The organism is Kitasatospora sp. NPDC023120, from assembly GCF_055560835.1.
Genome location: NZ_JBVHHY010000015.1, coordinates 112,035 through 227,377, shown reverse-complemented (window position 1 = coordinate 227,377; position 115,343 = coordinate 112,035). Strand labels below are relative to the sequence as shown.

At 72.4% G+C, this 115,343-nt stretch carries 81 protein-coding genes and 1 pseudogene (2 of these 82 cut by a window edge); 37 read left to right on the top strand and 45 right to left on the bottom strand.

Translation table 11 applies throughout. From position 1 onward, the window contains the following. The 7 genes from ACZ3TI_RS23265 to ACZ3TI_RS23235 form a co-directional block, all read right to left on the bottom strand. Window positions 1-140 carry the 5' end (the start) of an ornithine carbamoyltransferase gene (locus ACZ3TI_RS23265; RefSeq protein ID WP_465729106.1) on the bottom strand. It extends 823 nt beyond the left edge of the window, so 140 of the gene's 963 nt are visible here — the first part of the coding sequence; the start codon lies at window positions 138-140; its stop codon lies off the left edge, out of view. A 69-nt stretch (window positions 141-209) separates the two neighbouring features. Next, window positions 210-1,193 (bottom strand): 2,3-diaminopropionate biosynthesis protein SbnA, encoded by a 984-nt coding sequence (gene sbnA, locus ACZ3TI_RS23260; protein ID WP_465729104.1) that lies wholly within the window; start codon window positions 1,191-1,193, stop codon window positions 210-212. Then, window positions 1,190-2,548, bottom strand: a complete 1,359-nt coding sequence (locus ACZ3TI_RS23255; RefSeq protein WP_465729102.1) for an MDR family MFS transporter — start codon at window positions 2,546-2,548, stop codon at window positions 1,190-1,192. Before ACZ3TI_RS23255 ends, sbnA begins: the two co-directional genes overlap by 4 nt. 33 nt (window positions 2,549-2,581) lie before the next feature. Then, a complete protein-coding gene (locus tag ACZ3TI_RS23250; RefSeq protein WP_465729100.1) occupies window positions 2,582-3,820 on the bottom strand; it encodes an ATP-grasp domain-containing protein in 1,239 nt (412 codons plus the stop codon). An 85-nt stretch (window positions 3,821-3,905) separates the two neighbouring features. Beyond that, a complete protein-coding gene (locus ACZ3TI_RS23245; RefSeq protein ID WP_465729098.1) occupies window positions 3,906-4,862 on the bottom strand; it encodes a diiron oxygenase in 957 nt (318 codons plus the stop codon). Between the two features lie 80 nt (window positions 4,863-4,942). Next, window positions 4,943-6,700: a carbamoyltransferase family protein gene (locus tag ACZ3TI_RS23240; protein WP_465729096.1), complete on the bottom strand. Its 1,758-nt coding sequence runs from the start codon at window positions 6,698-6,700 to the stop codon at window positions 4,943-4,945. A 120-nt stretch (window positions 6,701-6,820) separates the two neighbouring features. After that, window positions 6,821-8,212 (bottom strand): ATP-grasp domain-containing protein, encoded by a 1,392-nt coding sequence (locus tag ACZ3TI_RS23235; RefSeq protein ID WP_465729094.1) that lies wholly within the window; start codon window positions 8,210-8,212, stop codon window positions 6,821-6,823. A gap of 210 nt (window positions 8,213-8,422) precedes the next feature. Here ACZ3TI_RS23235 and sbnB point away from each other — a divergent pair, with 210 nt between their 5' ends. Beyond that, window positions 8,423-9,448 (top strand): 2,3-diaminopropionate biosynthesis protein SbnB, encoded by a 1,026-nt coding sequence (sbnB, locus tag ACZ3TI_RS23230; RefSeq protein WP_465729092.1) that lies wholly within the window; start codon window positions 8,423-8,425, stop codon window positions 9,446-9,448. 104 nt (window positions 9,449-9,552) lie between these two features. Here sbnB and ACZ3TI_RS23225 read toward each other — a convergent pair whose 3' ends face one another. The 8 genes from ACZ3TI_RS23225 to ACZ3TI_RS23190 all read right to left on the bottom strand — a co-directional run bounded on the left by ACZ3TI_RS23225 (window position 9,553) and on the right by ACZ3TI_RS23190 (window position 16,836). Further along, window positions 9,553-10,290, bottom strand: a complete 738-nt coding sequence (locus tag ACZ3TI_RS23225; RefSeq protein WP_465729090.1) for a polyprenol monophosphomannose synthase — start codon at window positions 10,288-10,290, stop codon at window positions 9,553-9,555. 26 nt (window positions 10,291-10,316) lie between these two features. Beyond that, window positions 10,317-11,198, bottom strand: a complete 882-nt coding sequence (locus ACZ3TI_RS23220; protein ID WP_465729088.1) for an alpha/beta fold hydrolase — start codon at window positions 11,196-11,198, stop codon at window positions 10,317-10,319. Continuing rightward, entirely contained in the window at window positions 11,198-11,410 is a 213-nt protein-coding gene (locus ACZ3TI_RS23215) for an MbtH family protein (RefSeq protein ID WP_465729086.1), read from the bottom strand. The genes ACZ3TI_RS23220 and ACZ3TI_RS23215 overlap by 1 nt, the downstream gene beginning before the upstream one ends. A gap of 26 nt (window positions 11,411-11,436) precedes the next feature. Then, on the bottom strand, window positions 11,437-12,234 hold the full coding sequence (mppR, locus tag ACZ3TI_RS23210; protein ID WP_465729084.1) for an enduracididine biosynthesis enzyme MppR: 798 nt from the start codon (window positions 12,232-12,234) through the stop codon (window positions 11,437-11,439). Then, window positions 12,231-13,346 (bottom strand): aminotransferase class I/II-fold pyridoxal phosphate-dependent enzyme, encoded by a 1,116-nt coding sequence (locus ACZ3TI_RS23205; RefSeq protein WP_465729082.1) that lies wholly within the window; start codon window positions 13,344-13,346, stop codon window positions 12,231-12,233. Before ACZ3TI_RS23205 ends, mppR begins: the two co-directional genes overlap by 4 nt. A 59-nt stretch (window positions 13,347-13,405) precedes the next feature. Next, the gene (mppP, locus tag ACZ3TI_RS23200; protein WP_465729080.1) at window positions 13,406-14,485 is read right to left on the bottom strand and encodes an enduracididine biosynthesis enzyme MppP; all 1,080 of its coding nucleotides are present in this window, start codon (window positions 14,483-14,485) and stop codon (window positions 13,406-13,408) included. Window positions 14,486-14,656: 171 nt separating this feature from the next. Then, a complete protein-coding gene (locus ACZ3TI_RS23195) occupies window positions 14,657-15,859 on the bottom strand; it encodes a tryptophan 2,3-dioxygenase family protein (protein ID WP_465729078.1) in 1,203 nt (400 codons plus the stop codon). Beyond that, complete coding sequence (locus tag ACZ3TI_RS23190; protein WP_465729076.1) at window positions 15,856-16,836, bottom strand: methyltransferase; 981 nt, start codon at window positions 16,834-16,836, stop codon at window positions 15,856-15,858. The genes ACZ3TI_RS23195 and ACZ3TI_RS23190 overlap by 4 nt, the downstream gene beginning before the upstream one ends. A 656-nt stretch (window positions 16,837-17,492) precedes the next feature. On the opposite strand from ACZ3TI_RS23190, the gene ACZ3TI_RS23185 reads away from it, so the two are divergent. The 5 genes from ACZ3TI_RS23185 to ACZ3TI_RS23165 all read left to right on the top strand — a co-directional run bounded on the left by ACZ3TI_RS23185 (window position 17,493) and on the right by ACZ3TI_RS23165 (window position 36,332). Continuing rightward, window positions 17,493-18,230: an ABC transporter ATP-binding protein gene (locus ACZ3TI_RS23185; RefSeq protein ID WP_465729074.1), complete on the top strand. Its 738-nt coding sequence runs from the start codon at window positions 17,493-17,495 to the stop codon at window positions 18,228-18,230. Next, window positions 18,224-20,818 (top strand): ABC transporter permease, encoded by a 2,595-nt coding sequence (locus tag ACZ3TI_RS23180; RefSeq protein ID WP_465729072.1) that lies wholly within the window; start codon window positions 18,224-18,226, stop codon window positions 20,816-20,818. The genes ACZ3TI_RS23185 and ACZ3TI_RS23180 overlap by 7 nt, the downstream gene beginning before the upstream one ends. 201 nt (window positions 20,819-21,019) lie before the next feature. Further along, window positions 21,020-25,927 carry an amino acid adenylation domain-containing protein gene (locus ACZ3TI_RS23175; RefSeq protein ID WP_465729070.1) on the top strand — a complete coding sequence of 1,636 codons (4,908 nt, stop codon included), beginning with the start codon at window positions 21,020-21,022 and terminating at the stop codon, window positions 25,925-25,927. A 17-nt stretch (window positions 25,928-25,944) separates the two neighbouring features. Further along, window positions 25,945-35,076: an amino acid adenylation domain-containing protein gene (locus tag ACZ3TI_RS23170; protein ID WP_465729068.1), complete on the top strand. Its 9,132-nt coding sequence runs from the start codon at window positions 25,945-25,947 to the stop codon at window positions 35,074-35,076. Further along, a complete protein-coding gene (locus ACZ3TI_RS23165) occupies window positions 35,073-36,332 on the top strand; it encodes a serine hydrolase domain-containing protein (RefSeq protein ID WP_465729066.1) in 1,260 nt (419 codons plus the stop codon). Before ACZ3TI_RS23170 ends, ACZ3TI_RS23165 begins: the two co-directional genes overlap by 4 nt. Window positions 36,333-36,435: 103 nt before the next feature. Here ACZ3TI_RS23165 and ACZ3TI_RS23160 read toward each other — a convergent pair whose 3' ends face one another. Together ACZ3TI_RS23160 and ACZ3TI_RS23155 are read right to left on the bottom strand one after the other, a co-directional pair. Further along, a complete protein-coding gene (locus ACZ3TI_RS23160; RefSeq protein WP_465729064.1) occupies window positions 36,436-37,077 on the bottom strand; it encodes a LuxR C-terminal-related transcriptional regulator in 642 nt (213 codons plus the stop codon). Next, window positions 37,068-38,129, bottom strand: a complete 1,062-nt coding sequence (locus ACZ3TI_RS23155; protein ID WP_465729062.1) for a sensor histidine kinase — start codon at window positions 38,127-38,129, stop codon at window positions 37,068-37,070. The genes ACZ3TI_RS23160 and ACZ3TI_RS23155 overlap by 10 nt, the downstream gene beginning before the upstream one ends. Before the next feature lie 371 nt (window positions 38,130-38,500). On the opposite strand from ACZ3TI_RS23155, the gene ACZ3TI_RS23150 reads away from it, so the two are divergent. Further along, entirely contained in the window at window positions 38,501-39,055 is a 555-nt protein-coding gene (locus tag ACZ3TI_RS23150; RefSeq protein ID WP_465729060.1) for an ATP-binding cassette domain-containing protein, read from the top strand. 17 nt (window positions 39,056-39,072) lie between these two features. On the opposite strand, the gene ACZ3TI_RS23145 is transcribed toward ACZ3TI_RS23150, so the two are convergent. The 3 genes from ACZ3TI_RS23145 to ACZ3TI_RS23135 form a co-directional block, all read right to left on the bottom strand. Then, window positions 39,073-39,990: an ArsR/SmtB family transcription factor gene (locus ACZ3TI_RS23145; protein WP_465729058.1), complete on the bottom strand. Its 918-nt coding sequence runs from the start codon at window positions 39,988-39,990 to the stop codon at window positions 39,073-39,075. A 610-nt stretch (window positions 39,991-40,600) separates the two neighbouring features. Further along, window positions 40,601-41,629 (bottom strand): guanitoxin biosynthesis L-enduracididine beta-hydroxylase GntD, encoded by a 1,029-nt coding sequence (gntD, locus tag ACZ3TI_RS23140; RefSeq protein WP_465729056.1) that lies wholly within the window; start codon window positions 41,627-41,629, stop codon window positions 40,601-40,603. Between the two features lie 28 nt (window positions 41,630-41,657). Further along, a complete protein-coding gene (locus tag ACZ3TI_RS23135; RefSeq protein ID WP_465729054.1) occupies window positions 41,658-42,920 on the bottom strand; it encodes an MFS transporter in 1,263 nt (420 codons plus the stop codon). 323 nt (window positions 42,921-43,243) lie between these two features. Between ACZ3TI_RS23135 and ACZ3TI_RS23130 the strand changes: the two genes are divergently transcribed. Then, window positions 43,244-44,758 (top strand): glycosyltransferase family 39 protein, encoded by a 1,515-nt coding sequence (locus ACZ3TI_RS23130; protein WP_465729052.1) that lies wholly within the window; start codon window positions 43,244-43,246, stop codon window positions 44,756-44,758. A gap of 69 nt (window positions 44,759-44,827) precedes the next feature. Here the strand turns inward: ACZ3TI_RS23130 and ACZ3TI_RS23125 are convergent, their stop codons facing one another. The 6 genes from ACZ3TI_RS23125 to ACZ3TI_RS23100 form a co-directional block, all read right to left on the bottom strand. Beyond that, complete coding sequence (locus ACZ3TI_RS23125) at window positions 44,828-45,589, bottom strand: PP2C family protein-serine/threonine phosphatase (protein ID WP_465729050.1); 762 nt, start codon at window positions 45,587-45,589, stop codon at window positions 44,828-44,830. Then, entirely contained in the window at window positions 45,586-46,365 is a 780-nt protein-coding gene (locus ACZ3TI_RS23120) for an FHA domain-containing protein (protein WP_465729048.1), read from the bottom strand. Before ACZ3TI_RS23120 ends, ACZ3TI_RS23125 begins: the two co-directional genes overlap by 4 nt. Beyond that, window positions 46,353-47,114: a 4Fe-4S single cluster domain-containing protein gene (locus tag ACZ3TI_RS23115; RefSeq protein WP_465729046.1), complete on the bottom strand. Its 762-nt coding sequence runs from the start codon at window positions 47,112-47,114 to the stop codon at window positions 46,353-46,355. Before ACZ3TI_RS23115 ends, ACZ3TI_RS23120 begins: the two co-directional genes overlap by 13 nt. After that, complete coding sequence (locus tag ACZ3TI_RS23110) at window positions 47,111-48,904, bottom strand: AAA family ATPase (RefSeq protein ID WP_465729044.1); 1,794 nt, start codon at window positions 48,902-48,904, stop codon at window positions 47,111-47,113. The genes ACZ3TI_RS23115 and ACZ3TI_RS23110 overlap by 4 nt, the downstream gene beginning before the upstream one ends. A 221-nt stretch (window positions 48,905-49,125) precedes the next feature. Further along, window positions 49,126-50,484, bottom strand: a complete 1,359-nt coding sequence (locus tag ACZ3TI_RS23105; protein WP_465729042.1) for a hypothetical protein — start codon at window positions 50,482-50,484, stop codon at window positions 49,126-49,128. Beyond that, window positions 50,481-52,772 carry a serine/threonine protein kinase gene (locus tag ACZ3TI_RS23100; RefSeq protein ID WP_465729040.1) on the bottom strand — a complete coding sequence of 764 codons (2,292 nt, stop codon included), beginning with the start codon at window positions 52,770-52,772 and terminating at the stop codon, window positions 50,481-50,483. Before ACZ3TI_RS23100 ends, ACZ3TI_RS23105 begins: the two co-directional genes overlap by 4 nt. 681 nt (window positions 52,773-53,453) lie before the next feature. Between ACZ3TI_RS23100 and ACZ3TI_RS23095 the strand changes: the two genes are divergently transcribed. Beyond that, window positions 53,454-54,779, top strand: a complete 1,326-nt coding sequence (locus ACZ3TI_RS23095) for an inositol-3-phosphate synthase (RefSeq protein WP_465729038.1) — start codon at window positions 53,454-53,456, stop codon at window positions 54,777-54,779. Between the two features lie 171 nt (window positions 54,780-54,950). Beyond that, a complete protein-coding gene (locus ACZ3TI_RS23090; protein ID WP_465729036.1) occupies window positions 54,951-55,964 on the top strand; it encodes a DNA cytosine methyltransferase in 1,014 nt (337 codons plus the stop codon). 77 nt (window positions 55,965-56,041) lie between these two features. Here the strand turns inward: ACZ3TI_RS23090 and drmB are convergent, their stop codons facing one another. The 4 genes from drmB to ACZ3TI_RS23070 are packed head-to-tail and all read right to left on the bottom strand — an operon-like array spanning window position 56,042 to window position 67,828. After that, entirely contained in the window at window positions 56,042-57,901 is a 1,860-nt protein-coding gene (drmB, locus tag ACZ3TI_RS23085) for a DrmB family protein (RefSeq protein WP_465729034.1), read from the bottom strand. Beyond that, the gene (locus ACZ3TI_RS23080) at window positions 57,898-61,155 is read right to left on the bottom strand and encodes a helicase-related protein (RefSeq protein WP_465729032.1); all 3,258 of its coding nucleotides are present in this window, start codon (window positions 61,153-61,155) and stop codon (window positions 57,898-57,900) included. Before ACZ3TI_RS23080 ends, drmB begins: the two co-directional genes overlap by 4 nt. After that, the gene (locus ACZ3TI_RS23075; protein ID WP_465729030.1) at window positions 61,152-63,068 is read right to left on the bottom strand and encodes a UvrD-helicase domain-containing protein; all 1,917 of its coding nucleotides are present in this window, start codon (window positions 63,066-63,068) and stop codon (window positions 61,152-61,154) included. Before ACZ3TI_RS23075 ends, ACZ3TI_RS23080 begins: the two co-directional genes overlap by 4 nt. Continuing rightward, entirely contained in the window at window positions 63,065-67,828 is a 4,764-nt protein-coding gene (locus ACZ3TI_RS23070) for a DEAD/DEAH box helicase (protein WP_465729028.1), read from the bottom strand. Before ACZ3TI_RS23070 ends, ACZ3TI_RS23075 begins: the two co-directional genes overlap by 4 nt. A gap of 507 nt (window positions 67,829-68,335) precedes the next feature. Between ACZ3TI_RS23070 and ACZ3TI_RS23065 the strand changes: the two genes are divergently transcribed. The 3 genes from ACZ3TI_RS23065 to ACZ3TI_RS23055 are packed head-to-tail and all read left to right on the top strand — an operon-like array spanning window position 68,336 to window position 72,368. Then, a complete protein-coding gene (locus tag ACZ3TI_RS23065; protein ID WP_465729026.1) occupies window positions 68,336-70,483 on the top strand; it encodes a helix-turn-helix domain-containing protein in 2,148 nt (715 codons plus the stop codon). Beyond that, entirely contained in the window at window positions 70,480-71,484 is a 1,005-nt protein-coding gene (locus ACZ3TI_RS23060) for a hypothetical protein (RefSeq protein WP_465729024.1), read from the top strand. Before ACZ3TI_RS23065 ends, ACZ3TI_RS23060 begins: the two co-directional genes overlap by 4 nt. Next, window positions 71,481-72,368, top strand: coding sequence for a DUF6339 family protein (locus tag ACZ3TI_RS23055; RefSeq protein ID WP_465729022.1), 888 nt, complete (start codon window positions 71,481-71,483; stop codon window positions 72,366-72,368). Before ACZ3TI_RS23060 ends, ACZ3TI_RS23055 begins: the two co-directional genes overlap by 4 nt. Here ACZ3TI_RS23055 and ACZ3TI_RS23050 read toward each other — a convergent pair. Then, window positions 72,296-73,624, bottom strand: coding sequence for a DNA cytosine methyltransferase (locus tag ACZ3TI_RS23050; protein WP_465729021.1), 1,329 nt, complete (start codon window positions 73,622-73,624; stop codon window positions 72,296-72,298). The genes ACZ3TI_RS23055 and ACZ3TI_RS23050 overlap by 73 nt on opposite strands. A gap of 11 nt (window positions 73,625-73,635) precedes the next feature. Further along, the gene (locus tag ACZ3TI_RS23045) at window positions 73,636-74,115 is read right to left on the bottom strand and encodes a very short patch repair endonuclease (protein WP_465729019.1); all 480 of its coding nucleotides are present in this window, start codon (window positions 74,113-74,115) and stop codon (window positions 73,636-73,638) included. A 294-nt stretch (window positions 74,116-74,409) separates the two neighbouring features. On the opposite strand from ACZ3TI_RS23045, the gene ACZ3TI_RS23040 reads away from it, so the two are divergent. Further along, entirely contained in the window at window positions 74,410-75,828 is a 1,419-nt protein-coding gene (locus ACZ3TI_RS23040; RefSeq protein WP_465729148.1) for an APC family permease, read from the top strand. 75 nt (window positions 75,829-75,903) lie between these two features. Next, window positions 75,904-77,541, top strand: coding sequence for an amidohydrolase (locus ACZ3TI_RS23035; RefSeq protein ID WP_465729017.1), 1,638 nt, complete (start codon window positions 75,904-75,906; stop codon window positions 77,539-77,541). 184 nt (window positions 77,542-77,725) lie between these two features. Here ACZ3TI_RS23035 and ACZ3TI_RS23030 read toward each other — a convergent pair whose 3' ends face one another. The 4 genes from ACZ3TI_RS23030 to ACZ3TI_RS23015 form a co-directional block, all read right to left on the bottom strand. Then, window positions 77,726-78,445 (bottom strand): TetR/AcrR family transcriptional regulator, encoded by a 720-nt coding sequence (locus ACZ3TI_RS23030; RefSeq protein WP_465729015.1) that lies wholly within the window; start codon window positions 78,443-78,445, stop codon window positions 77,726-77,728. A gap of 67 nt (window positions 78,446-78,512) precedes the next feature. Then, window positions 78,513-79,601 (bottom strand): branched-chain amino acid aminotransferase, encoded by a 1,089-nt coding sequence (locus ACZ3TI_RS23025; RefSeq protein WP_465729013.1) that lies wholly within the window; start codon window positions 79,599-79,601, stop codon window positions 78,513-78,515. Between the two features lie 163 nt (window positions 79,602-79,764). After that, on the bottom strand, window positions 79,765-81,108 hold the full coding sequence (locus ACZ3TI_RS23020; protein ID WP_465729011.1) for a helix-turn-helix domain-containing protein: 1,344 nt from the start codon (window positions 81,106-81,108) through the stop codon (window positions 79,765-79,767). A gap of 110 nt (window positions 81,109-81,218) precedes the next feature. Further along, window positions 81,219-81,977: a DUF4232 domain-containing protein gene (locus tag ACZ3TI_RS23015; protein WP_465729009.1), complete on the bottom strand. Its 759-nt coding sequence runs from the start codon at window positions 81,975-81,977 to the stop codon at window positions 81,219-81,221. 421 nt (window positions 81,978-82,398) lie between these two features. Here ACZ3TI_RS23015 and ACZ3TI_RS23010 point away from each other — a divergent pair, with 421 nt between their 5' ends. The 5 genes and pseudogenes from ACZ3TI_RS23010 to ACZ3TI_RS22990 all read left to right on the top strand — a co-directional run. Continuing rightward, window positions 82,399-82,716: a hypothetical protein gene (locus ACZ3TI_RS23010; protein ID WP_465729008.1), complete on the top strand. Its 318-nt coding sequence runs from the start codon at window positions 82,399-82,401 to the stop codon at window positions 82,714-82,716. Window position 82,717: 1 nt separating this feature from the next. Further along, on the top strand, window positions 82,718-84,307 hold the full coding sequence (locus ACZ3TI_RS23005; RefSeq protein WP_465729006.1) for a cysteine peptidase family C39 domain-containing protein: 1,590 nt from the start codon (window positions 82,718-82,720) through the stop codon (window positions 84,305-84,307). Between the two features lie 29 nt (window positions 84,308-84,336). Continuing rightward, window positions 84,337-84,708: a hypothetical protein gene (locus ACZ3TI_RS23000; protein ID WP_465729005.1), complete on the top strand. Its 372-nt coding sequence runs from the start codon at window positions 84,337-84,339 to the stop codon at window positions 84,706-84,708. Further along, complete coding sequence (locus ACZ3TI_RS22995; protein WP_465729003.1) at window positions 84,705-85,157, top strand: protease inhibitor I42 family protein; 453 nt, start codon at window positions 84,705-84,707, stop codon at window positions 85,155-85,157. The genes ACZ3TI_RS23000 and ACZ3TI_RS22995 overlap by 4 nt, the downstream gene beginning before the upstream one ends. Before the next feature lie 252 nt (window positions 85,158-85,409). Further along, a pseudogene (locus ACZ3TI_RS22990) lies at window positions 85,410-85,664 on the top strand (transposase); the annotation flags it as partial. Window positions 85,665-86,023: 359 nt separating this feature from the next. Here the strand turns inward: ACZ3TI_RS22990 and ACZ3TI_RS22985 are convergent. Next, the gene (locus tag ACZ3TI_RS22985) at window positions 86,024-87,262 is read right to left on the bottom strand and encodes a serine hydrolase domain-containing protein (protein WP_465729001.1); all 1,239 of its coding nucleotides are present in this window, start codon (window positions 87,260-87,262) and stop codon (window positions 86,024-86,026) included. Window positions 87,263-87,308: 46 nt separating this feature from the next. After that, window positions 87,309-88,223: an alpha/beta hydrolase gene (locus ACZ3TI_RS22980; RefSeq protein WP_465728999.1), complete on the bottom strand. Its 915-nt coding sequence runs from the start codon at window positions 88,221-88,223 to the stop codon at window positions 87,309-87,311. Window positions 88,224-88,340: 117 nt separating this feature from the next. Here ACZ3TI_RS22980 and ACZ3TI_RS22975 point away from each other — a divergent pair, with 117 nt between their 5' ends. From ACZ3TI_RS22975 to ACZ3TI_RS22965, 3 genes are all read left to right on the top strand, one after another. After that, window positions 88,341-89,372 carry a PucR family transcriptional regulator gene (locus tag ACZ3TI_RS22975; protein ID WP_465728997.1) on the top strand — a complete coding sequence of 344 codons (1,032 nt, stop codon included), beginning with the start codon at window positions 88,341-88,343 and terminating at the stop codon, window positions 89,370-89,372. A gap of 514 nt (window positions 89,373-89,886) precedes the next feature. After that, window positions 89,887-90,381 (top strand): DUF3995 domain-containing protein, encoded by a 495-nt coding sequence (locus ACZ3TI_RS22970; protein WP_465729146.1) that lies wholly within the window; start codon window positions 89,887-89,889, stop codon window positions 90,379-90,381. A gap of 55 nt (window positions 90,382-90,436) precedes the next feature. Beyond that, the gene (locus ACZ3TI_RS22965; RefSeq protein ID WP_465728995.1) at window positions 90,437-90,937 is read left to right on the top strand and encodes a hypothetical protein; all 501 of its coding nucleotides are present in this window, start codon (window positions 90,437-90,439) and stop codon (window positions 90,935-90,937) included. 647 nt (window positions 90,938-91,584) lie between these two features. On the opposite strand, the gene ACZ3TI_RS22960 is transcribed toward ACZ3TI_RS22965, so the two are convergent. Next, entirely contained in the window at window positions 91,585-92,040 is a 456-nt protein-coding gene (locus tag ACZ3TI_RS22960; RefSeq protein WP_465728993.1) for an SsgA family sporulation/cell division regulator, read from the bottom strand. Between the two features lie 563 nt (window positions 92,041-92,603). Here ACZ3TI_RS22960 and ACZ3TI_RS22955 point away from each other — a divergent pair. The 4 genes from ACZ3TI_RS22955 (at window position 92,604) to ACZ3TI_RS22940 (ending at window position 96,719) form a co-directional block, all read left to right on the top strand. Further along, window positions 92,604-93,872 carry a PucR family transcriptional regulator gene (locus ACZ3TI_RS22955; protein ID WP_465728991.1) on the top strand — a complete coding sequence of 423 codons (1,269 nt, stop codon included), beginning with the start codon at window positions 92,604-92,606 and terminating at the stop codon, window positions 93,870-93,872. A gap of 157 nt (window positions 93,873-94,029) precedes the next feature. After that, on the top strand, window positions 94,030-94,863 hold the full coding sequence (locus tag ACZ3TI_RS22950) for an alpha/beta fold hydrolase (RefSeq protein ID WP_465728989.1): 834 nt from the start codon (window positions 94,030-94,032) through the stop codon (window positions 94,861-94,863). Between the two features lie 115 nt (window positions 94,864-94,978). Continuing rightward, on the top strand, window positions 94,979-95,827 hold the full coding sequence (locus tag ACZ3TI_RS22945; protein ID WP_465728987.1) for a helix-turn-helix domain-containing protein: 849 nt from the start codon (window positions 94,979-94,981) through the stop codon (window positions 95,825-95,827). 124 nt (window positions 95,828-95,951) lie between these two features. Further along, window positions 95,952-96,719, top strand: a complete 768-nt coding sequence (locus ACZ3TI_RS22940; protein ID WP_465729144.1) for an alpha/beta fold hydrolase — start codon at window positions 95,952-95,954, stop codon at window positions 96,717-96,719. Window positions 96,720-96,817: 98 nt separating this feature from the next. Here ACZ3TI_RS22940 and ACZ3TI_RS22935 read toward each other — a convergent pair whose 3' ends face one another. Beyond that, the gene (locus tag ACZ3TI_RS22935; RefSeq protein WP_465728985.1) at window positions 96,818-97,777 is read right to left on the bottom strand and encodes a VOC family protein; all 960 of its coding nucleotides are present in this window, start codon (window positions 97,775-97,777) and stop codon (window positions 96,818-96,820) included. A 161-nt stretch (window positions 97,778-97,938) separates the two neighbouring features. Beyond that, window positions 97,939-98,775, bottom strand: coding sequence for an alpha/beta fold hydrolase (locus ACZ3TI_RS22930; RefSeq protein ID WP_465728983.1), 837 nt, complete (start codon window positions 98,773-98,775; stop codon window positions 97,939-97,941). Between the two features lie 275 nt (window positions 98,776-99,050). On the opposite strand from ACZ3TI_RS22930, the gene ACZ3TI_RS22925 reads away from it, so the two are divergent. The 3 genes from ACZ3TI_RS22925 (at window position 99,051) to ACZ3TI_RS22915 (ending at window position 100,934) form a co-directional block, all read left to right on the top strand. Continuing rightward, complete coding sequence (locus tag ACZ3TI_RS22925) at window positions 99,051-99,776, top strand: alpha/beta fold hydrolase (protein ID WP_465728981.1); 726 nt, start codon at window positions 99,051-99,053, stop codon at window positions 99,774-99,776. Window positions 99,777-99,810: 34 nt separating this feature from the next. Continuing rightward, window positions 99,811-100,365, top strand: a complete 555-nt coding sequence (locus ACZ3TI_RS22920; RefSeq protein WP_465728979.1) for a Dps family protein — start codon at window positions 99,811-99,813, stop codon at window positions 100,363-100,365. Between the two features lie 107 nt (window positions 100,366-100,472). Then, the gene (locus tag ACZ3TI_RS22915) at window positions 100,473-100,934 is read left to right on the top strand and encodes an SsgA family sporulation/cell division regulator (protein WP_465728977.1); all 462 of its coding nucleotides are present in this window, start codon (window positions 100,473-100,475) and stop codon (window positions 100,932-100,934) included. A gap of 139 nt (window positions 100,935-101,073) precedes the next feature. On the opposite strand, the gene ACZ3TI_RS22910 is transcribed toward ACZ3TI_RS22915, so the two are convergent. The 3 genes from ACZ3TI_RS22910 to ACZ3TI_RS22900 all read right to left on the bottom strand — a co-directional run bounded on the left by ACZ3TI_RS22910 (window position 101,074) and on the right by ACZ3TI_RS22900 (window position 103,110). Continuing rightward, complete coding sequence (locus tag ACZ3TI_RS22910) at window positions 101,074-101,847, bottom strand: GPR1/FUN34/YaaH family transporter (RefSeq protein ID WP_465728975.1); 774 nt, start codon at window positions 101,845-101,847, stop codon at window positions 101,074-101,076. 106 nt (window positions 101,848-101,953) lie between these two features. Next, complete coding sequence (locus ACZ3TI_RS22905) at window positions 101,954-102,436, bottom strand: DoxX family protein (protein WP_465728973.1); 483 nt, start codon at window positions 102,434-102,436, stop codon at window positions 101,954-101,956. Window positions 102,437-102,447: 11 nt separating this feature from the next. Continuing rightward, window positions 102,448-103,110: a hydrolase gene (locus ACZ3TI_RS22900; protein ID WP_465718036.1), complete on the bottom strand. Its 663-nt coding sequence runs from the start codon at window positions 103,108-103,110 to the stop codon at window positions 102,448-102,450. Window positions 103,111-103,422: 312 nt separating this feature from the next. Between ACZ3TI_RS22900 and ACZ3TI_RS22895 the strand changes: the two genes are divergently transcribed. The 7 genes from ACZ3TI_RS22895 (at window position 103,423) to ACZ3TI_RS22865 (ending at window position 114,306) form a co-directional block, all read left to right on the top strand. Further along, entirely contained in the window at window positions 103,423-105,300 is a 1,878-nt protein-coding gene (locus ACZ3TI_RS22895; RefSeq protein WP_465729142.1) for an amidohydrolase, read from the top strand. Between the two features lie 103 nt (window positions 105,301-105,403). Further along, complete coding sequence (locus ACZ3TI_RS22890; RefSeq protein ID WP_465728972.1) at window positions 105,404-106,087, top strand: YoaK family protein; 684 nt, start codon at window positions 105,404-105,406, stop codon at window positions 106,085-106,087. A gap of 136 nt (window positions 106,088-106,223) precedes the next feature. After that, on the top strand, window positions 106,224-108,950 hold the full coding sequence (locus ACZ3TI_RS22885; RefSeq protein WP_465728971.1) for a BREX system ATP-binding domain-containing protein: 2,727 nt from the start codon (window positions 106,224-106,226) through the stop codon (window positions 108,948-108,950). A 151-nt stretch (window positions 108,951-109,101) separates the two neighbouring features. Then, window positions 109,102-110,073 carry an AraC-like ligand-binding domain-containing protein gene (locus ACZ3TI_RS22880; protein ID WP_465728970.1) on the top strand — a complete coding sequence of 324 codons (972 nt, stop codon included), beginning with the start codon at window positions 109,102-109,104 and terminating at the stop codon, window positions 110,071-110,073. Window positions 110,074-110,168: 95 nt separating this feature from the next. Beyond that, window positions 110,169-111,185, top strand: a complete 1,017-nt coding sequence (locus ACZ3TI_RS22875; RefSeq protein ID WP_465728968.1) for an alpha/beta hydrolase — start codon at window positions 110,169-110,171, stop codon at window positions 111,183-111,185. A 92-nt stretch (window positions 111,186-111,277) separates the two neighbouring features. Continuing rightward, window positions 111,278-112,318, top strand: a complete 1,041-nt coding sequence (locus ACZ3TI_RS22870; protein WP_465728966.1) for an AraC-like ligand-binding domain-containing protein — start codon at window positions 111,278-111,280, stop codon at window positions 112,316-112,318. A 686-nt stretch (window positions 112,319-113,004) separates the two neighbouring features. Continuing rightward, window positions 113,005-114,306 carry a YhgE/Pip domain-containing protein gene (locus ACZ3TI_RS22865; RefSeq protein ID WP_465728964.1) on the top strand — a complete coding sequence of 434 codons (1,302 nt, stop codon included), beginning with the start codon at window positions 113,005-113,007 and terminating at the stop codon, window positions 114,304-114,306. Window positions 114,307-114,319: 13 nt separating this feature from the next. Here the strand turns inward: ACZ3TI_RS22865 and ACZ3TI_RS22860 are convergent, their stop codons facing one another. Then, window positions 114,320-115,343: the end of an FdhF/YdeP family oxidoreductase gene (locus tag ACZ3TI_RS22860; protein ID WP_465729140.1), read on the bottom strand. Its footprint extends 1,289 nt past the window's final position; 1,024 of the gene's 2,313 nt are visible here — the last part of the coding sequence; its start codon lies off the right edge, out of view; its stop codon occupies window positions 114,320-114,322.

Here is a 115,343-nt window from a genome sequence, read left to right as displayed (position 1 = left end):
CGGTGGGCGGTGAGGTCCTCGTAGAGCTCGCACGACCGCTCCACGAGGCGGTGGACCACGTCCCGGTCGAGCGCAGCGAGGGAGAAGACGCCGGCGGCCTCGCGGATCGGCGACGGGCCCGGGCGGAAAACGTCAGTCATTCTGCTGTCCCATGTGTCTCGGAGGTACGGGCTCGGGGGTGGCGGGCTCGGACGGCACTCCGAGCGGTGTCAGCGGGAGTGCGCCAGGTCGTCGACGACGTCCACGGGGGAGAGCGCGCCGAACCGCTCCTCCACCCAGTCGTCGTCGTAGACCGTGGAGAGGTACCGCTCACCGATGTCGGGGGCGATCGCGACGACCTTGGCGCCCGTCGGCAGCCGGTCCCGCCGGCGGGCCACGGCGGCCAGCACCGAGCCGGTGGACCCGCCGAGGGCCAGGCCCCGGTGCCGTGCCAGGGCGCGGCACATCCGCACCGCCTCGCGCTCCGGGATGAGCTCCACGTCCTCCACCAGGTCGGGCTGGAAGACCTCGGGGCGCCTGCTGGTGCCCAGGCCCGGGATGTACCGGCGGCCCGCCGGGTGCCCGAAGGTGATCGACCCCTCGGCGTCCACCGCGACGATCTTGGTCGACGGCGAGTGCCGGCGGAAGAACTCCGTGCACCCCATCAGCGTGCCGGTGGTACCGGCTCCGATGAACAGGTAGTCGGGGTTCGGGACGGCCCGGGCGATGGCCGCCGCCGTCCAGTCGTGGTGCGCCTTCGGGTTCGCCGGGTTGGCGTACTGGTTCAGCCACAGCAGGGCCGGGTCCTCGTCCAGCCGGCGCTGGATGTGGTCGATCCGCGACTGCAGGAAGCCACCGTTGGCGTCCCGCTCCTCGACCATGTGGACGCTCGCCCCGTAGGCCCGCATCAGCGACATGCTCTGTGCGGAGGTGTTCGGATCGACCACGCAGGTGAACGCGTACCCGCGTGCCGCGCACACCGAGCTGAGCGCCACCCCCAGGTTGCCCGAGGAGGACTCGATCACCGAGCCGCCGGGGAGCAGGACTCCGCGTTGTTCGGCGTCCTCGACCAGGGCGAGCGCCGTCTTGAGCTTGATCGAACCGGCCGGGTTGAGCCCTTCGATCTTCAGGATGAGTTCCACGCCGGGGATGAAGCCGCCCAGGTCGAGGAACACGTCGTCGTGAACCAGCTCGTAAGCGTGCTTGTATATCATTCGAGGTCTCGAGATCCACTCGGATTCGCTGATTCGGCCAGGGCAACCGAGGCCGTCTTCTGAGGTTTCGCCCCGCCGTCGGACGGCAAGCGGACGCCGAGCCACATGCCCAGCCAGCCCGCCGCTCCGAGCAGGCCGCACATCACCCAGACCAGGTCGTTGCCCTGCTGGTAGATGAGCGCCCCGATGCTGGGGCCGAGCGCGTAGCCCGTGGTCTGGCAGGCGTTCAGTGCGCTGATGTACCGGCCCCGGGTCTCGGGCGGACTGACCAGCGCCGGGTAGGAGTTGACGGACGGTGAACTGACGATCTCGCCGAGCGTCCAGGCCGCCGTCGCGACGTAGAACAGCCAGACGCCGGAGTGGATGCCGAACAGCGCGAGGCCGCCGCCGATGAGCAGCGTGCCCACCGAGATGGAGACCCGCATCGGCAGCCGCTGCACGTACTGCGTGAGCGGCAGCTCCACGACGATCACGAGCGCCGCGTTGAGCGCCACGACCGTGCCGTACAGCCCGGTCGGCAGCCCGCGGTCGTGGACGGTCAGCGGAAGGACGGTCTGGTACTGGACCTCGGCCAGCGCGGTGGCGAACATCGCGCCGAGGACCAGCAGGTAGCGGTGGTCCCGCAGCAGCGTCCGGTAGCCCGACCCGCGCGGTGCGGGGGAGGGCCCGCCGGCCGCCCGCGGCGCCGCCGGCCGGACGGGCGCGCGCTCGTCCGGCGGCAGCATCAGGACCGTGAGGAGGGCCACGACGAGCGCCGTACCGCCACCGACCAGGAAGACCAGCCGGTAGGAGTAGGTTGCCAGCCAGACGCCCAGCAGCGGGCCGACCGCGGCGCCGAGGTTGATCCCCAGCCGGCTGACCGCGGTCGTCATCACCAGGCGGTCGCCCGGGGTGACTTCGGCCAGCAGGGTGGAGGCGGCGGGACGGAAGACCTGGGTGGTGAAGCCGGCGAGGAAGACGACCACGAGCAGCAGCGCGTACTGCTGCACCCCTGCCACCGCGGCGACGGTGAGGCTGGAGAACAGCATGGAACCGATGATCGTCCGGCGGGGGCCGAACCGGTCGGCACAGACCCCGCCCGTGAACACGCCCGCGATCGACCCGATGCCGTAGCCGGTCAGGGCCGCACCGGCCAGCGCCGGCGAGTAGCCGAGACCGGTCAGGTAGAGCACCAGGAAGATCGAGACGAAACTGCCCATGCGGTTGACCGCCAGGCCGATCAGCAGCACGATCACCGGCTTGGGCAGCTCCCGGAGGGTCCGGATCATCCCGGGCTGCGCCTGCTCCCCGGCACCCTCCTCCGGGCCCGCGTCCGAGGGGTCCCGCTCGGCGAGATCACCATGGTTCTGTGACAACGTCGGTTCCTTTCCAGCACCCGAACGACTTGCTCAGGCTGCCGGGGAAGCGAGTCGCTCGAAGTCGAACTCGCTTTCTGCGACGGCCTGTTCGAGAATCTTTTGGCAATCCTCGGCGGTTTCGGCCCGGGCGACCAGATAGCCGTAGCGACACACGTAGCCGTTCGGGGGCAGCCGCAGCTCGTCCCCGGGCCCGGCCAAGGCCACGGACTCCACCAGCCCCGGGACCGACCCGGCCCCGGGAAGGCGGACCGACCCGACGCGGGCGTCGGTCGGGGGGTAGAGGAACCTGATGGCGGTGCGGCCGGCCAGGGTCGGGGTGACGTCCGGGCGGACACCCAGCGAGACGTCGGCGGAGATCCGCCCGGAGTCGAGGCCGTTGGCGAGCGATCCCACGTGGGGGATCAGGTCGCCGCCCAGCCGGCCGTTCACCTCGACGATCGCCGGACCGCGCGGGGTCAGCTTGACCTCGGTGTGGGTCATGCCGTGCGTCCACCCCAGCACCCGGTGCGCCTCGGCCACCATGGCGAGCAGCTCGGCGTCCTGGAGGAACGGGTCCTCGCTGCTGATGCTGTGGCCCTGCTCCTCGAAGTAGGGCTCCGGACCGAGCTCCTTGCGGGCGACCAGGTAGGGCAGGTACTCGCCCTCGAAGACGGCCGCGTCGATGCTGATCTCCGGCCCGACCAGGTACTCCTCGAGCAGTACGCCGCCGCTGTTGTCCATGCCGGCCTGGACGGCGCTGCTGCTGATCTCCAGCGCCCCGGCCAGGTCCTCCGGGGAGGCGACCTTGACCACGCCCTGGCTGGCTCCCAGACCGCGCGGCTTGGCCACGAGCGGGAAGCCGATCCGGGCGGCCTCGGTGGTCGCCTCGGCCAGGTCGCGGACCAGGGCGCGGCGCGGCTGCACGAGGCCTGCCGCGGTCAGCAGCTCCCGGGTGGCGTTCTTGTCGCGGACGTTGCCGACCGCCTCCGGCGTGGGGCCGGGCAGTCCCAGGGCGGCGGCGACGTGCGCGGCCGCGCTGATGACACCCTCGTGGTAGCAGTAGACGCCCAGAACGGTCGTCGTGGCGGCGAGTTCCCGCGCCGCCTCGACCGCCGAGGCCGGGTCGAAGACGTCGACCACGGTGCTGCCCTGGACGTACGGGTGCTGCCAGGTCGGCGGCTGCGGGTCGAACAGCCACAGGGGAGCGACACCGGCTGCCGACGCGAGCAGGTACTCCCGGTACTGCTGGTGTCCGCTGCCCAGGACGAGCAGCACTCCATCCGCGGCCATCTGACTTCCTCGCTTCACTGAACGTGCGGTGCTGACATGGGGTTTCGGACCCGGACCGGGGGTCCGGGCCGGGGGCCGGTCCGGACTAGGGCCGTTCGAGGATGAGCCCCTGGGTGAGGAACTCCTCGCGCGCGCCGGGGATGTCCAGGACGCCGACCTCCTCCAGCAGGCGGACGGTCTTCGCCGAGGACTTCCGGATGCCCGCGACCACCGTCTCCGCCGCGTAGGACTCGGCGATCACCTGCGCCGTCTGCTTGTCGGTGAAGCCCGCCGCGCGCAGGGCCGCGGCGGCGGGGGCGGTGGACGGCTGCAGCGAGCGGACGATCAGCCGCGGCAGGTAGCCCGCGACCAGGGTGCGGGTGCGGGTGTCCAGTTGGCCCCAGAGGTGCTTGAAGAAGGTCGCGAAGAAGACGTGGTGCCGGCCCTCGTCGATCGCGTGGTCGCGCACCGTCGTGCGGACCACGCTGATCAGGCTCTCGTCCACCGGGATGTCGTTGAGGATCGAGGTGACCAGCGTCTCGAACACCACGACCTGGAGCAACTGGACGAGGATCCGGTGGTCCGGCATCTCCTCGCCGATCGCGTCCAGGTTCGCGATGAAGGGCCCGAAGTCGTGTTCCAGCGCGCCGATCCCGGAGCGGGCCACGAGCTGGTTCTGGACGTCCAGGCTGAACAGCGAGTGGTACGCCTCGTCGACGAGGATCTGGAAGGCGGTCATGCGCGAGTTCGAGGAGAGCTCGAGCCCGGTTCCGTTGTCGGCGATCAGCTGGGTCGCCCGGCCGACCACGGCCACCTCGAAGGTCGTGGTGAACTGCAGCCACTGGTAGAGGTGTTGTGCGGTGAGGTAGCGCCGGAGCTTGTGGTCCTCGGGGTCCACCAGCGGGTGGGACAGGTGGAGCACCAGGTGTTCGGGGAAGAACGCCTTGTGGATGTCGTCGTCGACCTCGACCAGCCGACGGGGGGTGGAACGGACCGACGCGCGGTCGTACCAGTTGTCGAAGGCCTTGACGTCCGGCATCGGCGCCCGGCTGTCTCGGAACACGGAGCTGCCCTTCCTAAGGGTTCGTTGCCATGCGGGTCCGCGGCGGTGGGCGGGGGGCAGGCCCCCGCCCACCGGACCGGTTACTTCCCGGCGGCCTCGCCGGCCAGCGGGGTCTCCCGCGGGTGGCCGGCCGGGAGGGTGTCGCGGCCGACCTTGCTGACCAGCAGGCCCTCCAGGTAGAGGAAGTCGAGCTCGGTCCGCGCGAAGGTGCGCAGAGCGTCCTCGGGCGTCTCCACGATGGGCTCGCCGTTGTCGTTGTACGAGGTGTTCAGCACCAGCGGAACGCCGGTGCGCTCGTGGAACGCGGTGATCAGGGCGTGGTAGTTCGGGTCCAGCTCGGGGTGGACCGTCTGCACGCGGGCGGTGCCGTCCACGTGGGTGATCGCCGGGACCTGCTCGCGGCGGTCCTCGAGGACTTCGGGGACGAGCAGCATGAACGGGCTCTCACCCTCGAAGTCGAACCACTCCGAGACGTGCTCGGCGAGCACCGAGGGGGCGTACGGGCGGAACACCTCGCGGTGCTTGACCGTGATGTTGAGGTAGTCCCGGGTGCGCGGGTGCCGCGGGTCGGCCAGCATGCTGCGGTGGCCGAGCGCGCGCGGGCCCATCTCGGACGGGCCCTGGACCCAGCCGACCAGGTAGTGCTGGGACAGCAGCTCGGCGACCTCGGGGATCTCGGCCTCGCGCCACTCCAGCTTGCCGCGGTAGGCCTCCAGGGCCTCCTCCGCGCGCTCACGGGAGTAGGTGCGGCCGAGCGCGGCGGTGCGCAGGACCTTGCGCTCCTTGCCGCCGAGCATGGTGTGCCAGCCGTACAGGGCGGCACCGATCGCGACGCCGGAGTCGCCGGCGGGCGCCGGGATGAAGACGTCGTCGAAGATGCCCGCGGCGCGGATCTTCTGGTTGGCGACCGAGTTGAGCGTGACACCGCCGGCCAGGCAGAGCTTCGACTTGCCGGTCAGCTCCTTGGTGACCTTGGCGAGGTGGAGCAGCGCGCGCTCCAGCTCGTCCTGGATCTTGTAGGAGACGTCCTTGGCGAACTGGTGCTCCCAGGAGTTCCGGGCCTTGGGGTCGTAGTCCCCGCCCTCGGAGGCGAGCAGGTCCGTCCAGATCTTCTCCAGGTCGTCCTGGGAGACCTTGATGTCGAAGCCGTCGAAGGTCAGCCAGTCGCCCCACTCCGGGCGCGGGCGGCCGTAGGGCGCCAGGCCCATGGTCTTGCCGGCCTCCGGGTAGCCACCGCAGCCGAACACGCCGAAGTCCGGAGTGCCGTAGCGGGTGAGGAAGTTGAGCTTGGCCGTGAAGAAGTCGTAGAACAGGCCGAGGCTCATGTCGGTGTAGTCGACCGGGTACTCGGTCGCCGCGACCGGGCGCAGCTCGGTGCCGTCACCGACGAAGGCGGTGTGCTTCTCGATCATGCCGTCGGCGGAGCGGCTGCCGGCCTGGTCGACCACCAGGACGGCGGCGTCCTCGAACGGCGAGGTGTAGTAGGTGACCGCGGCGTGCGCCAGGTGGTGCGAGGGCAGCGGCAGCGCGTGGATCTTGCTCTTGTCGCGGATCGGCAGCTCGCGCAGGATGCGGCGCACGGAGCCGTCGCCGAGCGGGCGGTTGCCGACGACCAGGTCCAGGTCGTCGATGCCGATGCCCACCGCGTCCAGGCAGTACGTGACCGCCTTCATCGGCAGGGTCTTGGTCAGCCGCTCGAAGTGCCCCTGGACGAGGAAGCCCTCCGAGTGCTTGATCCGGTCCAGGCGCTCCTCTTCGATGGCGACCAGGACTTCGCCGTCCTTGACGATGGCGGCGGAGCGGTCATGGCTCAGGTTCAGGCCAAGAACGTAAGACATGTCATCCCTACGGGTCTGTGGAACGAGTGGAACGAACGGCGGCGGCGAAAGGCGCCGCCGTCCGAGCAGGCGGAACTTCCGAACTGACGTGCCGTCAGAACGCGGCTTCGGAAAGGTGGTTCAGGACCCGGGTGCCGACGGGTCGGGCTGGTGGGCGCCGAGCGCGGCCTCGAGGTTGTCGAGCACGGCGTACGAGTCGCGCACCAGGGTGGCGGCGTCCGCCGTACGGAGGAAGAAGATGCCGCCGTAGCCGAGGGCGCCGGCAGCGAGGTCGTAGCGCGGCATCGGAGTGCCGGGCGCGATGGTCAGGCCGGAGACCGCTTCGATGCGGCTGCCGGGGCTGAGGATGGTGCTCCAGTCGACCTGCTCCGGCTGCCAGTCGAGCCGGCGCTGCCAGGGGGTGCCGCTGGAGTCGGTGGCGATCAGCGAGAGCGAGCCGGCCGCGCCGCGGGCGTCGGCGGGCGTGAGCATCCGCTCGGGGAACTCGACCTCGTTCCCCAGCAGGTTGTCGATCAGCATGCCGATCGGGTCGTAGCCGTAGACGTGCTCGATCTCGGCCGTGACCATGACGCCGCCGAAGCGGGCGGCCGACTCGATGACGCTCAGTCCGCCGTCGTCCATCAGCTTGATCTCGGTGTGCGTCCCGCAGGACTCCAGCCCGAGGGCGTCGACCGCGGCGCGGGAGACCTCCTCGATCCTGCGCTGGAGGTCCTCCGGCAGGGCGCACGGGCAGAGGTTGCTGAGCTCGGTGAACGGCGGGATGGTGGGGATCCGGGCGGTGATGCAGAGCGGGTGGTACGTGCCGTCGGCGACGATCCCCTCCACGCTCAGGTAGTCGCCGTAGCCGCTGTCCTCCGGCCACCAGCTGCGGGTCGAGCCGGGGATGACTTCCTCGACCAGGAAGTCCCGCTCGGTACCGGCAACTTGAAGCTCCATCAAGCCACGTCGGTGATAATCTGAGACACTCGTCGACGTGGTCCGCCAGGCTTCGGCGATCTGCTCCTCGGACTCGATCACGAACTGTCCGATGGAGCCGGCGCCCCAGGCCGCCTTGAGCAGCATCGGAGCGGTCAACTCTGCGAAGGCCTCGCGGAGTTCACTCTCCGAAGCGACGGTGCGGAAGCGCGGCACGGGCACGCCCGCGGCTTCCCACACCTCGCGCATCCGGCGCTTGTCCCGGGAACGGGTCGTGTTGGGGCCGCTTCCGCGGAGGCCGAGCCTCTGGGCGGCCTCGGCGACCGCGATCACCGCGAACTCCGACAGCGCGAAGAGGGCGTCGGCGCCGATCTTCTCCGCCTGACCGATGATCAGGTCGACCATGGAGTCGCCTGGTTGGAGATAGCTCTCCGTGATGTCGGCGACGTGCGGCGACCACAGCTCCGCCGTGTGGGCGGGCAGGGGATGGATGGCCAGCACGTGGACCTCTGCCCGGGCGGCCATCTTGGGTATCGCGTACTCGAGCGGCGCTCCTCCCTTGGCGTGGACGAACAGAAGCCGCTTGGCTCCGGGCATGGTTACCCCTCTGTCAACACGGACATGATGCATAGGGGGGCGGTCTGACCCCCCTGGTCACCTCTGCCGCCCACCTGTCGGCGTCCGGCATCGCTTTGACTATTGCATGCCAGTTGGATGATCAGCAAGATAAAACGATCAACCGCATTGCAGACTTTGTGTGTTGACACAAGGTCAAGTGTCTTGACATGGATCCAAGGAGTCTCCCAAATGAACCGAGTCCCCTCTTTCACGGTGGTATCGGGCAAAGAGGTGCATGAGGCCGTGAGTGGGCACGAAGTGCGTGTCTGTGAGGCGGTCGAGGCCGCGTACCGGCTGCACGGCGAGGGCTCGACGGTGAACCCGGACTCCTACTTCCTGCGGTTCCCCGACCGGCCCTCCTCGCGGATCATCGCCCTGCCGGCCTCGGTCCAGGGCGAGGTCAACGTCCATGGCATCAAGTGGATCTCCAGCTTCCCGGAGAACGTCGAGGCGGGCATACCCCGGGCGTCGGCGGTGCTCGTGCTCAACGACCCGGAGACCGGCTACCCCTTCGCCTGCCTGGAGTCCTCGATCATCAGCGCGGCCCGCACCGCCGCGTCCGCGGCGCTGGCCGCGGCCAGGCTGAGCGAGGCGCGGGGGGTGCGGCCCAAGCGGGTCGGCTTCATCGGCGCCGGGCTGATCGCCCGCTACATCCACACCTACCTGCGGGCGGTGGGGCTGGAGTTCGAGCAGGCGGGCGTGCACGACCTGTCCGCCGAGTACGCCGCCGACTTCGCCGGCTACCTGGGCCGCCACGAGGACGGCGAGATCACCGTCCACGGCACCGCCGAGGAGCTGATCACGTCCTGTGACCTGGTCGTCTTCGCCACGGTGGCCGGCGAGCCGCACGTCACGGACCCGGCCTGGTTCGCCCACAACCCGCTGGTGCTGCACATCTCGCTGCGCGACCTGTCGCCCGAGATCATCCTCGGCTCCTACAACGTCGTCGACGACGTCGAGCACTGCCTGAAGGCGAACACCTCTCCGCACCTCGCCGAACAGCTCGCCGGCAACCGCGAGTTCATCGACGGGACGCTCTACGACGTGCTCGTCGGCAAGACCACCCCGCCGACCGACCGGCCGGTGGTGTTCTCCCCCTTCGGCCTCGGCGTGCTGGACCTGGCGGTCGCCAAGTACGTGTACGACGAGGTGACGGCGTCCGGCGAGGCGCTCGTCGTGGCGGACTTCTTCCACGAGCTGAAGCGCCACGGCTGAGCGAAAGGGGCGCCCGGCCGACGATGCCCTCGGCCGGGCGCCCCTGCGCGCCGGTCCCGGCAGCGCTCGGTCTCAGCGGGTCCCGCTCTCAGCGGGTCCCGCTTTCAGCGGCGCTTGCCGCCGAAGCGCAACTTCCACGGGGTGAGGGCGGATTCGAGCTGCACGGCGAGACTCATCTTCGACACGCCCTGCTCGCGCTCCTCGAAGCGGATCGGCACCTCGACGATGGTGAAACCCCGCTTGACCGCGCGGTAGTTCATCTCGACCTGGAAGGAGTACCCGTTGCTGTGCACGGAGTTCAGGTCGATCGCGCGCAGCGTCTCGGCCCGCCACGCCTTGAACCCCGCGGTGGCGTCCTTCAGGCGCAGCCACAGGATCGCGTTGACGTAGGCGTTGGCCCAGGCCGACAGGAGCTTGCGGGACCAGGGCCAGTCGGAGGCGGTCGACCCGCCGGGCACGTAGCGCGAGCCGATCACGGCGGCGGCGTTCCTCGTCCGCAGCGCCTCGATCATGGCCGGGATCACCGAGGCCGGGTGCGAGAGGTCGGCGTCCATCTGGATCACGATGTCGGCACCCTCCTCCAGCGCGCGGGTCATGCCAGCGACGTAGGCGCGGCCGAGTCCGTCCTTGGCGGTGCGGTGCAGCACGCCGACGGTCTCCGGCGCGTCGGCGGCGAGCTTGTCGGCGACCTCGCCGGTGCCGTCGGGCGAGTTGTCGTCGACCACGAGCAGGTGCAGGTTCGGCACCGGCAGCTCCTCGAGCAGACCGGCCAGGATGGGCAGGTTGTCCCGCTCGTTGTAGGTCGGCACCACGACAACGGTCTTCGGGGGTACGACGGCCATCGACAGCTCCTCGGTCGGAAAACGGTTCAGGGGCCGGTCATCGGGCGCCCGTCGGGCGCCGCGCCGCCGGTTCGCGCGAGGGGGCGGACCGGAACGCCGCGGAAGAACTCCAGGATGTGCCGGTTCACCTCGTCCGGCTGCTCCATGTACCCGAAGTGTCCGGCGTGGGGGACCAGCCGATGGGCGGCGCCGGGGATGGCGCGGGCCACCTCGGCGACCAGGTGCGGGGGTGTGACCAGGTCGTCGGCGAAGCCGATGACCAGGCACGGGGTGGTGATCGCGGCGTAGTCCGCGAGGCGGGCCGGGTCCGGCGAGATGGCGAGCTGGTGCCGCAGCCCGGGGCCGGTGGACAGCGACTGCTCGAACACCGACAGCCAGTCGGAGACCTCGAGGTCGTCGTTGAGCGTGTGCGGGGACAGGTTCTGGATCGCCTGCAGCGCCGCGTGGTACCGGCGCGGCAGTGTGATGCCGGAGTCCAGCAGCTCGATCTCGGCCCGGGTCGAGGCCGCACGCAGCTGGTCGTCGCGGCCGCGAGTGGCCATCAGCACGGCGGCGGTGGCCAGTTCGGGCCGGGTCACCAGCAGTTCCTGCACCACCTGCGCCCCGAGCGAGGTCCCCACCAGGCGGCACGGCCCGGCGTCCAGGTGCTCGATCAGCCCGGCCAGGTCGGCGGCGAGGTCGCCGACCGTCATCCCCGCCTCGCCGGGGTCGCTGGGCGGCACGCCCCGGGAGTCGTACGTGATCACCCGGTAGCCGTCCGCGGCGAGCGCCGGCACCTGGTGCAGGTGCCAGGCCCGGCCGCGACCGCCCGCGCCCATGACCAGGACGACCGGCTCCGCGTCCGCTCGGCCGCGGGGCGTGTGGTCGTCGTAGTGCAGCTGTGCCCCGCGGACGGTCGCGACGCCCATCAGCGTGCGGCCATGCGGTCGGCCAGGCTCTTCGGGCGCATGTCGGTCCAGTGCTCCTCGACGTACGCGACGCAGGTCGCGCGGTCGGCGTCGGCCAGCGCGACCGACCAGCCCGCCGGGACGGCGGCGAAGGCGGGCCAGAGCGAGTGCTGGCCCTCGTCGTTGACCAGCACCTTGAAGGTCGCGTCGGGGTCGTCGAACGGGTTTGTCATCGTCTGCTCCTTCGAGGGGACGGGTCTCAGTCGAGTGCCTTGCCGGAGACGAGCGTCTCGGCGTATCCGAAGACGTGGCCGCGCCCGACCTCGACCGGCCGGAGCGAGGCGAAGTCCGCGTCGAGCACGTCGAACATCTCGAGGGTCGCGTCGCCGGACCACACCTCGGAGAACTCGACACCGGTGACGGTCGAGGTCACCAGCCCGAGGGGCGGCTGCTCACCGGCGATCCACGGCGGCGAGACACGGCTGTGCACCAGCGGCACGTTGTGCAGCGCCGGCGGCTCGGTGGCGAGCTCGGTCACGCTCACCGAGGCCCGGGCGATCCGGCGGCCGCCGGTCGAGGCGGTTCCGTGGTAGGTGCCCGCGGTGGAGCCCAGCGGTCCCGCCTTGCCGACGCGCATCGGCCGGCTCTGGAACACCTCGCCGAACTGCTTCGGCATCCCCTGCACCCAGCCGCGCAGCAGCGGCACGGGCTGGTCGACCCAGGCGTACGGGCAGCGGGCCAGCGGGCGGCCGCGGTACTCGCAGCCGAGCAGGATCAGGAACTCGCTGAACTGGCTGGCACCCGGGTCGGCCAGCTCGGCGCCGTCCTCCGAGCACCACTGCCAGTGCGCCCAGACCGCGGCGGCCCGGCCCGGGTCGGCGCCGAGGTCGAGCTCGGGCGGCAGGAACTGCGCGGCAGCCGCCGGGTCCACCCGGTAGTCGACCATGACGACCTCGCCGGAGAAGTGCCAGGGCGGTGGAGTCAGCGTGGAGGAGGTGCCGGAGGGGGAGAGCGGCAGGCTGTAGCCGCGCAGGCTGCTCGCGACGGAACTGGTCATCGAAGGTCCTCATTTCTCCAGGCGGCGGCGAGCCGCGCGGCCGCCTCCGCCAGACGGTCGGGCGAGTTCAGGCTGTACGCGAGCCGCAGGTGGGTGCCGTCCGCGCTGCCGAAGCGGGAGCCCGGCGCCACCGCGACGCCCGCGCGGTCGGCGGCGGCGATCAGCGAGGCCTCGGTGCGGCGCGGGTCGAAGGCCAGCCAGACGAAGAAGCCGCCGGCCGGGCGGTTGATCGTCACCGACTCGCCGAGGCCGGCCCGCAGGGCGGCCACCAGCGTCTCGCGCCGCAGCCGCAGTTGGTCGCGCAGCCAGGACAGGCGGCGGTCGTAGCGGCCGTCCGCCATCAGCATGGTCACGGCCAGCGAGGTCAGGTGGTTGAGCGCGCCTCCGCTGACCAGCTGTCCGCGGTTGGTCAGCGTGCCGATCAGGGCGGGGTCGGCCTCCAGCCAGCCCAGCCGCAGGCCCGGTCCGAGCGTCTTGGCGAACGACCCGAGCCGGATGACGCCGCGCCGTCCGGCCAGTTGGGCGAGCGAGGGCGGCGGGGCGGTGCGGTCCAGGCTCAGCTCCGCGTACGCGTCGTCCTCCACGATCGTGACGCCGTGCCGGGCGGCGACCGCGAGCAGCTGTCGGCGGCGCTGTTCGCCCGCGACGGTGCCGGTCGGGTTGTGGAAGGTCGGCGTCAGGTAGACGAACGCGATGTCCTCGCCGTAGGACAGGGCCCGGTCCAGGGCCTGCGGCCGGACGCCCTCGCCGTCGGCGTCTACCTCGCGCAGGCGCAGACCGTGGTCGGTCATGATGTTCCGGCCGAGGTCGTAGCAGGTGCGCTCGACCACGACGGTCCGGCCGGGCCGGCCCAGGACGCCGCACAGCAGGGCCAGCGCCTGCGAGGTGCCGGCGGTGACCATGACTTCCTCGGCCGTGCAGCCGTGGCGGGCGGCCAGCAGGGCGCGCAGCGGCTCGGCCCCGGCGTTGAAACCGTAGCTGAGCGCTGCGGGGCCGAACTCGGTGAGGGCCTCCTGGTAGAGCGGGAGCACCTCGTCGACCGGCAGCAGGCCCGGCTCCAGGTAGCCGGGTCCGAGGTCGACGACGCCGGGCGGGGAGACGGCCTGCACCACTCCCGCACGCCACCAACGGGCGTGCGGGAGCGGCGAGACCGCCGTTTGCGGTGGAACCATCAGCCCTGCTGCCCCGGGGTGTCGAGCAGGGCGGCGCGCAGCACCTTGGCGCCGGCGAGCAGGGTGGACGGGTTCCGGGAGAGCGCGATGCGCAGCATCCGGTCGCCCTCCTCCGGCCGCGCCCAGTGGAACTTCTGGCAGGGCAGCACGTAGAGGTTGCTCTTGCTGACCGCCGACCAGACGTCCAGGGCCAGCCGCGAGCCGACGTGAAGGCGCTCCACGCTGGTCCGGGCGTCCGCGTCGATGAAGCTGATGTCGGGGACGTCCGCGAGCTCGGCGCGCACCAGGGCCCGGTTGTCGGCGATGGTGCGCTGCAGGTCGGCGAGGCCGCCGTCCGCGCCGTCGTCGGCGAAGCGCTTCACCATCAGCATGATCAGCGGCGAGGTGCCGAGCAGGATGTCCGAGTGGATCTTCTCGATCGGCAGGTCCACGTTCTCCGAGCGGACCAGCCAGCCGATCTTGAGCTCGAGCGTGGGCCAGAGCTTGCCGGTGTCCTCGATGACGACCCAGCGGCAGCCGCTGGCGTCGAGGATGGCGTAGTGGTCGAACTGCGCGGCGGGGTCGAAGCCGCGGAACGAGGTGTCCAGGGCCAGCACCACGTTGTGCTCGGCGCACTGCTCGGCGAGCCGGGTCAGGCGCTCCGCGGTCATCACGCGGCCGGTGGGGTTGTTCGGCGTGGTGATGAAGACGCAGCCGACCTGCTCCAGCAGCTCGGTGGGCAGGTCGGCGTCGTGGGCCTGCTCCTCCTCGACCGGGATCAGCTTCAGGCCGACCCCGCGCAGGATGTCGGGGATGTTGTCGAACGTGGGGTGGAGCAGCGCGATCGCGTCGGAGGTGGTGACCAGGGAGCGGGCCAGGATCTCCATCGCCAGCGAGGAGGAGTAGCAGGGCAGCGTCCGCCCGGCGGCGAAGGGGTGGCTGTGCTGGCCGAGCATGCCGAAGAACGAGTCCGCGGCCTCCTGCTCGATCTCGGAGACCGGGCGCATGACGGCCTCGGCCCACAGCTCCGGCAGCTCGGCGATGACCTTGGCCTGCGCGGGCGTGAGCTGCTGGCGGGCGTGCCCGTCGGCGAGATTCATGGAACTGTTCAGGGCGAGGGTCTCGAATTGGGTCAGGTTCTCCGCGGAGACCGCCGGCGTAATTCTGTTCACAAGCACCTCTCAGGTGAGTTGGTGGTGTGCTTGGAGCCACGGCGGTTGCCGTGACTCACCGGCGCCGGGGCGCCGGGATAGGAATCGCATTACCCTCTGTCAGCAGAAGGCGAATCGGGTGAGCAATTGCTCGGCATCGTCGGTACGGTCGCCGGAGGGCAATCCGTTCTTTCCGACGAAGCGTTTGAGGTAGCCGGCACCTTCGGTGCCGCCTGAGCCGGTCATGTCCGGCAGGTAGCGGCGGCCGAATCCGTAGTGCCGGCCGCGCCAGACGTGCAGCGGTGCTTCGCCGGCGGCGAACGCCTCGCGCACGTCGGGATCGTGGGAGCCGACCGCGGCGTCCCGCAGGGACGTGAACTCGCGGAGCAGCGGGTCGTTGACCGGGGCCAGGTGCGCGAACCGCTCGTAGGTCTCGGTCTTCCGCTCGTCGTAGCCGTACACCACCAGCTCCATCAGGTGGTAGTTGAGCGACTGGACGGCGCTGGCGCTCCCGGTCGCGTCCCGGAAGCCCGCGAAGAGCTCCGGGGTCAGCGTCCGCAGCGCGAAGAAGACGACGTTCAGCAGCTCGGCGGCCGAGGCGAGTTGGCTGATCCGCAGGGCGTACTCGTCGCGGTCGCGGCCGATGGCCTCGGTCGCGCGGCGGGCCGTCCAGCGGACGAGGAAGAAGCCGATCTCGCAGGCCTGCACGGCGCGCATGAAGATGTGCTCGTCGTGCTTGTCCGAACGGCGGAACCCCGAACAGCGGTTGACCACCGCCAGGTCGTGGACCAGCGTGTCGTCGTGGTCGGCGAGCCGGACGAGCTCGGCGCTCGCCATGGTGCGGTCCGGTCCGACCGGGGAGGCGCTCAGGTGCTCGAGCACGGCCTTCAGGCGGCGCACGCGTTCCGCGCCCTCCTCGACCGTGGTCTCGTGCAGCCCGGTCTCGCGCACCTCCAGCGCGATCAGGTCGGTCATGAGCGCGTGCAGGAGCAGCAGGCTCGCCTCGTACGGGTCCGCCCGCCGGGCGAAGTACCAGCCGGCCACGTGCAGTCCGGTGTAGCGGTAGTACTCGGGGATGTCGAGGCGGCGGCTGAACGGGCGGGTCAGCAGCCGCAGGATCTCGTTCTCGTCGGTGTCCGGTCCGGCCACGGCGGCGTCGTAGCGTCCGGACAGCCGCAGGACCTCCTCCTCGGGCAGTGCGGCGAGCGGCGTGGCGTGCATCCACGCGGCCAACTCGGCGCAGGCTTCGGGCAGTTCCCGCGAGCGGGTGGGGGTGTGCGAGCGGGTCGGGGCGCCGGTCCGGGCGGCACTCACGGCGTTCACCGCTCGGACCCTCTCTCGGCGCGGCGGCCGATGACCAGGTGCTTGTCGCCGCCGGAGCGCCGGACGGTGCCGTCCTCGAAGCCGGCCCGGCGCAGCAGGTCCAGGTACTCGGCCGCGGTGCGGTGCCGGCCCTCGGTCTCGACGTGCATGGAGAGGTTCATGACGGCGGTGCCGAGCGGGCCGCCGCGGTCGTCGTCGAAGAGCCGCTCCATGATCAGGACCCGGCCGCCGGGCAGGCAGGCGTCGTGGGCCTTGCGCAGCAGTGTCACGCAGGTCTCGTCGTCCCAGTCGGACAGGATGTAGCCGAAGGCGAAGCAGTCGCCGTACGGGAGCGGGTCGCGGAAGAAGTCGCCGGGCGCGAAGTCCAGCCGGTCGCCGAGCCCGTGCTCGGCGGCGCGCGCGGCCAGGTGCGGACCGACCTGGGGGAGGTCGAACACGGTGGAGTGCAGCTGCGGGAAGGCCTTGAGGGCGGCGACCGAGAAGGGCCCGCTCGCGCCGCCCACGTCGATCAGCTGCCGGGACTCGCCCAGGTCGGCCAGGGCGGCGAGCTCGTGCGAGACGTGGTGGCTGAGGCCCCACATCGCGTTCAGGAAGCGGCCCACCGATTCCTCGTCGCGGTAGATGGCCTCGAACGGCGCCGGCGTGTCCCGGTCGGTCTCGGCCTTGCCGACGCGCAGGTAGCCGCTGAGGCGTCCGAACTGCTGGGCGGTGTCGTCGATCAGGTGCCCGACGAACCCCATCAGGTAGCGGGGGTCCTCGCGGTCGACGTAGGGCCGCACGTCCGCCGCGAGCGCGTAGTGGCCGCCGTCCGCGTCGACGACGCCGAAGGAGGACAGCACCAGCAGGAGGCGCTCGAGGGTGTCCTCGTCGACGGCCAGGGCGGCCGCGATCTTCCCGGCGCTGTCGCCGCCGTTCCGTATCAGGTGCTCGAATACGCCGTGCCGGTCCGCGACGCGCAGGGCGTGGGTGGCGTACATTCCGTAGACTGCGCGTTCCAGATCCGCAGGAATCATTTTTCTCTGCCCCCGATGCGAGAGAATGGTGAAGCGTGGTCGGCGCGGCGAATTTCCGGCTCGGTCGCCGAGGTTTTTCAGGAGTGGTGCGTTCCCGGGGCGCGGTGCGGTGCGCCCGTCGCCCGGCGGAGGAAATCGTCCGGGCCGCCGAGAAGTATTTCGGTGGGCCCGGCGGACCGGCCATCTTGTTGCCCGCAGAGTGAAATCCGCAGTTCAGAGGCGCTTTCCGGTGGCGGAGGTCGGTGGGGGGCGGGGGAGGATCCGCGAGCCCCCGGCCGGGCCGGCCCGCGGTGGGGCCGCTTCCGCTCTGGGCCCGGCGGCGGAGTCGACGCCGACTCTTCACTTCCGCTTTACCGATCATGGTCCGGAACCCGGTTCGACGGTAACTGGCGGGTAACCGGGCCATCACCGTCGAAAAGCCGCATACCGGACATCGAAATCCAGTCGGTCCGGCGCCCGCGGAAACCCGGACGGAAAGGAAGAGGCGCAGGTCGGGGCGGCTATTGGCAAGATCATTGGAGGCGTGCGGCCGAAAATCGGTTCCGGCCGGATCCGGGTTGATCAGGGAGGGCGCAGGACGGTACCGTTCCGGCAAAGGGGAATGGGTTGAAAGGTGCGCTGTGACTACTAGTGGGTACGCTCTCTTATTGGAATCCGTGACGAAAACCTACGGTTCCGGTCGCAATGTGGTCACAGCCTTGGACGATGTGACGATCGGCGTTCGGCGCGGGACATTCGTCGCGATCATGGGCCCGTCCGGTTCGGGCAAGTCCACCTTCCTGCACTGCTCGGCAGGTCTCGACCAGCCCTCGAAGGGCGGTGTGACCCTCGGCGACGTCCGGCTGGCCGGACTGGACGAGGAGCAGCTCACCGAGATCCGCCGGGAACGGGTCGGGTTCGTCTTCCAGGCGTACAACCTGCTCGACTCGCTCACCATCGCCGACAACGTGGGCCTGCCGTTCCGGCTGGCCGGCGAACCCGTCCCGATGGACCGGGTGGCCGCCGAGCTGGCGAACGTCGGGCTCGCCGACATGGGCGACCGCTACCCCGGGCAGCTCTCCGGCGGTCAGCGCCAGCGCGTGGCCATCGCCCGCGCCCTGATCACCGGGCCCGACGTGATCTTCGCCGACGAGCCGACGGGAGCGCTCGACACCCGGACCGGCAAGCAGGTGCTGCAACTGCTGCGGGGGGTCGTCGACCGGACCGGCCAGACCGTCGTGATGGTGACCCACGACCCGGTCGCCGCCTCGCACGCGGACTCGGTGACCTTCCTCGCCGACGGCCGGCTCGCCGGCGAGCTCATCAGGCCGACCCCGGACCAGGTGGCCGACCGGATGACCAGGCTGGGTGAGTGGTGAGCCGCAAGAGCGGGGCCAAGACGGCCGAACCACCGGCGGGCGTCAAGGCCAAGAAGAAGGTCAAGACGCTCTCGCGGGAGAACCTCTCGCTGGCCTGGAGCACGATCCGCGGCCGCAAGGGCGGCTTCGCGGCGGTGCTGATCGCCGTCGCGGTCGGATCCGCCGTGATCACCGCCTGCGGCATGCTGCTGGAGACCGGCATCAGCTCGGGCGTCCCGGCCGAGCGGTACCACAAGGCGGCCGTGGTCGTCGGCGGCTACCAGGCGATGGCGGTCGACGGCGACTCGGACCCGCGGCTGTCCGAACGGGTCCGGCTGCCCGCCGACACGGTCGGCAAGGTCGCCGCGGTCAAGGGCGTCGAGTCCGCGGTCGCGGACACCAACGTCCGGATGACGGTCCTGACGAAGGACTCCGTCCTGGACGGCCCGCCGGTGTACGGGCACGGCTGGTCCGCCTCCGTGCTCACGCCGTTCACGCTGCGCTCGGGCTCCCAGCCGCAGGCGGCCGACGACGTGGTGCTCGACAGCGAGCTCGCCAAGCGGGCCGGTGTCGGCCCCGGGGACTCGGTCACCCTGGTGGCCGGGTCGAAGCCGGAGTCGTACCACGTCAGCGGGGTCGCCGAGCCCGGCGTCTCGTTCGAGCGGCAGTCCGCGGTCTTCTTCACCGACGACCGGGCGGCGAAGCTCTACGACCTGCCCGGCAAGATCGACGCGGTCGGCGTGCTGGCCGCGAACGGGACCGACGCGGGCGACCTCGCGGCCCGGATCGAGAAGGCCGTGCCCGGCGTGGTCGCCGCCACCGGCGACGACCGCAGCGACGTCGAGACGCTCGACATCGGGCAGTCGCGGTCCTTCGTCATCGAGGTGGCCAGCGCCTTCGGCGCCACCATGATCATGCTGGTGGTCATCGTGGTCTCCGGCACCCTGGCCCTGCAGGTGCAGCAGCGCCGCCGCGAGCTGGCCCTGCTGCGCGCCGTCGGTGCCACCCCCCGGCAGGTGCTGCGCATGATCGGCGGCGAGGCCGTGCTGGTCGGCGGGATCGGCGCCGTGATCGGCGCCGTTCCCGGCATCCTGCTCGCCCTGCTGCTGCACTCCGTCTTCACGTCGGCCGGGGTACTGCCGGCCGGGTTCTCCCTGGAGATCACGCCGCTGCCGGTGGTGTTCGCCGTGCTGGTCTGCGTCCTCGCGGCCCGGATCGGCGGCTGGCTCGCGGCCCGGCGGGCGGCGAAGGTCAGTGCCGTCGAGGCGCTCGGCGACGTGGCCGTGGAGTCGAAGAAACTCGGCTGGGTCCGGCTCACGCTCGGCCTGCTGCTCGTGCCCGGCGGCCTGGCCGTCGCGGTCGTGCTGCCGATCGTGCTGCCCGGCGAGTCGGCCATCGAGGGCGCCGCCAGCTCCGCGCTGCTGCTGGTGATCTCCGTCGGCCTGCTCGGACCGAAGCTGTTCGGCGCCATCGCGGCGCTGCTCGGCCGTCGCCCGGGCAACGTCACCCGGTTCCTCGCGATCGCCAACTCCCGGGCCCGGGCCCGCCGGCTCAGCTCCGCGACCACCCCGCTGATCATGGGCGTGACCATGGCGTCCGCCCAGCTCTTCGGCGCCACCACGCTCGCCGCGACCGCGCAGGACCAGCTGGTCGACGGCGTGATCGCCGACCATGTGGTGACCTCCGACAGCGCGGGGATCTCGCCCGGCCTGGTGGACGAACTCCGCAAGGTCCCCGGCGTGCGCACGGTCGGCCCGGTCGCCCGGACTTCGACCATCCTCACCTGGCCCGACGACGGCGACGGCATCCAGTACAAGGTCACGGTGGCGCAGGGCGTCGACCCCGCGGCCGTACCGGACACCATGAAGCTGGACGTGCTGCGCGGCGACCTCGGCGGCCTCACCGGAGACACGGTCGCGCTCAGCCGCATCGTCTCCGGCACGGTCGGCGCCGACGTGGGCGGCACCGTCGAGGTGCACCTCGGCGACGGCACCGTCCAGAAGTCCAAGGTGGTCGCGGTCTACGAGAACGGGCTCGGCTTCGGCGACGTCACGCTGCCCAACGACGTGGTCCTCGCGCACAGCACCGACCACCTCGACCAGTGGCTGATGGTCAACGCCGACAAGGGGACGGACCTGGGCGCGGCGCTGAAGGCGTACCCGACGCTGAGCGTGCGGGACGCCGCGGCGGTCACCGTCGCCCCGACCGACGGGGGCGGCGACGGGGTCAGCCTCATGCTCAACGCCGTCCTGCTCGGCTACCTCGCCATCGCCGTCGTCAACACACTGGTCATGGCGACGGTCTCGCGGCGCGGCGAGTTCGCCCTGCTGCGCCTCGTCGGCACCCGTACCAGCCAGGTCCGGTCGATGATGCGTCAGGAGGCGGGCATCATCGCGCTGTGCGCGATCGTCGTCGGCACGATCGCCGCGCTTCCCTCGCTGATCGGGATGAGCTACGCGATCCGGCACTCCGTGTTCCCCTCCATCCCGCCGCTGATGTACCTCGGCATCGTGGTCGCGGCCGTGGCGATCGCCTGGCCCGCCGTGATGGTGCCGGCCCGGCTCGCGCTGCGTCCGCCGGCCGTGGAGGCGATCTCCCGACCCGAGTGACGGACGGGCGCAATCGCAGGTGAGGCGTGGCTTCGGCCACGCCTCACCTGTTTTCACGCGTCCCCCGCGCAACCCGCGTAGAGGGCCCGGCACGGGCAGTTTCCTCACCGCTCAAGAACGTGGAGCAGGTACCCCTCCGCACGCCAAGCTCGACCGTCGACAGATCCGCGCGCCACGCGTGTCTCTAGTGGAGGGCCGAGCATGTCCCACGGTTTTGACAACGCACTCGCCGACCCGGAGGGCCGGACGGTCCACCACGTCGTCGCCGCGCACGCCCGGCGGGACCCGGACGCGCCCGCGGTCGTCGATGCCGACCGGACCCTCACGTACGGCGAGTTGGACGAGCGCGCCAACCACCTGGCCCACCTGCTGGTCGCCGCCGGGGTGGGCGCCGAGTCGCGGGTCGGCCTGCTGATGGGCCGTTCGGGCCACTCGCCGGAGACCGTCATCGCCCTGCTCGCGGTGCTCAAGGCGGGCGGGGTCTACGTGCCGATGCACGAGAGCTACCCCGACGAGCGGGTCCGCCGACTGCTCGCCGGAACGGACTCGGTGGCGCTGATCGCGGACCCGTCGACCGCCGACCGGGCGGCGACCGCCGGGCCGGCCGTGCTCGTCCTGGACGGCACGGACCAGGGCCGGCGCCCCGACGCCCCGCAGGCGGACGTCGACGGGGAGCAACTCGCCTACGTCATCCACACCTCGGGCTCGACCGGCTGGCCCAAGGGCGTGGCCATCACCCACCGCAACATCCTGGCGCTGGCCGGGGAACCCCGCGTCCGCGCGGCCTTCGGCCGCAGCGCGCTGTTCAACGCGCCGCTCGCCTTCGACGCCTCCACCTTCGAGATCTGGGTGCCGCTGCTCAACGGGGGCCGCGTGGTCATCGCGCCCGACGAGCTGACCGCCCCGAAGCTCTCCGGGATCGTCGCCGAGCACGGTCTCGACGCCGTCTTCCTGACCTCGGCGCTGTTCCGGCTCTTCGCCGAGGAGCAGCCCGGCTGCTTCGCCGGGGCGCGCGAGGTGTGGACCGGCGGTGAGACCCCGTCGGCGAACGCCATCGAGCAGGTGCGGCGCGCCTGCCCGGACATCACGGTCGTCAACGTGTACGGCCCGACCGAGAGCACCGTGTTCGCCACCACGCACCGGATGACGCCGGGCGGCGGCCCCACCCGGGCCGCGGTGATCGGCACGGCCCTGGACGACACCGAGTCGTACGTGCTCGACGCGCGGCTGCGGGCCGTCGGCGCGGGCGAGGACGGCGAGCTGTACCTGGCGGGCGAGGGCACCGGTCGCGGCTACCTCGGACGCCCCGCGCTGACCGCCGAGCGCTTCGTGGCGAACCCCTTCGTCCCCGGCGGCCGCCTCTACCGCACCGGCGACCGGGTGCGGCTGACCGAGGACGGGCTCATCGAGTTCCTCGGCCGTGCCGACCACCAGGTCAAGATCCGCGGGTTCCGGATCGAACTGGGCGAGATCGAGGCCGCGCTGCGCGACTGCCCCGGCGTCACCGACGTCGTCGTGGTGGTCCGGGAGAACGGCCCGACGCGCAGCATCGTCGCGTACCCGACCGGGCCGGCCCCGCTCGTCGAGGGCGAGCTGCTCGACCGGCTGGCCGCCCGGCTGCCCGGCTACATGCTGCCCGCGCGCATCGTCTGGATGGACCGGCTGCCGATCAACGCGAACGGCAAGGTGGACCGCGCCGCGCTGCCCGAGCCCCCGGTGGGCGACGCGGCGTACCGCGAGCCGAGCACCGACACCGAGCGCGAGCTCGCCGCGATCTGGGCCGAGACGCTCGGCGTCGAGCGGGTCGGCGCGACGGACGACTTCTTCGCCCTCGGCGGCGACTCCGTGCTGACCATGCGGATCGTCGCGCGGGCGCGGGCCAAGGGGCTGGTGCTGAGCACGGCCGACGTCTTCGCCCACCCGACGGTCGAGGCGCTGGCCGGCACGGCGAAGCGGCTCGAGGAGGAGGAGTCGGAGGAGCCGCGGTACGAGTCGCCGCGGTCGGGCAGCTACCCGCTGACCTCCATGCAGAGCGGCATGCTCTTCGACTCCCTGATGCTCGACGACACGGCGCTGCACCTGAACCAGCTCGTCGTCCGGCTCGGCGAGGGCACCGACACCGAGCGCCTCGGCCGGGCCTGGCAGGAGGCCACCGAACGGCACGCGGTGCTGCGCACCGAGCTGCGCTGGGCCGACGTCGAGGAGCCCGTGCAGGTCGTCCGGGACGAGGTCACGCTGCCGGTGACCCAGCTCGACTGGAGCGACGTCCCGCAGGCGGAGCACCCCGCGCGGCTGCGGGAGCTGCTCGACGCCGACCGCGCCGCCGGAGTCGACCTCACCGTGGCGCCGCTGAGCCGGGTCACGATCGTGCGGCTCGGCCCGGACGACGTCGAGCTGGTCTGGACGATCCACCACGTGGTCACCGACGGGTGGAGCGCCGCGGAGCTGCTGCAGGACGTGCTCGACGCCTACCGCGGCGAGCCGGTGCGGACCCGTCCGGCGTTCCAGGACTTCGTCCACTGGCTCGCCGACCGGGACCTCACCGCCGCCGACGAGTACTGGCGCGGCCGGATGGCCGGCTTCACCAGCCCGGTGTCCGTGCCCGGCGACCGTCAGCCGCCCGAGGGCCACCGGCCCACCGCCCGGCGGACGGTGCAGGTGACCGTCCCGGCGGAGACGGCCGCGCGGGTCTCCGGGTACGCGCGGCGCACCGGACTGACCGCCAACACCCTGATCCAGGGGGCGTGGGCGATCCTGCTGGCGCGCCTCAGCGGCGAGCGCGACGTCTGCTACGGCACGAGCATGGCGGTGCGCCCGGCGGAGCTGCCCGGCATCGAGTCGATGGTCGGCATGATGATCAACACCCAGCCCGTCCGGGTCCGGGTGGCCGACGAGGAGCCGATCCGGCCCTGGCTCGCGGAGCTGCAGCGCGAGCAGGCGGCGGCGCGGGAGTTCGGGTACGCCCCGCTCAACCGGGTGCAGTCCTTCGCCGACGTGGAGCCCGGGACGGCGCTGTTCGAGACGGCCGTGGTCTTCCAGAACTACCCGTTCGACCGGTCGGTGGTCCGCGCGTTCGACGTCGAGTTCGCCACCAACTACCCGCTGGCGCTGAGCGTGTTCCCGGGCGAGTCGCTGGTCATGCGGCTGCTCTACGACGAGACGATCTTCGAGCCGGGCACCGTGGAGCGGGTCGCCGAGCGGCTGATCACGGTGCTGGACGGGCTGGCCGGCGGATCCGCGCCGAGCATCGGCGACGTGACCGCCCTGAGCGGCGCCGAGCTGGAACTCATCCTCGGCGAGTGGGGCGTGGGCGCGCCCTCCGAGTACTCCATCGAGCGGCGCATGCACCAGCTGATCAGCGAGCGCGCCGCCCGCTGGCCGGACACCGTCGCGGTCGAGCGGGGCGAGCACCGGCTCACCTACGCGGAGGTCGAGGAGCGCGCCAACCGGCTCGCCCACCACCTGGTCGAGCTCGGCGTCGGACCGGACGTACTGGTCGGCGTGTCCGTCGAGCGCGGCCCGGACCTGGTCGTCGGCGTCCTCGGCACGCTCAAGGCCGGCGGCGCGTACGTGCCGATCGACCCCGACTACCCCGCCCAGCGCGCCGCGGCGATCCTGCAGGAGGCGCGTCCGGCGGTGGTGCTCACCCACACCCGCCACGTCGACGTCTTCGCGGGCGCGACGACCCCGCTCGTCCTGCTCGACGAGGACTGGCCCGCCATCGCCGCCCGGCCGGCCACCGCCCCGCCCGACCACGGCAGCCCCCGCGACCTGCTGTACACCGTCTACACCTCGGGCTCGACCGGCAAGCCCAAGGGCACCATGACCGAGCACCGGTCCATGGTGAACACCATCGAGGCGGTCGTCCCGCTGCACGTGCGCCCCGGCGCCCGGATCTACCAGCTGTCCCCGATGAGCTTCGACGCCGCCTCGCTCGTCCTGCTGAGCACGCTCGCCGGCGGTGCCACCCTGGTCGCCCCGGTGACCACCGGCACCTACAGCGGCGCCGAACTGATCGAGCAGCTGCGCGAGGCCGACGTCACCGCGGTCACCGGGCCGCCGACCGTGCTGCCGGTGCTCGACCCGGAGGCGCTGCCGCACCTCGAGTCCATCCTCTGCGGCGGGGAGGTGCTCACCCCCGACCTCGCCACCGCATGGTCGCCGGGCCGCCGCCTGCTCAACGGCTACGGTCCCAGCGAATGCGCCGTCGCCGCGACGCTGTTCGCGGTGGAGCCCGGCGTCCGGTACGACAACGTGCCGATCGGCAGGCCCGTCCCCAACACCACCGTCTACGTCCTCGACGACCGGATGCGCCCGGTGCCGCCCGGCGTCACCGGAGAGCTCTACCTCGGCGGCGCCGGCGTGGGCCGCGGCTACGTCGGGCGGCCGGACCTGACCGCGGAGCGCTTCGTGGCCGACCCGTTCGGCGCGCCGGGCGCCCGGCTGTACCGCACCGGCGACCTGGTCCGCTGGAACCGGGACGGCACGCTGGAGTTCGCCGGGCGGGCGGACGACCAGGTCAAGATCCGCGGCTTCCGGGTGGAGCCGCGCGAGGTCGAGAACGTGCTGCTGCGGCACGAGGCGGTGGCCGAGGCCGCGGTCGTCGTCCAGGCGGACGGCGCCGGCAAGCGGCTCGTCGCCTACGTGGTGCCGCGCACCGGTACGCCGACCGCCGAGGAGCTGCGCGAGCACGTCGCTCGGCACGTGCCCGCCTACATGGTCCCGGCCGCCGTGATGCTGCTGGCGGTGCTGCCGATCAACCGCAACGGCAAGCTCGACCGGGCCGCGCTGCCCGAGGTCACCTCCCGCCCGGACGAGGAGTCGTACGTGGCGCCGGCCAACCCGACCGAGGAGGCCGTCTGCCGGATCTGGGGCGAGGTGCTGGACGTGCCCCGGGTGGGCGCCCTCGACAGCTTCTTCGACCTCGGCGGCGACTCCATCAACGCGATCCGCCTGGCCGTCCGGATGCGCGCCGCGTTCGGCGTGCCGCTCTCCCCGAGGGACCTGTTCGAGCACCGCCACGTAAGAGACCTCGCCGCCGTCGTCCAGGAGCGCATCTTCGCGAGCCTGATCGCCGCCTCCAGCGCCGAAGCGCCCGGCCGGATCTGACCCAGGAAGGAATGCAGATGACCCAGTTCGACGAGATGCTCGCATCCGTACCGGCGCACCTGAGGGCGGAGCTGCTGCGCCGCCTCGCCGGCGAGTCCGCCCCCGCGGAGCAGCCGATCCCCGCCGCCCCCCGCGAGGGCCTGCCGCCGATGTCCTCGGCGCAGGAACGGCTCTGGTTCTCGGCCGAGTTGGAGCCGGACAGCGCCGAGTACAACTCGCTGCGCGCGCTGCGGCTGCGCGGCGGGCTCGACGCCGCCGCGCTCGGCGCCGCCCTCGACCGCGTCGTGCGCCGGCACGAGATGCTGCGCACCACCTTCGACGCGGTCGACGGCCGCGGCGTCCAGGTCGTGCACGAGCCCGAGGACCGGCCGCTGCCGATCGTGGACGTGTCGGGGCCCGACGCCGAGGCCACCATCGACCGCTTCCTCTCCACCGAGGTGAACACCCCGTTCGACCTGCGCCGCGGACCGCTGCTGCGGGCCACCCTGCTGCGGGTGGACGACCGGGAGCACGTGCTGGTGCTGGGCATGCACCACATCGTCTGCGACGGCTGGTCGACCGGGCAGCTGCTCGGCGAGCTGGCCGCCGCCTACGACGAGGCGGTCGGCGGCGGCGCGGCGGAGCTCGCGCCGCTGCCCGTGCAGTACGCCGACTTCGCCGTCTGGGAGCGCGGGCGCTCCGCCGTGGTCGAGGAGCAGCTCGACTACTGGCGCGACCGGCTCGCCGGGATGCGTACGGCCGACCTGCCCACCGACCGGCCGCGGCCGCCCGTCCGCACGCCCGCCGGCGCGACGCTGGCGCTGGAGGTCCCCGCCGACGTGCTGGGCCGGCTGCGCGAGCTGAGCCGCGGGCAGGACGCGACGCTGTTCATGGCCCTGGTCACGGCCACCAAGGTGCTGCTGGCCCGGTACTGCGGCGAGTCCGACGTGGCGGTCGGCACCGTCACTCTGGGCCGGCAGCGGCCCGAGCTGGAAAGCCTGATCGGCACCTTCATCAACACCGTGGTGCTGCGCTCCCAGGTCGAGGAGTCGCTGTCGTTCACCGAGCAGCTCGGCCGGGTGCGCACCGGCCTGCTCGAGGCCTTCGCCCACGACGAGGTCCCCTTCCAGCGCCTGGTCGACACGCTGCGGCTCGACCGGGACGCCTCCCGCCCGCCGCTGGTGCAGGTGATGGTCAACCTGCAGAACATGGCCGACACGCTGCCGGCCTTCCGGGGGCTGGAGGTCACCGAGATCCAGCCGTCGGTCGACGTCGCCAAGCTGGACCTCACCTTCGACTTCTACGAGGACGCCTCCTCGCTGGTCTGCTACCTCGAATACAGCACCGACCTGTTCGACCGGTCGACCGTCGAGCGGCTCGGCGGCCACCTCGTCACCCTGCTGCGCGCGGTGGCCGACCAGCCCGAGGCGCCGCTCGCCGACCTGTCCATGCTCCCGGCCGACGAGCTGAGGACGCTCACCGCCGACTGGCAGGCGCCGGCCGCCGCGGCGCCGTCCGCGCGGACCCTGCACGGGATCTTCGACGAGCAGGCGGCCCGCACGCCCGACGCCGTCGCGGTGAGCGACAGCAGCCGCCGGCTCACCTTCGCCGAGCTGGGGGAGCGGGCCAACCGGCTCGCGCACCACCTGGTCGCGGCGGGCGTGCGCCCGGGCGTGCTGACCGGCGTCTGCCTCGACCGGAGCGTGGACGCGATGGTCGCCCTGCTCGCCGTGCTCAAGGCCGGCGGCGCGTTCGTGCCGCTCGACCCCGAGCACCCCGCCGGGCGGCTGACCATGATGCTCGGCGACGCCGCCGCCCCGGTGCTGATCACCGACTCGGCCGCCGTCGGCGACGGCCCCTGGACCACGGTCCGCCTCGACACCGACCACGAAGCGATCGCCGCCCACCCCGCCACCGCGCCCGCCGCGGCCGCCGGGCCGGACGACCTCGCCTACGTCGTCTACACCTCCGGCTCGACCGGCCGCCCCAAGGGCGTGATGGTCAGCCACCGCAACGCCGAGCACATGATGCGCGCCTGGGACGACCGCTACGACCTGACCGGACTGCGCGGCCGCAGCCTGTCGGTGTCCAGCCTCGCCGTCGACCTGTTCCTCGGCGACTTCCTGATGTCCGCGATGTACGGCGGCGAGATGGTGATCTGCCCGATCGAGGTGATCGCCGACCCGCCCGCGCTGGCCGCGCTGATCGACGAGGTCCGCCCGCAGCTGCTGGTGACCACCCCGTCGCTGGCCAAGGCGGTCGCCCAGGAGCTGGCCTGGACCGGACGCCGCGCGGACTCGCTGCGCGTCCTCGCGGTCGGCTCGGAAGCCTGGCTGGCCGACGACGCCGCCGCCGTCCTGGACCTGCTCCCGCCCGACGCCGTCGTCACCAACAACTACGGCGCCACCGAGACGACCGTGGACTCCACCACCTTCCAGCTGCGGGCCGGCGCGCTCGGCGACACGGCCGTCGTGCCGATCGGCCGACCGCTGCTCAACACCCGCACCTACGTGCTCGACGCCGCACTGCGCCCCGTCCCCGTCGGCGTGCCCGGCGAGATCTGCATCGGCGGCGGCGGGGTGGCCCAGGGCTACTGGAACCGTCCCGAGCTCACCGAGCAGCGCTTCATCACCGACCCGTTCTCCGACGGACGGCTCTACCGCACCGGCGACATCGGGCGCTGGCGGCCCGACGGCAACCTGGAGTACCTCGGCCGCGCGGACGACCAGGTCAAGGTCCGCGGCTTCCGGGTGGAGCTCGGCGAGGTCGAGGCCGCCCTGCTGCGCCACCCCGGCATCACCGCGGCGGCCGCCGCGGTGCGCCCCGACCCGGCCGGCCGCGACCGGCTCGTCGGCTACCTGGTCGCGGACGGCGCCGCGCCCACCCTCACCGAGCTGCGCGCCTTCCTCGCCGGGATCGTGCCCGACCCGGCCGTCCCCTCCGCACTCGTCGTCCTGGACGAGCTGCCGATGACGCCGAGCGGCACACTCGACCGCAAGGCGCTGCCGGCGCCCGCGGCCACCGAGCACACCGCCGGGAACCACGTCCCGCCGCGCAACCCGACCGAGGCCGCGCTCGTCGCGGTCTGGGCCGAGGTGCTGGGCCTGGAGCCCGGCACGGTCGGCGTCACCGACAACTTCTTCGAGCTCGGCGGCGACTCGATCGTCGGACTGCAGGTCGTGTCGAAGGCGCGGCGGGCCGGACTGCGGCTGACCGCCAAGCAGATCTTCCTGCACCAGACCGTCGCCGACCTGGCCGCCGTGGTCCGCACCGCGGACCAGCCGACGCCGCAGGCCGCCGCCACCGCCGCGGTCGGGGACGTGCCGCTCACCCCGGTGCAGCACTGGTTCTTCGAGCAGTACCCCGAGGGCGCCGCCCACTTCAACCAGTCGATGTTCGTCGAGCTCGCGCCCGGCACCGACCCGGCCGCCCTGCGCACCGCGGTGACGGCGCTGCTCGACCACCACGACGCGCTGCGGCTGCGCGCCGTCCGCGCCGACGGCGCCTGGCGCCAGCACTGCGCGGCCGCCGAGACGGGCGAGCCGTTCCGCACGGTCGACCTGTCCGGTCTCGACACCGCCGCCCGCGAGCGGGCGGTCGAGGAGGCGGTCACCGCCGCCCAGGCCGGCTTCCGGCTCGACGCCGGGCCGCTGCTCGCCGCGGTGCTCCTCACCGGAGCGCCCGAGCCCGACCGGCTGTTCGTCACGGTGCACCACCTCGTCATCGACGGCGTCACCTGGCGCGTGCTGCTCTCCGACCTGGAACTCGCCTACGAGCAGGCGGCGCAGGGCCGCACGGTCGTACTGCCGGAGAAGACCACCGGCTTCCGGGAGTGGGCGACCCGGCTGACCGAGGCGGCAGCCTCCGGCCGCTTCGCCGCCGAGCGCCCGTACTGGCAGTCCGTCGAGGCCGCGTCCGCCGCCTGCCGGCCGCTGCCCGTCGACCGCGAGGCACCGGACACGCTCGCCGACGCCCGTACGGTCGAGGCCGGTCTCGACGCCGAGCTGACCCGCGCGCTGCTGCGGGACGTCCCGGCGGCGTACCGCACCCAGGTCAACGACGTGCTGCTGACCGCACTCGCGGCGGTGCTGACCGGCTGGACCGGCGGCGAGGCCGTCGCCGTCGAGCTGGAGGGCCACGGCCGCGAGAACCTCTTCGAGGACGTCGACCTGTCCCGCACCGCGGGCTGGTTCACCACGCTCTTCCCGGTCGTGCTGCCCGTGCCGGGCGAGGACTGGGGCACCCGGCTCAAGGCCGTCAAGGAGACCCTGCGCGCCGTCCCCGAGGCGGGCATCGGGTACGGCGCCCTGCGCTACCTGACCGGGGACGCCGGGCTGGCCGGCGGCCGCTGCCAGGTCGGCTTCAACTACCACGGCCACTTCGACGTGGCCACCGGCGACGGCGTGCTGCGCGGCTGGAAGCCCAGCCCGGTCCCGGACCGCAGCGCCGACCTGGCCCGCCCGAACCTCCTGGAGGTCACCGGGATGGTCCGCGACGGCCGGCTCGAGTTCTCCTGGGAGTACTCCGCCGCGCTGCACGACGACGCGACGGTCGCTGCCCTCGCGGCACGGTTCACCGCCGCGCTCGCCGAGATCGTGGCGCACTGCGCCCAGGCCGGCGGCTGCACCCCGTCTGACTTCCCGCTCGCCGGGCTCGACCAGGCCGGCGTCGACCGGATCGCCGGGGACGGCCGCACGGTCGAGGACGTCTACCCGCTCACCCCGATGCAGAGCGGCCTGCTGTTCCACTCGCTCGACGCGCACGAGGACGACATCTACTTCACCCACCTCGGGCTGGTCCTCGACGGCGTCACCGACCCCGCCGTGCTGGTCGAGGCGTGGCAGCGGGTGGTCGACCGGAACCCGGTGCTGCGCACCGCGATCGCCGACGCCGAGGGCGGACGCCCGCTGCAGGTGGTGCACCGGGACGTCCGGGTGCCCGCCGTCGTCGAGGACTGGTCGGACCTGACCGAGGCGCAGCAGCAGGAGCGCATCCGCCTGCTGGCCGAGGCCCCGAGCGCGCCGCTGGACCTGTCGCGCCCGCCGCTGCTGCGGCTGCACGTGGCCCGGCTCTCCGCCTCCTCTGTCCACCTGCGCTGCTCCTCGCACCACATCCTGCTCGACGGCTGGAGCTTCGCCGACGTGCTCGGCGAGGTCTTCGTCGAGCACGCCCTGCTCAGCGGACGCGAGGTCGCGCCGCCGCCCCCGCGCCGTCCGTTCCGCGAGTACGTGCGCTGGCTCGGCGAGCAGGACACCGCCACGGCGCAGGCGTACTGGACCGGACTGCTCGACGGGTTCACCGGGCCCACCGCGCTGCCCTTCGACCGCACCCCGCTGCGCTCGCACCAGTCCCGCGACACCGGCCACCTCGACCTGCGCCTCACGGCGGAGGAGACGGAGCGGCTGGAGGGCTTCGCCCGCGAGACCCGGGTCACCGCCAACACCCTGATCCAGGGCGCCTGGGCGCTGCTGCTGTCCCGCTACAGCGGCGACCGCCAGGTCTGCTTCGGCACCACGGTGGGCGGCCGGCCCGCCGACCTGCCGGGCTCCGACGAGATGGTCGGCCTGTTCATCAACACCCTGCCCGCGCGGCTGACCGTCTCGCCCGACAGCGACCTGCGCACCTGGCTGCGCCAGGTCCAGGAACAGCAGCTCGACGGCCGCCAGTTCGAGTACGTCTCGCTCGCCCAGGTGCGGAACTGGGCCTCGGTCCCGGCGGGCACCGAACTCTTCGACAGCTGCGTGGTCTTCGAGAACTTCCCGTACGACGAGAACGCCGCCGAGCGCCACGGGCTGGGGGTGCGGGAGCTGGCGGGCCTGGAGACGTCGAACTTCCCGCTCACCTGCGTGGCGCACCTGGTGGACGGGCTCCACATGCGGCTCGGCTACGACCCGCGGCTGTTCGACGACGCCACCGCGGCCCGCTTCGCCGACCACCTGCTCGGCATGCTCGAGGCGATGGTGACGGCACCCGGCGGCACCACCCTGCGCGACCTGCCGCTGGTCCGCGGCGCCGAACTCGACCGGCTGATCGGGGAGTTCAACGGCACCCCGTCCGGCTACCCGGAGCGGTGCCTGCACGAGCTCTTCACGGAGGTCGCGCGCGAGCACCCCGACCGCCTCGCGGTCGTCGCCGGCGGCACCCGGCTCAGCTACGCCGAGCTGGACGCCCACTCCGACTGGCTCGCCCACCACCTGGTCGGGCTGGGCATCGGTGCGGAGGTGCCGGTGGGCATCTGCCTGCCGGGCGGCGCCGAGATGATCACCGCCATGCTCGGCACCCTCAAGGCGGGCGGTGTGTGCGTGCCGATCGACCCCGGGTACCCGGCCGAGCGCCTCGCCTTCCTCTTCCGCGACTCGGGCGTCCCGGTGATGCTGACCAACGCCGCCCTCGCGCCCGGCCTGCCGCAGACCGGCGCCGAGGTCCTGCTGGTCGACGACCTGCGGCCGGAGCCCGTCGCCGGGCCGCCGGTCGCGGGCACCGTCCCGGACAACCTCGCCGTGCTCACCTACACCTCGGGCTCGACCGGCACGCCCAAGGCCAGCATGGTCACCCACCGGGGCCTCGTCCGCCTGGTGCGGGCCGCGGGCGAGCACACCTTCGGCGACGCCACCAGGATCGCCCAGCACCACTCGATCTCCTTCGACGCCGCCCAGAACGAGCTGTGGCAGGCACTGCTGATCGGCGCGACGCTGGCGGTGCGCCCCGGCGACTTCCACTCGGTCGACGAGCTCGACAAGTTCCTGGGCGAGAACGACGTGGAGGCGATGTCCTTCGCGGCGGGCTTCTTCCACGCCGTCGCCGACACCGACCCGGGCATCCTCGCCGGGCTGAAGACGGTCGTCGTCGGTGGCGAGGCGCTCTCCGCGGCGCACTGCGAACGCGTCCTCGAGCGGCTGCCCGACCTGCGGATCGTCAACGAGTACGGGCCCACCGAGTGCGCGGTCACCTCGACCTGCTTCCCGGTCGAGCGCGGCGGGGTGTCCGGACGCACCGTCCCCGTCGGCCGGCCGACCGCGGACGCCCGGGTCTACCTGCTCGACCGGGACCTCCAGGTGGTGCCGGTGGGCGTGCCCGGGGAGGCGTACCTCGCCGGCGACGGCGTCTGCCGCGGCTACCGCGACCGGCCCGGCCTGACCTCCGAGCGCTTCCTGCCGGACCCGTTCGGGGCGCCCGGTTCGCGGATGTACCGCACCGGCGACCTGATGCGCTGGCGTCCCGACGGTACGCTCGAGTTCGTCGGCCGCACCGACGACCAGGTGAAGCTGCGCGGCTACCGCATCGAGCTCGGCGAGGTCGAGCAGGCGCTCGCCCAGCACCCGGGCGTGGCGGGCTCGACCGTCATCGTCCGCGAGGACCAGCCGGGCCGCCGGCGCCTCGTCGGGTACGTGGTCTCCGAGCTGGAACCGGCCGAGCTGACCGCGTTCCTCGCCGCCCGGCTGCCCGAGTACATGGTCCCGGCCGCGTTCGTCCGGATGGAGCGGCTGCCGCTCACCGCGCACGGCAAGGTCGACCGGCGCGCCCTGCCGGAGCCGGAGTCCGCGACGGCCGGCCGGGACTCGGTGGAGCCCCGCACCGCCGAGGAACGCACCATGGCCGCGATCTGGGCGGAGACGCTCGGGGTCGAGAAGGTCGGGGTCACCGACGACTTCTTCGAGCTCGGCGGCGACTCCATCCTCAGCATCCAGGTCGTGTTCAAGAGCCGCCGGGCGGGACTGCAGGTCTCCTCCAGCGACCTGTTCCGCCACCCGACCGTCGAGCAGCTCGTCGCCGCCGCCGGCCAGGACCGCCAGGTCGCCGCCACCCAGGAGGCCGAGGCCGGCGAGGTGCCGCTCACCCCGATCCAGCACGCCTTCTTCGCACGCAACACGGCCGCCCCGCAGCACCTCGTCCAGTCGATCCACGTCGAGCTCGCCGAGGGCGCCGACGAGACGGCGCTGCGCGCGGCGCTCGACGCGGTCGTCGCGCACCACGATGCGCTGCGGATGCGGTACGAGCTCGACGAGCAGGGCCACTGGTCGCAGTGGAACCTCGAGGCCGAGACCGGCGAGCTGGTCGAGCGCCACGACCTCTCGGGGCTGCCCGAGGAGGAGCTGCTCCCGGCCATGGACCGGCTCGCCGCGGCGGCCGACACCGGCTTCGACCTGACGGAGGGCCCGCTGCTGCGGGCGGTCCTGTTCGACCTCGGCGCGGGCCGGCGGGCGCACCTGCACCTGACCGTGCACCACCTCGTGATCGACGCGGTGTCCTGGCGGGTCATCAACCACGACCTGGACCTCGCGTACCGGCAGGCGCTCGACGGCGTGCCGATCGACCTCGGCGCCAAGACCTCCTCGTTCCGGCAGTGGGCCACCCGCTTCGCGGCGCACGCCGCCGCGGGCGGCTTCGCCGACCAGGCCGCGCACTGGGACGCGGTGCCCGAGGCGGCGCCGCTGCCGACCGACGGCCCCGGACCGAACGTGGTGTCCTCGCGGCGGATCATGCCGGTGCGGCTGGAGCGGGAGGAGACCGCGGCGCTGCTGCACGTGGCACCGGGCAAGTTCCGGGCCCGGGTCAGCGACGTGCTGCTCTCCGCGCTGGCCTGGACGATGTGCCGCTGGTCCGGCGACGACCGGCTGGTGATCGAGATGGAGGGACACGGGCGCGAGGAGATCTTCGACGACATCGACCTGTCCCGCACCGTTGGGTGGTTCACCAGCTCGTACCCCGTCGCGCTGGAGGTGCCCGGACGGGCGCAGGCCGAGGCCGACTGGCCCGCCGTCGTGCGCTCGGTGCGCCGCTGCCTGCGCGCCGTTCCCGGCAACGGCATCGGCTACGGCGCGCTGCGCCACCTCGCCGGGTCCGGCACGCCCGCGGCGCCGCACACGCCTCCCGCGGTGTCGTTCAACTACCACAGCCAGACCGAGGAGATCACCCAGACGGCCGACCGCTCGCTGTTCCACGCCTTCCACGAGGAGATCGGCCAGGAGCAGGACGGGCGCGAGCTGGCCGAGCAGGCGCTCGAGGTGGTCGGCGCGGTCGAGGGCGGCCGGCTCGGCTTCGACCTCTACTACTCCGTCAACCTGCACGAACCCGAGACGATCGCCCGGGTCGGCTCCGAACTGGTGGCGGCGCTGCGCTCGATCGCCCACCTGTGCGACCCGACCCTCGGTACGGAGGATGCCCGATGAACGAGTTGCTCACGGAGCTCGCGCTCCGGCACGGCGTGCCCGGCGCCCAGCTGGCGATCTGGCGCGACGGCCGACTCCTCACCGCGGAGACCGGTGAGGCGGAGGCCGGATCGGGACGGCGGGTGACGGCCGAGACGGCGTTCCCGCTCGGCTCGCTCACCAAGCCGTTCACCGCGACGCTCGCGGCGATGCTGGTCGCCGACGGCGACGCGGACCTGGACGAGCCCCTGGCGGACCAGCTGGGCGAGCTGCGCGCGGGCCCGAAGTTCACGCTGCGCCAGGCGCTCAGCCACACCGCGGGCCTGGCGGCGAACACCGCCGAGCTGCCGCCCGGGACCACCCGCGCCCGGTGGCTGGCCGGCCACGCGTCCCAGCTGGTCGTGCACGAGCCGGGAACGGTCTTCTCCTACTCCAACCCGGGCTACCTGATCGCCGGCCGCCTGGTCGAGGAGATCACCGGGCTGGACTGGACCGAGGCCATGGAGGCGATGCTGCTGCGCCCGCTGGGGCGCGACGCCGCGGTGCCGACCGCGGTGGGCCACCTGGTGCAGCCGGAGGGCGCGCCCCGGCCCATCCACGAGCAGTCCGTACCGCCGCTGGAGGACCCGGCCGCCGGCCTGAGCCTCTCCGCCCGCGACCTCGCGGTGTTCGGCGCCGCGCACCTGGGCCTCGGCCCGGGCGCGGACCTGCTCGACGCCGCGACGGCACGGGCGATGCGCGAGGACGTCACCGAGGGGCTCGCCGTGGACGCCTACGGGCTGGCGGGCGGCTGGGGCGCCGGATGGTCGCGGTACGGGACCTGGTTCGGCCACGACGGCACCGGCGACGGCGCGTGGAGCCACCTGCGCGCGAACCCGTCGACCGGGACGGTGGTGGCGCTGACCGCCAACGGCAGCACCGGCGCGCGCCTGTGGGAGTCGCTGCTCGGGCGGCTGGACCAGACCGGCCTGGAGGTCGGCGACCACCCCCGGGACACCGGCGAGGTGGAGCCCGTGTCGGCGCCGCAGTGCGCGGGCCACTACGTGAACGGCGACTGGGAGTGCCGGGCCGAGGCCGACGGCGGCGAACTGCTGCTCTCGGTCGCCGGAGCGGCGCCGGTGCGGCTCCTGGTCGGCAAGGACCTCTCCTTCCGCACGCCCTCGGACGGCGGCCCGCGCGCGGGGATGCCGTACCTCGGGCGGTTCCTGCGCGACCGGGCTACCGGTGACGTCGACCGGGTGCAGATCACCGGCCGGCTCTGCGTCCGGCAGGGCTAGCGACCGGCACACGGCGAAGCGGCGGGCCCGTTCGAACGGGCCCGCCGCTTCGCCGTTGTCCCGGTCCGGCCCTTTCCGTCCTCGGCCGCCGGTGCGGCAGCCGTCAGGACGCTTCCAGGTAGGTCAGCACCGCCCGGACCCGCCGGTGCCCGGTGTCGGTCTCGGTGAGTTCGAACTTCGCGAAGATGTTGCCGATGTGCTTGTGCACGGCGTTGTCGGTGATGGACAGCTTCTTGGCCAGCGTGGCGTTGTCGTGCCCCTCCGCCATGAGCGCCAGCACCTCCCGCTCCCGCCGGGTGAGCGTGGACAGCGGCTGGGTCCGCCTGGCGAGCAGCTGGGTCACCACGTCGGGGTCGAGCGCCGTGCCGCCGGCGGCCACCCGGTCGAGTGCCGCCAGGAACTCGTCGACCCGGCTGATCCGGTCCTTGAGCAGGTAGCCGACGCCGCCCCCGCTGCCGGAGAGCAGTTCGGAGGCGTAGGTCTGCTCCACGTACTGGGACAGCACCAGGACCGGCAGGCCCGGGTGGAGCCGCCGGGCCTCGATCGCCGCCCGGATCCCCTCGTCGCGGAACTGCGGCGGCAGCCGCACGTCGACGATGGTGGCGGTCGGGCGGTGCCGGTCCACCGCGGCCAGGAACCCCTCGGCGTCCCCGGCGACCTCGGCCACCTCGTACCCGTAGCTGGTCAGCAGCAGCTCCAGGCCGGTGGCGAGCAGGACGTTGTCCTCGGCGATGACTATCCGCACGGCAGCTCCACGGTGATGGTGGTGGGGCCGCCCACCGGGCTGACGACGGTGACGGAGCCGTCGAGGGCCTGCGCGCGGCCGCGCAGTCCGGCCAGTCCGGTGCCGCCGTTCTCCCGCGCGCCGCCCACCCCGTTGTCGGTGACGACGACGGTCAGCACGTCCTCGACGCACCGCACCCGCAGCCCCGCCTCGGTGGCCCGGCTGTGCTTGGCCACGTTGGTCAGCGCCTCGGTGACCACGAAGTAGGCGACCGCCTCGATGGCCGCCGGGATCCGCTCCAGCTCGCCGATGTCGAGCGAGACCGGCACGCCGCCGCGGGCGGCGACGGTGCGCAGCGCTCCCGGCAGTCCGCGGTCGGCGAGGATCGGCGGGTAGATGCCGCGGAGCACCTCGCGCAGCTCGACCATCGCCTCCTCGTTGACGTCGGACGCCTCGCGCAGCATCCGGGCGACGGTGGCCGGGTCGCGGTCGAGGCACCGCTGGGCCACCGCGAGCCGCATGGCGATCGCCACCAGCCGGGCCTGGGTGCCGTCGTGCAGGTCGCGCTCGATCCGCCGCAACTCGGCGCCGTGTGCCTCGAGCGCGTCGATGCGGGTACGGGTGAGCGCGGCCACACGGTCGGCGAGCACCTGGGTGCGCGAGGACGAGAGCACGGCGAGGGTCAGGCGGGCGTACGCCGTGGCGAGCACCGGCAGCCCCAGGCAGCCGACGGCGAGCAGGATCGTCCCCGCCGAGGGACCGGCGGCGACGTCGTCCCAGCCGATCACCGGGAGGTCCAGCGTCCTGCCCGGGCCGCCCCGCAGCGGAAAGGCCCAGGACAGCGGCACCGATGCCACGATCAGCAGCGCGTTGCCGACGCAGAGGACGGCGGCCAGCCCGCAGAGGAGGCCGGCCGTGACGTGCACGGTGAGCCAGTACACGTACCGGGAAAGGGTGATGCGCTGCGCGCGGGCCGGGCGGCCCAGCAGGCGGCCGGCCCGCTGCCGGTGCCAGTCGGACCACGCCTGACGCATGCTCGGGTGACAGAGCAGCAGGAACGACAGAAGGCTCATGAGCGCGGTGCCGAATTCCCCGACCAGATAGACCGCGGCCCGCACCAGTGATGTCCACGCGCGGAGAACCGGAGCACAGTGTGACGCTACGCGCATTACAGCGGACTGTAGTTCTTTCGCTGCGGTAGAGGGTATGGGCGCATCAGTGCCGGAGGCCATAACATGCTGCTCAGGCCGAGTGTCCGAAGCCGGAGAAGGGGGAAATCGGCCCACCTCCGCCGAAAGGGAAGGGGGACGGCGGACCGGTTGCACTACCTACCTCCCGAACGTTGAAAGAGATCAGCATGATTGACCATCGTCCGGCTCTGCAGCTGTGTCACGTCGGCACGATCGGAGCCGGGGGCATCGAGTCCGGATATGTGATCGAGAATGTGAAATTCGCATGCGAGGCCGGAACGTGGACGGCGCTGGCCGGGCCGGCCGCCGCGGACAAGACCAGCGTCCTGCGGTGCGCCGCGGGGCTGGACCCGGTGTCCGCGGGCGAGGTCCGGCTCGCCGAGGGCCTGCGCCTCGCGCACGTCGGGCTGCGCCCGGTGGCGGAGCAGCTGGCGGCGGTCGGCACGCTCGCCGCGGTGCTCGACCGGCTGCCGGCCCCGGCGGTCGAGCTGCTGCGCGAGGCGCTGCACCGGCTCGACCTGTGGGAGGAACGGGACACTCCCGTGGGCGAGTTGACGGAGCGTCGGCAGCGGGCGGCCGCGGTCGCGGTCGCGGTGGCCGAGGCCCCTGACGTACTGCTCGCCGACAACCTCACCAGCGGACTTCCGCCCGCGGAGGCGTCGGCGATCCTGGACCTGCTGCGCGACCTGGTGGACCGGCACGGGCTCTGTGTCGTGGCCTCGGCCGCGGACCTGGCCGCGCTGGAACGGGCTGACGCGGTGGTGCTGTTCGCCGAGGGCCGCGTGGTCGAGACCCGGGTCATGCCGTAACGCGGCGGCGACCCGGGTCATGTCTTGGCGCTGCGCAGACCCGGACTGCCCCGCAACCCGTCCGCCCGCGGGTGGCCGGAGTTGCCCAACACGCGGGTGAGCTCGGCGGGCAACTCCCGTTGCAGGAGCGCGAGTCCGAGCGGGGTGAGCGTGTGCATCGCGGTGGTGCGGTTGCGCAGGGTCGTGATCAGGCCCGCCTCGCGCAGCACGGTGGCCTGCTTGCTGGCGCCGGAGAGGGAGATGCCGAGCCGGTCGGAGAGGTCACCGGTGGTGCCGCTCTCGGACAGCGCGCGCAGGGCGGCGGCACGGGTGGCTCCGACGAGGGCGGCCAGTGCCCGGTCACCCTCGACCTCGGACTCCTCGGGAGCCGACTCCAGGTCGTTGAGGTCCAGGGGCACCGAGAAGACCAGCGCGGGCACGCCGGACTGCCGCTCGGAGCGGACGAACACGCAGGTCTTGGCGGGGAGGAAGAGCGAGGGGCTCAGGATCAGTCCGCGCCCGTCGAGCTTGATGTCGAGATCGAGGTCGGACGCGATGTGCAGCGCCGAGGACTCCCAGGTCACCTTGGGGTGCAGTCCCGCGAGCAGGAACTCGATGCCGTTCGTGATGGCCATCCGCCCGCGGACGTCGCGCTCGATCTCCAGCCGGGCCTGCATCCGGGACCAGTAGGGCAGGATGCCGGCGCAGCAGAACAGGACGACCGCCTGGGCGAGGCTGCGGGCGCGGGCGCGCACGGCCGACGGCACCGAATCCGCGTCGGGTCCGTCTCGCTCGAGCAGCCACAGGAGGTCGGGGACCACCCGGTACTCGGACACCACCTTGTCCACGGCGGACAGGTCGTCGCCGAGGCGCTCGCGCACGACCCTGTGCCAGCCGCCGCCGCCGCGAGCGCGGTCACGTCCGAAGCGGTGAAGTGCAAAGACTGCTTCGGACATCGGTCCTAATGTATGGACCATTCTTAACCGCTGAATGTCTTCGCTGGTTACGTGAATGCGTAACACTGCCACCCCCGTGTCACACCCGATGCGCTATGGCACGTGCAGCCTAAGGGCGTGTCGCCAGCGGTGGCAAGATCGAGTTGTTTCGATTTCGTTCGGAACCAGTGATAGTGGTGGCGTTGATCTTCTTGATTGCTTATCGACCCACTCTTGACCTGCCGTTTCTCTCGGATCCGCGTTCGGATCGCGAACTGGTTGGCGAATGCGCCCCGTGCGCTCCGGGCCGCGCCGGTGTGCGCGCGGCCCGGGCTGTCGCGCGGGTGGGCGCGACCTGCCCGGGCCGGCGCCGGAGGCCGACGCGGCTGCCGTGACCTGCCATTGGGTGAACGTACAGGTGGCGGTCACCTGGGAGAACGGTTCCGGCTACCGCCCCCTGGTGTGCTTCCTGGGTGGTACCGGCGGGGCGGCACCCGTCAACGCGGCGGTCCGTCGGGCTCGCATTGTCGACGTGTACTCGACAAGACTACCACCGGCTCCACCCGCGCCACCGCTCGCGCCACGTGCTTCTCGCGAGATCATCCGGATTGCGATCATCCGGAAACGATCTTCAGTAGATGACCCGGGACTCCGCCGTCAACCGTGTGTGCCGGGACTTTCGCAGATCGCGGGTGATATTCAGTCGACGCAGCCAACGGTCGGTTCCGTCGAATCGCGCCTGGAAGGGCTTACGGCCGTGAACCACGCGATAGTTGTCAATGAAAACTATATCGCCGGGGGTCAGGGCCACTCCGCCCATCGCGTTGTCCAGCGCCTCCCCGATCACGTCCAGCGCCCGCTGCTCCTCCTCGCCCTGCACGCCCTGCATGTAATAGGGGTCCAGCCGGACGTACGGGTCCTTCGGCGAGCCGAAGAGGACCGCGACCGGCTCGGGGGACTCCATCGCGCTGTCCACCCGCTCGGCGCTGCGCCGCTGGAGCTCGGCCACCTCGGGGTCCACCTCGCCGCCGGCGACCTGGTTCTGCGGGCGGTGCGAGTCGTCCGGCAGGATCTTGTAGCGCTCCTCGGCCAGGGCCGCGCGGGTCGCGTCGTCGAGGCGCACGTCGGCGATGTCGGCGAAGGTCGTCTCCACCGAGTCGGGGTTGCGCAGGCACATCAGCGCCAGGTAGTCGGTGCGCAGCGGGTGGAAGGCGTCCTCGGTGTGCCAGGCCAGCGTCTCCGCGCTGCCCCAGCCGATCTGCCCGTGCTCGTGGGCGCGGATCGGGAAGATGTCGTGCATGATCCGCCCGTCCTGCTGGGTGGCCCAGCCGATCGGCTCGCCGAGCAGGCAGCTGATCAGCAGGAACGGGATATCGGTGCGCAGCGTCGCGTCGGGCGCGTCCTTGTCGCGCCAGTCCGACGGGGTGAGCCCGAGCGCCGCGTCGTCGACCGGCAGCCCGGACACCACCAGCACGCCCGAGGGCTCGGTCAGCTTGAAGTCGACCAGCGACGTGCGGAGTTCGCGAGGCAGCTCGTGCGCGTAGACCTGGGCGGCCCGGTGCAGGGCCGGGTCCTCGATGGACGAGAAGCGCCCCGCGACCTCCGCGGTGACCTTCTCGATCGCGACGATGTCCTCGTCGCGCAACTGCAACTTCAGCATCTTCTTCCTCTTCCTCCGTTGTCGGTGGTCAGGAGTGCGCCGGCTGTCGCTCGGCTGACGGACGGGGCAGCGCGAGGCGGCGCAGGGTCGGGTTCAGGGTGGCGCCGGCGGCGACGGCGACCAGCAAGGCGGCCGCGCCCAGGATGCTCAGGGAGCCGTTCCGGGTACCGGTGGACAGCACGCCGGCGACGACCGGGCCGGCCGTGGCAGCCAGTTCCGAGCCGAGACCGACCAGTCCGGACAGCCGCCCGCGCAAGCCGTCGGGCACGGCGGCCAGCTGACAGGTGATCACGGTCGTGTTCGCGATCGGCATCGCCATCGCGGCCACGCCCAGCAGGATGCCGAGCGGCAGACCGCGGGGTGCGTACGCCATGACGGCGGCGACGGCGGCGAAGACCCAGGTCGAGCCGATGACCAGCGCCCCCGGTGACAGCTGCGCCGCGTGCAGGCGGTCGGCGGCCAGGGCGCCGACCAGGCCGCCCGCGCCGAAGCAGGTCATCATCAGGCCCATCTGCCCGGGCGCGACGTGGTCCTCGCCCGACACGATGAGGACGAGCACGACCAGGGTGTGGAACGAGAGGTTCACCCCGACGATCCAGGCCATCGTCACCCGGATGGTCCGGGTGCGCAGCAGCACCCCGAACCCGCCGGGCGCGGCGGCGCCGGCCGCGCGCGTGTCGCCGTCCGGGGCCTCGCCGGCCGGCGGCGCGGCGGCGCGGCGGGGCAGGTGCAGCGCCGCCAGCGCCACGAACGACACCGCGAGCGCCGAGGTGTTCAGCGTGAACGGCAGCACCTCGTGCAGCCCGAACGTGAAGCCGGCCAGCGCCGGACCGATCAGCAGCGCCGCGAACGGCCGGGCCGCGTTGCGGGCCATGGCCTGCGGCAGCTGCTCCTGCGGCACGACCTGGGGCAGGGCCGCGTTCTCGGCCGGGACGAAGATGCCGGCGGCGGCACCCTCGACGACCGCGACGAGCAGGACCTGCCAGAGCGGGCAGTCGCCCATCAGGACGGTGACGGCGACGCTCAGCATCGCCGCCGTACGGACGCCCTGGGCCACCACCATCACCCGCTTGCGGTCCACCCGGTCGGCCAGCGCCCCGGCGGGCAGGCTGACCAGTGTCCGGGCGCCGGCGAGTACGGCGGCGACGCCGGAGACGGCGGCCGCCGAGCCTCCGTGCGCGAGCAGGAGGAGCGGGAACGCGATGTACGCGATCTCGGCGGCCATCTCGGAGAGGAACATGCCGGACCAGAGGATGCGGTAGTTCCGGTTGCGTGGCAGGGGTGTGGTCATGCCGTGGCTTCCTTTGTGACGGCAGCGGACGTCACCGAGTGTTCCGGCGCAGTGGTGGCACTCGCCATGTTGTTGACCCGTGGACGAAACTACGAGGCCAGCCGCCTCCCCGGCCCGGGCGCGGGCCACGGCCTGCACAATGTCGGCACGGTTCAAGTTCGTTGAGGACGGAGGTGCGCCCCTCGATATTTAAGGGCTGAGTCGTGCCCCGCATCCGGCACGGCAGCGAGCGACGACGGCAGGGAGTCCCCCTCATGACCTTCGCGACAGCGACAGCTTCCCCGGAACAAGAGGCGTCCAAGCCGCCGGAGGGGTTGACCCCCGTGCCATGGCGGCCGGTCGGGCTGACCGCCGCCGCGATGACGGTGTTCCTCCTCGTACTGGCGACCCGGCACGGCTACCACGTCGACGAGCTCTACACCCGGGTGGCCAGCAGCCACCTCGCGTGGGGCTACATCGACCAGCCGCCGCTCGTCGCGCTCGTCGGCAAGATCGAGATCGCGGTGTTCGGGGACAACCTCTTCGGCTTCCGCGTGGTGCCGGCGCTGCTGGCCTCGATCGCCGTGGTGCTCGCCCCGCTGATCGCCCGTGAACTGGGCGGCGGCACCCGGGCGCAGAAGATCGCGGCGTTCATGGCGTTCGCCTCGGGCCTGGTCATGTTCACCGGCCACATCATGGGCACCAACAACTGGGACGAGCTGTCCTGGATCGCGTCGGCCTGGCTGCTGATCCGGCTGGTGCGCACCGGCGACACCCGGCTGTGGTGGGCGATCGGCGCCGTGGTCGGCGTCGGCCTGACCGCGAAGTACCTGGTGGTCCTCCTGCTGCTCTGCCTCGGGGCCGGTCTGCTGGCCTTCGGCCCGCGGTCGGTGTTCCGCACCTGGCGCTTCCCGGCCGCCGTCGGCCTGGCCGCGGTCATCGCCTCGCCGGTGCTGATCTGGCAGGTGACGCACGGCATGCCGCAGCTGGAGATGAGCGCCGCGCTGTCCAAGGCGCTGGACACCCTCTCCCGCAGCACCTTCCTCCCGACGCAGCTCCTGCTCATCGGCCTCTTCCTCAACCCGGTGTGGATCGCCGGCCTGGTCGCCCTGCTGCGCCGTCCCGAGTGGCGCCCTTACCGCTTCATCGGCTGGTCGTACCCGCTGATGTGCGTCGTGCTGCTGGTCATCGGCGGGCAGGGCGCCTACAACACCTCGCTGCAGTACGTCCTCCTCGCCGCCGGCGCCGTGGTCGTCGACCGGTGGGCGCGCAACGTCAGGCGGCTCTGGGTGCTCGGCGGGCTGGCCGGGCTCAACTTCACGATGTGCGCGGTCCTGATGCTGCCGACGCTCCCGATCAACACCTACGCCGACAACCCGGTCCTCAAGGAGCTGGCCATCGTCCAGTTCGACCAGGCCGGCTGGCCCGAGCTGACCCGGCAGGTGAGCGACATCTACCACTCGCTGCCGGCGGAGGAGCAGGTGCGCACCGTCGTCTACGGCAACCACTACGGGCAGGCCGGCGCGATCGACAAGTGGGGTCCGACGTACGGCCTGCCGAAGGCGTACAGCGGCCACAACTCGTACGCCGACTTCGGGCGGCCCACCGACGACAAGACGACCGTGATCACCATCGGCGCCGACCCGAAGCTGTTCAACCAGCTCTTCCAGTCCTGCGAGGAGCGCGGCCAGTACAAGAACGAGCTGCCGGTCTCCGACAACGACCAGAAGTTCATGGTGTGCCGCGGCCCGCAGAAGCCCTGGGCGCAGATGTGGGAGCAGCTGCGCTGGATCGGCTTCCAGTGCCCCTACACGGCCGAGGCGATCACGGCCGACAGCCCCAAGGGCTGCGAGGACTGACCCGGTAGGGGAGGACGTCCCGGCCGGCCGCCGCTTCCGGAGCGGCGGCCGGCCGGGCGCGGTCCGTGCTCAGCAACGCACCAGCAGGGCGGTGATGTTGTCCCGCCCGCCGGCGTTCATGGCGGCGACCCAGAGGGCCTTCACCGCCCGGACGTCGTCCTCGGCGTTCCGGGCCAGGACCGCCTCCATCTCGGCCACGCCCACCAGGTCCGACAGCCCGTCACTGCAGATCAGCCACCGGCTGCCCGGGACGTACCGCTCGGAGCCGGTGTGCGGGTGGACGGGCTCGAAGCGGGCGGCGCCGCCGAGCGTCTGGAGGACGAGGCCGGTGGCGGCGCCGGGCCGTCCCGGCTCCTCCGGGTCCGGTGCGGGGGAGTCGTCCACCGACACCTGTCCCAGGTAGCCGCCCTCCTCGCGGTACAACCGGGAGTCGCCGACGTTGAACCAGGACACCCGGCGGGGCGTCAGCCACAGTCCCACCGCCGTGGTTCCCGCACCCGCGCACGCCGGGTCCGCCCCGGCCAGCTCGTACAGCTCCGCGTTGATCCCCCGGAGCAGCTCGGCGACCTCGGTGCTCCGGGCGCGCTCCGCCAGCCTGCGGACGGTGAGGGCCGCGGCGACCTCGCCGGCGTTGTGGCCGCCGAGCCCGTCGGCGACGGCGACCACGGTCGGCTCCTCGACCAGCAGCCGCACCACGACGGGGTCGACGGTGTCCACCCCGGCGGCGGTCAGCGCCCCGATGACGAACGCGTCCTCGTTGCCGCCGCGCACGGCGCCGCGGTGGGTCATCGCGGTGACGGTCACCTCGACCGCCTCCCGGGCCCCGGTCACCGCCGCTCCCCTTCACCCGGCCGGTCGACGCTGATCCCGAGCGTGCAGTCCGCCGCGAGCCGCAGCACGTCGCCGTCCCGCAGGGGCATCCGCGCACCGGCGCTGACCGGGCTGCTGTTCACGAAGGTGCCGTTGGTGGAGTGCTCGTCCCGCACCCAGGCGGTGCCGTCCGGCTCCAGCCCGACGGTCGCGTGCTGCCGCGAGACGTTGTCGTAGCGCTCCAGCAGGACGTGCGTGGTGTGGGCGGCCGGAGCGCGCCCGAGGAGCAGGGTGCTGCCCGGCGTCACGGTGCGCTCCACCGCCCCGAACCGGATCCGCAGGACGACGGTGGGGACGTCGCGGCGGGTCGCCTGCACCTGCGCGGCGCGCTCGTCGGAGCCGGCGGCGCGGGGCGGGCGCGCCTCGCCCAGCATCCGCTGGCAGACCACGCACACCTGGTTGGTCGGCACCGGGACCGGGGCGCCGCAGTGCGGGCAGACCCGGGGCTGCTCCTCCTCGGCCGGACCGCCCGCGCCGACCGGTTCCGTCGGCGGTTCCGGGGCACCCGCCCTGGTCGCGGTCGCGGTCGCGGTCGCGGTCGTGGGCGCCGTCGCGGGCGTGGGCGCGTACGGGGGCGGCGGGGGTGCGTGCGGAGGCGGGGCGTGCGGGGGCGGTGGCGGCACGGGCAGCGGGTACCGGGCGAGGACGGGACGGCTGAGGTTCCCGGAGCACCCCCGGCAGACGAGATCGTCGTCCTCCGCCTCCAGGCCGCAGGACGAACAGATCAGCTGCGCCATGACACCTCTTCCATGGTGATGCCGGCCGATCGGAGCCGGGCGCCCAGGCGGTCCATGTCGCCCCGGCGGGGAACGCCGATGAACCAGATGCGGCCGTCGGCCACGGCGACCTGCATCGGTGGCGCGTCCTCGGAGCCGGGCCCGTCGGGGGAGCCGGTGCCTTCGGAGACGCCGGCTCCCGCAGGGACATCGGCTCCCTCGTAGCGCTCGCGCCCGAGGTCGGTCAGCGCGGTCAGCCGCTGGTTGCTCGAACCGGCCCAGCGCAGGCCGGGGCTGTTGAGGCGGTCGACGTACGGACCGGTGATCACCGCGTCGCACCGGTCGAGGAGTTCGGAGTGCTCCCGTCGCAGCCGGGCGAGGGAGTACCCGCTGTAGACGAGCACGTCCAGCGGCGCGGACCGCTCGCGGCGCCAGAGGTCGACCCACTCCAGGAGCGCGGCGAGCGCCTCCGGCTGCTGGAACGGCTCTCCTCCCGAGACCGTGATCCCGTCGAGCGGGTCGGGCAGGCCGGAGAGCCAGGCCCGGATCGCGGTGACGTCCACGAGCGTGCCGGGGTCGGCGGCCCAGGTGTCCTGCGAGACGCACCCGGCGCAGCCGATGGTGCAGCCCTGCGTCCAGATGCCCGCCCTGGTCCCGGGGCCCAGCGAAGTCACCGGGTAGTGCGCCTTGTTCAGCATCAGCCGGACGGGGCCGGGGGAATCGGGGGAGGAGTCGGGGGAATCGGGGGAGGAGTCGGGGGAGGCCGTCATGCCAGCTCCACGGAGACGATGTCGCCCTCGCGCCGCAGGCCGGTCACCCGGACCCGCGTGCCCGCCGCCGGGTCGCGGTCGAACAGCGCCCGGGCGAGCGGATTGACGAACTGCGACTCCAGGGCCGTACCGATGCCCCGGCCGCCCATCTGCGGGTCGTCGGTGCAGCACTTCCGCAAGGCGGCCCGGACCCCGGCGTCCACCTCCAGATCGATGCCCTGCTCCTCGTGGACCCGGGAGACGATGTTGTCGAGCTGCAGGCCGAAGATCCGGCCCGCCGCCTCGCGGTCGATGAAGTTGAACACCACGATGTTGTCCCCGAAGCGGTTCAGCAGCTCCGGTCGCCCGAGGACCCTGGTGAAGTGGTCGTTGATCGCCGCCTTCATGCGCTCCTCGATCTCCTCGTACGGCATGTCGGGGTGGACGTGCGGCACGAGCCGCCCGCTGCCGTCCTCCACGGTGGTGCCGAGGTTGGAGGTGAACACGAGGACGGACTCGGAGAAGTGCACCGTCGAGCCGCGACCGTCCGTCAGCCGGCCGTCCTCGAGGATCTGCAGGAACTTGTCCAGGATCCGCGGGTGGGCCTTCTCGATCTCGTCGAAGAGGATGACCCTGAAGGGCTGCTGGCGCACCGCGTTGGTCAGTTCGCCGCCCGCCTCGAACCCTACGTACCCCGGCGGCGCCCCGATCAGCCGGTCCCCGGCGTGCTCCGCGGAGAACTCGCTCATGTCGAACCGCAGGTAGGCGGACTCGTCCGCGAAGATCAACGAGGAGACGGCCTTGGCCAGTTCGGTCTTGCCCACGCCCGTGGGACCGGCGAAGAACAGCACGCCGCGCGGGCGGGCCGAGGAGCTGGACTGCTGAGCGCCGGACAGCCCGAGAGCGGCCCGCTTCAGGATGTCGAGGGTCTTGGTGACGGCCTGCGGCTGTCCGACGACGCGCTGCGGGATCGAATGCTGCCCGTCCGTGATCCGCTTGCGCAGGTACTCCCGCTTCCAGGGGTTGTCCATGACGCCGAGCTTGTAGATGCGGATCGCGTCCGGAAGCTCCGTCATCGTCAGACCGCGGTCCCGGGCCAGCCGGGTGACCTCGATCATCGACTGCAGGGTGAGCCCGTCCGTCTGGGCCGCGAACGCGTCGCAGGCCTCGGCCGCCTGCGGGTCCGCGTCGAGGTCCGTGACGCCGAAGAGCTTCATCAGCAGGCGCGCGGTGGCCTGCCGGTCGCCGAGGTCCGGGACGGGGAGCCCGATGGAGCGGATCTGGTCGTTCGCCGACGTGAGCCAGGCCGGCAGATCGCCCTCACGGTCCGCCAGCCAGATGACCGGGTTGTACAAGGGGGTCGTCCGGCCGCTCGGAGCGCCCACCGGGACCGCCGTCCGGGAGAGCCTGGCGCAGAACCTGAAGAAGTCCCGCTCGTTCGGCTCCAGTTCGGTCGCACTGCGCGCGATGCGGGAGGCGTCGTCGAGCACCAGCGCCGCCCGGACCGGCTGCGCGGGCCGCGCCAGCTCGGCCATCAGGGTGCGCAGCGCCTCCAGCGAGGGGAGGGTCCCCGGCCGTGGGCGCCGGGGGAGCAGCCGGGACGCGGCCTGCTCGGCCTGCTCCGCCTCCTCGGCCGTGGCACCGGCCGGCAGGTGCACCCGCAGACCGTCCACCGGGTCGTGGACGAGCAGGCAGGCGTAGCCGCTCGTGCGGAGCGTCTCCCAGAGCAGGTCCAGCAGGGACAGCAGCCGGGGGCGTGCGCTGCCGGACTCTCGGACCAGGAAGCTGTCATGGCGGTTCCCCCACAGCACGAACTGCGAGTGGACGGGCAGAGTCGCCTCGAACTCCCGGATGAACGGCGGCCCTGCCGTCGGCGGCCCTGGCGTCGGTAGCTCTGCCGTCGGCGGCCCTGCTGTCGGTTGCTCTGCCGTCGGTCGGACGTCGCCGGGTGTGTGCGTGTCCTCGGTGGACAAGGATCCCCCTCCAGATGTTGCCGGCCCGCGGTCCGGACCCGGTCAGCCTTTCGGGCGGCTCACCGCTCGCGCTCCCGGTACCGGGGCCGGGCCCGCGCGCTCTCGGCGACCGGGGCGACCGGGGAGACGGCCAGGGGAACGGGCACCTGCCCGGGCGGGACCGCGACCTGGACGTCCGTGCTCAGCCCCGCCTGTGCGAGGCGGTCGCGCAGCACGTGGAAGTCCTCGCACCACTGCTCCTCGCGTTCGACGTCGACGTGCGCGTCGTCGTCACCGCTGCCGGCGGCGGTGCGCACCACCGCGGTGCGCAGCTGACCGACCTGCTGGTCGACGACCAGGTTGACCGCGTGCTCGGGCCATTCGCTCCGGGACAGGCGCAGGACGCCGTCGGTCACGGTGAGCGTCTCGAATCCCGCGCTGACCTGGTAGCCGAGGTCGGTGAGGGCGTCCGTCACCGTGTTGACCACGTACCGCTGCTCGGCCTCCGCCTCGGCCGCGGCCCGGCAGTCGGCGACCCGCAGGCGTAGCGGCGCGTCCAGGGCGCGGCGCCCGGCCACGACCTCCGCGAGCAGGGCCCGTACCGCCGCCGCGTCCGCCACCCGGGCGTGCTCGAGGTCGTGGAGCAGCCCGACCGCCTCACCGGCCTCGCGCCGCCTGGCCTCCGCGTCCTCGTTGGCACGTTGGACCCGCATCCTCGTCTCGGTCAGCCAGGTGCGGGCCTCGTCCAGCGAGGCCGCCCCGGCGACCCGCGCCGCGGCCTGCCGGGCGTCCGCCCGGTGGTCCTCGCCGCAGTCCGGGAGGAGCCGCGAGAGGACCCGGGTCAGGGTCCGCTCGACGCCCTCGCGCGCGGAGACGTCCTTGCGCGCGTCGGCCTGTAGTGCGGAGACGTCCTCGAGCGTGGGGCCGTCGGCGCCGGTGGGCTCCGGGTGGTCCGCGAACAGCTCGGCGGCATCGACCAGACGGCGCCCGGCGGTGTGCCCGGCCACGTCCGCGAACAGCGCCGCCGCGACGGCACGGGCGGTCTGCTCCCGCAGCTCCCGCTCCGCGGCGGCCAGCGCGCGGTCGGCCTCGGCGCACCAGGCTTCCAGCTCGTCGGTGGACTGCGCATCGCCGGACTGCCCATCGGTGGACTGCGCGTCGAGGCGGAGCGGCTCGGGCGGCAGGACGGTGATGGCGGCACCGTACCGCTGCTGCGAGTCCTCGCAGGACACGGCGAGAGCCGCGATCCGCGCGTTGCGCGTCTTCACCCGGCGCACCGCGGCGTCCCGGGCGGCCGCGGCCAGCAGGGCAGCCTCACGGGCGGCCTCCTCTTGGCGGCGGGTGGCCTCGCGGATCGCCGCGTCCTCCGCGGCCGCGCGCAGCGCCGCGGTGGTGAGGGCCTCGTCCCGCTGGTACGTCGTGCATTTGGGCCCGCTCATCGCTCCCCCAGAGCCTGCGTCCGCTGTTCCTCGTGTGCCGTCCGCCAGTCCCGGTACCGGGTGAACGACCAGAATCCGTACCCCGCCGCGACCACGAGGGTGATCGGCGACCACACCTCCAGGGTGACGATCAGCCAGGTCACGGTGCCCAGCACCAGGTAGAGCAGGCAGCCGCCGCCGCAGGCGATCGTCCGCTTCCGCATGGGCCGCAGCTGCGTCGCCACCGCTTCCCGCCCGCCGGACAGCCGACCGCCGACGACGGCGAGGCGGGACAGCAGGGACCACTGCGGGTGGTAGAGCTGTCCGAGCTTCGTCGCCAGCACCAGCTCGCAGACGAGCGGAACCCCGCAGGTCACGATCGCGGCGGGGATGAAGCGATCCAGGAACTCGTCCTCGCCGATCAGGGACCCCAGGATCAGGGGCAGGCCGACCGGCAGGGCGAACAGCAGGGCCACCCCGCCGATGGCCTGCAGGACCGCCCCTCCACCACCGGTCTGGCGGCGTTCCTCGGTGTCCTGCCACTCGCGCCGCTGCGTCGTCGTCGCGGCCTCGTTGGCGCGGAGCACCTCCTCCAGGCGGCGGGCTTCGGCGACGGCGGTCGGCAGGGTGCGCAGGGCCGCCAGGTGGCGGATCGGGTCCCCGCCGTGGGCCATCAGCGTGTCGAACCAGCCGATCCGGCCCGGTACGGACGCCGCGGCGGACTCGGCCCGCTGCCGCAGCGCCCGGGCCCATTCCGGGGACACCGCGATGGCCAGCGCCTCGACGCGGATCTCGGAGCCCTCCAGTTCTTTCCGGATCCTGGGCGGCAGCGCGCCGGACTCCCGCAGTCCGTCCCACCGGGCCGTCAGGTCGCGCCAGCGGCGGTCCACGTCGGCGAGCCGGTGGGCGCCCCCGCCGAAGGTGGCCAGGGTGGCGAGCAGGTCGCGGGTGTACAGCTCCTCGACGAGCCGCCGCGCCGTCCCGCGTCCGTCCGCCTCCCGGGCGGATGCCTCGCCCCGGGTGGATGCCTCGCCCCGGCGGGACTCCTCGTCCCCGGCGGACAGGGCGAGTTCGGCGAGCGTGAGCAGGTCCTCGGGGAGCATGCGCTTGCCGCGGTAGACCGGCGGCATCGTCGGGTCGAGCCAGTGCAGCAGCCGCAGCACCTTCGTGTCCGGCGCGTCGGTGCCGGGGAGGTGGACGTCGACCAGGTCCACCAGCTCCTCGGCGCCGTCGTGCTCGGGATCGTCGAACTGCGCCAGCCAGTTGCGCAGTTGGCGCCAGCCCTGGCTGGGGTCGTCCCGTTCCCCCATGGAGACGAAGAACCGGCGCGCGGCGGTCTCCCAGTCCGCCGCCAGGGCCCGGGCCAGGGCCGGCTTCTCGGTGTACTTCACACCGTTGAACTGCAGGGGGCTGCGCCCGGCGGCGCCAGGCGACTCGGCGCCCGGCTCCTCCGCCACCTCCGGGGTGTCGCCCGCGAGCCACCGGCGCACCTCGGAGGCACCCCACCGACGGCCCGGATCCCTGACCAGCAGCCCGCTGCACAGCAGCCGTACCCGTTCGTCCGCCACATCGGACACATCGACCGGCCGGGTCGCCAGGTGGTGCCGGACCGCCTGCTCCGACAAGCCCTCGAACGGCGTGCGGCCCGTCGCCAGCTGCCGGGCGATCACCCCCACCGCCCACCAGTCCTGCGAACCGGACACCTCCGCACTGAACAGGTACTCCGGCGCCGAGTACGCCAGCGTCCCGAACACGCGCTGGGTGAACCGGGACGTCACGTCCAGCGACTTGCTCACACCGAAGTCCGCCAGCGCCAGCTCCAGCGGCTCCCTCCGGCGGACCAGCACGTTCGACGGCTTCAGGTCGCCGTGCACGATCCCGGCGCCGTGCAGATGCGCCACCGCCTCCGTCAGCTGGGCGACGACCCCGGACAGGACGGCCGGCGACACCACCGTCCCGCCCGCGACCAGCTCCTCCAGCGACCCGCAGGGGAGGTACTCCGACACCTCGAAGTCGCGCCCGTCCGAGAAGCCGGTCTCGACCACGCGCACCACATGGGTGGTGTCCAGCTCCCGCAGCCGCTCCCAGACCTCGGGCATGACCCGGACCCCGCTGCGGTACACCTTCGCGACGAACTCTCCCCCCGCCGCGTCGCGGACCAGCAGGACGTCCGCCTCGCGCCCCTGGTGGGGTAACTCCCCGACCACCACGAACCGTTCGGCCAGCGCCGAGGGCAGTCGCAGCAGGGCCGTGGTACCCCCGCCCCGGCCGGCGCTGCCGGCGCCACCGCCGTCGTCCCGACGGGTCACGGCGGGATCGGGCACCCCGCCACCGGCACCGGCAGCATCACGACGCGTCACATCAGACGACATAGCCGACTCTTCCAAACCGTCACCCCCGCGGCAGGATTCTTATCCGGCTGGGTCCCGCTCATGCTACTCCAGCCGGGGTTCTCGATCTTCATACCTGAGTGGCTTGTTGATCGCGCTGCCCGCATGAGATAGGGGCCGCCGGCGGTGCCGCCGATCGGACCGGCCGGGCCGTCGAACTCCCGCTCGGAACCGGTCAGTTGCTCCCCGCCGCGCCGCCCCGTCCGTCGGGCGGGCCCTGCTGCGCGGGCGGCTCGCGCGGACCGGCCGCCACCTGCCGCCCGCTGGAGCAAACGATGCGTCACCTCAACTCGCGGCTCCTGGACTTGGCCCGCTACCGCCGGAACTCACACTTGCGCGGTGCTCGCCGAGCCCATAGCGTGGCGATACATCGGACCGATACATCGGACCGATACATTGGACCGACGCGCCGCCATATGAACTGCCGATTCGGTGACTGGAGCACCGGAGCACCGGCGCGAGCGGTTGCGTACGAGTCGGGTCGTGGCCGGGTGCCGTGCAGGTGCCGCGCCGCGAGTCGGCCATGTCTGGGCGCAGTGTGATCGGACCTTGCCGGCGCTGGTGCGTCAGCGCGGCATCACTCGGGAGACTGGGATAAACGTGGAGACAACGAAGCACCACATCGAGCCTGCCACCGGCCGGTTGGGCGTTCTGACCGTGGGCCTCGGCGCCGTGGCGTCGACCTTCATCGCCGGCGTCGAGCTGATCCGGCGCGGCCTCGCGGAGCCCGTCGGCTCACTCACCCAGATGGGCACCATCCGTCTCGGCAAGCGGACCGAGGACCGGGCACCGCTCATCCGCGAGTTCGTGCCCCTGGCCGGCCTCGACCAGTTGGTCTTCGGTGCCTGGGACCCGATCTCGGATACGGCCTACGAGTCCGCGCTGCGCTGCGGCGTCCTCGACCGCTACAACCACATCGAGCCGATCGCGGCCGAGCTCAAGGCGATCGAGCCGATGCCCGCCGTCTTCGACCAGCACTACGTGCGACTGCTCGACGGCAGCAACAACGTCAAGACCGGCTCGACCAAGCGGGAGCTCGCCGAGGCCGTCCGCAAGGACATCCGCGACTTCAAGGCGGCGAACGACTGCGACCGGCTGGTCGTCATCTGGTGCGCCTCCACCGAGATCTTCATCGAGCCCGGCCCCGCCCACGAGACCCTCGCCGCGCTCGAGGCCGCGCTGGACGCGAACGACGAGAGCGTCCCGCCCTCGATGATCTACGCCTACGCGGCCCTCAAGGAGGGCGTGCCCTTCATCAACGGCGCGCCCAACCTCACCACCGACGTCCCGGCGATCACCGAGCTCGCCCACGAGACCGGCGTGCCGATCAGCGGCAAGGACTTCAAGTCGGGCCAGACCCTGCTGAAGACCGTGCTGGCGCCGATGCTGAAGGCCCGCATGCTGGGGCTCCAGGGGTGGTACTCCACCAACATCCTCGGCAACCGCGACGGCGAGGTGCTGGAGGACCCGGACAGCTTCCGCAGCAAGGAGGTCACCAAGCTGGGCGTGCTGGAGCACATCCTGCAGCCGGGCCTCTACCCCGAGCTCTACGGCGACTTCCACCACAAGGTGCGGATCAACTACTACCCGCCCCGCGGCGACAACAAGGAGGGCTGGGACAACATCGACATCTCGGGTTGGCTCGGCTACCCGATGCAGATCAAGGTCAACTTCCTCTGCCGCGACTCGATCCTGGCCGCACCCCTGGCACTCGACCTGGTGCTCTTCATGGACCTGGCCCACCGCGCCGGCCTCAACGGCATCCAGGAATGGCTCTCCTTCTACTTCAAGAGCCCCCAGCACGCCCCCAGCGTCTACCCCGAGCACGACCTCTTCATCCAGCAGACCAAGCTGAAGAACACCCTGCGCTGGCTGATGGGCGAGGAGCAGATCACCCACCTGGGCATGGAGTACTACCAGGACTGACCGCAGCCCCACCCGACCAGGCCGCGCCGACCGCCCCAGTGGCGGTCGGCGCGGCCTTTCCGGCTCGATCCGTGCGTACCCTGACCATCGACTTCGCCCAAGGGAGATGCGATCATCGACGACTCGGGGCGTCGACCTGCGCCGAGTTCCCGACGAGCACAAATGGTGATCATGGAAGAATCCCGAACCGAACGCCTGAGCTGTCTCGCCGTGTGCGCCGGGGCGGGCGGCCTCGCGCTCGGCCTCGAGCAGGCCGGGTTCGATCCGGTGTTGCTCCTGGACAACCGCCCGGTGGCCTGCGAGACGCTGCGGCTGAACCGCCCGGACTGGAAGGTCCTGGAGTCCGACCTCCTCGACTTCGATCCGGAGGAGCACCGGGAGGTCTACGACGTGGACCTCGTGGCGGCAGGTCTACCCCGGGTGAAGGCGAGCGCCGCAGTGAGGCGCGAGGACAGCGACGAGGAACTCCGACTGCTCGACGCGACCGTCATGCTCCTGCACGGTGTGCAACCACGTGCGCTGCTCATCGAGAACGTCTCCGAGCTGGCCGCCAAGCCCGCGTACGAACCCATCCGCTCGCAGGTCGAGGCGGAGCTCGACCATCTCGGGTACGAGTACGAGTGGTTCGTCGTCAACGCGATGTGGCACGGCGTCCCCCAGGACCGCAAGCAGGGGATCCTGGTGGCGCTGAAGGGGCACTCCATGCGCGACTTCGTGCCCCCGGCGCGGGACGCCCAGCCGCCGCTGACGGTAGGTCAGGCGCTGCGCGCCTCGATGGCCGGCCGCGGATGGCCGCACGCCGACGCCTGGGCCGCTCAGGCCGACGAGGTCGCCCCGACCCTGGTCGGAGGTTCCTGGAACCGTGGGGGGCCGGATCTGGGTCCGACCGGGTCGAAGCGGTCCTGGGCCCGCATGCGGGTCAACGGCGGAACCGTCGGCGATGACGTCCCCGGGCCCGACGACCCCTGGGACCCGTCTCCGGACGGCACGGAGACGGTGAAGCTGACCGTCGAGCAGGCGGCCCGGTTGCAGGGCTTCCCCGAGGACTGGTCCTTCGCCGGCGGAAAGACCAATCGATACCGGCAGGTGGGCCACGCCTCGCCGCCCCCGGTGGCCCGGGCCTTCGGGCTCGCGATACGGGCGGCGCTGGGCCACGCCGGGCCCGCATCGCCGGACCGGTGGTGATCCGAATCGCCCGCAGAGCGTGACACGGGGGCGGACGGCACGGCAGGTGTCGTCCGCCCCGGTTCACCGCACGGTGCTCAGTGGGTCAGCAGGTGCGAGAGGAAGCCGATCGACGGGTCCTCCGGGGTGCCGACGAGCAGGGCCCGGTCGAGCAGGCCGTTGTTGTGCTCGCAGCTGGTCTCCGGCAGCATCACGCAGGCATGACAGGCGGCCAGGTTGGTGCCGCCCGCGCCGGAGATCTCGGTCTCGATGCAGAGCGGGTCGGCGGAGCACCACTCGGCACGCCGGACGGCCGAGCGCACGGCCTGGGCGAGCCGGTCGATCTCGCCCTGGGCGACCAGGCCACCGAGGCTCCCGGCCGAGTCGCTGGTGGCCGTGTAGATCAACACGCCGGCCATCTCGTCGCCCGAGTAGATCCGTTCGCGCAGCGATGCGGCAGGGTAGCCTGAGTCCAGACTCCACTCGTTGATCATCACGTGCGCGAAGGTGTGCAGCAGGGCCATGCGCGGGGTGGCCGGGGAGACCGGGACCCGGGTGGGGTCGGACGCCCGCTCGGTGAGCACCCGCTGGTGGCGGTGCCGGATGCGCGCCACGCGGTCGGCGACGGCGGGCAGCTCGGCCCAGGCGTCGATCCTCTCCTCGTCGAACCGGAGGAACACCCCCTCGCCGTGGACCTCCATGGCGGGCAGCCAGTCGGTGGGCGCGAGGGACAGCTGCGCCTCGTGTCCCTCGGAGGAGGTCTCGGGATCGATGACGCGGGTGAAGGCCTTGAGGGCACGGACCTCCCGGAGCTTCTTCACCAGCATCGGGGAGAGCAGGCCCAGGCCGGTCAGCGGCTTCCCGTTGCCGACGGGCGGCTCGCAGACGAACTGCTCGGTGTGGTGACCGGATTCCTCCGGGTTGCCGGCGCACAGACGCTGGTACTCCAGGTCGCGCAGGGCCCGGTAGCGCTTCTCCTGATCGAGGTCGGGACCGTTCTCTCCGGTCGAGTCCTCGGCCTCCATCGCGGCGATCAGGTCGAGCACCTGCTGGGGACTCATCGGGGAGGGGGACCCGTCGAAGATGTACTTCAGATGGATCTCGACCTCGGCGAGGTCGGAGCAGCCGCGGAGCTTGTCCCAGTGCTTGTCCAAAGCGTGCACGCGGGTGTCGCTCCACGGCGGGATGGACAGGGCCGAGCGGAGCACCGGCTGCCAGACGGAGGAGGAACCGCGCTGGAGGGTACGGGGGGGCTGCTTGCAGGGGAGGTCCTGGGCGTCCTTCAGCCAGGGGCGCTTGCCTTCGCAGCGGATGTCCAGTTCCCTGAGGACACCGCGTCGGAACGCCCCCTCCATGGACACTTCCGGAACCCCGCAGGAGCAGGAGAGCAGCACCGAGCGGAGCGAGGAGGTGCGGCCGGAGGAGTGCAGGCTCATCCGGCCGCCGCAGAACCCGGCCTCGCCGCGTCGGCCCCGGTGCAGCCACTTCCAGTACGGGAAGTCGGCGATGTGTCCGTCCTCGCAGGCGACCACGAAACGCGAGGGCACCAGGGGCTCGGTGCACTCGGCGCACTCGTTCTTCCCGGGCGGCGAGTTGAACTGCCGTACGTGGTCCAGTGCGTGGCACTCGGGGCAGTGGTGCCACAGCGGGAAGCGGCGTACCCGGAGGCCGTCCCTGCTGTCATCCCCGGAGGCGGGCGGGAGACGGAAGTGCTTCACGTCCAGCACCCGGGCCAGTCGGGGCTCGCGGATCACCGGGGCCTCGTCGCGCGGCCACTGCTCCGCCGCGCCGTCGATGCCCGAGACGATGAAGGACTCCTGCTCCACGGCGACCAACGAACCCACGCCGTAGGTGGTGATGGCCTGGGCCCGACGGACCGCGCCGCGACGGGGCAGGGTACGGGCCGGTGCGGCGGAGCCGGTGGTGCCGCGCCGACGGCGGGACGGGGGCGGGGTCATCGGGATGCCTCCATGAACAGGACGGACTCGGCGTCGACGTCGCGGAGGGACCACAGGGTCTCCCGCGCCTCGACGTCCTCCAGGGCGTCGTTGTAGGGCTTGAGCAGCGAGGGGACTGAACGTCCGCGCTTCGGTTCGTAGTACAGGCCGCCGTGCGCCTCGGCCTCGTCGTACCACCAGTCGACGAACTCGTCGAAGGCCGCCTCGACGTGGGCGACTTCCTCTGGGGAGACGTTCGCGACCCGGTCGAGGATCAGCGGGAGGATCGTCTTCCGCAGCTCGTTCCGGAACAGGTGGATCCTTCCGGCGTCCTCGTTCCGGCGGGCCGCCGGGATCAGGAGACGGGCCAGGGCGACGATCACCGCGTGCAGACCGCGGTCGCGCGCGCGGGCCGAGAACGGCGTCACCGAGGTGGACTCGACCTCGCGGTAGAGCGCGGAGTGGAAGTGCTGGAAGTTCTCGTAGTGCGAACGGTCCCGGGAACGGCCGGCGTTGAGCATCACCGCGACCAGACCGGGGTGGGCGCGGCCCACCCGGCTGGTGGCCTGGATGTACTCGGCGGTGGTCTGCGGCTGGCCCATGACGGCCATCAGACCGAGCCGGTCCACGTCGACACCGACGGCGATCATGTTCGTGGCGAGGAGCACGTCCACCACGTCCGCCGTGTCACCGTCCGTCAGCCTGCGCTCGATCTGCTTCAGACGGGCCGGGATGTCGCTGGCGTCGACCCGGCTGGTCAGCTCGGAGTAGTTGCCCACCGGGCGCGGCGCGCACCCGTCGCGCTCGGCGAGGTGGTCCAGGTAGGCCACGACGTCGTCGTGGACCTGGAGTTCGGCGGCGGACAGCAGCCGCAGGCTGTTGAAGTAGCCGACCAGCGTCCAGTACGCGTCGCGCACCTGTTCCGAGGTGTCGGCGCGCATCGCCCGGTGGAGCAGCGTGGCGTAGGTGCGGATCAGCAGGGTGGACTGGCTGGTGCCCGGGGCGAGCAGGCCCACGTAGCGGCGGGAGGCCTTCTCGCCCGCGGGGGTCTCCACGGCGAACCAGGAATCGCGGGCGTCCAGACCGGCGGGCGGGAACTGCCGCACCTCGCGGGAGAACAGGGCCCTGCCCTGGTCGGCGGCCCGGCGGATGGTCGCGGTGGAGGCGATCACCTTGGGGCGGTCGGCGAGCACGTCGACGGCCGTCTCGTATAGGCCGGTGAGGGTGCCCAGGGGACCGGAGATCAAGTGCAGCTCGTCCTGGACGATCAACTCCGGGGGAGGAGTGGAGTCCTGCGCGTCCCGGTTGAAGAGGGCGGCGGTCTGCGCGCGCCACGGCATGGAGGCGAACTTGTCGACGGTGGCGATCACCAGGGTGGGTCGGGCTGCGTACACGGCCTGGTCGACCAGGTGCACGGGCAGCCCGTCGGAGAACGCGCAGTCCGTGCCGGGGCAGCGTACGTCCATCCGCTCGGCCTCCTCGTCCACCGCGTAGTGGTGGGCGTCGAGGGCGGTCCCGCACCACGGGCAGGCGTGCAGCTGGACGGGGTTCTCCGTCTGGAGCACACGACCGGAGCGTGCGGCGCCGAGCTGCCGGGAGGCCACCTCGAGGGTGTTCGGGGTGGCGGAACGTCCCACCCACATACCGATGGAGATCTCCTCGTGGCCCAGCTCCTCGGGGTTGTCCAGGCGCATCCGCTCCATGGCGCAGATCAGGATCGCGGCACGCTCGAACTGCTGGAGGGTCAGGAGGCGCAGCGTGTAGCGCATCAGGACGGTGACGCCGCCCCCGGCCGGTCCGAGCCGCTTTCGGCGCAGGAAGGTGGTCAACGCGATCAGGCCCAGGTACGCCTCGGTCTTGCCACCACCGGTGGGGAACCACAGCAGGTCGGACACGCCCCGGTCGGGGTGCTCCGGGTCGTCCACCCCGGCCAGGCACAGCAGTATGAAGGCGATCTGGAACGGGCGCCAGCACGCGGAGGCCGGGTCCGGCTCGCCACGTCGGCCGTCCTTGACCCAGGCGGCCCGCGCCCGCTGGGTCGCCATCGCCCGGTTGGCCAGGCGGAACGCCCACATCAGGTCGGGCTTGTCGCGCAGCAGCGTGATGCCCTCCCGGATCCGCTCCAGGGCCTCGGCGCAGGCGTCGACCTGGTCGGACGCGGCCTGCTCGTACGAGGTGCCGGCGAGCGCGGCGGCCTCGTCCCGCTTCCGTTCGATCCATCGTTCGTAGCCCGCGGCCAGACCTTCCAGGGCGGCGATCACCTCGGTGTCGCCGGCCTCGGCGAGGCCGAGCATGGTGAGGGCCTTGGCGTCGATCGTCCGGTTGGAATCCGTGAGCAGCACTTCGTGCGTGGGCACGAACTCGGTGCGCACCTCGGGCACGCCCGCTGGCTCCACCTCGGTCACGCCGATCGGGGACGGGGTCCAGTCCCACACCGCCGCGCAGCCATGGCCGGCGGCGAAGGTGGGGGCGTGCCGGTGCAGCAGCCGGCTGGTCTCCAGTTCGGGATCGACGGCGGACGAGGGGGCGGGGCGTTCCACGAACGCGCTCGACCCGTCGGCGGCGCGGACCGTCAACCCGGTCTGGAAGAGGGCGAACGCGTCCTGCAGTTCCCGCTCGCCCACCTTCTGGATGTTGACCAGGGTGACCGTGACGGTGACCGTGCCGGTCTCCGGGGACGGGCGGCGGACGTGCACCTCCAGGCGCACCGTCCCGTCGATCAGGTCGCGCGAGGCGCCGCGGCCTGGGTGCCGGACGTCGACCGTGGTGTCCGGCAGATCCAGTTCCACCCGCCGCCACCGTTCCCGCTGGTCGGACGTGGTGCGGGCCTCGCTGCGCCGGGCCGAGACCTTGCGTCCCTCGGCATCCTCCGGCTCGTACACGGCCGCGCGGGCCGAGACCACGATCTCCCGGCACTCGGCGAGGCGGACCGCGAAGGTCAGGCCGACGCTGGACGGGCGGCGGTCGCCGGTGTTGGGGCGATCGACGGCGGCCCCGGACTCGTCGAGGCTGTCCGCCCCGGTCACGGGCTCCTCGTCCAGACCGTCCTCCTCGGCGGCGTCCTCCTGGAGACGGAGGCCGGCCTCTGCGTTCGCCGGACGGGGGTAGAGCACACCGACGGGGTACCGGGTGATCGGGGCGTCCTGGTCCAGGACTTCGGCGCGATCCTCGACGGAGGCGTCGAAGTCGGGGCCCAGCAGCTCCCGGCGGAGCCGGGCGACCAGGTCCTCACGGACCTCGTAGTGCCCGGCGTGCGGCCCTGCGTGGATGGTCATTCCTGCTCCTCCTCGGTTCCGGCGGCGTGCCGGAACCGTCCGATTCCGCTGATGCGTGGGGCGATCCACACCCCGTGGTCACCCAGGCCCGCGTTGGTCCCGGCGGCCGGGCTGCCCGCCACCGACTCCAGGCAGTCGACCCGCAGCCCGGTGATCTCCTCGGGCCACCGGACCTCCCAGGTCGTGCCCATCTTCAGGACGGAGTGCAGCTGGCTCCGGAAGGACTCGGAGGCGTCGCCGATCTCCCGTCCCCCGTGCAGCAGCGCGTACCGGGGGCTCTGCTCGGGGCCCATCGGGAGGGCGTCGCGCAGCCGGAACGTCACCGCGTCCCCCGGCCGTACCCGCTCCAGCAGGTACGCCTGGGCACCGGGAGCGTCCGTCGGGGCGCCGGCGGGCTCCACGGCGTCCACGTCACCGGACCGCACCTCGACACCGTCGCGGCGCCACCGGTGGCTCGGGTTCGGAACCCCGCGATACCAGCGGCCGGTCGGCTTGTGCCGGAGCACCGTCGCCGTGTCCGGCGGGCTGATCCGGTACAGGTCCTCCCGTGCCCGGGTCATCGCCACGTAGAGCGCGCGAGCCTCGGCGGGGACGTCGAGGTCCTCGGTGCGGCGCCGGAGCTCGGCCACGGTCGGCGGGGTGAGCAGTACCACCCGGTCGAACTCCAGGCCCTTGGCGCGGTGCACCGTGGACACGACCAGCCGGGCCGGCTCCGGATCGGCCAGTTCGTCGGGGAACCGGCGCTCCGCGACCAGTGCGCGCAGCCGCGCCACGTCGAGCGTGCCCCGACCGGTGCCGCGCGCCGCCACCCGCAGGGACCGTCCGATCCGGTCGAGGTCGGTGCCTTCGGGCAGCGGTGTCCCGGCGAGCACCTCGCGCAGCCGCTCCTCGGTGAGTACGGCGGCCCGGGTGCGACGCAGCACCTCGGCGACCCAGTACGGCACGGGTCGGTCCTGCAGCGAGCGACGCAGGGCGTGCGGGACCGCCTGGGTGTGCAGCAGTTCCGAGACGACCAGGGCCTGCCGGTTGTCCCGGCACAGGATCGCGCAGGTACCGGGGAAGGACCGCAGCGAGTCCAGGGTGAACGAGTCCGAGAGCGGGCCCAGGTCCGGGGCGTCGAGCAGCAGCTCGCGCAGCTCCCCGTGGAGCCGTTCGGCCGCCGCGTCCGCGCCCTCGGTGGCGCTGCCGATGCCTTGCACGGCGGGACCGAGCGGGAGCGCGGCGCGCGCCTCGGGGGTGACGGCCCGGAAGTTCCGGCTCAGGTGCAGCTCCACCAGGTCGTCGGCGTAGGAGATCCGCACCCAGCGGAGGAAGAGGTCGGCGCGATCCGCGTACTCCTCCGGGTCCTCGATCTGGAAGTCGTAGATCGCCTGGGCGGGGTCGCCGACCAGGGTGAACCCGCAGGAGTCCTGGAGCCGGTCGAGCAGCGACTCCACCAGCTCCCGGCGTGCGCCCACCAGGTCCTGCACCTCGTCGACGATCACGTGCGTGGGCGGGCCGGACTCCAGGGACTCCAGCGCACCCTTCTCGATCGCGTCGGTGGCCGCCCGGATGCGCTCGTCGAAGGAGAGCGCCGACCAATCCCCGTCCGGGTACGCCTGTCGCAGCAGGGAGTACGCCCAGGAGTCGAAGGTCTGCACCCGTACCCGCCGCGCGTGCTCACCGTGCCGGGCGATCCGGTCCCGCAACTCGCGGACCGCGGCCCGGGAGAAGCTGAGGACCAGCAGCTCGGAGGCTTCCAGCGCCTCCTCCGGGTCGGTGTGACCGATGAGCGCGTCCATGCGGCGCACCAGCGTGTGGGTCTTGCCGGACCCTGCCCCGGCGGTGACCAGGAGGCGGGTGTCCCACGGCAGGTCCACGACGGCCTGCTGTTCGGTCGTGAGGACGGGGCCGTCCTCGGCGGAGAGGATCACCGGGCGCTCCACAGGTGCTCGAACCGGGTGAAAGCGAGGGCGGTGTCGAAGTTCCGGATGTTGTCCCGGACGTTGAGGATGAGGCAGGTGTCCTTGCCGCCGTTGCGGGGGCCGCGCAGACCGCGCCCGATCATCTGCTGGTACACGTTCGGGCTGTAGACGGGCCGGGCGACGACCACCGCGCGGGTGGCCGGGGCGTCGAAACCCTGGGTGAGGACGCCGTAGTTGGTGAGCACCCGAACCCTGCCGTCGCGGAACTCCCGGATCCTGGCCCGGCGGTCGTTGTCGGAGGTGGTGGAGTCCACCGAGGACGCGGAGATCCCGTGGTCCTTCAGTCGGGCCGCCAGGTACTTGGCGTGTTCCACCGAGGTCGCGAACACCAGCACCGGCCAGTTTCCGTCCATCGCCGCGATCTCCGCGACGATGCGACGGCTGCGGTCGTGGTCGTCGGCGAGGCGCTGTTCGGCGGCCTTGGACAGCAGACTGAACTGCTCGGCGCTCTCCCGCTCCTGGCGGGACAACTCGATGGTGCCGCCGGTCAGTTCCTTGTGCTCGACCCGCGCCAGCACGCCCAGTTCCTGGAGGTGTCCGTAGGCGTTGCCGGAGGGGAAGACGCCCTCGTCCAGGCGGCGCGCGCCGAACCTGTTGACCAGACGGCGGGTCTCATCCACGTCGGGGCGGAACGGGGTGGCGGTGAGGCCGAGCAGATGCCGCTCGGTCCGGTGCTGGGTCAGGCCGAGAAGGCTGAGGATCTCGGTGTAGCTGGGGCTGGTCGCCACGTGCGCCTCGTCGACCACGACCAGCGTGGCCTCCCGCAGCCAGGCGTACCGGTCGGTGTCCAGGCACACCCGCAGTTTGGCGTCGGTGGCCACGACGAGCTGCGGCCCGTCGGTGACCGGGGCCGCCTCGTTCGAGGTCCACAGCCGGTTGATCGTCAGCCGGTCCTGCGCGCCCGCCCTGCTCCAGACGAACTGCCAGCTCTGTACGGCCTGTTCGCACAGCTCCTCGGTCTGGGCGATCCACAGGATCGGGCCCTTGAGAGTGCCGATCTGCTTGACCCAGCGGATGACCGCCTCGGCGGTCACCCGCGTCTTGCCGGCGCCGGTGGGCAGCGACAACATGGCGCGTTGCGGGGTGAACCGGTCCAACATCTCGAAGATGTTGAGGGCGAGTCGCTCCTGGTACTCGTGCAGGCGGGGGAAGTCCCGGGGGCCCTCCACGGTCAGGCTCTGTTCGAGGGTCGGGGCGCGGTAGCCGGCGAAGGGCGCGGGCAGGCCTAGTTCGGCGACGAAGGACACCGCCGCCGAGGTCCCGGTGTAGGACGACGGGGCGTTCGGGAAGCGCTCCTGGATGTCACGCGCGTGGGTCTTGAGCACGGCGTCGCCGTGCGCGTTGAACGCCATCTGGGCGATCCGACGGCCGGTGGGCTCCTGCCCGTCCAACTCCTGGCGCTCGGCGTCCATCAGCCCGGCGGGGAGCCGGTCGCGCAGGGACTCCGCGCCGATCAGCAGCTCCAGCTTGGCCGTCACGTCCGAGGCCTCGCGGATCGCCTTCACCGCGGACCGCACCTTCTCGTCCTGCTCCTGGCGGTCCTGGGCGTCCAGGACCGCCCGGCAGCCGGCCTCTCCCATCCGCTGACCCAGCTCACGGTCCACGGCCCGGAGCGTGCCGAGCCGGTCCAGCGAGTCCAGAACCTTGATCACATTGCCCTGGCGGGCGCTCTCCAGGGACTTCGCCCGCGCGCCGTGCGGGGTGCGGACGACCTCCTCCAAGGTGGAACAGCGCAGGAGGGAGTAGGTGGCGACGGAGCTGCCCATCCTCTGGCGCAGCGTCGGGAACTCCTCGACCAGCGGGACCGGCTCCACACTCGACTCGTGCCGGGTCTCCCGGCTGACGACGTCGTCGTGGCGCAGCATGCCCCACCGCTCGACCATGAGGTCGGCGGACTCCCGGTCCGGCATCAGCAGCGCGGGCACCCGTTCGGCCTGCAGCGAGCGGTACTCCTCCGGGTCCGCGGCCACGGCGATCTCGCCGTCCTCCCGGGTGTCCCAGGCGCCGCCGACCCGGCAGCGCGTCAGCGAGTCCTCGGGGAAGTCGATCTCCAGCCTGGTCAGCAGGGCGTAGGTGGAGCCGACGAACGCGTCGTCCTCGCTCTCCTGCAGCTTCTCCAGGAGCTGCTCCCACTGCTGCGGGCGGACCTTCTCGACGTTGCCCGCGAGTCCCAGCTTGCGCGCCTTCTCCGTACTGACCGACGCCACCGGGAGCACGTCACGGTACGCGTCGAGCTGGGGCCCCACGGCTTCCTTGAGGAGCTTGAGGCCCTGGGAGGTCCGCACCCGACCGTGCCGGGTGAGCATCCAGCGGATCGGGGACGACACGGACTGGCGCGTGTTGGCCTGCGCCCCGATCTGCAGCGTCCAGCTCTCGACCAGCGCGTCCTCGGGCAGGGCCTGGAGGAAGGCCGCGCGGGCCTCCTCCGATAGCCGGGGCAGCAGGTGCAGCGGCCCCCCGACGGGAGAGCCGTCGATCCTGGTCCTGGCGAGGGTGGGCCGGCTCGCCCGGTCGTCGAGCTTGCGGCAGTACGCCTTGTGCATCGCCTCCCGGTACTCCTCGAACCAGGGCTCGTCCTCCGGCCGGTGACCGGGGGTCGGGCGGTCCCTCAGGCCCAACTCGCGGAAGAAGCCCGTGTCGTCGGAGTGGAAGCGCATGTCCACGGCGATCCCGGGGTCGCTCTCCGCGGTGACGACGGGGCCGGGCAGCATGCAGTCGCGCACGAGGTGGAAGCGGCCGTCCTCGGTCCGCACCATCAGGGCGTCTGCCGGCGCCGGCACCCGCGTGGTCACCTCGTGGCCCACCAACGACGCACCCGCCCGGTGGAAGAGCTCCCAGAAGCGGGTCCACTCCTGCGTGCCGTAGGAGTCGAAGCCCTGGTCGAGGACGCTCACGAAGCGTCCCCGGACGTCGGCCTCCTGGATGCCGAGGGTGGTGAGGGCGGAGGAGAGCGACAGGTCGTCGGACAGGGCGCGGTCGACGTAGACCAGCGACTCCCGCAGGCCGTCCTCCTCGGTGCGCCGGTACACCACGCTGCCCAGCGGGGCAACCAGCCCGTGCTCCTCGGTGAGCACGATCCTGGCCTTGCGGGCCTCGGCAGCACAGGCGGCGTTCCAAACGATCATGTCGGCGACGATCCGGATGGCAGCCGCCGAGGCCTCCGCCGTGCCGTCGGACACCAGCGCCTCCAGCCACGCGACGACCGAGGCACGCTGCCGCCCGGCGGCGGCCAGGATGTGCTGGACCTTGCCCGCCCGCAGGTCCGTGACCTCGACCGAGGGGTGCACCCAGTCCCGGGGGCGGCCGGCGTACGCGTGCCAGGTCCGAAGCCAGCGGTTGACCGCGGTGCCGTCCTTCCCCAGGTCCGGATGGATGTTCAGGTCACGGGGCGTGCGCAGCACGCCGTCCTGGTCCGGCAGCGACGGGCACACTGCGGCGGCGGCCCAGATCTGCTCGGTGAGCAGGCGGTCGGCCCAACTGATGGTCTCCACGCCCTTGCTGCGACCGGGCAGCAGCGGGAGGTAGGCGCCGGGGTCCTCCGCCGGGGCGAGCTCGGGCAGCGACTCGACCACCAGCCTGGCCGCGACCCGGATCATCTCGACGTTGAACGGCGAGGAGTCGAGCAGGTTCTGGCGGTCCTCGTTGGTCTTCCAGGCACCGTTCAGGATGCCGCTGAGGGTCATCTCGTACTTGGTCGGGAAGAAGGACCAGAACCTGCCGCGGCCTCGGGCGTCGGCCGCGCTGAACACACCGGTCTTCTCGTCGGCGCGGTAGGCCGGAACCGCCCAGGCCACGTCGATGGAGACCCGGTCGTGCAGCTCACCGGCGTCGCGGCGGGCGGCCTCGGTCGGCTCGTGGGCGACAGAAAAGACCCGCCACTGAGAGGTCGCCGACGCCTTGCCGACGCGCTCCTCCTGGATCGTGTGCAGGTTGCCGTCCCGCTCGGACCGGAGGGAGCGGCGCACGATCGGGCGGGGCCGGCGGTCCTCCAGGACCACCTGGCCCACGTGCGGGGAGAACAGGTGGAAGCCGGAGGGGAACTCCTCGCGGGTGTCGTGCCCGGCCATGCCCTGGTGGCCGTGCATGTCCTTGCCCAGCCGGTCCGCGGCGCCGGGGAGCAGCGGCAGGCGGACCACCGTCGTGGCCCACTCCAGCAGTTCGTCCAGCACCCGGTCCCGGAGGCGCTCGGCCGCCATGTCCAGCTCGCGGGCCATCCGCAGCACGGGCGCCTCGAAGCCGTCGCCGAGCCGCTCGCGCACACCGGGGACGTTGCGGATCAGCTCGTACGACCAGGCCCGGTCGAAGCCGAAACTGCCGCCGTGGCTGAAGAATTCGGGTGTGTCGGTCACCACCAGGACCGACTTCACCCCCACACCGAACCGGCCGATCTGCCCGCCGCGCTTGCGGGACATACTCATGCGCAGGATGGTCTCGGCGCCCTCGGGAGTCACCGGGTCGCCCTGGTTCGCGCAGTACAGGTGGGTGCCGGTGAGGACGACGTGGATCCGGCCGCCGGGCTCACCGCGCAGCTCGTCGGCCGCGTTCTGGACGAGCTCGAAGAGCTGCCGGTCGCCGTATCCCCCCTGGGTGATGCGACGTTCGCCGTTGGCGTGTTCGGGGATCAGACCCGGGTCGATACCGTAGGTCTCCAGGACGCGGAGGGACTGTTCGACGACGGTACGGATCACCGGGGACTGCGGATCGGCCACGAATGGTTCCACTTCGGGTGCGGGAGGGAGGAGCGGACGACTCGGGAGACGGCGGCGCCGTCAGCTGCGGTGGATCGCGGAATTCTGCGGGGACACCGAGGTACCTGCGCTTTCACTTCGTGGAGAGGTGCACGATGGAATGGTGCGAGGTGGTGCGAGGGAATGAGCCGGGAAAATCCATGAAGGATTCGAGAAAGGCGAATGGAACGTGCCTTGACATGCTCTCGGCCACTGCCGGATGAAGCTGACGAGGAGTCAATCACGCCTCCCGGCGTTCGCGCAACGGGAAGCGGTGGAAAGCCCGCATAAGATCGAACCGCACTGCCGGTATGAAATCGGGCGAATTCAACGGGCCTCCGGGTATCGTTTTTCGATTGCCGACGACGTCTTCCTCCGACGAGCGAACTATCTGTCAAAGGCCGGTTGACAATGGGGTGTCGCTGTCAACAGTGATGGGGTAGCGTGGCTCTCACCTCGTGAAACAAGCCATGCGGAAGCAGGTGGGACGTGAAGGCGGCTGAGGACTTCGGCCCCTGGCTGGCGCGCCAGCTCAAGAACGCAGGGAAGAGCCAGACCGATCTCGCGCTGGAGCTGGACGTGACCCGGGCGGCCGTCTCGGCCTGGATCGTCGGCCGCTCCGTACCTCGGGACGAGACCATCCGGCGCATCGCCGAGGTCCTCAAGACCGATCTGGAGACCATCCACACCCGCAGCTCGGACGCCCAACTCGGTTTGCCCGTCCAGTGGTACCACCGACCGGCCCACGCCGACGGCGGTCGCGAGTACGGCAACGCCGCCGCGTTCGCCTTCGAGGCCGACGTCTCGGCGCTCGCGCGCGAAGCCACCCAGAACAGCCTCGACGCGCGCATCGACGCCCTCGAGCCCGTCCGGGTCCGTTTCACCCTGCACGAACTCACCGGCGAGGCCCTCGCCCGATTCCGCGAGGCCGTCCACTGGGAGAAGCTGCGCCCGCACTACGAGGCGCTCACCGCCGTCGGCGGGAAGCAGAGCAAGGTCTCGCGCACGATCGCGGCCGGACTGCGCGACATGTACCAACACGACCGCCTGGTGCTCCTCCGGGTCGACGACTACAACGCCACCGGCCTGACCGGCGGCGACTACGAGGACGGTCTCTTCGCCGCCGTCGTGCGTCGTCAACTCGACAGCCACAAGCGGGACCTCGGCGCGGGTGGCTCCTACGGACTGGGCAAGGCCACCCTCTGGGCCACCAGCCGACTCGGCCTGGTGCTGATCAACTCCACCCTCTCCGTACCCTACGAGGGCCGCACCGAGCGGCGCCTCATCGGCCGGCTCGACCTGCCCTGGCGCGAGGTCGAAGGCCGGGCGTGCGCCGGTCCCGCGTGGTTCGGACGTCCGGACCCGACCACCGAGGCGGGGGAGGTGGTCCGTTCATGGTGGGCCGACGAGGAGACCGTCGAGAACCTCCACCTCACCCGCGAGAGCGCGGCTCCCGGCACCTCGTTCCTCATCGTCGGCGCCCACGACGTGGCCAGCCTGCTGCCCGTCAGCGGCACCGTGGACGAGGAGGAGACCACCGAGGACGACGACTCCGTCCACCGCATGCACGCCCGGCTCGTGGACGCGCTCGGCCGCAACTTCTGGGCGGCGATGACCGGCGGCGGCGACCACAAGCCGCACCTGGAGGCGTCCGTCCGCACGTACCGCAACGGCGAGGTGCTGATCCCCGAGGAGCACGTGGATCCGGCCGTCGCCCAGCCCTCCCGCACCCGCGCCCTGCGGGCCTTCCTGGAGGGGACCACCGTCGAGCGGCTCACCGGCCCCGGCCAGGTCGCACGAGCCGACGTCCTGCTCAACGTGCCCCTCCACGGCGGTCAGGTGCGCGGCGGCGTACCGCACGAGGCGGTGGTCCTGGTCACCGATGCCGAGGACGCCGACGGCCGCCCCAATCGGTTGGTCTCGATGCGGGGCAACCGCATGACCGTCAAGGACGCCGCCGTCACCAACCTCCCGGTCGGCACCAACCCCTTCCAGGCCATCCTCCTCACCGGCCGCGCGGCGGGTCCGGACGCGCCGGGAGCCGAGGCCGCCGAGGAGTTCCTCCGTGCCTCTGAGCCCCCGGAGCACAACAAGTGGGGTCAGACGGAGGAGCTGCGCCTGTCCTACTCGCCCTCCGCCCACCGGCGCATCGCCCTCCTGACCAGCGCGGCGAACGCGGCTGTTCGCGACCTCGTCGCCGTGCCCAAGGCCAAGCGCCGCAACGGGGGCGAGGCCAAGATCGCCGGCCGGCTCAAGGTGGGCGGCGGCGGCCCGAAGAAGGCGCGTCCCGCGGTGGCCGCGGCCTTGCCCGAACTGGACAACGTGGACGCATCGATCGACGAGACGGGAGCCTGGTCGGTCACCGTCGACCTGCGGGTGTCACCCGGGGTGGATACGGACCGTCCGGTCACGCCGGTCGCCAAGTTCGACGTGCGTTCCGGGCCGCGGCCCGCCGCCCCGTGGAAGGAGCTCGTCGCCGTCAGCGGTTGCGAGGTCGTCGACGGGGCCCTGCAGCTGTCGCCGGGAAGTCGCAAGGTCGTCTTCCGGGGCGTCACCGACGTCTCCCGTCACCCGGTCCGGGCCCAACTGACCGGACTCGTCGTCGAACTCCGCAGCGGAAAGGGGGAGCAGGCGTGAAGGTCTACCCCTACCGGCGTCTCACCGGAAACATCTCCTGGCGCGTCGACAGCGCCCAGCTCAAGGCCGACGGCGAGCCCTGGGAGGACGTGGAGAGCAAGTACCTCTCCACCGTCGAACGCGTCGTCGCCCTCGGGCCCGACGAGGACCGCCCCGACTGGACCCAGGCCCGGATCCGCCTCTCCGTCGGCCTCCCGGCCAAGGCCCTCGACCCTTCCGGTCCCTGGCAGAACGTCAAGGCGGTCGCCGTGCTCACCGAGCGGGCCACCAACACCCGTACGACGGTGGAGTTCTCCGCGATCTCCGAGGACGGACGCGAGCGGACCGCCGAGCTGTACCTGCACCGCTGCGACCTCCTAGACCGGGCCTCGCTCGCGGTGCACGTGGTGGCCGCCGTCGATGACGTACGGGGTCGGGTGATCGCCACCTCCGACCTGGAGTGGTTCGTCGACGTGATCGAGGCCGTGCCCTCGCTCGCCCGTGAACTCGACGTCAAGATGGTCAAGTTTGGGTCCGGAGCGAGCCGGCTCCAGCGCTTCAAGGATTCCCCGTGGCTGGTCGACACCACCGGTCGGTTCCCGGCCGTGCGCGTCAACTCCGACTTCGACGGGCTCGGTGACCTGATCGGCGCCGACGGTGGCAGCGGTCCGGAGAAGACCGTCAGGGAACTCCTGCTCGCCCAGATGTGCTCCGAGGTCTGGACGGCCGTCTTCCACTCCGCCGTCGGCGACCTGGAGGTCGAGGAGGACGGCACCCCGGTGTTCCCGCACGGCTGGCAGGGTGAGGTGCTGCGGGAGATGCTCCCCGACGTGTACTCCGATCGCGATCCGGAAGCCGCCCTGCGAGCGGTCCACGCGGCTCGCACCGGATCGTCCGCCACCGGGTGGGGGGAGCTCCAATCCCGGATCCACTTTGCCGCCTCCCGCCGGGCCGGCGTCCCCCGGACGCTCTCCACCACCATCCACGACCTGGAACGCCTCACGCAGGGGGACGACGCATGACCGGCCGGCCCAGCTATCTTCCGGAGCGCCTCGCCCTGCTGCCGAACGCCGAGGCGGCGGACTTCCTCACCGAGGGACTGCTCACCGGTCGCGAGGACGTGCCGAGCATCAGGCTCAAGGACGTCACCGAGCCGCTCCCGCACGACGACCGGCGCGGGGAACTGCTGCCCGTCCGCGACCTGGCCGAGGACGCCATGGCCTACTGCCGGAACAACGGGCTCAAGGCCACCCAGGCCGACGCCTGGTTCGCCCCGCGCCTCCACGCGGCGCTGCGGCTCACCCGCCGGGAGGCGGCCGACCCCGGCTTCTGGAACTACCTCGCGCTCGGGGTCGCCCCGGACTACGTGGTCTGGCGGCACCTGGCGGAACCGGGGACCCGAGTGCCGGCCGACCGTTTCCGGGGCCCGTACCACAAGCAGGCCTTCGCCCGGCTCTGGTGGGCGGCCGAGCTCTTCCGCGACGGCGCGGACTACGGCCCCGTGGTCACGGCCTGCGGCAACCAGGACATCCTCAACACCGTCCTGCGCATGTCCGTGATCAGCCACCGACCCACCGCGCAGGCGATCGTCCGGCTGGTGGCCAAGGGGGCGGTCACCACCGGTCGCGAGCTCAACGCCCTGGCCGGGGCCGTCAACGCCGCCGCGGCGACGCTGATGTACGACGTGATCGCACCCGACGTCGAACGCGAGTCCCGGCCGCTGCTCGACTGGATCGACGAGGCCGAGACCGCCCGGCAGGTGTCACGGAACGCGCTGCCTACCGGCCCCGACGAGGAACCCGCGCCGGAGCTGTCGGTGAGCGCGCTCGTGGACTACTTCTCCGACCTCTTCGCCGACGCGCCGGTCCGGGGACGGGACGAGTCGGAGGTCGGGGAGGAGACCTGATCCTCGGGCTTCGGGCAGTTGGCGCCGCAGCCGTCCGGAGCCTCGCAACCCTCGGTGCGGAGCTTCCGGTACCTCTGGTCGGTCGTGGCGAGGCGGCCCCAGCTCTTCCGGAGCTCCTCCTCCGGCGGGAGCTGCTTGCCCAGCGCCGCCGCCAGCACGTGCATGCCGAACAGCGGAGGAACGGCATTGCCCACCTGCTGCGACTGGTCGCCGCCGTCCCACGGGTAGTCGGGTGGGAAGGTCTGGAGGATGCCCGCCTCGTCGATCTGCAGGCGGTCCGGGGAAAGCGCCTCGCCGTTCGGATGCCGGACGGCGTTGCGCGAGACCTTCCCGGTGACGGTGAACGACGGTTGCCTGTACGTCCGGATTCCGCGGTTCTTCGGATCGCCGCCGCTGCCGTAGTTCGAGACGATCTCGAAGGGGGGCATCCGGTTCGCGAGCACCTCCCCCATCGCGACCCATGGCCTGAGCGGCGACTCGGTCCCGTCCACCGGCAGTGCCGTCTGGGCGTCGTCGGGACCGCCTTGCTCCGGCTTGCGCGGGTTGAAGACGTGGTGGGTGGGGGCGGGGATCGCGGGAGCCTCGTGCTGGTCGAGCCTCGCTACCAGGATGGTGCGGCGGCGGGTCTGCGGGACGCCGTACGCCTCGGTGTGCAGGGTCTTGACCTCGGCGACGTTGTACCGGACCCTCGTCCCGTCCTCCCGGGGCAGGCCCTTCTCCAGGGCTTCCTTGTAGACCTCCCAGAGCGCCTTGACGGCGGGCACCTGCTCCAGGACGATCACGTCGAACGGCCGCCGGTTCCGATTCTGGGAGCCCAGCGCCTTAATCGCGTACCGCAGCGGCTCCAGGACCAGGGCGGTTCGGGGATCGCCACCTATCTTCTCCAGCTGCTCGTCGATCTCGTCCTCGCCGGCCCCGTCCACCAATTGGTGGATGAGCTTCTTGACCTTCTCCAGGGCCTTGCGCCCCACACCGTTGCCGGCCACCGAGTACGTCTGGCAGGGCGGGCCGCCCGCCAATACGTTCAGGTCCGCGTCGAGCTCCTCGAAGCGCTTCTGGCGGACCGCGCTGACATCCGCGTGCCACGTCCTGAGCCCGGCCGCGTAACGCGTGTCACAGGCGTCCTTGTCCCACTCGATCCCGAGCGAGGGTACGTCGAGCATCTTCGCGGCGACGTCCAGACCGCCCGGACCGGCAAAGAGGTCCAAAATGTGCGGTTTCGCGAGGAATGGAACGGCGGCGCCCGAGCTGGTCATGTGGCCAGAGTCTAGCCGGCGATGGGACGTGTGATGTACTCGGTGGTTGCTTCCGCCGTGCTCCGCAGCCCGCGCCTCGGTCGCCGCTCCACGAGCAGGGCTGCGATGCGCTCGGCCGCCTCAGCGGCGCTCTCGTGCTCCCAGACGCGCACCGACAGCCAGCCCGCCTCGGCGAGGCGGGCGTCCGTGTCCAGGTCCCGGGCGCGGTTCTTCTCGATCTTCTCGCGCCAGAAGTCGGCGTTGTTCTTGGGCCACGTCGCGTGCTCGGGGCAGCCATGCCAGAAACAACCGTCGACGAAGACCGCGACGCGCGCCGGGCCGAAGAGGATGTCGGCCTCGCGACGCACGCCCTTGAGCGGCTTGCGGTGCACGCGGTAGCGGAACCCGGCCGCGTGCAGGGTCCTGCGGAGCGTGACCTCGATACCCGTGTCGTGGCTGCGCTGCTTGCTCATCCGGGCGCGGATCTTCGGCGTGGTCTCCAGGGAGGGCATGATCCCATTCTGGCTCCGGGCACCGACATCGGTCCTGTGCGGTTCCCTGTATCTCCCGGGAACACCGATGGCGCCCCCGGACCCCGGAGCCCTTATGACAACAGCATTGACGTGTTGCGTGGCTCACAGGTTTCATGGCTCGCACCTCCCGTGCCGGCTCCCCTCCGGCGCGCGGTTCCTACACGTGCTCCCCCACACGTGCACCCCCACGACCAAGGCGGTGATCCGTTGGCATCGACGGTGAAGGACACGGGCGGCGGTCCGAGAGCGGACGCGAGCAGCTCCCACGTCGCGATGCGGCAGTCCCTCGGCCTGCTGGACGGCGCGGCGATCGCCGCGTCCAGTACGGCCGCCACCAGCAGCATCGGGATCGGCCTGGGCCTGATGGCCGGGGTCGTCGGTCTGCACCTGCCGGCGATCATGCTGCTGGCCTTCCTGCCCGTGCTCGCGATCGCGGGCGGGTACGGGCGGTTGAACGCCGTGGAGCCGGACGCCGGCAGCAGTTACCGGTGGGTCGGGCGCACCCTGAGCCCCTGGCTGGGCTTCCTCACCGGGTGGGTGAACACCGTCGGCACGGTGGTGTTCATGGCGTACACCACGACCGTCACCGGCTCCTCGATCATCCAACTGCTCGACCAGGCGCACCTGCGCAGCGTCGCGGGCCTGCGGCTCGACGCGGACTCGACCGTCCAGTGCACCCTGCTCGGACTGGTGGTCCTGGTCGGCGCCGCGCTGGTCGCGGTGCGCGGGCTGGACCTGGCGGCCCGGCTGCAGAAGGCGCTGCTGGTGTTCGAGTACGCCGTGCTGCTCGGCTTCTGCGGGTACGGGCTGTTCGCGGGCGACCAGCCGTTCTCGCTGCAGTGGTTCAATCCCTTCGACATCCCCTCCTTCGACGCGGTCGCGCAGGGCATGGTGCTGGCGGTGTTCTGCTACTGGGGTTTCGAATCGGTGTTCAGCGTCGGCGAGGAGGTGCGCGACCCGCGCGACGCCTCCCGGGGCGGCATGATCGCCCTGGTGGTGATGATGCTGCTGTTCCTGCTCGCCGGCACCGCCTTCCAACGGGTGCTGCCGATGGAGGAGTTGGCCGACAATGGCGCGCACGGGCTGACCTACTTCGGGACCACGCTCGCCCGCCAGCCGCTCGCCGCACTGCCGTTGATCGCGCTGGTGTTCTCCGCGGTGGCCTCGCTGCAGTCCTCGGTGATCCCCACCGCCCGCGGGCTGTACGCGATGGGGCGCGACCAGGTGCTCGGCCCGGTCTGGACCCGGCTGCACCCCCGGCATGCCACGCCCGCCGTCGGCACGCTGCTGATCACCGGCGTCGCCGTCCTGCTGGCCCTGGCCTCGATCGCCATCCCGACCGTCAACGACCTGATCTCGGCCGCGGTCAACGCGATCGGCGTCATCGTCGCGCTCTACTACGCGCTGACCGCGATCGCCGCCGCCGTCCGCTTCCGTGGGCTGCTGCGCACCGACCCGGTGGACGCTCTGCGCGCGGTGGTCGGCCCGCTGCTGGGCGCGGCGGCACTGCTCGCCGTCGGCGGCTACCTCGCGTGGACCTTCTACGACTCCACCGACCACTTCGAACTGTCCGCCGACAACGGGTGGTTCGAGCTCACCGTGGTGACGCTGATGATCGTCACCGGCCTCCCGGCGGCGGCCTGGGCCCGCTGGCGGCGCCGCTCGCCGTACTTCCTGGGGGAGGAGAGTTGAGGAGAGGCCCGGGGAGCAGGACCAACAGCCTTGCCGCACGAAGAGATTCACGAGAAGCAGAACGGAGCACCACCCATGACCGAGGCCGACCTGGTCTTCACCCACGGACCCGTCCACACCGGTGACGCCGCCCGCACCCGGGCGAGCAGCCTGGCGGTCGTCGGCGAGCGGATCGTCGCCGTCGGGCACGACGAGGTGCGGGAGTTGATCGGTGCGAGGACCGAAGTCGTCGACCTCACCGGCAAGTTGCTGCTGCCCGGGTTCCAGGACGCCCACATCCACGCGGTGTTCGGCGGCTCGGAGCTGGCCGCCTGCGACCTCACCGGGACGGTCGGCGTCGCCGACTACCTGGAGCGGATCCGGGAGTACGCGCAGGCGAACCCCGGGCAGGAGTGGATCACCGGCAGCGGGTGGTCGTTGGAGAGCTTCGACGGCGGCCTGCCGACCCGGCAGCTGCTCGACTCCGTCGTCCCCGACCGGCCGGTGTACCTGACCAACCGGGACCACCACGGCGCCTGGGCCAACACCCGGGCGCTGGAGCTCGCCGGCCTCGACCGCCACACTCCCGGCCCGGCCGACGGACGGATCGAGCGCGAGGCCGACGGCACCCCGGGCGGCACGCTCCAGGAGGGCGCCACCGCCCTGGTTGCCCGGCTGGTGCCGCCCTCCACCGCCGCCGACCGGCTCGACGGACTGCTGCGCGCCCAGCGGCTGCTGCACTCGCTCGGCATCACCGGCTGGCAGGACGCGCTGCTCGGCGAGTTCAACGGCCAGCCTGACCCGTCCGACGCCTACCTCGCCGCGGCGCGCTCCGGCGCGCTCACCGCACGCGTCACCGGCGCGCTCTGGTGGGAACGCGACCGCGGCGCCGAGCAGATCCCCGAACTCGTCGAACGCCGCGCCGCCCTCGCCCACGGCACGTTCCGGGCCGGCTCGGTGAAGATCATGCAGGACGGCATCGCGGAGAACTTCACCGCCGCGATGACCAGCCCGTACCTGGACGGCTGCGGCTGCGCCACCGCCAACTCCGGCCTCAGCTTCGTCGATCCGGCCGCGCTGCGCGGGTACGTCACCGAACTCGACGCCCTCGGCTTCCAGGTCCACTTCCACGCCCTCGGCGACCGCGCCGTCCGCGAGGCGCTGGACGCCGTCGAGGCCGCCCGCGCCGCCAACGGGTGGGGCGGCGCCCGCCACCACCTCGCCCACCTCCAGGTGGTCCACCCGGACGACCTGGCCCGCTTCGCGCGGCTCGGCGCGATCGCCAACATCCAGCCGCTCTGGGCCGCCCACGAGCCGCAGATGGACGAGCTGACCATCCCCTTCCTCGGGCCCGAACGGGCCGCCTGGCAGTACCCGTTCGGCGCCCTGCAGCGCGCCGGCGCCACCCTGGCGGCGGGCAGCGACTGGCCGGTGAGCAGCCCGGACCCGCTCGCGGGCCTGCACGTGGCGGTCAACCGGATGGAGCCCGAAGCCACCGACGGACGGGTCTTCCTGCCCGAGCAGCGGCTCGACCTGGGCTCCGCGCTCGCCGCGTACACGGCCGGGTCCGCGTACGTGAACGGGCACGACGACGCGGGGGTGCTGGCGGCCGGGCGGCTCGCCGACCTGGTCGTGCTCGACCGGGACATCCTCACCGGGCCGCCCGGGGAGATCGCGCAGGCCCGGGTGGAACGGACGTACGTGGGCGGGGAGTTGGTGTACGCGGCGGACTGAGTCGTACGCCCCCTGGGGAGCGGGGGGATCGCCGGTGGTGGGCGCACGGGGGCTCACCACCGGCGTCGTCGCGTCTGGGCGCTCTCTGCCGCGCCGCGTCTGCGCCCCGTCCACGCGCTGTCCACGCCGCCCTGTCCACGCGCTGTCGCGCCGCGCTGTCCGCACGCCGTCCGCGCGGGAGCCGTCAGTCGTGGTGCCCGTGCCCCGCCGCCCGCAGGCGGGCCTCGGCGGCGTCGAGCAGGAGGTCCAGGGCGTACGGGTATCCGCTGCGGCGCATGTCGGTGGTGAGGAGGTCGGCGGTGGCGGCGATGTGCGGGTGGGTGGCGGCGTCGAGCCGGGCGTAGGAGGCCTGCCAGACCTGCAGGTCCGCGGCCGCGGCGAGGGCCGGGAGGGCGAGCGCGGCCGCGTCCAGGGCGGCGAAGCCGAGGCTCTGGTCGACGAAGGCGTGGTAGATGCGGACGGCCTCCGGGTCCGGGAAGCCGGCGGTGCGCAGGACGCCGAGGATGGCTTCGACGGCGGCGGTCTCGTGCGTCCGGCCGGTGGTGCGGTGGGCGGCGAGCAGGGCGGCTTGGGGGTGGGCCTGGTAGGCGGCGTGGATGCGCAGGCCGATGGCGCGCAGGTCCGCCCGCCAGTCGCCGGTGGGCTGCCAGCCGTGCTGGGCGCGGCCGATGAGTTCGTCGGCGATGGCGAGCAGCAGGTCGTCGGTGCTGTGGAAGTAGCGGTAGACCGCGCTCGGGTCGGCCCCGAGCGCGGCACCGAGTCGCCGTACCGTGAGCGCGTCGGCGCCGTGCTGTCCGATGAGGCGCAGCGCGGTGTCGACGATCAGCTCGGCGGAGAGGACGACGCCCTGCTTGGTGGGGCGCCGGCGCCTGCGCTGCGGTTCGGGGACTACGCGCTCGGTCATGCCCGCCAGGCTATGTCAATGAGGTTGACGTAGAGAAGAGCGAAACGGGGGACGGGCGGCCCGGTGGTCAGACCACCCGCCGCAGCCAGCCGTGCCGGTCCTCCGCGCGCCCGTACTGGATGTCCAGCATGTGCGCGCGGAGCTCCAGGGTGTGCTTGCCCGGCGCGCCGCCGCCGACCGCGAACTCGTAGCCCTCGCCCTTGAACCCGACGATCGGGGTGATCACCGCCGCGGTACCGGCCGCGAACACCTCGGTGACGGTGCCGTCCTCGGCGCCGGCCCGCAGTTCGGCGAGGCCGACGGCGCGCTCGACCGGGGTCAGGCCGAACTCGGCGGCGAGGGCGAGGATCGAGTCGCGGGTGACGCCGTCGAGGATCGAGCCGAGCTCCGGCGTCACCAACTCGCCGGCCGAGGTGACCAGGCACAGGTTCATCGTGCCGGACTCCTCCAGGTCCCCCTCGCCGCCGGTGTCGTCCAGGAACAGCACCTGGTCGCAGCCGTGCTCCTTCGCCTCCAACTGCGCCGCCAGGCTGGACGCGTAGTTCCCGCCGCACTTGGCCGCGCCCGTACCGCCCCGCCCGGCACGGGTGTACCGGCTGCTGACCCAGAGCGTGATGCCGGTGACGCCACCCGCGAAGTACGGCCCGGCCGGGCTCGCGATGACCGAGTAGGTGACCTCCTCGGCGGGACGGACCCCGAGGAAGGCCTCCGAGGCGAACATGTACGGCCGCAGGTAGAGGCTCGCCTCGTCGCCGGAGTCCGGCACCCACGCCTCGTCCGCGCGGACCAGCTCCTCGACGCTCGCGAGGAAGTCCTCCTCCGGCAGGACGGGCAGCGCGAGCCGCTCGGCGGAGCGGGCGAAGCGGCGGGCGTTGAACTCGGGACGGAACAGCCAGACGCTGCCGTCGGCGTGGCGGTACGCCTTCAGCCCCTCGAAGATCTCCTGCGCGTAGTGCAGCACGGACGCGCTCGGGTGCAGCGAGAACGGGGCCAGCGGCCCGACCCGGCGGTCGTGCCAGCCCGTGTCCCGGGTCCAGGTGGCGGTGGCCATGTGGTCGGTGAAGAACTTGCCGAAGCCCGGCGCGGCGAGCACGGCGCGTCGCTCCGCCTCCGGTACGGGGGTGCTCGTCCGGACCAGGGGGAAAGCGCGACCCATCGTCAACTCCTCAGCGCCGAGGCGGAACATGCCGATCGATTCCGAATCGATCCCGAACCGATTGCAAATCGAATTCGGTCGGATTCGGTCGAATTCGGTTGGGCGTCGACTTCCGGCGCCCGTCCGTCATGCTAACGGCCGTCAGCCGGACGTGATACGGGGCTCAGTCCTCGGCGGGGGCCGGAGCCCAGGACGTGCCGTCGTGGAAGTAGCTCGGAGCGCCGTGCAGGCCCGCGGTGCGGAACGGGCGACCGTTGTCGTTCACGATCAGGGTGCCCTGGCGGTTGCCGCTGCTCCACGCCAACTCCAGGTACCAGCTGACGTCCTGGGAGCGGGTGGTGGCGTCCACGTCGATCACCTGCGGGTCGGTGTCCGACACCCGGTACGGGAAGTCCGTCACGGGGACCTTCTTCACGCCCTCCTCGCCCGGGACGGGGACGGCACGCGGCGCGGTCGCGTCGAGGTCCACCGCGAAGGACGCCGGGGTCAAGCCCCCGCCGCAGCCCGAACCCGGGGTGTAGGCGTTCCACTTGGGAGCGGGCTGGGTGCTGACGATGTGCACGTACACCGCGTGCAGGACGACGGGTGTCGCGCTCGCGCCCTGGGCGGTCAGCTGCAGGCGCAGGTGCCCGGCCGGGACGGCGTGCTGCGCGGCCGCCCAACTGCCCGTGCGCGCAACGGAGCCCGGCGGCGGGGCCACCTGGGCGGGGGTACGGGCGGACAGGAACCACTGGCCGCAGGGGCTGCCCCAGTTGTTGGTGAGGACGTTGACGTGGAAGGGGGCCTCGTTGTCCTCGGGGGTGGGGGTGCCGGCCGGCGGCGGGGGTGTGGTGGCCGCTGCCGGGGCTGCGGTGGAGGCCGTGTCGGCCGCCGTCGGGGAGGGGGCACCGTCCGGCGTGCCGCCGGGGACGGCGACTGCCGTCGGGGCTGCTGTGGTGGCGGCCGCAGCCGTCGGGGAGGAGGCAGCCTCCGGCGTGCCGCCGATGCCGCCGGTGCCGCGCAGGACGAACGCGGAGACCACGGCAGCCACGGCGGCGACAGCCACCGCGCTCAGCAGCACGCGGGAGCGGGGGCGGGTACGGCGACGCGGTACGGCGATCGGGGTCACGGGCTGCACGGGTTCCACCTCCTCGGTCGGTACGGGAGCCGTCCAAGGCTCCGCTTCCGTCTGCGCGTCTTCCGATTTCGCGCTCTCCGGCTTCGTGCCCTCCGGCTTCGTGCGCTCCGGCTTCGTGCCCTCCGTCCGAGCGCCCGCCTCCCGGCGACGGGCCGCGTCGGCCAGGATCCACCGCCGGTGCAGCTCGACCAGCTCCTCGTCGCCCGCCCCGCAGGCCCGGGCCAGGCGCTCCACCGGTGCGTACTCGGCCGGGACGGCGGCGCCGTTGCAGTAGCGGTGCAGCGTGGAGGTGCTGACGTGCAGCCGGGTCGCCAGCGCGCCGTAACTGCGTCCGGAGCGCTCCTTCAGCTCCCGCAGCATCGCCGCGAATTCCTCGGTCTCCACGCTCATGCGCCGCGCACTCCTCACCCCGGACCGGCCCCGGATCCCGTCGAATCCGCAGTTCACGGTACCGGCTCGCCTACGGAGCGCCCGGAGGAGGGTGAGCACGGCGTCCCTGGTCAGGACTGCCGGTCCGCGCCGGCCGCCGACGCGGCGGCGTCCGCGACGGTGCTCCGGTACAGGCCCAGCTTCGGCTTGGCCACCTTGGCGCCGCTTCCGAGCGGGAAACTGACGGTGTCCGCGGTGGCCATGTGGTCGCCGTCGGCCAGCACGCTCAGCTCGTCGACACCGGGCACCGTGCCGGCGGTCGCACCGCCGGGGTTCAGGTCGAGCACCGCGTACGCCGTCTGACCGGCCGCCACCGGGTACGCCGGGGCACCGCCCAGCCCACTGGGCACCAGCGGCCTGACGCCCTTGCTGCGGTCGGCGGAGTGCGAGTCGCCGAGGCTCAGCAGCGGGTAGTAGCTCAGCCCGCAGGCCGTCGTCCCCTGGTTGCGCACCTCGATCACCCGCTGGCCGGGCGCCTCGGCCCGGGTCGTCACCCGGACCGACAGCTTCTTCGCCTCGCACGGGTGGGAGTAGGCGTAGGCGTCGCCGCCGCCCCCGGGCGAGGAGGTGGCGGCGGACGCCTTGGGCCCGGCCGGGGTGCTGTTCGCCGCAGGAGCCGCAGGAGCCGCTCCGGCCGCGGGTGCGGCAGGTGCGGCAGGTGCGGCAGGCGCAGCGCCGGTCGCCGGAGCAGTAGCCGCGGCAGCGGTCCGGCTGGGCTTCGCGGATTCCTGCACCCCGCCCGTCCCGCCCCCGGACTGGCAGGCGGTCAGGGACAGAGCGGCACCGAGCGCAACGGCGGCCGGAACGAAGAAGGCACGACGAACGGACATGGGATTCCCCCGTGACAGTGGTGAGCGAAGAAGTGGACCGCGCGGCAGGGCCATCGCCACCTGCCGCCGACCGACACCCTGACCCGCCCCCCGTCCCACCCGCCAGCCCTCCCCGCCAACCCGGGACACTGGAACGGTTCCACCCCCTCTGACCTGTGCGTTCACCCCCACCTGGAACGCCCCGCCGGAACGTGGGAGTTCACCGTCATCTCGCTCCCTGGCATGGGTGGCCGGGTCCCTGCGGGCGAGTGCGGTGGGTTCACCAAGGGATCCCCTTGATCATGTGACCGTTCCGCGCGCAGATCGGGCGGGTTGTGCGGTCACTCCTCCAAGTCGCTGTTCAGGCCCGGGGCGGGCGGCAGAACTGCCGCTATGCTGACCGCCGCTCCACGAAGGAACGACGGGGAAACGGGGGAGACGCATGAGCGGCGGGGCCGGGGTGGGGTTCAGTGCCCATCCGGAGAAGCTCGGGGACGCGGGCGACCAGCTGGTGGCGGCGAGTACGGACGTGGCCTCGGTGAAGGACGCGCTGGGCAGGCTGGGCATGTCCGGTGAGGGGACCTTCGGCGAGTACGGCGCAGGCGACGCGGCGAAGGCGTTCTGGCAGGCGTGGCAGGACGAGCTGGGTGTGAACGTCGACGCGCTGAAGGACCTCGGCGGCAAGGTGCACACCACCGCGGCGAACTACACCGGCACCGACCACGGTGTCGAGCAGCAGTACCGGCAGCAGGGGGCGTGACGTGCCCGACCACAGCGTGAACCCGCTCAGCCCGCTCGGCATCGACCTGGGCAACCAGCGGCAGCAGGCCGAGCGGCTGAAGAAGACCATCGACGAGTCCCACGGCATGTGGGGCGCCGGCGACCTCAAGTACGCCGTGCACGACGCCCTGCAGCTGCCCGCGCCCAAGGGCGACCCGGGCAAGCTGGGCGCGCTCGCCGCCGCGTACAACTCGGCGAACAGTCAGCTGGACGAGATCCAGATGAAGGTGGCCCGGGTGAGCTCCGAGCACCTGCCGGACGCCTGGACCGGGCAGGTCGGGGAGAAGGCGGCCGAGGTGGTCAAGGCCTCCGCCGACGACCTGACGCGCTGCCGCGACAACCTGGGCAAGGGCCGGGACCAGCTCAAGGCGCTGGCCACCGCGCTGACCGAGGCGCAGAACCTGCACGGGCAGGGCCACGCGCCGCTGAGCGAGGCGCTGAAGCTGCTGCACGACATCACAGTCTCGGGCGCGCCGGACCCGTTCAACTGGGACGACGACAAGATGCACACCGCCCACGCCAAGGCGAAGGATGGCATCAAGTCGATCTACGACGCCGCGGTGAAGGCCGAGGACGCCGGCCGCGCCGCCGCCCGGGAGCTGAACGCGCTGGCGAGCAAGGCGCTGGCCGCCCGCTTCAAGAACAAGGGCCTCGGCGCCGCCGACAAGCTGGTCATCGCGGACGCGGAGGTCGCCGGCAGCGACCAGTTCGGCACCATCCTCACCGCCAACGACGTGACCCGGGCCGGCCAGTTCATGGACAAGATGAGCGACGCCGACCGGGCCCGCTTCGACCAGCTGCTGGCCGGCAGCAAGTCCCCCGAGGAGCGCGCCTACCTGATGAAGGCGCTCGCCGCGGGGCACGGCTACGACGAGATCAAGGCCTTCGACGACCAGATCCACGAGCACGGCGGCGACCCCTCCTGGCTGGCCCAGCGCCTCTCCCCGGTGCAGATCGACTCCTCCTCCACCAACCAGCGGGAAACCTCCTACCTGGGTGTGGCGTGGAACCAGGGCGACAAACCGACGTGCGTGGCCGGCTCGACCGTCACCGCCCGGGCGATGGTCGACCCGCTCTACTCCCTCCAGCTCACCACCGGCGGACACCCCGGCGACCCGAAGTACGACAACGGCAAGGCCGCGTACGACCGCTGGCTCAAGGAGACCGACCGCGTCTACGACTCCAAGAACTGGTGGAACGAGTGGCAGGACGGGATGAGTGACGGGGAGTCCAAGGACGCCGCCAACGACGAGATCGGCAAGCACACCGGGGCGGGCTACCACACCGTCGACCTGGAGGGCCCGGAGCAGCGCAAGGACGTGCTGGCCCAGGTCGAGGCAGCGGTGGACCAGGGCAAGCCGGTGCCGATCGGGGTCAAGGAGGACACCTGGTTCCGTCCGGACGGCCACCAGATGATGATCATCGGGCACCGGGGCGACCAGCTGGAGATCTACAACCCCTGGGGCTACACCGTCTGGGTGAGCGAGAGCGACTTCGTCAACAACCACATGGAGGGGGCGGCGCAGGGCGGCAACATGCCGATCGCCGACCACGTCCAGATGCCCAAGTGAGGCGCCAGTTGAGCACCACCCCACCCCCCATGAGCGACTCTCATCTCGCCGAGCTGGACGTCGAGGTGCTGCTGCGCTTCGGCCTGCCGGCACCGGGACCGCACCGTTCCACGCTGTTCGGCGACGGCGCGGTGGCCGCCGCGATCACCGTCGACCGGCTCGGCGTGATGCCGCGCGCCCTGGTCTTCCTCGGCGAGGTGGTCCGCTCCGGCGGCACCCGCTACGCCGCCGCCCTGCCCGAGCCGTTGCCCGGACCTGCGGCGGCGGTGGCGCGCGGCTGGCTGGAGGCGGCCGCGATGGTGGTCGGCGACGCGACCGGGGACCTGCTGGTCGCCCGGTGGCTGGAGGCGGTCGCCGCCGTGCTGGCACTGCGGGTCACCAACCGGGAGGCGAGCGCATGACGTGGCGTCGGATCCTGATCGCGGTGGTCGCCCTGCTGGCCGTCGCGGGCGTGGCGGGTGCGGTGGTGGTCCACCGGATGAGCACCGGCAAGCTCGACCACGGGACGGTGTTTGCCCAGACCTCCGGCGAACTGGCCGTCAAGCCGGGTGAGTTGTTCTCCGTCGAGGTCAGCGCCCACCGGGTCACCGGCCAGGTCTGGACCGTGGCCGACCCGGCCCCCGACCCCGCCGCCGTCCGGACCGTGGGCGACGAGTACGTCAAGGACTTCGGCTTCGCGGACCTGGTCGGCGCCACCGGTTCGACCGGCTCCGGCGGCCGCTACTATTTCGTCTTCCGCGCCGGCCCCACCCCGGGCCGCGCCACCATCACCCTCCACAACCCCCACCACGCCACCCACCCGGACGGCACCGACCAGGACGAGCGACAGTTCACCGTAGACGTGCGCTGACTGCTCCCCGAACGGGGGTGCCAGGAGTGGGGAGCGGTCAGCGGGGAGCGGCCCGGGGTACGGGGGGCGCCGAAAGCGGATCCGCCGGGCTGCTGTGCGGGCCCACCGACCGCCGATCGCGTGCCGCTGTGCGGGGATCAGCCCACGGTGAGGGGCGCCTTGCGTGCGTAGGAAGTCGGCGGGATCGACTTCTCGTGCGCGGTGCAGTCGGTCGCGGCGGAAGTATGTAGACCGGTCGGCATATTCGCGCTCATGCTGGCCGAGTGCGCGCAGGAAGTCGGCGGGGCCGACTTCTCATGCGCGGTGGGGATGGTGCGGGCCAGAATATGTAGACCGGTCGGCATCTCGGCAGGACAGTGGCACGCCGGTGACCCGGACCTGCTCGTCGTCGCGGACGCCGGCTACGACGCGCCCCGCCTGGCCTTCCTACTGAAGGACCTGCCCGTGCAGATCCTGGCCCGGATGCGCTCGGACCGGCGTCCTGCGCAGGGCCTGCCCGCCGCGGGTCCCCGGCACCATGGGCCGCCCGCCAAGGCACGGCGGCGAGTTCGTCTTCGGCCAGCCCGACACCTGGGGCACCGCCAAGCGAAACGGCCTAGCGGACCGCCACGACCAGGACGCGCGGGCGAGCTGCAGCACCGCGCCGGGCGGCCGTCCCCAGCGGGGAGGGTGCGTGGCCCGCGGCAGCGAGGGCGGCGACCGTCAAGCCCCGCAGCTCCCGGTCGCTTCGACCGGACCGACGTCCGTGCGCTCGGCAGCCGGTTTGCGAAGTACCGGTGGGGGTGTTGGTGGCCCGGCACACGGCCAGGAACGACTCCCGCCCGTTCGTTGGAGGCCAACGAGCGGGCGGGGGTGTTGACCCAGACCTATGAGGCGTTCTCGGCGTCGGTGGCGCCGCCGCACATCGCCTGCCGGTACAGGGCCGTGAGCGCGCCGTCGATGGGGTGGGGCTGGGGCCGGCCGGAGGCGTCCGGCTTGTTCCACCGCTGGAGGTTGATCGCGACGGACATCTGGCGCTTGCCGTCGGCCCGGATCAGGGAAATCGTCCCGGCGCCCCAGGCCGAGCCGTCGCGGCCCCAGAAGGTGCCGCAGCCGATGTCGACCTTGTCCAGACCGAGGCCGAACTGGATCGTGGTGCCGTCCAGGGCCCGGACCGGTCCGGTCTGCTGCATCTGCGCCAGGGACGACGGGCTGACGATCCTGCCGTCGAGCAGTTGGGCGAAGAACCGGTCGAGGTCGGCCGTGGTCGACACCAGTCCGGCCGACACGTCGACCCAGGACGCGTCGTAGACGCTGTAGTCGCGCGGCGGGTCGATCTTCCCGTAGAAGGACTCGTACATCCGTGGGTGTGGTCCCTCGATGTGCGGGCTGGTCGGGAACCCGGTGTGCCGAAGGCCAGCGCGTTCGATGACGTTGCGGGTGATGTACTCCTGGGCGGCGACGCCGGTCACGTGCTCCAGGAGCTGCCCGAGCAAGAGGTAGTTGGTGTTGGAGTACACGCCCTTGGCGGCGCCGGGTTCGGTGGCGGGCGGCGCGTCGAGTCCGAGCTTGATGAGTTCGGCCGGTTCGAAGTGCCGGAACCGGTTGTCGTCGATGCTCTGCGGCGACATCTCCGGCACGTGTGGGTACTTCGCCATGGACGGGAACGCGTAGGGGATGTAGTCGGCGATGCCGCTGGTGTGGTTGAGCAGCATCCGCACCGTGATTTTCCGGCCGCGGTCGCCCGGTACGAGCTGCGGCAGGTAGTCGCCGATCGGCGCGTCCAGCCGGATCCGGCCCCGCTCGACCTGCTGCATGATCGCGGCGGCGGTGAAGGTCTTGGTGACGCTGCCGACGCGCTGGCGCATGCCGGCTCGGACGGGCTGCCCGGTGTCGAGGTCGGCGACGCCGGAGGCGCCGCGCCAGGTGTCGTCCTCGTCGCGGACTTCCGCGAACACCCCCGGAACGCCGGCCTGGTGGACATCGTCCAGGGCGGCCTGGAGCTTCTCGGCGTCGAGACCGGTCGGCTGGGCGGCGCCTGCCTCTGGTGCGGGCGCCGCTGCCACGGTGCCCGCGCAGACGCAAAGTGCGGCCGCGCTCGCGGCCAGGGCGAGTCGGGTCTTCATAACGTTCTCTCTCTCGTGGTTGGAGCATGGGACGGGATGCCCCGGCTCAGCCGGCCAGGGCGCGGCGCAGGGCGGCGCCGAGTTCGGCGTTCTGCCGTTGGGAGACCTCGGCGGACAAGATCGCCTGGGACCCGTGGAAGGTGCCCGGCCACTGGTGAAGCTCGACCGACACGCCTGCCTGAAGCAGGCGCAGCGCGTATGCGATGTTGTCGTCCCGGTGCGGGCACAGCTCGGCGGTGGCGATGTAGGCCGGCGGCAGGCCGGACAGGTCCTGGGCGCGGGCCGGGGCCGCGTACGGCGTGGCCGGCCGGCCGCCCATGTAGTGCCGCCAGGACGCGGCGGCCTTGTCGCGGTTGAACCAGGGCGTGTTGGTGAAGGTCCGGGCCGACCAGGTCTCCTGCCGGTCGTCGAGCCCGGGCTGGTTGAGCAGTTGGAAGCGGATCGCCGGTCCCCGCTCGTCCCGCGCCCGTAGCGTCACGGCGGCCGCGAGCCCGCCCCCGGCGCTGTGGCCGCCGACGGCGATCCGCTCCGGGTCGATGCCGAGGGCGGTCGCGTGTTCGGCCGTCCAGCGCAGGACGGCATAGGCGTCGTCCAGGGCGGCCGGGAACGGGTGCTCGGGGGCCAGTCGGTAGCCCACCGAGATCACCGTCACGCCGGAGCCGGTGGCGATCAGGGTGGCCCAGGGATGCTCGGTGTCCAGGTCGCCCATGACGAATCCGCCGCCGTGCAGCCAGACCAGGGCGGCCTGGCCGCGCTTCACACGGTCGGCCCGGCGCGGCCGGTAGATCCGTACCGGCACGGCCGGGTCGGCGGGCACCGTACGGTCCTCGACGTCCAGGTTCGTGGTGTCCGGTGCCGGTACTGCGGCGGCCAGTTCGGAGAATCTGCCGCGGGCGGCGACAGGGTCGGCCAGGTCGGTTCGGGGGAACAGCGGGATGAACGCCTCGAGTTCGGGATCCATGCCGACCATCCTGGCGACCGCCCTCGCGCGGGTCAGCCGCCAACTGTCGCGCGTCCCGTGCCGATCGTGCGCCGATCGGCGCGTCTACCACCGCAACGGTCCTTCTATCCTGCTGGAATGGAGGCACTGGCCGTACGGCTGTCGGGGCTCGATCCGTACGTCGACGGGGCGATCCGCATCGTCACGTTCTACGACACGCTGATGCGCCGCCGGGTCGACCTGCCCGCCCTCGCGCGGGCCTCGGCGGGCCTGGCCGAGTGCGTCGCCGGGATCCGGCTGCACGGCACGGGCGAGAGCACCCGCGTCTCACCCCACGGTACGGAGGCGTCCGGCCCGCCGGCACCCGTGTCCAGTGCCGTGCCGATCACCCTCGACGAGGAGGAGATCGGCATGGTGTGGCTGGAACGTCCCGGCCCGCCGGGCTTGCTGGACGGCGTTCTTCTCGACCGGCTCGCCATCGCCGCCGCAGCTGCCGTCGAACGGTACGGCCCGGCCCGCACCACCATGGCCGACCCGGCGCTGGTCGAACTCGCCATCAGCGCCGACAGCGACGACGCGGCCAGAGCACGGGCGCTGCGGCTGCTGGGCTTCGGCCCTGGACCGCTCAGCGTGGTGGCCGTGCGCTCGCCGCTGCCGCTCGACCGGATCGGGCTGCTGATTTGCCCGGCACAGCCGGTGAAGGCGGCGGGGCTCGCCGACATGGGCGTCATCCTGGCCACCACCGTGGAGTTGGCCGGGCTGCCTGGCGGAGTCCGCGCGGGCCTCGGCATGCCTGGAAGCCCCGACCGGTCCTGGCGACAGGCCAGAACTGCTCTGCGCTTCACCACCGGGCGCGAACCAGCCGTCCGCTACGGCGACTTGGGTGCACTGGCACTGCTCGCAGAGACGCCGCCGGAGAGCTTGCGCGAAAACGCCGACGTCGCCGCCATCGCCCGGATCGCCGGTAGTACGGAGGACCTGGACACCCTGGACACCTACTGCGCCACCGGTTCCCTGCGCCGCGCCGCTGAGCTGCTCCACCTGCACCACAGCAGCGTCGCCCGTAGACTTGACCAGATCGTGAAGACCCTGGGAATCGATCTCACCGACCCCACCGGCCTGACCCGGGCCAAGCTCGCCCTCACCGCCTGGCGTCTCCTCGGCGACTGACCCTGGAGACACCCGCGCCCGCTCGTGGGGGCCGACGAGCAGACGGGGGAGGGGAGGTTCAGAGGAGCTAACAGAAAGGTCTATTGAGTTCATGTCTCCTCGCGCGGTGGCTCGTCAGGCCGTCCGTGGGGAGGTGGAAGGTCCGCCGTGGCTGCTCTCGGACGACCTCTGGGGGCGAATCGAGCCGCTGCTGCCGGTGCGGGTGCGGCGAAACAACTCGCCCCCGCCTTCACCCACGGACTCGTCGTCCAGGCTCTCTTCGACCCCGGCCGGTTTCCCGAGAAGGTCCGGATCGCCATGCTCGACGACTTCCTCGCGGGCCAGGTAGCCCGCACGGGGGAGGCAGATCAGCCACGCGGATGACGCACGTCGGCACGGTCCGGATCACGATCGAGTCATGTCGATCACCCGTCGCTTGGACGACACAGCTCGTCGCGTCTCACGGCGGGCACTTCGCCTCCACCAGAGCACATGGCCTGGATACGTCGCTGCGGCATGGGGGGTCTTGTTCGCGGTGCCCAGTTTCGTGTGGGCGACGGGCCATACCTTCGGTGCGCGGACGACGGTGTCGCCGTCGTTGGTGAAGCTCGCTGACGATGGAGAGCCGTGGTTCCTGGCCGTCCTGGTGATAACCGGCTTCCTGAAGCTCTTCGGGACGCTGCTCGGCATCGGCCTCACGCAACCGCGAAGCTCGTGGATCAGCCGAACCTTGGTGTTCTGCGGCGGTGGCGCGGCGGTCCTGCTCATGTGGCACGGCGGCCTCTTCGTCGTCCACGGTGTGCTGGTCGAAGCCGGGGCCACCTCTGTCGAGCCGGACCTGGCCAGGCTGACTAGTTGGTACCTCTACCTATGGGGGCCGTGGTTCATCGCCGGTGGCCTGGCCTTCGCCGGGGCCACCGCGCTGTATCTCCACCGGCACGATCGGCGCAGACTTCGGATCTACGGCGCTGTGGGCGCGCTCGGTGCCCTGCTCCTGTCTCTGACCTCGGCTGCCACCGGAATCGGTTGAGAGCCGTCACCCGGGAACGTTCGACATAGCCCCCCATCACACATGAGGAGTAGTCATGGTTGATTCCACATCACATCCCGCGACTCCGGAGCGGGTGCGCCATGTCCCGGTGCCGTCCGACGCGCAGGCCCTCAGCACACTGGCCCGGATCGACTACGAGAACGCCCTGGTCGCCGACCTCGACCCGGCTCAGAACCGCACCGCCGAGCAATGGGCGCGCACGGTCCTGGAAGACGCGCCCTCTGACACGCGACGGGCCCTCACGAAGGGCTGGACCGCACTCGGCCTGCAGCTGGGCCCGACCCAGGGTGAGGGGTTCGTGCTCGGCTGGCCGGTGCGGCACAGCACCACAGAGGTCCTGCTCCTCTCCGCCGACCCCACCCTCGGACTGCACGGCCAGCTACTCTTCCAACGTCGGTCACACACACTGCTGTTGGCCGCCTTCATCCAACTGGACGGCGAAAGAGCACGTGCCCTGTGGGCCCCGGCCGAGAGCCGGCATCCTCACGTCATGCACCAGGTTCTCGAGCAGGCTATATCCCGGACCACAGCCTGACCGCATCACGACAAGGCGCCCGCCGGCGAGAAGCCGAAGCGGCAGCGGACTGCCGCTAGGCCGTTTCGTTTGGATTTTCCGTTCGTTGGAACTCCTGGCCGAGCACGGCCGCTCGGGCCCGTATGGTGGCGCTACGGTCACCCCGGACGGCACTCCCTGATCGACGCGTTGGAGAACCCGGACTACCGCGCCGCCTACGACCAGCGCCAGAAGGCCCGGGAGAAGAAGACCCGTCAGGCCCACCGCGAGCTGATGCAGACCCTCGCCTGCGCCGATGCGGCCAGGTCCCGTAGGAGAAGAGCACCTACGAGTACGGGATCCACGGACAGTGGACCCGATGCCTCGGCGGCCGCTGCTACCCCTGCCACGAGAAGCACCAGGAACGCCAGGAGAAGGAGGCCGCCGCCGCGCTCCAGCGCCTGGAGAAGGCCCGGGAGGAGAAGGCCGCGCTGCGCCCGTGCTGGACGTGCCGGGGCGGCTCCGTCGCGCGCGCGGGCGAGCGCCGCGGTGGTCCGCAACCTGCGGGAGCTCGCCGGAAAGGCATCGGCCGACGCCTGGTAGGCCTGCGGGCGCTGAGGCACGTCTGAGCCGGCCGCCGAAGGCCCGGGGCCCGGGAGCGCTGAGCCGGGGGCCGGGGCCGGTGGGTGTCAGCGGGTCAGGCCGTCCAGTTCGGCGGTCCAGTCGATCAGGGTGTCCTCCGACCCCTGGGGGACCAGGGTGAAACTCTCCCGGCGGAGCCAGCGCCGGACCTGCCGGGGCGGGAGGTCGACGAGGACGACATTGTCGACGCCCCTGAGCATGATGCGTAGGGAGGCGCGGCCGTGGCAGGTGCAGGGCGGCCAGATGCGGACGTCACCGAGGCCGGCGGGCTTCTGCAGACCCTCCCACAGGAGGTCGCGGGAGAACCGCCAGGTGCCGGCTTCCGCCGCGGGGCCGAGGAACTGGAGGGCGACGGCGAGCGGGTCGTCGCCGCGGTAGCCGAGGCGCACCGGGATGTCGACGGATTCGTGCTCGCCGAGGACCAGTCGGGCGTCGAGGATGACGCCGGTGCTGGTGGTCTCCGGGCGGGGCTGGGGGCTGGAAAGGGGGTGGTGGGCGGGCACGGTTTCTCCTGGGGCGGCGTCGGAACGGGGTCGGGAGGGGCCCGAGCGGGGTCGGGTGGGGCCGTCCGGTCGGGACGGGTCGCGCCGGACGGTCGGGGGTACCGGTGCCGGTGGCGGCGCGACGCTCTCGCCTCGGGCCCTGGGAGCTGCCGAGGAGCAGGGGGAGGCGGAATCGCTCCTCAGGCTAGGAACCGGTATCGGCCCGGATATTCCGGCCGTGCACCGCGAGCTGACGATCCGCGCACCGTTCGCCCGGCGTGGAGGGTGGGACGCGGGGTCCTCGTTGTCACGTCCGCCCGGTCCGGCGCTCGGGGAGCGGCGCGGCCCGGTGACCGGTCCGGTGATCGTCGCACCGGATGGCCTGATCTCAACTTACGTCCATTGCAGCCGACTTGGTGAATCACGAAGTTCCCCGGGTGTCGCGAGTGGAGCTTCGTCCGGGCGTGCCCGCCGTCCGGGGAGACTGCCCGTCGGCCGGGGAGGACCCCCGAATCCTCGCTTTGTTGAAGGTTTGTCCATCCCGTTTCGCTCCTTGTATGAATGGCGCCGGGAGGCTTTTGATCATGCAGAGGTGGATTCAGCGCGCGCCTTCGGGAGGCGAGGCGCTGCAGACGTTGGTGGACGGCCTGGCCGAGGAGCTGGGGCGTTCCGTCGTCCTCGACGACCCGTTGGTGCGGATGATCTGCACCAGCCGGCACTTCGGTGACGAGGACCGGGTGCGCGTGCGCACCCTGCTGCAGGGCATCGCGGACGACGAGGCCATCCGCTACGTGCTGTCGCAGGGCGTCGCCCGGTGGACCTGTCCGGGGGTCCTGCCGGGCCGCGACGACCTGGGGCTGCAGCCGCGCTACTGCGTCCCGATCCGCGAGCGGGGCCACATGCTGGGCATCCTCATGGTCGTGGCGGCGGGGGAGCCCCTCACCGCGGCCGAGACCGAGGCCATCGACCGGGTCGCCCACGCCGTGGCGGTCGAGATGTACGCCGAGCACCTGGCCTCGGACGAGGACGAGCAGCACATCCGCCGACTGGTGAACCAGCTGGTCGGCTCGGACTCGGCGCAGCGCTGCGCGGCGCACCGGCGCCTGCTGGAGGACGGGCTCCTGTCGGCGGGCCCCCACGTCGTGGTGACCAGCGTGGCCGTCCCCGGCCAGTGGGGGCCGTCCGGGCAGATCGCGGTGGCCCTGCGCGGCGCGCTGGAGCCGTTCCGGCAGACCCGTACGGCTCGTGGCCTGGCGGCGATCGAGCAGGACCGGGCGGTCCTGGTGCAGGTCTTCGACCGGGAACCGGCGGAGGAGGACCTGGAGCAGCAGTGCCGCGCCGTCGTCCGCTCGCTGACGACCTTCCTGGGCCCGGGGGCGGCCGCGGTGGTGGGGGTGGGCGGACGCCGGACGGCGCTTGCCGACGCGTGGATCTCCTACGACCAGGCCCGGGTGGCGGCGCGCGCGGCCCGTCGGCTGCCCCGGCTGGAGGGCATCGGCGACTGGGAGCGGCTCGGGGAGTACGCCGTGTTCCTCCAGCTGCCCGACAGCGCGCTCAACGACTCCCTCCTGCCGAAGCCGCTGCGGCGTCTGCTGGACGGTGGCGGCAACTCGCGGCTGGAGGAGACCCTGCGCTGTTTCCTGGAGCACGCCGGTTCGGTGCCCAAGACCGCGGAGGTCCTGGAGCTCCACCGCACCTCGCTGTACTACCGACTGCGCCAGATCCAGGAGATCACGGGCCTGGACCTGGACAACGGCGCGCACCGTCTGGTGCTGCACATGGGGCTGCGGCTGTGGGACCTGCTGCAGGCCCCTCCGGGCGCGGCGCTGAAGCGCGCCGTTGCTACAGAGTGATGAAGCTGCGTCAGGAAATCCCTACGTTGGTCGGTGGCCAACGGATTCGATGTACCGCGAGAATCCTCACGACGAGTTGCCGCTCATCCCCCCGGCGACCTGCGGGTTCCGGACTCCCTGACCTGAGAGCCGACACGAACGGACAAGAACGAGCACCATGCACGAACTGATCACGAACGACGGTGTGCGCCTGGCCTACCGCGACAGCGGCGGCGACGGAGTCCCGCTGGTGATGCTCCACGGCTGGGGGCAGACGCAGGAGATGTTCCGCCACCAGTTCGAGGGACTGGCGCCGGGTCGGCGCGTCGTGACGGTGGACTTCCGCGGCCACGGCCGCTCCGGCAAGCCGCGCCACGGCTACCGCGTCGCGCGTCTGGCCCGCGACGTCCTCGGCCTGGTCGACCACCACCTGGGCCTGGGCGCCTTCGACGCGCTGGGCTGGTCGATGGGCGCCTCGGTGTGGTGGAGCTTCGTCGACCAGTACGGCACCGGCCGCATCCGCCGGCTCGTCCTGGTCGACCAGCCGGCCGCAGTGGCGGCGGTGCCCTGGATGACACCGGCCGAGCAGCGCGAGTCCGGCGCCATCTTCGACGTGGCGGGGCTCCTGGAACTGGGCGCCGCGCTGGCCGGCCCGGAGGGCGCCGAGGTCCGCGAGGACTTCGTCCGCTCGATGTTCGGCGGTGACACCGACCCGGACCTGCTCGCCTTCGTGGCCGGGCAGATCCGGTCCACCCCGGCGTACGCGGGCGTTCCGCTGCTCTTCGACCACTGCGCCCAGGACTGGCGCGACGTCCTCGACCGCATCGACGTACCGACCCTGGTCCTCGGCTGCGAGGGAAGCCACGTCGCCCCCGACTCGCAGCGCTTCATCGCCGAGCGGATCCCCGGCGCCCGCCTCCACGTCTTCCCGAAGGACGTCGCGAGTTCGCACTTCCCGTTCCTGGAGAACCCCGGAGCGTTCAACGCCGTCGTGGAGAAGTTCCTCTCCTGAACCCCCCCGCCGCCGACGGCGCCGCCACCGGGCGCCGAGCGGCGGGCAACCCTCCCTGCACCTGAACGATTCGAACCGGTCGGAGCCTCCCGTGATCCCGTCGGGTCCCTCACCCATGCCCGAAACCGAATACCACCAGCTTGGCCGGACCGCCTACGACGGCGGCAGCGGCTGCATCGACATCCTCTCCCCACCGCCCGGGACCGACCCCGAGGACTGCCTCTACGTCGCCCTGCACGTCCGCGGCGCGGCCTCCCTCCGGCGCCACGGCGTCAGCGCCGCGCTCGCTCCCGGGGACCTGCTGATCGGCACCGCCGTGCACCCGGCGGGCCTGCTGCAGGACGCCGAGTGCCGGATGGTCCACTTCCGCGTCCCCTGCTTCTACCTGGGCGTCCGGCACAGCGACGTACGGCGCACGGGCGGACTGATGGCGCGCGGGAACGAGGGCGTCGGCTCGCTCGCCTCCCAGTTCCTGCGGACCCTCGCCTCCCAGGCCCGGGCCCACCGGGCCCGGCCGGGCAACCACCTCGCCCGCAGCGTCTCCGACATCGTCGCCATCCTGGTGACCGAGCTGCTCGAACGGGAGAGTCCGGAGCACCCGACCGGCTCGGCCGAGCTGCTGGCGCGGATCCGCGCCCACATCGAGGAGAACCTCGCCGATCCGGACCTCGCGCCCGAATCGATCGCCCGGTCGCAGCACATCTCGGTGCGCTACCTGCACAAGCTCTTCCAGCAGGACGGGATGAGTGTGGGCCAGTGGGTGCGGCGGCGACGGCTGGACGCGTGCCGTCGGGAGCTGGAGCGCCCGTCCCGTCGGCAGACCAGCGTCTCCGCCGTCGCGCACCGGTGGGGGTTCGTCAGCCACTCCCACTTCAGCCGGGCGTTCCGCGACGCCTACGGGCTCTCGCCCCGCGAGTGGCAGGCCTACGCCGCGCAGACCGACGGCCGCAGTCCGGCCTCCTGATTCCTCCACCCCGGCGCCGTCGATGCCGCGGTTCCGCCGGCCGACGCCATGTCCCGCCGGGCCGGCGGCACGGTCTGCCCGTCGGCCGGCGCGTCCCGCCGTGGGCGCCATCCGAAAGGCAGCCATGCACTCCACCCGGCCCACCGTCGTGCTCGTCCACGACGGCTGCTCCGACGCGACCACCTGGTTCGGCGTCATCGCCGAACTCCACAGACGCGGCCTGACGGTCCTCGCCGTCGCGAACCCGCTGCGCGGACTGGCCCACGACGCCGCCTACCTGTCCTCCGTCGTCGCGGGCATCGACGGCCCCGTCGTCCTGGTCGGTCACTCCTATGGCGGTGCTGTGATCACGGAGGCAGGCGCCGCCCCCAACGTCCTCGCGCTGGTCTACGTGGCCGCCTACCTCCCCGACGTGGGGGAGAGCCACGACGCGCTCGCGAGTCGCTTCGATCCCTCGCCACTCATCCCGCGGCTGCGGCGGTCGGAGTTCACGACCGGGGGTACCGACCGGGCGACGGAGCTCACCGTGCCCGCGGACTGCTTCCAGCTGCTCGTCGCCGCCGACCTCGACGCGGAGGTAGCCCAGGTGCTGGCCGCGCTCCAGCGCCCCGTCGCCGAGCGGGTGCTCACCGACGCACCGACGGTGGCGGCGTGGCGCACCACGCCCTCGTGGGCTCTGGTGACGGGGGCCGATCGGGCGCTGCCCCCGGAGGTCCAGCGCTTCACGGCCCGGCGCGCCGGTGCCACGGTCCTCGAACTGCCCGACGCCTCCCACGCGGTGGCCGTCTCCCGCCCGACCACGGTCGCTGAGCTCGTCCAGGACGCCGCCAGGTCGGTTGCGTACTGCGGGGGACGCCCCCCGGTCACGGGAACGGAGCCTGACGGGCGGTGAGGCGGACAGTGCACGCCCGGGTGCGGGCCGGCGCATGTGTGGGTGGGCGGCCGGGCGTTTCGTCGCCCGGCCGCCCGTCGACGACTGCGTCCCGCCGGTCAGCGGTCGGTGTGGATCTCCGCGATGTAGCCGCCGGGGAACCGCACTATGGCGCCGTCCCGGCCGCCCGAGCGGACCGGTCCGGACAGCACCGAGGCGCCGGCGGCCGTCGCGCGCACCAGGGTGGCGCCGAGGTCGGACACGCCGTAGCCGGTGAGCTCGCGGCCGAACGGGTGGGGCAGGTGGCCGTCCGTCACCGCGACCGTGGTGGTGCCGAAATCCGAGGTGAGGCGGATCAGCCGGTAGGTCGTGCCGGGCAGGCCGAGGGCGGCGCCGTCGGCCCGCCGGTCGTCGGAGACGATCCGGCCACCGGTGAAGGGGAGGTAGCTGCGTAGGAAGGCGCCGACCGCGTCCGATGAGAGGTAGAGCCGGTTCTCCGGCACGCTCGCCAGGGCGGGGTACGAGGGCGGGGTGGTGTGTACGTAGAGCTGGGTGCTGATCCCGCCGGGGAACTGGACGATGGTGTCGCGGCCGATCGGGTCGGCGAACGGCGCCACGGTGACGGTCGCGCCGTCGGCCTGGGCGGCGCGGACGGCCTGGTCGAGGTCGGTGACCAGCCAGCCGGTGCGTTCGGTGCCGAAGGGGTACGGGACGGGCGTGGTGTAGTCGAACACCGACAGCGTGCCCACCGGGGAGACCACCAGCTCCGAGAGGGTCCGGCTGGGTGTCGGCGTCACCTGGGTGGAGACCGGGCCGATCGTGGTGCCGCCGAAGGTGGCCACCCAGCTGGCCACGAAGGCCTGCTCGGTGCCGGGCTCGACGTAGACGTGGGTGGAGTCGTACTGCGGGCCGACAGCGAAGTGCCGATGGGTGCCCGGCCGTTCGGCCGCGGCGCCCTGGGACGTGCTGGCGGTCGTGCTCTGGTACGTGCCCTGGGCCGCCGAGGCGGCCGGGATCGCCGTCAGCGCGGCGAGCGTCGCCACCAGCGGGACCATGCGGCGGGCTAAGCGGAGCTTCACGGGGGACCTCCTGGTCGTGGCACGCGCCCGGCGTCCCCGGTGAACGGGACGCCGGGCGCGGATGGGTGGCCGGTACCGCCGGCGCCGTCCGGGACAGGACGGCGCCGGCGGTACCGGTGGGACGGCCGGCCGCGGTCGGGGGGTGTCGCGGCCGATCGGGACTACTTCGCGAGGAAGGCCAGCAGGGCGGCGTTGACCTCCTCGGCGTGGGTCCAGAGCAGGCCGTGCGGGGCGCCCTCGATCTCGACGTAGTCGGCGGAGGGCAGGGCCCGGTGGAAGACGCGGGCGGTGTTCTCGATGGGCAGGGTGCGGTCGCCGGTGCCGTGCAGGATCAGGGCGGGAACGTCGATGCGGGCGACATCGGCGCGGAAGTCGGTGTACCAGGTGGTCGGCGCGGCCGAGGCGGCGAAGGCTCCGCCGCTCGCGGCGACGTTCCAGCTGTTGCGGACGGCCTCCTCGCTGATCCGGGTACCGAGGTTCTCGTCCAGGTTGTAGAAGTCCTTGAAGAAGTCGGTGTAGAAGGCGAACCGGTCGGCCTTCACCGCCGCGACGATGCCGTCGAAGAACTCCTTCGGGGCGGCGCCGTCCGGGTTGTCGTCGGTCTTCAGTAGGAAGGGCTCCAACGAGGCCAGGAAGGCGACCTTGGCGATCCGCTCGGAGCCGTAGGTGGCCACGTACCGGGCGGCCTCGCCGGTGCCCATCGAGAAGCCGACCAGCACGGCGTCCCGGATGTCGAGGGTCTCCAGCACGGTGTGGAGGTCCGCGGTGAAGGTGTCGTAGTCGTAGCCGGTGGTCGGCTGCGAGGACTGGCCGAAGCCGCGGCGGTCGTAGGTGATGACCCGGTAGCCGGCCTCCAGCAGGGCTGCGCTCTGACGCTCCCAGGAAGCGCCGTTCAGCGGGAAGCCGTGGATGAGGACGACCGGCTGCCCGGAGCCGTGGTCCTCGTAGTAGAGGTCGATGGAGGTGGAGTTCTCCTGGCCAACGGTGATGTACGGCATGGGTTTTCCTTTCCCTACGGCAGCGGATGGCTGCGACGGGACACAGGCTAGGGTCGGCCGCCGCCGGCCGGTTGCCTCTGAGAGCACCTTGAATCGTCCGAGAGCGCTGAGGTCGTGCGCACTGGCGACGGGACCCCGACCCCTGCATCCGGTGCGCGGATCGACCGCAGGCAGTGCGCCGTCGGAACAGGCCCCGGGCTCGTGCGTTCCTAGCCTGAGGGCCACAGATGCCAATGATCCGGAGGCCTCGGCGAGGCCCCAGTAAGGACCCCTTCATGACGACCAACGACATGCCCACCGTCGTGCTGGTGCACGGCGCCTTCGCCGACGCCTCCAGCTTTGCCCGGGTCATCCCCGAGCTACTGGTCGACGGACTGAAAGTGGTGGCGCCGGCCGTGCCCAACCGAAGCCTGACCGGGGACTCCGCGTACATCGCGTCGGTGGTCCGGCGGATTCCCGGGCCGGTCGTGCTGGTCGGCCACTCCTACGGCGGCGCCGTGATCACCGTGGCGGGAGCCGAGGAGAACGTCAAGGCGCTGGTGTACCTGGCGGGTTACGCGCTGGAGGAGGGCGAGAGCCTGGGTGAGCTGCAGGGCGGCTTCCCCGACTCCGAGCTCGCCTCCGCCCTGGTGTACTCCCCCTTCCCGCTGGAGGACGGGAGCGGCGAGGGCACCGACGTCTCGGTGGAGGTCGACCGCCTTCCGGCAATCTTCGCGGCCGACGTCGACCCCGGCCTCGCCCGGGTCCTCGCCGTCTCCCAACGGCCACTCGCCGCCGCCGCGTTCGGCGAGGCCGCGCCCACCGCCGCGTGGAAGAGCAAGCCGTCCTGGGGGATCGTCGCGGCTGCCGACCGGACCCTCAACCCCGATGTCCAGCGGTTCGGCTACCGGCGTGCCGGGGCCACCACGGTCGAGGTGGACTCCTCGCACCTGGTCATGCTCTCCCAGCCCGAGCGCGTCGCCGACGTGATCCGCGAGGCCGTCCGGGCCATGGCCAACTGACCGTCCCCCGCAACCACCTAGTCCCAGGAGCACCATGACCAGCCAGCCGCGCCTCCACCAGCACGGTCCCGAGACCCAGGAGTTCGGCACCGTCACCCAGCTGCCGATCGCGCTCTCCCACGACGCCCGGCAGTACTCGTGCCAGCGGCTCAACCGCATCCTCGCGGACACCCAGTTCCTGTACGCGCTGTACAAGAAGTACCACTGGGGCATGCGCGGGCCGACCGCCTACCAGCTGCACCTGCTCTTCGACAAGCACGCCCGGGAGCAGCTGGAGCTCGTCGACGCGCTCGCCGAACGGGTGCAGAGCCTCGGCGGCGTCGCGGTGGGCGACCCCCGTCACGCCGCCCAGATCACGGGCGTGCCGCGCCCGCCGGACGGCATCGAGGGCACGCAGTCGATGCTCTCGCGCCTCCTCGACGCGCACGAGACCGTGCTCGCCGACGTCCGCGACGCCGCCACCCGTACGGCGGAGCTCGGCGACGACGGCACCCAGGACCTCCTGGTGTCCCAGATCATCCGCACCGGCGAGACCCAGGTCTGGTTCCTCGCCGAGCACCTGGTCGTCACCCCCGAGCGCGGGGAGTGACCGCGGGCCGGGCCTGTTTCGTCGGCAGGCCCGGCTCCGCTCAGTGCCGGGCCCGTTCGTCGGCGGGCCCGGCACTTTTCGTTTCTCTCACCGTCCTTGGAGGTACCGTGTCCGGACGCCATCCGTTCCCCGGCCAGGGCCCCGGAGCGGGCGCGGGCTCCGCCGCGCTCACCGTTGATGCCCAACTCCATCTGGGGGAAGGGAAGTTCATCGATCTTCCGGTGCGCTTCGTGTACCGCGGCGACGAGCCGTTCTCGGTGGTCATGGAGTTCCCCGGCTCCGACCCGGAGGTCGGCACCTGGGAGTTCTCCCGCGACCTGCTCTGGAAGGGCCTACAGCGGCCTGCCGGGATGGGCGACGTGCGGATCTCGCCGCCGTGCCGCTGCCACGGTCGCCGGCGGCTGCGGATCACGCTCCGGGGGGACGACGGCACCGCCTCGATCGACGTCCCGGTCGAGCCGGTGCACAGCTGGCTGCGCGAGCGGAGCTTCGCCCTCGTTCCCCGCGGTGGCGAGGCCGAACTGATCGACTGGGACGCCGAATTGAGCCGACTGGTCGGGGGTCGCTGAGGCGGCCACGGGTCAGGGGATCCCGCCTCGGGGCCGGAAGTGAAACGCGATTCGGCTGTGCTCGTACCGGTCCTCGGTACGAGCACAGCCGAATCGCGTCACGTCCGTGGCGGGGCCGATCGGTGGGACGGGGCGCCGGCTACAGGGTGCGGCGCACCCCCGCCTGCTGTTCCAGCCGGTTCAGTTGGCCGGCCAGTCCCGCATGCATGGCGTCCCGGACGGGACCGCTGCGCCCGATCCACAGGACCTCCTTGCCCCGGAGCTCCTCCAGCATCAGGGCGTAGGCCGCGTACATCGCCACGGCCGCGAGGAGCATGCCGAGTGCGCCGGCGGTGTGGCCCAGCCAGGCCGCGCCCGAGACGCCGTGGAGGCCGGCGACGAAATAGCGCGGCACGGCGATCAGCAGGAGCAGCCACAGCACCTTCTTCGGCCTCGCCACCGAGGCCATCAGGGCGGCGAAGATCGTGAACACCAGGTTCATCACGCCCAGCACCTGCGCCCCGCCCTGGGAGCCCGTCGCCGTGACCAGCCCGTTGGCCAGCCAGGCGCCGGCGAACCCGCCCATCAGGGTCGCCGCGATGACGTCACGGGCTCCGAACGCCAGGACGCTGACCAGCAGTTGGAGAACGAAGGCGGAGAAGACCGTGAGCGCCACGGCCTGCCGGTGCGCGCCGTCGATCAGGCCGAGCTGCAGGCTGCTGGTCACGGCGGAGGAGATGGCCACCGTGAAGAAGCCCAGGGGCATCGGCGAGGCGATGGGCCGCAGGGCGATCCGGGTCATGGCGTGCAGGTCCGGCCCGGCGCCGGGGTCGTGCGCCTGGTCCGCGGTCGCGGGTGTCGCGGGTGTCCCCGCCCCGGCCGCCGTCGGGTCGGTTTCGGGTACGCGCTTCGCTTCCTTCGTCGTCGCCGGCATCAACTCGCTCCTTACTCTCGGTACTTCGTGTTCTTCGTGCCGAACGGGCCCGGGCCCCCGGGTGGTCTCCCATCCAGGGGCCCGGGCCCGTCCGGTTCCGGCCGCCTCAGCTGCGGTGCAGGGCGAACCGGGTGACCAGGCCGCCGCCCACACCGGCGACCACGGCCGTGGGCAGCCACCACAGCGGCCAGTGGGCCAGGCCGAGGGCCCCGTCGACCGACCACTGTCCGGGGCCGGTCGCGGTCAGTGCCGCGCCGATGACGACCAGGACGAACGGGAACTCGTACCCGTCGTGCTGAACCCACAGCCCGTGGGGCCACTTGACCGTAAGGGCGACGGTCATCACGCCCATCACACCCGCGCCGGCCAGCGGGGTGAGCAGACCGGCGGCCAGCATCAGCCCGGCCCCGATCTGGGAACCGCCGGCGGTTATCGCGGTGAGCTTGCCGCCGCGGAAGCCGTCGCCCCGGAACTCGGCGCTGCCGCCCTCCAGCCCGCCGCCACCGAGGTGGAAGCTGACCTTCTGGACGCCGTGGCCCGCGATCAGCAGGCCGGCGACCAGACGCAGCAGGAGTAGACCCGTGTTCATCTCGGACACCGTCAGCCGGCGGCGTGCGGGTTGATCATCGACTGGGCGTAGACGATGCCCATGCCGTAGGCGCCGCCGTGCTCCTTGACCAGGTCCGTCACGGCGACGTAGGTCTCGGTGCGGGCCCAGTCTCGCTGGAGCTCCAGGAGGACCTGGATCCAGGTGACGGGGACGGCGCCGGCGGCGGTCATGCGCTGCAGGGCGTGCTCGTGGGCCAGCGGGCTGACGCCACCGGAGGCGTCGGCGACGACGTAGACCTCGTAGCCCTGGTCCAGCGCGGAGAGCGCCGGCAGGACGAGGCAGACCTCGGTCCACAGGCCGGACAGGATGATCTTCTTGCGGCCGGTGGCCTTGACGGCCTCGACCAGGGCCTCGTCCTCCCAGGCGTTCATGCTGGTCCGGTCGATGACCTCCTGGTCGGGGAAGACGGCCTGCAGCTGCGGCAGGATCGGGCCGGAGAAGGACTCGGCGGCGACGGTGGACAGCACGGTCGGCACGTCGAAGATCTTCGCGGCCTTGGCCAGACCGACGGTGGCGTTGATGATGGCGGTGCGGTCGCCGCTGCCGGTGCCGAAGAACATCTGCGGCTGGTGGTCAACGAACAGCATCATCGCGTTGTCCGGGGTGAGCAGGTCCGGGCTCGGGGCGGCGTGGACGTTGGCGAAGTCGACCATGATTCTTCTCATTCCTCGGGGGTGCAGGGGATGGGGATGCAGGGAGTTGACACTGCGTCAGACACCGGCCGGATCGGCTCGGCGTCACGTCAACGACATTAGGCCGGGACGGGCGGAAGGTTCTGCTCGCTGTGCGCCCGGGGCTGTTCCCACAACGCACCACCGGCCGAACCGGGCTCGCCGGCCGCCGAAGTGCACTGCCGGGCAACTGGCGATGCGCTGCGGAGACCCTTGCCCGCCGTCGGCTGCCTAGGTTCGATGGGCGGCCCCGCGCCGAAAGACCACCGATCGAAGGGACTTCCCTTGTCCACCATGCCCGTTGCCGGGGTCCGTCCCGGCACTCCCGAGCAGCCCGCCGACCTGGTCGTGCGCAACGCCAAGGTGTTCACCAACGATCCGCGCCGCCCGCAGGCCACCGCCGTGGCCGTGCGCGACGGACTGATCCAGGCGGTCGGCGACGACGCGGACGTCGTCCCGCTGGTCGGCCCCGGAACCCGCGTGGTGGACGCGCTCGGCCGCCGGGCCGTGCCCGGACTCAACGACGCGCACCTGCACGTCATCCGCGGAGGCCTCAACTACGTGCTGGAGCTGCGCTGGGACGGCGTGCCGACGCTGCGCGAGGCCCTGGCGATGCTCCGGCTGCAGGCCGAGCGCACCCCGCCCGGCCAGTGGGTGCGAGTGGTCGGCGGCTGGTCCGCCGACCAGTTCGCCGAGCGGCGCCTGCCCACCCTGGCGGAGCTCAACGCCGCGGCGCCCGACACCCCCGTCTTCGTGCTGCACCTCTACCAGTCGGCCCTGCTCAACAAGGCCGCCCTGCGTGCCGCCGGTTTCACCCGCGACACCCCCGACCCGGCCGGCGGCCAGATCGTGCGCGGCCACGACGGCGAACCGACCGGCCTGCTGATCGCCGCTCCGGGTGCCCTGCTGCTCTACTCCACCCTGGCCAAGGCGCCGACCCTGGACGAGGCCGACCGGATCGGCTCCACTCGGCACTTCCTGCGCGAGCTCAACCGCTTCGGCCTCACCTCCGCGATCGACGCCGCAGGCGGCTTCCAGAGCTTCCCCGAGAACTACGGCACCGTCATGGAGCTCGCCCGCCGCGGCGAGCTGACCCTGCGCATCGCCTACCACCTCTTCCCGCAGACCGCGGGACAGGAGCTGGACGACCTCACCCGGTGGGTCAACACCGTCCGCCCCGGGGAAGGCGACGAGTGGCTGCGCCTCAACGGCGCGGGGGAGAACCTCACCTGGGCCGCCGCCGACTTCGAGAACTTCACCGAACCCCGGCCGCAACTCGGCAGCTACGAGGCCGAGTTCGAGAAGGCCGTCCGCCTGCTGACGGAGAACGGCTGGGGCTTCCGGCTGCACGCCACCTACGACGAGACGATCCGCCGGGACCTCGCCGTGTTCGAGAAGCTCGCCGCCGAGGGGCTCTTCCCCCAGGGCAACCGCTGGCTCTTCGACCACGCCGAGACCGTCAGCCCGGACAGCCTCGACCGCATCGCCGCCCTGGGCGGCGCCGTCTCCGTGCAGAACCGCCTCTCCTTCCAGGGCGAGGCCTTCGTCTCCCGCTACGGCGCCCCCGCCGCCGCCGAGGCACCGCCGCTGCGCGCGATGCTGGACCGCGGCCTCACCGTCGCGGCGGGTACCGACGCCACGAGGGTCTCCTCCTACAACCCCTGGGTCGCCCTGCACTGGCTGGTCTCCGGCCGGGCCGTCAGCGGCCGGCGCCTGGCAGCCGAGCACAACCGGCTCGACCGCGCCCGGGCCCTGGAGCTCTACACCCTCGGCGGCGCCCGGCTCACCGGCGAGGATGAGGTCAAGGGCCGCCTGACGGTGGGCAGTTACGCGGACCTGGCGCTGCTCAATGCTGACTACTTCACCGTGCCCGAGGCGGACATCCCGCACATCGAGTCCGTGCTGACCGTCGTCGGCGGACGCATCGTCCACGCCACCCAGGAGCACCAGGGCCTGGCGCCCGAGCTGCCCGAGGTGTCTCCGTCGTGGAGCCCGGTCACCCGCTTCGGCGGCTACCACGCCACCCCCGCCCCCGGCCTGGCCGGCGTGCACCAGGCCGAAGGCGTGCTGGAGGCCGTGGCGGCCTCCGGCGAACAGCACGCCTGGCGGGCGGCCCGCGGCCTCGCTCTGCCCGGGCAGCCCCAGGTGCCGCTGGATCCCTGCTTCTTTTGACATACGCGTTCTTCTGACAAAAGGCCACTTCTGTCACGGGGCACCGCCTGGATCAGGCGGGGCCCCACCCCCGCATTCCCCTTTGCTCGCACGAGGAGCCGTCGTGACCACCTCACCGCCGCAGCCGTCCGGACCGCAGATCCACGACCGCCACCCGCTGGCCCTGGCCCTGTTCGGCCTCACCCTGGTCAGCGGCCTGATCGACGCCATCAGCTACCTCGGCCTCGGCCACGTCTTCACCGCGAACATGACCGGCAACGTCGTCGTCATCGCCTTCGCCCTCGCCGGAGCGCCCGGCTTCTCCGTCGCCGGCTCGCTGACCTCCCTCGCGACCTTCCTGCTCGGTGCGGGAGTGGCCGGCCGGATCGCGACCCGGCAGAGCGCGACCCGGCGCCCCGCGCGACTGCGCACGGCCTTCGCCCTGGAGGCCGCGCTGCACGCCGCAGCCGCCGCCGTCCTCTTCGTCCACCGTCCCGAGGGGGCCGCGCAGTACGTGGTGATCGCCCTGCTCGCCCTGGCGATGGGCATCCGCAACGCCACCGTGCGGGGTCTGGGCATACCGGACCTCACCACCACCGTGCTGACCCTCACCCTGACCGGCCTGGCCGCCGACTCCCGGCCGGCCGGCGGCACCGCCCCCCGCCAGCGCCGCAAAGTCCTCTCCGTCGTCACCATGCTCGCCGGCGCGGCCCCCGGCGCGCTGCTGGTCCTGCACGGACAGATCGCCTGGGCGCTGGTCGCCGGCGCCGTCCTGGCGGGTGCCTCGGTCCTGCTCTACCGCGAGTGACACGCCGTAGGTGCGGCCGTGCCGGCGGCCGTGCCGCCGGCCCGGGGTCGTACCCGCCGGTGGGAACGGTGGATTCCGCGGGCGGTAGCCTTGGGCGCCCGGCGAGCGGACCGGCCTTCCCGAGGGAGAGGAATCAGTGGCTGAGGACAGACGGTTTCCGGTCCTGGTCGGCAGGCAGCGGCAGACCGAGCTGCTGACCGCGGCGCTGGTCCAGGCCGTGGACGGCGCGAGCGGGTCCACCGTCCTGCTGCGCGGCGACGCCGGTGTCGGCAAGAGCACGCTGCTGGCCTGGGTGAAGCGTGCGGCGCGCGAGCGGGGGTTCACCGTCCTGCGCGCGGTCGGTACGGAGGTGGAGACGGACCTCGCGTTCGGGGCCCTCCACCAGGCGTTCCGGTCGCTGCTCCAGCGTTCCGACGCGTTGTCCGCGCACCAGCGGGAGGCCCTGGAGAGCGCGTTCGGCGTCCGCTCCGGGACCCCTAGCGGCTTCGCCGTCGGCGCCGCCACCCTGGCCCTGCTGGAACAGGCGGTGCGGACCGCCCCCGTGCTGCTGGTCCTGGACGACCTGCACTGGATCGACTCGTCGAGCACGACCGTCTTCGCCTTCCTGCACCGGCGGTGCGCCGAGCTGCCGGTGGTGATCGTCGGAGCCACCCGCCCGGACGGACCGGTCGCCCAGCGGTGGTCGGCCGAGGCCGTCGACGTCCCGGCCCTGCCGCGGGAGGACGCGGCCCTGCTACTGGGCACCCGCTTCCCCGAACTCGCGGCACCCGCCAAGGAGCGTGTCCTGGCCGAGGCCGCCGGGAACCCGCTGGCGCTGGTCGAGCTGCCGCGCCAACTGGCGGACGCCCAGCAGCGGGGAGCCGCTCCGCTGCCCGAGCGGCTGCCCCTGGGGCGGAAGCTGGAGCGGATGTTCGCCGAACGGCTCGGAACGGTGACGCCGGAGGTCGGCCGCCTGCTGCTGCTCGGCGCCCTGGCCGCCGGCCCGGACTCCGGCAGCGCCGAGTGGCTCCGCGCCCTCGCGGACGAGAACGCGCGGGAGATCCTGGAACAGATCGAGGCGGAGGGCCTGGCCCGGCTCGACCCGGCCGGGCAGCTCGTGTTCCGGCACCCCCTGGTCCGCACCGCCGTCGTCTCCGCCGCCTCCGACACCGCGCTCCGGGAGGCCCACCGCGCGCTGTCCGGCGCCCTCGCGCCGGAGGACCCCCGGCGGCTGGTCCACGAGGCGGCCGCCGCGCTGCTGCCCGACGAGGGCCTCGCGCACCGCCTCCAGGAGGCCGGCCAGGACCTCGCCCACCGGGGTGGCGAGGCGGAGGGCGCGCTCCTGCTAGAACGCGCCGCCGCCCTCAGCCCCAGCTCCTGCGACCGCGTCCGCAGGCTCACCCGGGCCGCGGTGATGTCCGCCCGCGGCGGGCAGCTGCGCCACACCGCGGCCCTGGTGGAGGAACTGAAGGCCGGCACCGTCCCGCCGGACATCGCCCCGCTGTTCTCGTACGCGGTGGTCTACGCCGACCAGAGCCACCACGTCGACTTCGAGTCCTCCGCCGCGCTGCTGCCCGCCGCCCTCGACGCGCTGACCGCGCCGGGCGCCGACACCTTCGGCGGACTGGTCGAGCAGATGTACTTCAAACTCCTGCTGGCCGCGACGTACACGGACGACCCCTGGGCCTGGCGCGCCCTGGAACGGCACCGGGAGAACGTCTCCGAGGCGGGCCGGCTCTGCCTGCGGGCCTGGACCGACCCGGGCCCGGACACGGCCGCAGCCCTGCGGACGACGGTCGAAGGCATGACCGAGGAACAGGAGGCCGGCGCGGCCTGGCTCCTGCTGTGGACGGCCTCGGCGCTGGACTGCCCGATGGGCGACCTGTGGCAGCGCTTCGCCGGAGGGCACGGCTACGCCACCCAGGGCTCGGTGGCCAAGGCCAAGGCCCACCAGGACTACCTGCTCGGACACTGGGACCGCGCCGCCGTCTGCCTGCGCGAGGCCGAGATGGCGGACGAGCTCGGCTACCACACCAACGGCCTGATGTTCCGCCAGTACTACGCCCACTTCCTGGCCGGCCGGGGCGACGAGGCCGGGCTCCAGGAGATCGAGCGGACCATCCGGCCGACCGCCACCCGCGCCCGGATGCGCTACGTCCTCGACCGCCTGACCCACCTGCGCGGCCTGGCCGCGCTCGCCCACCGGCGCTACGAGGAGGCGTACGCCCACTTCTGCGAACTCACCCCGCCCGGGCGCCTGCCCGGCGGCCCGCCCTGGCACCACGCCCTGGTCCTCGACCTGGTCACGGCCGCCGTGCACACCGGCCGGCACGAGGAGGCCCGGGCCCACCTCGCGGCCGGAGCCGCGTCGCGCTCGGCGGAGTTCTCCGGCCGGCACGCCTTCCTGTGTGCGGCCGCCACCGCCGTGGCCGCGGACGACGACGAGGCCGACGCCGCGTACCGCGCCGCGTACCAGGTGCCGGGCGCCGAGCAGTGGGTGTTTGACCTCGCACGGCTGCGCCTCGCCCACGGCTCGTGGCTGCGCCGCCGCCACCGGCCCGGGGCCAGGGAGACGCTGCGCGTGGCCCACCACGGGTTCCGCCGGCTGCGGGCCACGCCCTGGGCGGCGCAGTGCGAGGAGGAGCTCCGGGCCGCGGGCGACTCGGTGGCCCTGCCGCAGGACGGACCGGCCACCGACCCGTCCGGCCTGACCGGCCAGGAGCTGCGCATCGCCCGGCTGGCCGCGACCGGTCTGACCAACAAGGAGATCGGCCGGCAGCTCCAGCTGTCGCCCCGCACCGTCGGGGCCCACCTCTACAAGATCTTCCCGAAGCTCGGGATCACCACGCGGGCGGCGCTCGCCCACGCCCTGGATGGCCGCTGACCTGCGGGAACACCCGGCGGGCCGGTCCGCCCCGGTCAGCTCGCCGAGCTTCGTGACGTACCGTCGAGAACGACAGTCAGATGACCTACCGGCCCGCCCCGCGGGCGGTCCACGCTGAGAGTGCGCAGGACTCCGGCGGAAGGACGGTCAGATGAGCTTGCAGGTGACGACGGCGTCGGTCGCGGACGGTGACAAGGCAGCCTTCTGGAGCGGAGCGGTGTCGCGGTCCCTGGTGCCGCTGGAGGTGCGCCCGCTCACCCGGCGGCCGTTCGACGGACTCCTGGAGTCGCACCGCCTCGGGTACGTGCGGATCTCCACGCTGGAGGCCGACGCGGCCCGGCTCTCCCGCACGGCGGCGCTGATCGCGCGCACGCCGCGCAGCGAGCCGCAGGTCGGGGTCGGCGTGCAGGTGTCCGGCCGCGCCGTCCTGGAGCAGGACGGGCGCCGCGCGGAGGTGCCGCCGGGCGCGCTGGTCCTGTACGACACGGCGCGCCCGTACGCGGTGGACTACCCGGAGCGGTTTCGCACCCACCTGTTCCACGTGCCGCGCCGGCTGCTCGGGGTGCCGGAGCGCGACCTGCGGCACGCCTCGGCGACGGCCGTCGGCCCGGAGGAGGGGTGCGGACCGGTGATCCTGCCCTTCCTGGGCGTGCTCGCCGCCTGCGCGGACTCCTACCCCGCCCCGGTCGGGGACCGGCTGGCCGGCAGCGTCGTAGACCTGTTCAGCGCCCTCATCGCCCAGCTGACGCCGGTCGGGGAGGCCGACGAGCCGGGCGCCCGGAACGCCCACCTGGTCCGGCGGGTGCGGGAGTACATCGACCGCCACCTGGGCGACCCGGACCTGTCACCCGAGAGGATCGCCCATGCCCACCACATCTCGGTGCGCTACCTGCACCGGCTCTTCGAGGGCGAGGGCGTGACGGTGAGCCGCCTCGTCCAACAGCTCCGCCTGGACGCCTGCGCCCGCGAGCTGGCCCGGCGGGGCCGCACCGCGCCCACGGTCTCGGCCGTCGCCCAGCGCTGGGGCTTCGTCAACCCGGCGCACTTCAGCCGGACCTTCCGCGCCGCCTACGGCGTCTCGCCTCGCGAGTGGCGCGCACGCCCGCACGACGAAACCGGCTGAGGAGCCGACCGCGCGCCGAAGGGCACGAACAGGCCACCACGGCCGGGGCACACACGGAGCCACCGCGCCCGTCGACCGAAGCCAGGAGCGAAGAGTTGTCCGACCCCACCCCCCTGCCCGACCGGCGCCCGGTGCTCGACCGGGCGCTCCAGGAGTTCCTGGACGCCCGAGCCGGCCGGGCCGCGACGGAACCGCCGGACCTCTCCTTCCTCGCCCCGGACGGTCCTCCGGCCGGCGGGCCGGCCGACGAGCCCGCCGACGAGCCTTACGGGGACCAGGACGACCCGTACGGCACCACGACGGAGTGGCTCGCCCTGCCCTGCGGACCGACCGGACGGGTGCACGTCCAGGTGACCAGACCCGTCGGCGCCACCGAGCCCAGCCCCGTCGTGCTGTTCCTGCCCGGCCTCGGCTGGTCCCTCGGCGACGCCGCCTGCTACGCCCGGCTGATCCGGGAGTTCGCCCTGGGCACCGACGCCGCCGTGGTCTACGTGGACTACGCCCGAGCGCCCGCGGCCCGCTACCCGGTGGCCGTCGAGCAGTGCTACGCCGTGGCCCGCTGGATCCACGCGCACGGCCACGAGATCGGACTGGCGGGGCGGCGGATGGCCGCCGTCGGCGACTCCGCCGGGGCCAACCTGGTGGCGGCGGTGACCCTGCTGGCCCGGGAGCGCGGCGACGTGCCGCTGGCCCACCAGGTGCTGTTGTGCCCGGTCACCGACGCCGACTTCGACACGCCCTCCTACCGGCGGTTCGCGGCGGGCTACTTCCTGCACCGCGACCACATGCGACGGTTCTGGGACGACTACCTGCCCGAGGCGGACCGGCGAAGCGAGGCCACCGCCGCGCCGCTGCGGGCTTCTCTGGACCAACTCGCCGGGCTGCCGCCGGCCCTCGTGGTCACCGCCGAGGCCGACGTGCTGCGGGACGAGGGCGAGGCCTACGCGGCCAGGCTCCGCGCGGCCGGGGTCCCGGTGGTGGCGATGCGCTACCAGGGGGCCGTCCACGGCTTCCTCCTGATCGGCGCGAGCTGTCCCACGAGCACCGCTCGGGCCGCGCTGATCCAGGCCGTCGACACCGTGCACGTCGCCCTGCACGGCCGTTCCTGGTGACCCCGTCCCACCGCCCCGACAAGGGTCCGCGCCCACCCGACACCGCGACACCGGTTCGGCGGGTCCGGTCGACAGCTGTTCGAGGAGTACCGATGTCCGTCGTTCTCGACACCGCCCTGGTACCACCCGCCGACCGCGCCGAGTACTGGCACGAGGCCGTCTCCCACACCTTCATGCCGCTGGACGTGACGCTGCTCGACAGCGCGCCCGCCCCCGCGACGATCACCAGCCACAGCCTGGGCGCCACCCGGGTCTCCCTGGTGCAGGCCGGTCCGCAGCGGGTCGAGCGCAGCGCGGAGCTGATCGCCCGCGGCGGCGAGGACCACCTCACCCTGGCGCTCCAGCACCGCGGTACCGCCCGGCTGGTCCAGAACGGCCACCGGGTGGAGCTGCGCCCGGGCACCTTCGCGATCTCCGACGCCGGGAGGCCGTTCACCAAGGAGCTTCCGGAGCCCTTCCTCTTCACGGCCTTCCACTGGCCGCGGTCGGCCGGGGGCGTCTCCGAGGAGGACCTGCGGGTGCTGACCGCGACGGCCTTCGACACCGCCGACGGCACTGCCCGACTGGTCGCCGCCTACCTGGAGTGCCTCTCCGGGGCGGCCGGTTCGATGGAGCTGCAGCCGGCCTCCTGGCTCGCCGCCACCGCGCTCGACCTGCTCACGGTGCTCGCCCACGAGCGCCGCGGCCGGTCCGTCCCGGAGGCGCCCGAGGCGGCACTCGCCACCCTGGCCCGGGTGAAGGACCACATCCTGCGCCACCTGGGCGACCCGGACCTCTCGCCCGAGCGGATCGCGGCGGCCCACCACGTGTCGGTGCGGTACCTCCACAAGCTCTTCCGCTTCGAGGGGGTGACGGTCGCCCGCTGGATCCGGCGCCAGCGGCTGGACATGTCCCGCCGGGACCTGGCCCGTCCCGGGCCGGGCCGGCCGAGCATGGCGGCGGTCGCCGGCCGCTGGGGCTTCGTGAGCGCCAGTCACTTCAGCCGGGCGTTCCGCGCCGCCTACGGCGTCTCCCCGCGCGAGTGGCAGGCCGGCGCCGGTCCGGCCCTCACCCCGGCCGCGCTGCACCTGCCCGCGGCGGGCGCCGAGCCGGGGACGACGGGCCTGCCGTCGGGATACGGCGTCGCGGTGTGAGCGGAGGGCCCGGCCTGCTCGCCCCGGCGGCGGCGTGGGTGCCTTGGGGTCGAGGGTGGCGTGAGTGGTCATGAGTTCCTCCCATGGCCCCGCGCGGGCGGGGCGGGTCGGAGACGCGCGGCAGTGCTTCCCCGCAGGCGGGCACGGCGGATCGGCGCGCGGCGGTGCGGGGCCCATGAGAGCTACTCATGCGGAGCCCATGAGGCTGTCTCATGAGCCGGCCCGCGCATGAGTTGTCCTCATGAGGCCGCCCATGAGAGTTCTTCATGGGGCTCCCTCATGAGGAACTCTCATGGGCGGGACACATGAGGTCGCCTCATGCGCAGCCCCATGAGCGCACCTCATGCGCAGCCCCATGAGGTGCGCTCATGCGCGCCCCCATGAGGTCGCCTCACGGCGCGTATGGGCAGGGCGAAGCCGCGTGCTGAACCGACCGAACCGACGTTCGCGTCGGCGAGTCGAGCCGGGGGGAGTGGGTTACCGCGTGCCGGAGGTGTGCGAGGGCAGGCGGGGGTAGGGACAACTGTGGCCCGGACGGCGCTGCCCCCGCCACCTCCCCGGCCCGCGCGGCTTCGGGTGACACCCACCCGGGTGACGCGGGTTTGGACGTCCGGTCGCCACGGAACGACTTCCCGCCGTACCGGCAGAGCAGCGGCACCAGGTTGTGCCCGAACCCGAGGGGTGGCATGGCGACCGAAGGTTCCCCGGAGGCTCCCCGGCAGGCCCGGGCGCTGGCGCTCGCCCGGCACCCGAAGCTGTGGCTCTTCCCGAGCATCCTGTGCGGCCTGCTGGCCATCGTGCTCTCGCTGCTCTACATGGGCGGCATCGTGAACCCGTCCGGGCACCTGCACCGGCTGCCCATCGCCCTGGTGAACGCGGACCAGGGCGCGCCGCCGCCCGGTCAGCCGGCGAACCTCGGCACGCAGCTGACCAGGGCGATCGTGGCCGGCACGCCCGACAGCACCGTCGAGTGGCGGCAGGTGGACGAGGCCGGTCTGCGCGAGCAGCTCGCCTCGGGCAAGGTCTACGGCGCGCTGGTCGTCCCCAAGGATTTCACCGCCGCCGTCACCGCGCTGGTCACCGGCGGCGCCACCGAGCGGCCGACCGTGACCGTGCTGACCAACCCCGGCCTGGGCAGCCTCGGCTCCTCGATGGCCGCGCAGATCTCCCAGAACGCCGTCCACCAGGCCTCCCAGGTGGCCGGCCGGGAGCTGCTGGCCGCCGTCCCGCCCGCGCCCGCCCCGGGTCCGGACACCGGCGCCACCGCGCGCCTGCTGCTCGCCGACCCCTTCGCCGTGGTCACCCAGGTCGGTCAGCCGATCGGCAGCCATAGCGGGCTCGGCCTGAGCGCCTTCTACTTCACTTTGCTGGCCGTTCTGACCGGCTTCATCGGCGGCAACATCATCCACAGCGGCGTCGACGGCGCGCTCGGCTACAGCGACAGCGAGATCGGCCCCTGGCACACCCGCCGTCCGACCGTCCCGATCGACCGCACCCAGACCCTGCTGCTCAAGATGATCATGACGGCCGGGATCATGCTGCTCACCACCTCCCTGGTGATGCTCGGCGCGGTCGGCGTCCTCGGCATGGACGCCCCGCACCAGGCGATGCTCTGGCTCTTCGCCTACTGCGCGAGCCTGGCCGTCGGCCTCGGGGTGCAGGCGATCAACGCCGCGTTCGGCGGCATCGGGCAGCTGGTGTCGATGTTCGTGTTCATCGCGCTGGCGCTGCCCTCCTCCGGCGCGACCGTCCCGCTGCAGGCGGTGCCAGGCTTCTACCGCTTCCTGAGCGTCTTCGAGCCGATGCGCCAGCTCAGCGACGGCATCAGGGCGATCCTGTTCTTCGACGCCCGGGGTGACGCCGGCCTGGCCCGCGGCTGGATCATGATCGCCGTCGGCGTGGTGCTGGCCCTGGTGTTCGGCTTCGGGATGACCCGTTACTACGACCGCAAGGGCCTGCACCGCTGGACACCCCAGCCGGCCGACTGAGCTCACCGGGCGTTCAGGACTTCGTCACGGTCACCTTGAGGTGCTTCATGATCGGCTGGTCGCTCTGCGTGCTGTGGTCGCCGATCGCGCACAGCACGTTCATCTCCGGCATGTACCCGGCCGCGCAGCCGCGCGGGATGTCGTACGGGACGGCCAGGTAGCCGGTCACCGAGCGGGTGCTGCCGTCCCGGGCGGTGCTGGTGACGTCCACCCGGTCGAACTCGGCGATGCCGCGCTCGCGCATGTCGTCCTTGTTCAGGAAGACCAGGGTGCGCAGGTTCTTCACGCCCCGGTAGCGGTCGTTGTCCGAGTAGATGGTGGTGTTCCACTGGTCGTGCGAGCGCATCGTGCCGAGCGCCAGGGTGCCGGGCTCGGGGACGACGTCGGGCAGCGGGGCGGTGGAGAACTCGGCCTTCCCGGAGGGGGTCAGGAAGACCAGCTCGCGGGCCGGCTGCTTGATCCGGAAGCCCAGCGGCAGCCGCACCCGGCGGTTGAAGTCCTCGAAGCCGTCCAGGACCTGCGCCATGGTGTCGCGGATCCGGTCGTAGTCCTCGATGTACCACTCCCACGGGGTGGGGCTGTCCGGCAGCGCCGCGCGGGCCATCCCGGCGATGATCGCGGGCTCGGAGAGCAGGTGCGATGAGGCCGGTTTCTTCATGCCGACCGAGAGATGAACCATGCTCATGGAGTCCTCGACCGAGGTGGACTGCACCCCGCCGCGCTGGTGGTCCTTCTCGGTGCGGCCCAGGCACGGCAGGATCAGCGCGCTGCGGCCGTGCACCAGGTGGCTGCGGTTCAGCTTGGTGCTCACCTGGACGGTCAGCTCGCACTTGCGCAGGGCCTCGTAGGTGTAGGGCGAGTCCGGTGCGGCGAGCGCGAAGTTGCCGCCCATGCCGACGAAGACCCTGACCGCACCGCGCTGCATCGCCTCGACGGTGCCGACGGTGTCCAGCCCGTGCTCGCGCGGCGGCTCGATCCCGCACACCTCGGCGAGCCGGTCCAGGAACGCCCCCGTCGGCCGGTGGTCGATGCCGCAG

Coding starts and splice junctions, on each gene's coding strand:
- sbnA (WP_465729104.1), bottom strand. CDS start 1,193: ATGATATACAAGCACGCTTACGAGCTGGTTCACGACGACGTGTTCCTC.
- ACZ3TI_RS23250 (WP_465729100.1), bottom strand. CDS start 3,820: ATGGCCGCGGATGGAGTGCTGCTCGTCCTGGGCAGCGGACACCAGCAG.
- ACZ3TI_RS23240 (WP_465729096.1), bottom strand. CDS start 6,700: ATGTCTTACGTTCTTGGCCTGAACCTGAGCCATGACCGCTCCGCCGCC.
- ACZ3TI_RS23235 (WP_465729094.1), bottom strand. CDS start 8,212: ATGCCCGGAGCCAAGCGGCTTCTGTTCGTCCACGCCAAGGGAGGAGCG.
- sbnB (WP_465729092.1), top strand. CDS start 8,423: ATGAACCGAGTCCCCTCTTTCACGGTGGTATCGGGCAAAGAGGTGCAT.
- ACZ3TI_RS23225 (WP_465729090.1), bottom strand. CDS start 10,290: ATGGCCGTCGTACCCCCGAAGACCGTTGTCGTGGTGCCGACCTACAAC.
- ACZ3TI_RS23220 (WP_465729088.1), bottom strand. CDS start 11,198: ATGGGCGTCGCGACCGTCCGCGGGGCACAGCTGCACTACGACGACCAC.
- ACZ3TI_RS23215 (WP_465729086.1), bottom strand. CDS start 11,410: ATGACAAACCCGTTCGACGACCCCGACGCGACCTTCAAGGTGCTGGTC.
- mppR (WP_465729084.1), bottom strand. CDS start 12,234: ATGACCAGTTCCGTCGCGAGCAGCCTGCGCGGCTACAGCCTGCCGCTC.
- mppP (WP_465729080.1), bottom strand. CDS start 14,485: ATGAATCTCGCCGACGGGCACGCCCGCCAGCAGCTCACGCCCGCGCAG.
- ACZ3TI_RS23190 (WP_465729076.1), bottom strand. CDS start 16,836: ATGTACGCCACCCACGCCCTGCGCGTCGCGGACCGGCACGGCGTATTC.
- ACZ3TI_RS23175 (WP_465729070.1), top strand. CDS start 21,020: ATGTCCCACGGTTTTGACAACGCACTCGCCGACCCGGAGGGCCGGACG.
- ACZ3TI_RS23170 (WP_465729068.1), top strand. CDS start 25,945: ATGACCCAGTTCGACGAGATGCTCGCATCCGTACCGGCGCACCTGAGG.
- ACZ3TI_RS23165 (WP_465729066.1), top strand. CDS start 35,073: ATGAACGAGTTGCTCACGGAGCTCGCGCTCCGGCACGGCGTGCCCGGC.
- ACZ3TI_RS23155 (WP_465729062.1), bottom strand. CDS start 38,129: ATGAGCCTTCTGTCGTTCCTGCTGCTCTGTCACCCGAGCATGCGTCAG.
- ACZ3TI_RS23145 (WP_465729058.1), bottom strand. CDS start 39,990: ATGTCCGAAGCAGTCTTTGCACTTCACCGCTTCGGACGTGACCGCGCT.
- gntD (WP_465729056.1), bottom strand. CDS start 41,629: ATGCTGAAGTTGCAGTTGCGCGACGAGGACATCGTCGCGATCGAGAAG.
- ACZ3TI_RS23135 (WP_465729054.1), bottom strand. CDS start 42,920: ATGACCACACCCCTGCCACGCAACCGGAACTACCGCATCCTCTGGTCC.
- ACZ3TI_RS23120 (WP_465729048.1), bottom strand. CDS start 46,365: ATGGCGCAGCTGATCTGTTCGTCCTGCGGCCTGGAGGCGGAGGACGAC.
- ACZ3TI_RS23115 (WP_465729046.1), bottom strand. CDS start 47,114: ATGACGGCCTCCCCCGACTCCTCCCCCGATTCCCCCGACTCCTCCCCC.
- ACZ3TI_RS23105 (WP_465729042.1), bottom strand. CDS start 50,484: ATGAGCGGGCCCAAATGCACGACGTACCAGCGGGACGAGGCCCTCACC.
- ACZ3TI_RS23090 (WP_465729036.1), top strand. CDS start 54,951: ATGGAAGAATCCCGAACCGAACGCCTGAGCTGTCTCGCCGTGTGCGCC.
- drmB (WP_465729034.1), bottom strand. CDS start 57,901: ATGACCCCGCCCCCGTCCCGCCGTCGGCGCGGCACCACCGGCTCCGCC.
- ACZ3TI_RS23080 (WP_465729032.1), bottom strand. CDS start 61,155: ATGACCATCCACGCAGGGCCGCACGCCGGGCACTACGAGGTCCGTGAG.
- ACZ3TI_RS23055 (WP_465729022.1), top strand. CDS start 71,481: ATGACCGGCCGGCCCAGCTATCTTCCGGAGCGCCTCGCCCTGCTGCCG.
- ACZ3TI_RS23050 (WP_465729021.1), bottom strand. CDS start 73,624: ATGACCAGCTCGGGCGCCGCCGTTCCATTCCTCGCGAAACCGCACATT.
- ACZ3TI_RS23045 (WP_465729019.1), bottom strand. CDS start 74,115: ATGCCCTCCCTGGAGACCACGCCGAAGATCCGCGCCCGGATGAGCAAG.
- ACZ3TI_RS23040 (WP_465729148.1), top strand. CDS start 74,410: ATGCGGCAGTCCCTCGGCCTGCTGGACGGCGCGGCGATCGCCGCGTCC.
- ACZ3TI_RS23035 (WP_465729017.1), top strand. CDS start 75,904: ATGACCGAGGCCGACCTGGTCTTCACCCACGGACCCGTCCACACCGGT.
- ACZ3TI_RS23030 (WP_465729015.1), bottom strand. CDS start 78,445: ATGACCGAGCGCGTAGTCCCCGAACCGCAGCGCAGGCGCCGGCGCCCC.
- ACZ3TI_RS23025 (WP_465729013.1), bottom strand. CDS start 79,601: ATGGGTCGCGCTTTCCCCCTGGTCCGGACGAGCACCCCCGTACCGGAG.
- ACZ3TI_RS23020 (WP_465729011.1), bottom strand. CDS start 81,108: ATGAGCGTGGAGACCGAGGAATTCGCGGCGATGCTGCGGGAGCTGAAG.
- ACZ3TI_RS23015 (WP_465729009.1), bottom strand. CDS start 81,977: ATGTCCGTTCGTCGTGCCTTCTTCGTTCCGGCCGCCGTTGCGCTCGGT.
- ACZ3TI_RS23010 (WP_465729008.1), top strand. CDS start 82,399: ATGAGCGGCGGGGCCGGGGTGGGGTTCAGTGCCCATCCGGAGAAGCTC.
- ACZ3TI_RS23000 (WP_465729005.1), top strand. CDS start 84,337: ATGAGCGACTCTCATCTCGCCGAGCTGGACGTCGAGGTGCTGCTGCGC.
- ACZ3TI_RS22995 (WP_465729003.1), top strand. CDS start 84,705: ATGACGTGGCGTCGGATCCTGATCGCGGTGGTCGCCCTGCTGGCCGTC.
- ACZ3TI_RS22985 (WP_465729001.1), bottom strand. CDS start 87,262: ATGAAGACCCGACTCGCCCTGGCCGCGAGCGCGGCCGCACTTTGCGTC.
- ACZ3TI_RS22980 (WP_465728999.1), bottom strand. CDS start 88,223: ATGGATCCCGAACTCGAGGCGTTCATCCCGCTGTTCCCCCGAACCGAC.
- ACZ3TI_RS22975 (WP_465728997.1), top strand. CDS start 88,341: ATGGAGGCACTGGCCGTACGGCTGTCGGGGCTCGATCCGTACGTCGAC.
- ACZ3TI_RS22965 (WP_465728995.1), top strand. CDS start 90,437: ATGGTTGATTCCACATCACATCCCGCGACTCCGGAGCGGGTGCGCCAT.
- ACZ3TI_RS22955 (WP_465728991.1), top strand. CDS start 92,604: ATGCAGAGGTGGATTCAGCGCGCGCCTTCGGGAGGCGAGGCGCTGCAG.
- ACZ3TI_RS22950 (WP_465728989.1), top strand. CDS start 94,030: ATGCACGAACTGATCACGAACGACGGTGTGCGCCTGGCCTACCGCGAC.
- ACZ3TI_RS22945 (WP_465728987.1), top strand. CDS start 94,979: ATGCCCGAAACCGAATACCACCAGCTTGGCCGGACCGCCTACGACGGC.
- ACZ3TI_RS22940 (WP_465729144.1), top strand. CDS start 95,952: ATGCACTCCACCCGGCCCACCGTCGTGCTCGTCCACGACGGCTGCTCC.
- ACZ3TI_RS22930 (WP_465728983.1), bottom strand. CDS start 98,775: ATGCCGTACATCACCGTTGGCCAGGAGAACTCCACCTCCATCGACCTC.
- ACZ3TI_RS22925 (WP_465728981.1), top strand. CDS start 99,051: ATGACGACCAACGACATGCCCACCGTCGTGCTGGTGCACGGCGCCTTC.
- ACZ3TI_RS22920 (WP_465728979.1), top strand. CDS start 99,811: ATGACCAGCCAGCCGCGCCTCCACCAGCACGGTCCCGAGACCCAGGAG.
- ACZ3TI_RS22910 (WP_465728975.1), bottom strand. CDS start 101,847: ATGCCGGCGACGACGAAGGAAGCGAAGCGCGTACCCGAAACCGACCCG.
- ACZ3TI_RS22905 (WP_465728973.1), bottom strand. CDS start 102,436: ATGAACACGGGTCTACTCCTGCTGCGTCTGGTCGCCGGCCTGCTGATC.
- ACZ3TI_RS22900 (WP_465718036.1), bottom strand. CDS start 103,110: ATGGTCGACTTCGCCAACGTCCACGCCGCCCCGAGCCCGGACCTGCTC.
- ACZ3TI_RS22895 (WP_465729142.1), top strand. CDS start 103,423: ATGCCCGTTGCCGGGGTCCGTCCCGGCACTCCCGAGCAGCCCGCCGAC.
- ACZ3TI_RS22880 (WP_465728970.1), top strand. CDS start 109,102: ATGAGCTTGCAGGTGACGACGGCGTCGGTCGCGGACGGTGACAAGGCA.
- ACZ3TI_RS22870 (WP_465728966.1), top strand. CDS start 111,278: ATGTCCGTCGTTCTCGACACCGCCCTGGTACCACCCGCCGACCGCGCC.
- ACZ3TI_RS22865 (WP_465728964.1), top strand. CDS start 113,005: ATGGCGACCGAAGGTTCCCCGGAGGCTCCCCGGCAGGCCCGGGCGCTG.